72 protein-coding genes, 2 tRNA genes, 1 rRNA gene and 1 pseudogene (1 of these 76 cut by a window edge) are annotated in these 88,462 nt (G+C 42.6%); 48 read left to right on the top strand and 28 right to left on the bottom strand.

Features of this window, described 5'->3' with window-relative positions; all coding sequences use genetic code 11:
- The 8 genes from AOA56_RS12580 to AOA56_RS12540 form a co-directional block, all read right to left on the bottom strand.
- Positions 1–101: ribosomal RNA gene (locus AOA56_RS12580) — 16S ribosomal RNA — on the bottom strand; the annotation flags it as partial.
- Positions 102–377: 276 nt separating this feature from the next.
- Positions 378–465 (bottom strand) — tRNA-Ser (locus AOA56_RS12575).
- A 311-nt stretch (positions 466–776) separates the two neighbouring features.
- Positions 777–1,490: a lysophospholipid acyltransferase family protein gene (locus tag AOA56_RS12565; RefSeq protein WP_024733957.1), complete on the bottom strand. Its 714-nt coding sequence runs from the start codon at positions 1,488–1,490 to the stop codon at positions 777–779.
- Positions 1,491–1,503: 13 nt separating this feature from the next.
- Positions 1,504–2,055: a Fe-S-containing hydro-lyase gene (locus tag AOA56_RS12560; RefSeq protein WP_024733956.1), complete on the bottom strand. Its 552-nt coding sequence runs from the start codon at positions 2,053–2,055 to the stop codon at positions 1,504–1,506.
- A gap of 46 nt (positions 2,056–2,101) precedes the next feature.
- A complete protein-coding gene (locus AOA56_RS12555; RefSeq protein ID WP_024733955.1) occupies positions 2,102–2,944 on the bottom strand; it encodes a fumarate hydratase in 843 nt (280 codons plus the stop codon).
- 11 nt (positions 2,945–2,955) lie between these two features.
- Complete coding sequence (locus AOA56_RS12550; protein WP_053769802.1) at positions 2,956–4,428, bottom strand: DUF4153 domain-containing protein; 1,473 nt, start codon at positions 4,426–4,428, stop codon at positions 2,956–2,958.
- Complete coding sequence (locus AOA56_RS12545) at positions 4,418–4,642, bottom strand: helix-turn-helix domain-containing protein (RefSeq protein ID WP_024733952.1); 225 nt, start codon at positions 4,640–4,642, stop codon at positions 4,418–4,420. Before AOA56_RS12545 ends, AOA56_RS12550 begins: the two co-directional genes overlap by 11 nt.
- Before the next feature lie 14 nt (positions 4,643–4,656).
- On the bottom strand, positions 4,657–5,121 hold the full coding sequence (locus AOA56_RS12540) for a DUF2975 domain-containing protein (RefSeq protein WP_024733951.1): 465 nt from the start codon (positions 5,119–5,121) through the stop codon (positions 4,657–4,659).
- A 161-nt stretch (positions 5,122–5,282) separates the two neighbouring features.
- Here AOA56_RS12540 and AOA56_RS12535 point away from each other — a divergent pair, with 161 nt between their 5' ends.
- Entirely contained in the window at positions 5,283–5,762 is a 480-nt protein-coding gene (locus AOA56_RS12535) for a C-GCAxxG-C-C family (seleno)protein (protein ID WP_024733950.1), read from the top strand.
- A gap of 4 nt (positions 5,763–5,766) precedes the next feature.
- Positions 5,767–6,885, top strand: coding sequence for a GNAT family N-acetyltransferase (locus tag AOA56_RS12530; RefSeq protein WP_053769801.1), 1,119 nt, complete (start codon positions 5,767–5,769; stop codon positions 6,883–6,885).
- Between the two features lie 74 nt (positions 6,886–6,959).
- Here the strand turns inward: AOA56_RS12530 and AOA56_RS12525 are convergent, their stop codons facing one another.
- The 4 genes from AOA56_RS12525 to AOA56_RS12510 all read right to left on the bottom strand — a co-directional run bounded on the left by AOA56_RS12525 (position 6,960) and on the right by AOA56_RS12510 (position 12,077).
- The gene (locus tag AOA56_RS12525) at positions 6,960–9,614 is read right to left on the bottom strand and encodes an ABC transporter permease (protein ID WP_053769800.1); all 2,655 of its coding nucleotides are present in this window, start codon (positions 9,612–9,614) and stop codon (positions 6,960–6,962) included.
- Positions 9,614–10,294 (bottom strand): ABC transporter ATP-binding protein, encoded by a 681-nt coding sequence (locus tag AOA56_RS12520; protein ID WP_024733947.1) that lies wholly within the window; start codon positions 10,292–10,294, stop codon positions 9,614–9,616. The genes AOA56_RS12525 and AOA56_RS12520 overlap by 1 nt, the downstream gene beginning before the upstream one ends.
- Positions 10,295–10,374: 80 nt before the next feature.
- The gene (locus tag AOA56_RS12515; RefSeq protein ID WP_053769799.1) at positions 10,375–11,394 is read right to left on the bottom strand and encodes a sensor histidine kinase; all 1,020 of its coding nucleotides are present in this window, start codon (positions 11,392–11,394) and stop codon (positions 10,375–10,377) included.
- Positions 11,395–11,399: 5 nt separating this feature from the next.
- Positions 11,400–12,077 carry a response regulator transcription factor gene (locus AOA56_RS12510; RefSeq protein WP_024733945.1) on the bottom strand — a complete coding sequence of 226 codons (678 nt, stop codon included), beginning with the start codon at positions 12,075–12,077 and terminating at the stop codon, positions 11,400–11,402.
- Between the two features lie 241 nt (positions 12,078–12,318).
- On the opposite strand from AOA56_RS12510, the gene AOA56_RS12505 reads away from it, so the two are divergent.
- The gene (locus AOA56_RS12505; RefSeq protein ID WP_053769798.1) at positions 12,319–13,635 is read left to right on the top strand and encodes an MATE family efflux transporter; all 1,317 of its coding nucleotides are present in this window, start codon (positions 12,319–12,321) and stop codon (positions 13,633–13,635) included.
- Between the two features lie 48 nt (positions 13,636–13,683).
- Here the strand turns inward: AOA56_RS12505 and AOA56_RS12500 are convergent, their stop codons facing one another.
- The 8 genes from AOA56_RS12500 to dnaA form a co-directional block, all read right to left on the bottom strand.
- Positions 13,684–14,223 carry an IbrB-like domain-containing protein gene (locus tag AOA56_RS12500; protein WP_034595033.1) on the bottom strand — a complete coding sequence of 180 codons (540 nt, stop codon included), beginning with the start codon at positions 14,221–14,223 and terminating at the stop codon, positions 13,684–13,686.
- Positions 14,216–15,550 (bottom strand): phosphoadenosine phosphosulfate reductase, encoded by a 1,335-nt coding sequence (locus tag AOA56_RS12495; protein WP_024733943.1) that lies wholly within the window; start codon positions 15,548–15,550, stop codon positions 14,216–14,218. Before AOA56_RS12495 ends, AOA56_RS12500 begins: the two co-directional genes overlap by 8 nt.
- A 255-nt stretch (positions 15,551–15,805) precedes the next feature.
- Positions 15,806–18,298, bottom strand: coding sequence for a DNA gyrase subunit A (gyrA, locus tag AOA56_RS12490; protein WP_053769797.1), 2,493 nt, complete (start codon positions 18,296–18,298; stop codon positions 15,806–15,808).
- 16 nt (positions 18,299–18,314) lie between these two features.
- Entirely contained in the window at positions 18,315–20,228 is a 1,914-nt protein-coding gene (gene gyrB / locus AOA56_RS12485; protein WP_053769796.1) for a DNA topoisomerase (ATP-hydrolyzing) subunit B, read from the bottom strand.
- A gap of 13 nt (positions 20,229–20,241) precedes the next feature.
- A complete protein-coding gene (gene recF / locus AOA56_RS12480) occupies positions 20,242–21,327 on the bottom strand; it encodes a DNA replication/repair protein RecF (RefSeq protein WP_024733942.1) in 1,086 nt (361 codons plus the stop codon).
- Between the two features lie 14 nt (positions 21,328–21,341).
- Positions 21,342–21,551 (bottom strand): RNA-binding S4 domain-containing protein, encoded by a 210-nt coding sequence (locus tag AOA56_RS12475; RefSeq protein WP_024733941.1) that lies wholly within the window; start codon positions 21,549–21,551, stop codon positions 21,342–21,344.
- Between the two features lie 16 nt (positions 21,552–21,567).
- Positions 21,568–22,674 carry a DNA polymerase III subunit beta gene (gene dnaN / locus AOA56_RS12470; protein WP_024733940.1) on the bottom strand — a complete coding sequence of 369 codons (1,107 nt, stop codon included), beginning with the start codon at positions 22,672–22,674 and terminating at the stop codon, positions 21,568–21,570.
- Positions 22,675–22,853: 179 nt separating this feature from the next.
- Positions 22,854–24,263 carry a chromosomal replication initiator protein DnaA gene (dnaA, locus tag AOA56_RS12465; protein WP_048621182.1) on the bottom strand — a complete coding sequence of 470 codons (1,410 nt, stop codon included), beginning with the start codon at positions 24,261–24,263 and terminating at the stop codon, positions 22,854–22,856.
- A 563-nt stretch (positions 24,264–24,826) separates the two neighbouring features.
- Here dnaA and rpmH point away from each other — a divergent pair.
- The 8 genes from rpmH (at position 24,827) to rsmG (ending at position 31,907) form a co-directional block, all read left to right on the top strand.
- Entirely contained in the window at positions 24,827–24,961 is a 135-nt protein-coding gene (gene rpmH, locus AOA56_RS12460; protein ID WP_024733939.1) for a 50S ribosomal protein L34, read from the top strand.
- Between the two features lie 87 nt (positions 24,962–25,048).
- Complete coding sequence (gene rnpA, locus AOA56_RS12455) at positions 25,049–25,432, top strand: ribonuclease P protein component (protein WP_024733938.1); 384 nt, start codon at positions 25,049–25,051, stop codon at positions 25,430–25,432.
- Positions 25,429–25,644: a membrane protein insertion efficiency factor YidD gene (gene yidD / locus AOA56_RS12450; protein WP_024733937.1), complete on the top strand. Its 216-nt coding sequence runs from the start codon at positions 25,429–25,431 to the stop codon at positions 25,642–25,644. Before rnpA ends, yidD begins: the two co-directional genes overlap by 4 nt.
- Positions 25,645–25,675: 31 nt before the next feature.
- Positions 25,676–26,959: a YidC/Oxa1 family membrane protein insertase gene (locus tag AOA56_RS12445; RefSeq protein WP_024733936.1), complete on the top strand. Its 1,284-nt coding sequence runs from the start codon at positions 25,676–25,678 to the stop codon at positions 26,957–26,959.
- A 21-nt stretch (positions 26,960–26,980) separates the two neighbouring features.
- Complete coding sequence (jag, locus tag AOA56_RS12440; protein ID WP_024733935.1) at positions 26,981–27,865, top strand: RNA-binding cell elongation regulator Jag/EloR; 885 nt, start codon at positions 26,981–26,983, stop codon at positions 27,863–27,865.
- A gap of 70 nt (positions 27,866–27,935) precedes the next feature.
- A complete protein-coding gene (gene mnmE / locus AOA56_RS12435; RefSeq protein ID WP_024733934.1) occupies positions 27,936–29,309 on the top strand; it encodes a tRNA uridine-5-carboxymethylaminomethyl(34) synthesis GTPase MnmE in 1,374 nt (457 codons plus the stop codon).
- A complete protein-coding gene (gene mnmG, locus AOA56_RS12430) occupies positions 29,275–31,176 on the top strand; it encodes a tRNA uridine-5-carboxymethylaminomethyl(34) synthesis enzyme MnmG (RefSeq protein WP_053769795.1) in 1,902 nt (633 codons plus the stop codon). Before mnmE ends, mnmG begins: the two co-directional genes overlap by 35 nt.
- 20 nt (positions 31,177–31,196) lie before the next feature.
- Positions 31,197–31,907, top strand: coding sequence for a 16S rRNA (guanine(527)-N(7))-methyltransferase RsmG (rsmG, locus tag AOA56_RS12425; RefSeq protein ID WP_053769794.1), 711 nt, complete (start codon positions 31,197–31,199; stop codon positions 31,905–31,907).
- 125 nt (positions 31,908–32,032) lie between these two features.
- Here the strand turns inward: rsmG and AOA56_RS12420 are convergent, their stop codons facing one another.
- Positions 32,033–32,983 (bottom strand): alpha/beta fold hydrolase, encoded by a 951-nt coding sequence (locus AOA56_RS12420; protein WP_053769793.1) that lies wholly within the window; start codon positions 32,981–32,983, stop codon positions 32,033–32,035.
- A gap of 317 nt (positions 32,984–33,300) precedes the next feature.
- Between AOA56_RS12420 and AOA56_RS12415 the strand changes: the two genes are divergently transcribed.
- From AOA56_RS12415 to AOA56_RS12365, 11 genes are all read left to right on the top strand, one after another.
- Entirely contained in the window at positions 33,301–34,071 is a 771-nt protein-coding gene (locus tag AOA56_RS12415; RefSeq protein ID WP_053769792.1) for a ParA family protein, read from the top strand.
- Positions 34,068–34,988 (top strand): ParB/RepB/Spo0J family partition protein, encoded by a 921-nt coding sequence (locus AOA56_RS12410; protein ID WP_053769791.1) that lies wholly within the window; start codon positions 34,068–34,070, stop codon positions 34,986–34,988. Before AOA56_RS12415 ends, AOA56_RS12410 begins: the two co-directional genes overlap by 4 nt.
- A 1-nt stretch (position 34,989) precedes the next feature.
- Positions 34,990–35,517, top strand: a complete 528-nt coding sequence (locus AOA56_RS12405; RefSeq protein ID WP_053769790.1) for a DUF4446 family protein — start codon at positions 34,990–34,992, stop codon at positions 35,515–35,517.
- A 19-nt stretch (positions 35,518–35,536) separates the two neighbouring features.
- Positions 35,537–36,817 carry a serine--tRNA ligase gene (gene serS, locus AOA56_RS12400; protein ID WP_048621176.1) on the top strand — a complete coding sequence of 427 codons (1,281 nt, stop codon included), beginning with the start codon at positions 35,537–35,539 and terminating at the stop codon, positions 36,815–36,817.
- The gene (locus tag AOA56_RS12395) at positions 36,817–37,695 is read left to right on the top strand and encodes a DUF3881 family protein (RefSeq protein WP_053769789.1); all 879 of its coding nucleotides are present in this window, start codon (positions 36,817–36,819) and stop codon (positions 37,693–37,695) included. Before serS ends, AOA56_RS12395 begins: the two co-directional genes overlap by 1 nt.
- A 118-nt stretch (positions 37,696–37,813) precedes the next feature.
- A tRNA-Arg gene (locus tag AOA56_RS12390) sits at positions 37,814–37,890 on the top strand.
- A gap of 374 nt (positions 37,891–38,264) precedes the next feature.
- On the top strand, positions 38,265–38,597 hold the full coding sequence (locus AOA56_RS12385) for a hypothetical protein (protein WP_053769788.1): 333 nt from the start codon (positions 38,265–38,267) through the stop codon (positions 38,595–38,597).
- An 84-nt stretch (positions 38,598–38,681) separates the two neighbouring features.
- Positions 38,682–39,014 (top strand): helix-turn-helix domain-containing protein, encoded by a 333-nt coding sequence (locus AOA56_RS12380; protein WP_053769787.1) that lies wholly within the window; start codon positions 38,682–38,684, stop codon positions 39,012–39,014.
- A gap of 32 nt (positions 39,015–39,046) precedes the next feature.
- On the top strand, positions 39,047–40,804 hold the full coding sequence (locus tag AOA56_RS12375; RefSeq protein WP_053769786.1) for a hypothetical protein: 1,758 nt from the start codon (positions 39,047–39,049) through the stop codon (positions 40,802–40,804).
- A 12-nt stretch (positions 40,805–40,816) separates the two neighbouring features.
- Positions 40,817–41,176, top strand: a complete 360-nt coding sequence (locus AOA56_RS12370) for a hypothetical protein (RefSeq protein ID WP_053769785.1) — start codon at positions 40,817–40,819, stop codon at positions 41,174–41,176.
- Between the two features lie 32 nt (positions 41,177–41,208).
- Positions 41,209–42,978, top strand: a complete 1,770-nt coding sequence (locus AOA56_RS12365) for an HD domain-containing protein (RefSeq protein WP_053769784.1) — start codon at positions 41,209–41,211, stop codon at positions 42,976–42,978.
- 696 nt (positions 42,979–43,674) lie between these two features.
- Here AOA56_RS12365 and AOA56_RS12360 read toward each other — a convergent pair.
- Positions 43,675–44,871 carry an IS256 family transposase gene (locus AOA56_RS12360; RefSeq protein WP_053769783.1) on the bottom strand — a complete coding sequence of 399 codons (1,197 nt, stop codon included), beginning with the start codon at positions 44,869–44,871 and terminating at the stop codon, positions 43,675–43,677.
- Positions 44,872–45,165: 294 nt separating this feature from the next.
- Positions 45,166–45,468 (bottom strand): MATE family efflux transporter, encoded by a 303-nt coding sequence (locus AOA56_RS16835; RefSeq protein ID WP_242843460.1) that lies wholly within the window; start codon positions 45,466–45,468, stop codon positions 45,166–45,168.
- A gap of 314 nt (positions 45,469–45,782) precedes the next feature.
- Here AOA56_RS16835 and AOA56_RS12350 point away from each other — a divergent pair, with 314 nt between their 5' ends.
- From AOA56_RS12350 to AOA56_RS12280, 15 genes and pseudogenes are all read left to right on the top strand, one after another.
- Complete coding sequence (locus AOA56_RS12350; RefSeq protein WP_053769781.1) at positions 45,783–47,900, top strand: AraC family transcriptional regulator; 2,118 nt, start codon at positions 45,783–45,785, stop codon at positions 47,898–47,900.
- Between the two features lie 312 nt (positions 47,901–48,212).
- Positions 48,213–49,499: an ABC transporter substrate-binding protein gene (locus tag AOA56_RS12345; RefSeq protein ID WP_053769780.1), complete on the top strand. Its 1,287-nt coding sequence runs from the start codon at positions 48,213–48,215 to the stop codon at positions 49,497–49,499.
- A gap of 59 nt (positions 49,500–49,558) precedes the next feature.
- A complete protein-coding gene (locus AOA56_RS12340; protein ID WP_024733925.1) occupies positions 49,559–50,440 on the top strand; it encodes a carbohydrate ABC transporter permease in 882 nt (293 codons plus the stop codon).
- A 17-nt stretch (positions 50,441–50,457) separates the two neighbouring features.
- A complete protein-coding gene (locus AOA56_RS12335) occupies positions 50,458–51,279 on the top strand; it encodes a carbohydrate ABC transporter permease (protein ID WP_053769779.1) in 822 nt (273 codons plus the stop codon).
- A 23-nt stretch (positions 51,280–51,302) separates the two neighbouring features.
- Complete coding sequence (locus tag AOA56_RS12330) at positions 51,303–52,991, top strand: DUF4091 domain-containing protein (RefSeq protein WP_053769778.1); 1,689 nt, start codon at positions 51,303–51,305, stop codon at positions 52,989–52,991.
- 190 nt (positions 52,992–53,181) lie between these two features.
- Complete coding sequence (locus AOA56_RS12325; protein ID WP_053769777.1) at positions 53,182–54,339, top strand: MFS transporter; 1,158 nt, start codon at positions 53,182–53,184, stop codon at positions 54,337–54,339.
- Between the two features lie 124 nt (positions 54,340–54,463).
- Positions 54,464–56,590, top strand: coding sequence for a glycoside hydrolase family protein (locus AOA56_RS12320; RefSeq protein WP_053769776.1), 2,127 nt, complete (start codon positions 54,464–54,466; stop codon positions 56,588–56,590).
- A 118-nt stretch (positions 56,591–56,708) separates the two neighbouring features.
- Positions 56,709–57,692, top strand: coding sequence for a LacI family DNA-binding transcriptional regulator (locus AOA56_RS12315; RefSeq protein ID WP_024733921.1), 984 nt, complete (start codon positions 56,709–56,711; stop codon positions 57,690–57,692).
- A 125-nt stretch (positions 57,693–57,817) separates the two neighbouring features.
- Positions 57,818–59,122, top strand: coding sequence for an ABC transporter substrate-binding protein (locus AOA56_RS12310; RefSeq protein ID WP_048621171.1), 1,305 nt, complete (start codon positions 57,818–57,820; stop codon positions 59,120–59,122).
- A gap of 37 nt (positions 59,123–59,159) precedes the next feature.
- Complete coding sequence (locus tag AOA56_RS12305; RefSeq protein ID WP_053769775.1) at positions 59,160–60,053, top strand: carbohydrate ABC transporter permease; 894 nt, start codon at positions 59,160–59,162, stop codon at positions 60,051–60,053.
- A gap of 2 nt (positions 60,054–60,055) precedes the next feature.
- The gene (locus AOA56_RS12300) at positions 60,056–60,889 is read left to right on the top strand and encodes a carbohydrate ABC transporter permease (RefSeq protein WP_048621170.1); all 834 of its coding nucleotides are present in this window, start codon (positions 60,056–60,058) and stop codon (positions 60,887–60,889) included.
- Between the two features lie 23 nt (positions 60,890–60,912).
- Positions 60,913–63,480 carry a DUF5695 domain-containing protein gene (locus AOA56_RS12295; RefSeq protein ID WP_053769774.1) on the top strand — a complete coding sequence of 856 codons (2,568 nt, stop codon included), beginning with the start codon at positions 60,913–60,915 and terminating at the stop codon, positions 63,478–63,480.
- Between the two features lie 4 nt (positions 63,481–63,484).
- Complete coding sequence (locus AOA56_RS12290; protein WP_053769808.1) at positions 63,485–65,455, top strand: glycoside hydrolase family 127 protein; 1,971 nt, start codon at positions 63,485–63,487, stop codon at positions 65,453–65,455.
- A 159-nt stretch (positions 65,456–65,614) separates the two neighbouring features.
- Entirely contained in the window at positions 65,615–66,067 is a 453-nt protein-coding gene (locus tag AOA56_RS12285; RefSeq protein ID WP_053769773.1) for a MarR family winged helix-turn-helix transcriptional regulator, read from the top strand.
- Positions 65,985–66,683: pseudogene (locus AOA56_RS12280) on the top strand (YczE/YyaS/YitT family protein). The gene AOA56_RS12285 and the pseudogene AOA56_RS12280 overlap by 83 nt, the downstream one beginning before the upstream one ends.
- A gap of 15 nt (positions 66,684–66,698) precedes the next feature.
- Here the strand turns inward: AOA56_RS12280 and AOA56_RS12275 are convergent.
- Complete coding sequence (locus tag AOA56_RS12275; RefSeq protein WP_024733913.1) at positions 66,699–67,277, bottom strand: TetR/AcrR family transcriptional regulator; 579 nt, start codon at positions 67,275–67,277, stop codon at positions 66,699–66,701.
- 208 nt (positions 67,278–67,485) lie between these two features.
- Between AOA56_RS12275 and AOA56_RS12270 the strand changes: the two genes are divergently transcribed.
- Both AOA56_RS12270 and AOA56_RS12265 read left to right on the top strand, forming a co-directional pair.
- A complete protein-coding gene (locus tag AOA56_RS12270) occupies positions 67,486–70,623 on the top strand; it encodes a YhgE/Pip domain-containing protein (protein WP_053769772.1) in 3,138 nt (1,045 codons plus the stop codon).
- Positions 70,624–70,729: 106 nt separating this feature from the next.
- The gene (locus AOA56_RS12265; protein ID WP_053769771.1) at positions 70,730–72,856 is read left to right on the top strand and encodes a CocE/NonD family hydrolase; all 2,127 of its coding nucleotides are present in this window, start codon (positions 70,730–70,732) and stop codon (positions 72,854–72,856) included.
- A gap of 84 nt (positions 72,857–72,940) precedes the next feature.
- Here AOA56_RS12265 and AOA56_RS12260 read toward each other — a convergent pair whose 3' ends face one another.
- The 4 genes from AOA56_RS12260 to AOA56_RS12245 all read right to left on the bottom strand — a co-directional run bounded on the left by AOA56_RS12260 (position 72,941) and on the right by AOA56_RS12245 (position 76,095).
- Complete coding sequence (locus tag AOA56_RS12260) at positions 72,941–73,396, bottom strand: YolD-like family protein (protein WP_053769770.1); 456 nt, start codon at positions 73,394–73,396, stop codon at positions 72,941–72,943.
- A 44-nt stretch (positions 73,397–73,440) separates the two neighbouring features.
- A complete protein-coding gene (locus AOA56_RS12255; protein WP_053769769.1) occupies positions 73,441–74,907 on the bottom strand; it encodes a Y-family DNA polymerase in 1,467 nt (488 codons plus the stop codon).
- A gap of 37 nt (positions 74,908–74,944) precedes the next feature.
- Positions 74,945–75,229 (bottom strand): hypothetical protein, encoded by a 285-nt coding sequence (locus AOA56_RS12250; protein ID WP_024733908.1) that lies wholly within the window; start codon positions 75,227–75,229, stop codon positions 74,945–74,947.
- 191 nt (positions 75,230–75,420) lie between these two features.
- A complete protein-coding gene (locus AOA56_RS12245; RefSeq protein WP_053769768.1) occupies positions 75,421–76,095 on the bottom strand; it encodes a GGDEF domain-containing protein in 675 nt (224 codons plus the stop codon).
- Positions 76,096–76,243: 148 nt separating this feature from the next.
- On the opposite strand from AOA56_RS12245, the gene AOA56_RS12240 reads away from it, so the two are divergent.
- From AOA56_RS12240 to AOA56_RS12195, 9 genes are all read left to right on the top strand, one after another.
- Positions 76,244–76,432: a hypothetical protein gene (locus tag AOA56_RS12240; protein ID WP_147323268.1), complete on the top strand. Its 189-nt coding sequence runs from the start codon at positions 76,244–76,246 to the stop codon at positions 76,430–76,432.
- A 241-nt stretch (positions 76,433–76,673) separates the two neighbouring features.
- A complete protein-coding gene (locus tag AOA56_RS12235; RefSeq protein WP_024733905.1) occupies positions 76,674–78,098 on the top strand; it encodes a hypothetical protein in 1,425 nt (474 codons plus the stop codon).
- Between the two features lie 378 nt (positions 78,099–78,476).
- Positions 78,477–81,638 (top strand): isoleucine--tRNA ligase, encoded by a 3,162-nt coding sequence (gene ileS, locus AOA56_RS12225; RefSeq protein ID WP_024733903.1) that lies wholly within the window; start codon positions 78,477–78,479, stop codon positions 81,636–81,638.
- 33 nt (positions 81,639–81,671) lie between these two features.
- Entirely contained in the window at positions 81,672–84,134 is a 2,463-nt protein-coding gene (locus AOA56_RS12220; protein ID WP_048621158.1) for a glycogen/starch/alpha-glucan phosphorylase, read from the top strand.
- A 74-nt stretch (positions 84,135–84,208) separates the two neighbouring features.
- Positions 84,209–85,105 (top strand): SpoIID/LytB domain-containing protein, encoded by an 897-nt coding sequence (locus AOA56_RS12215; RefSeq protein ID WP_053769766.1) that lies wholly within the window; start codon positions 84,209–84,211, stop codon positions 85,103–85,105.
- Positions 85,106–85,147: 42 nt separating this feature from the next.
- A complete protein-coding gene (locus AOA56_RS12210) occupies positions 85,148–86,026 on the top strand; it encodes a murein hydrolase activator EnvC family protein (RefSeq protein WP_024733901.1) in 879 nt (292 codons plus the stop codon).
- Between the two features lie 150 nt (positions 86,027–86,176).
- A complete protein-coding gene (locus tag AOA56_RS16040) occupies positions 86,177–86,377 on the top strand; it encodes a hypothetical protein (protein ID WP_062304395.1) in 201 nt (66 codons plus the stop codon).
- Between the two features lie 538 nt (positions 86,378–86,915).
- Complete coding sequence (locus tag AOA56_RS12200) at positions 86,916–87,866, top strand: N(5)-(carboxyethyl)ornithine synthase (RefSeq protein ID WP_053769764.1); 951 nt, start codon at positions 86,916–86,918, stop codon at positions 87,864–87,866.
- A 36-nt stretch (positions 87,867–87,902) separates the two neighbouring features.
- On the top strand, positions 87,903–88,462 hold the start of the coding sequence (locus AOA56_RS12195) for a Na+/H+ antiporter NhaC family protein (protein WP_053769763.1). The gene runs 994 nt beyond the window's last position; 560 of the gene's 1,554 nt are visible here — the first part of the coding sequence; its start codon is at positions 87,903–87,905; its stop codon lies beyond the right edge, outside the window.

Genomic DNA, 88,462 nt, shown 5'->3' with positions numbered 1-88,462 from the left:
CCTCTTCCTCCGAAGATTCTGAAAACAGCGCTTCGCTCGACTTGCATGTGTTAGGCACGCCGCCAGCGTTCATCCTGAGCCAGGATCAAACTCTCGTAATAAGAACTTGTTCTGGTCAAGATCAACTCTCGCTAATCTATCCCGTTACTGTTGTCTGGTTTGTGGAACTTAAAGTTCCTGTTCTGAATAATTCTCTTGAATTTTCAGGGATCGTTGTCTATTGTTCAGTTATCAAAGTTCTGAGCGCTGTCTCGCGACAGCTATATTAGATTATCACATCTGTTCCTCTGTGTCAAGTGTTTTTTGAAACTTTTTTATTTTCTTTGATTTGATAATCTTTCTCTTTATCTGCCCTTTAAATAAGGCCATAAAGAAAACGGAGAAAGAGGGATTTGAACCCTCGCGCCGGTTGCCCGACCTACACCCTTAGCAGGGGCGCCTCTTCAGCCTCTTGAGTATTTCTCCGGATACTGAATTTTGTCAGTATAAAATTGTGCGTTTTCGTAACGCATGAGTTATTATACTAAACTCCCAGTATATTGTCAAGCGCATTTTTTAGGTTTTTCAGCATGAAGTAAGATTTCTTTTTTTTAGTGAATGAAACACTGTATGATTTCAGATATTTGTTTCCGCCTTCCTGTCCAAGAGTCATCTCATCTTTTTGCGCCTGCCAGGTTCTAGTTTGTTGATATAATAAAAGCCGTACACCGGATTTCTCTTTTTCATAAGTGAATCCCATATACGGCATTTTTTCTAATACTCTGGTATATCATTTCTTATTCCGCTGATGTCGCAATCGTCTCCTCAATGCGACGCTTTACCTCTGCGGCGATTTCCGTCGTCTTCATATCTTTATATTCTTCATAAGGAATCGGTTTTAAAAAGTGAACCTGTACGTTGACCGGCTTAATACTGTTTGTATCAAATGGTTTAAAAGCATCGATCAGCGCAACCGGTATAATTGGACACTTCGCCTTTGTGGCTGACTTGAAGCTTCCACCTTTAAAATTTCCCGGTTTGTTTCCCTCTTTCGAGCGGGTTCCTTCCGCAAAAATCAGGTAGTTTCTTCCACTTTGGACTTCTTTTGTCACATCAATGATAACTTGCATGGCCTGTCTGACATCATCCCGATCAATGAGATATGCTTTCATACAAGCAAAGACCTGCTTCAAAAACGGAATATTACCAATTTCTTTTTTCGCTACTACGGAAAAAGGGACCGGACAGGCATCTATGATTGCCAGCACATCGTAGAGCCCCTGATGATTCGGGAAAAACATAAATCCGTTTTCCTTTGGAATATTCTCAACGCCATGTGCCTCAATGTGGACGCTTCCGCCTTTATTTGCCTTACTGTCAATATATTTCAAAAGACGGTAGCGCTCTTCCTCCGTATATTTATCGACATGGCTGGCATAATAGCAAAGCTTAATCCATCCATAAGGAACAAAAATCAGGTTCCGAAGTACCATCATTACAATACGTTTCATGTCTTATCTCCTCTTATGCATTCCTGTATTTTTCGATTGCGGTCTCATACAGATTGTTCCCTTTACAGTCTGCCACCACAATGACCGGGAAATCCTCTACATATAATTTCCGGATCGCCTCTGTTCCAAGATCTTCGTAGGCGATCACCTCGGAAGATCGGATACATTTGGACAACAAAGCTCCAGCTCCTCCTACTGCCGCAAAATAGACAGATTGGTTTCTTACAACTGCATCCAGTACCTCTTTTGTACGCTTTCCCTTTCCAATCATGGCTCCCAGCCCAAGGTCGAGAAGTTCTGGTGTGTACCGATCCATTCTGCTTGCTGTGGTCGGTCCCGCGGAACCGATGGGATGCCCCTCTCGTGCTGGGGAAGGTCCCATGTAGTAAATGATCTGTCCCCGGATATCAAACGGAAGAGATTCGCTCCGATCCAATGCCTCTTTCATTCTCTTGTGGGCGGCATCCCTTGCCGTGTAAATCGTTCCTGTAATATATACATAATCTCCCGCGATCAACGTCCTGACGTTTTCCTTATCTATTGGTGCCGCAATCCTTTTTTCCATCTTTCGATCCTTCCCTTCTGATTTTCTTCGTCTGTCTCATATCTTCCTAAACTTCCCGGACAATATGCCGGTTCACATGACAGCAGATATTGACTGCTACCGGAAGTCCCGCAATGTGGGTCGGATAGGTATTGATGTGGACTGCCAGCGCTGTGGTGGTTCCTCCAAGTCCTCCCGGTCCGATACCAAGGCCGTTGATCTTTGCAAGCATTTCTTCTTCCAAATCTTTCACATAAGAAATCTCCGAATGAGCTCCCGTCTCTCGTGTCAGTGCCTCCTTGGCCATCAATGCACACTTTTCAAACGTACCTCCGATTCCAACACCTACGACCATTGGTGGACAGGCGTTCGGCCCCGCATCACTAACTGCTTTTAAAATCGCTTCCTTAACACCTTCTATACCGTCCGCAGGCTTTAGCATGAAGACGCGACTCATATTCTCGCTTCCAAATCCTTTTGGAGCCACTGTAATTTTGACCTTTTCTCCCGGAACAATATGGTAATGAATAACAGCCGGAGTATTGTCACCGGTATTGACCCGTTCAATCGGATCCCGGACTACAGATTTTCTCAAAAATCCTTCCGTATACCCCAGACGGACGCCCTCATTCACCGCATCTTCCACACTGCCGCCCTCCAGATGGACGTCCTGTCCGATCTCCAAAAAGACGACCGCCATCCCTGTATCCTGGCAGATCGGGATCATATCATCCGCCGCAATTTTGAGATTTTCAGAAAGCTGATTCAGGATCTGCTTCCCTAACGGGGAAGCTTCCGTCTCCCGGGCACATTTCAAAGTCGTTTCCATATCTTTTGAGAGATAATGGTTTGCTTCTATGCACATTTCTTTGATGCTCTTTGTGAGTTCACTGACATTTACTGTACGCATGTATTCTCTCCTTATGGTGTGTTCTTCACATATTCACTTAAAAACCACTCCGCTGCCTGTTTTATCCTCGCCTCTCCGATGTGGTAGGTCCATCCAGGCTCATTGTCATAGTTATCCACTACCTCCTGACAATAGGAAATAAGATTTCCAGTATCTCCTGATATCGTGATCTGGTCAAGTGCCAGCAAAAAGTCCTCGGAAAAAAGATATCGGATCTCATCGTAGGATTCGATCCAGTCTTCCTTGTTTTTCAGATTATAACGCGCCATCCATTCATCCGGTCTTGAAAAGGAAAGAATGAGATAACAAAGCACACAGATCATGGCACTGTAGCGAAACAGCGGAAAGTCTTTTTTATACACATTTACTATAACACCTGCCAAAATGAAAGACAAGACACATAATCCCCACAATACCAGAACCCTCAGAAGTGTCATCTGGTAAGCTCCTATATACATGCAAATACGGTAGGCGGATGATACAATCAAAATATAGGTGCAGGCCGAAAATACGGTGAGAACTTTCTGCATGGTTCTTCCCGGCCGGAACAGATGGATTACAGTAAGAACAATCACAAGGTTAAGAAGGCAGACTCCGAGCAACTGAAAAAAACCACTTCTTGCGTATTCAGCATAAGTAAAGCCAGCCGGAAGCCCATTGCCGCGTCCAAAAAATAAAGCTCCGATCTGGATCAGACAGAACACCACGTAAACTGCCGTCAGAATGGATATGCAGGTAATCCCTGACACCTGGACAGGTCGATCCTCCTGTTCCTTCTTACACAAATCTGGATCATAATTGGCAAATGCTTGCAATACTGCAAAACAAAGTACAAATCCAAACAAGAACAAAAAAAGTTTTTCTGCCGGAAAGTGGAATCCATCCATATTTCCTGTAAAAATACGGATAAAAGACGCAAACATCATGTCCCCGGAAAATAAAAGCGGCAAGATGATGATCAGAAGCAAAATCGCCGCCACACATCCAATAAAGATCTGGGTGACGTAACCGGACGATGTTTTCTCACCGGGTTTTGCTTTCCGTCCTTTTTCCCGGATCAGCGCCCTAAATGGGGAAAGCAGATTACCAAAGGGAGCAAACCACATCCTCAGATAGATTTTCAGATATTGTGCGAAGCTCCACTTCCGGTCATCGTAAAACTGATGAATCAAAACGAGGAAGAACATACAAATACTTCCAAACCAGTTCCATATCAGAAAAAAGTCCGACGTGGTCAGTACGGTAGATATTCCGAGTAGTACCATGGCCGCCATATAAAACACCGTCTCCTGTTTGATCCGCATCTCAAATATCCTAAAAAATCCAATGAGAAACAGGCAGGTCGTCAGCATGAGGACCGGTATTCCGATTCCATTCATATTACGGTACAACAGGATTTCAAACATAATCCCGTACACCAAACTTCCCGCAAGGATTTTCCCAGCCTTGCTGTCCATGATTCTTTCATATGCATTATCCTTCATTTGATTCCTCCTCTTCTACATATTCCATCAAATCTCCGGGCTGACAGTGAAGCGCCTTACAAAGGGCCTCCAAAGTCGTAAAGCGAACCGCTTTTGCTTTATTATTCTTTAGAATAGACAGATTCGCCATTGTAATATCCACTTCCCTGGATAATTCCGTCAGTCCAATTTTTCGTTTTGCCATGACTACATCCAGATTCATTCGTATTGCCATGTTACCATCCCCCTCTAAATCGTCAGATCATTTTCCTTTTTGTAACGGACCGCCTCCGCAAAGACTCCTGCCAGTACAAAGCTAAAGAGCGCCGCAATGAAAAAGACAATCACAATCACGATACCCGCAGCCGTCCACGCCAGAATTTCTTTGATCAGAAACGTCACTGTGATAACGCATCCTGACATCCCCATAATGTTCAGCTCCCTGACATTTTCATCTACGAAGCAGTTCCGACGTATCACGGTTCCAATCATCTTTCTTAGACAGTAGACAATAATAATTCCCATTACCCCGCTGATCAGATATACAATGAGATACAGAACATAGTGTTCCTTAATGATAGGGGCATAATGGTCTCCTGCGTATTGTAACAGAAACGGTAAGGAGACAAATACAAGCACTCCGGAAACCAGCATAAAATTTAAAATCCACCTGGTCACAAGGACCATCTTTCCCTCCGATCTTTTGCCCATCATTTCTGAAATCCTCCTTTTTGCTTTTTCATTTTCTCTACCATAACATGGTATTTATTGTTTTTCAATATACTTTTATTGTTTTTCAATAAATTTAAGAATTTTACTTTTCTCTTTACAAATTGTATAATAAGAGAAAATGAGAACAGAAAAGAGGAAGGTAGATGAATACTACAATGAATATGGAGAAGCTTGAGCAGGACGCTGCTGATATTTTTCATCAAGGCTTTGCCTGCTCGGAATCTGTAATCTATGCGATTCGGAAGCATTTTGGGATTGATCTGTCGGATGACGCTATCGCCATGAGCAGCGGATTTCCATGGGGACTTGGGGGCGGCGGTTGTATTTGTGGCGCTCTGGCAGGAGGTACGATGTGTATCGGTTATTTCTTCGGGAGGCGCACACCAGGGGATCCGAAGATCCAGCGCTGCTTCGCCCTTACAAAAGAACTGCACGATTTCTTCCGTGACTCTTTCAAATCCCCGTGCTGCGGAGTTTTGATTCGTGGATACGCCAAAGATGCTCCTGAGCGAAAAGAACTGTGTACAAAAATAGTGACCAGCACAGTAAGAAAAACAGCTTCTATCATTTTGCGTGAACTGGAAAAAGACAACGCTATGTTGCATAGTACAAAGGAGGAATGATCACATGACGATTTACAGGCAGGCACGGCCGGAAGAGCGAAATGAATATGTTGACCTTGCAAATCATACATTTGGATTTGACATTGAAGAATTATTACCAAAAGTTTACTATAAAGGTGATCATTCTGACCGTATTACAAAAGTAGCAGAAACGGAGTCCGGAAAACTGGTGGCGGAAAATGCTGTTCTTCCCCAAACTGTCCATGCATCTGGAAAGACACTGCTGGCAAATTTTCTTGGAATTATGGTTGTCGACCCGAAATATCGTGGAGAAGGTCATATGAAAGAACTGATGAAACTGCAGCTTGAAGAGATGTCTGGACAATATCACATCAGTATTCTTGGAGGGCAAAGACAGCGATATGAATATTTTGGTTATACATCCGGTGGGGTCCAATACAGATATCATATTAATATAAGCAATATTCGCCATGCACTGAAAGATACTGACAACAACGAAATTCTTTTTTCTCCATTCTTTGAAATTGCCGGATGGGAGAAACTTCTTCCCAGGATTTTTGCTTCCCGGGAAGTTTATGTAGAACGAAACCTGGATACATTGCAGTCTCTTTTTACCAGTTACCATCAACATCCTTGGGGTATTCAAAAAAATGGGACTTTGATTGGTTATCTGATCTCCTCCGAAGATCATTCAACCGTCAGTGAATTAGCTCTTTTATCCCCTCAGGATACAAAAAAAGTGATTAAGGCCTATTTTCATCAATTTCATTTAAAATCCTCTTCCTTCCTTTTTCCGGAATATGAAGTGGCTTTATGTAAGGAAGTCTCCGACTTTGCGGAATACTATCAGATTCAGCCTTCCAATATGTATAATATCTTTGATTTTGCGGCAGTCCTTGATATGTTTCTTACTGTAAAATCCCGTACGTGCGGACTTTCAGATGGATTTTTTTCTGCAGTTATGGACCACCAGCCAATTACAATTACAGTCTGCCAAAACCACGTCCGGGTCGAAAGCCATGCGGCCAAAGACGCTGTTCACCTTAGTAAAATGGATGCTCAAAAATTGCTTTTAACTCCTTATGGGCGTTATATGGAGCTTTCCGTTCCGCTGGACTGGTTCCCTCTTCCTTTATTTTGGTACACAGTTGACTGCTTTTAGAAAGTATGTCTATCTTAAAAAGCTGCTGCATCCTTGCAAAATTTCAACGGATGCAGCAGCTTTCTTCCTATTTTTTATACATCTTTTTTCAGTTCATCAATAATATTCTGTTTTTTAATCTTGCTCATGGAGTAAAGCATTGTGATGAACACGACAGCAAACACCCATAGTACGGAAATCAACATTCCACCCCAAGGCTGTCGGAAATCAACCGCTGCCCCCTGGCTTAGTACCATATACATGGCAAAGCTGATTGTAAGTGAAAGCACCACTCCATAAATGATAGACCGGAATCCGTAAATCAGACACTCGTAATTCATCATCTTCTTCATGCTTTTCATTGTCATTCCCATGGATTTCATCATGGCAAATTCTCGTTTTCTCAGCATGACATTTGTGGATATCGTATTAAACACATTAACCGCCGCAATCATCGAAATCAGGGTAATAAATCCAAAGGAAAGAATCCTGATTGCAAGAAGAATCCCTCTGTCCTGTTCATACTGCTGTGCGATATTGATCAAAGAATCTTTGTCCATTCCCCGGTCTTCCATCCGTGATGTCAGGTCTTCATAAGATTCCTTGTAATTAGAAGACTTAATCTGGTAATCCCAGATAAATCCCGAACGATTGTATCCATTATCCCCGACCAGTTCCCCAGCTTTACTCTCCGGGATAATAACCGCACAAACTTCCTGAGGGTCTGAAATCAGATCCGGCATACTCTTAACTCGCTGCGCAAGTGTAATCATGCTTGCCTGTTCCATGATTGTCTCTGGTCGTTCTTTCACACTGTCATCGTACTGGCTTTCCGGGAGAATTTGTATACTTATTTTTTCCCCATTCATGGTGTGAATCTTTCTGTACTTTTCGCTTTGTCCGTCGTAATACCGGTAGTTGTCGTAGAAAAGCACGTCTTTGTTTCCTTCTCGAAAGTATGGCGAGGCATCAATTCCCTGGGAATCTGCATATTCCTTAAACTTTTCATCCGACAAACTGATAATCATAGCATGTTCATACTGATTTTTTTCATTATATACCCGCGCCTCTTCTTCTGTCATATTATAATATGACTCCAGCCCTTCTCCTATCAGAAGATCGCTCCATTCCTCACTCAGCTCCTCTTTCGGGATTGATACGAGGCTGTACATTTCACCGTGCAGTTCAACATTCTCCACCTTTTCCCCCTGCTCCATCATCCCCAGAATCTCTTCTCTTTCTCCCTCATCCAACTCCGAATCGGAGACCCTGTATGATAATTCGTATTCCGGAGCTTCCAACATAAACGCACCTGTCATATCCATGTAACTGGAAAACAAAGTGGCCGCCGTAAAAAGAACAATACTTACAGTGAGAGAAAATACAGTAGCACGATATTTCTTGCGGTCCCGCTTATAGTTTTTATCAGCCATCATCCCTTCCACTCCGAAAAGCCTGCGGATGATCTTCGGGCTCTTAACCTCCTTTGCTCGGATTCGAACGTCTTTGTTGGCGCGAATTGCCTCAAGTGGTGTAATCCGCTTAATTCTAGCCATTGGAATCCACACGGAAATGCAGATAATGAAAAACGAAATCAACGCCGCCACAATGATTGCCTGCGGAGAAGTATGAAGCGTGATTCTCCCATCCGTATCCCCGTGAACATACTGTGCCAACGATCCGCCGATAAAATGCAGAGTCATTCCGATGCCGCCGATTCCGGAGAGAATTCCCAATGGAATTCCAATCGCACTTACCACAATCGCTTCCTGCCACATGGATCTTCTCAACTGCCTTTTTGTCGCTCCTATGGAAGACAGCAGACCAAACTGCGTCGTCCTCTCCCTTAGGGAAATAGAAAAAGCGTTATAGATCAAGGAAACAGCACCCACTCCGATAATAATAATGAGAATTGTCAACATTCCGCTTAACATGCCTTGGAAAGACTCATTTCCCGATATTCCCATCCATTTAAGAACACTCGAATTTTCCTGTAATAATGCTTCATTGTGATGTTTTTCTATAAAAGTAAATGCCTCCTTTGGCTGTTTTAACTCCATATAAAGTTGATTGACAGCATAGGGATGATCTCCTTTTCCGATGAAGGCATCGATACCCGCGCCGTTTCTTTGTGTATCTCCCCAGTGTTCCAAAAATCCTACCACCTGAAACTGTCTTTCTTCTCTTTCCTGAAAATGTTCCGTTATCTCCCCACCTTCCTCATACTGAAGCATTGCATTAAACAAAAGCGCGTTTCCATCCTCATCTATACGGTCGCCTATCGGAAAAGAAACAGTATCCCCGATGCGAATTTCCTTTCCATTCTGCTCGAGCCCACCTTGTACGATGATCTCCTGCTCATTTTCCGGGAGCCTTCCTTGTGTCAGCTTCAATGAAAGCATATCCGCGGCCTTCTCGTCAATCGTCTGAATATATAGGTACTGCCCGAAGAGATCCTCATCATTCTCCCCGATCTTAGCATACCCGACCTCAGAAATGGAAACGGAGTCTTTCACATCCTCATCATTCTGGAACAATTCGGCTTCCTCCATGGAAAGTCCTTTGGCTCCAACGTGCCATCTTCCGTCTGTCTTGACCGCATAGTCATACATATATTGCTGGAGACTGACTCCCAGTGTGACAACCGCACAGATCATAGCAGTCGCCAAGATTACTCCAATGATCGTCAAAATCGTTCGGGCTTTATTTTGTTTCATTGTCTTATTTGTGATCGTTGCGAAGATACTCATTACCGGACCACCTCATCCCTTATGATCTTCCCGTCTTCCAGAGTAATGATACGGTCTGCCTGAAGAGCGATATTTTCATCATGTGTGATAACAAGCATCGTCTGGTCATAGGCACGGTTTGAGTACCGCAACAGATTCATGATCTCCTTGCTGTTCTCCGAGTCCAGATTTCCTGTCGGCTCATCCGCCAGCAAAATCGCCGGCGCATTCAAGAGAGCCCTTCCAATAGACACTCTCTGCTGCTGCCCTCCCGAAAGTTCGTTCGGCAGATGATGAAGCCGCTCTTTCATTTTCAGAATATCAATGAGCTCCTCAAATCGTTTCTCATTTACTTTTCTTCCGTCCATCAGTACCGGGAGCGTAATATTTTCTTCCACATTCAGCACTGGAATCAAATTATAAAACTGATAAATAAGTCCTACCTGTCGTCTTCGAAAGATGGCAAGGGCGTCCTCCTTCTGGGCATAAACATCTTTACCGTCCACATAGACCTTGCCGGACGTCGGGCGATCCACACCTCCAATCAGATGCAGTAATGTAGATTTGCCGGATCCGGATGATCCGATGATAGAGACAAATTCGCCTTTTTCCACGGAAAAAGATACGCCGTTCAGTGCATGAACCTCATTTTCACCTTTTCCATACACTTTTGTCAGGTTTTCTATTTTTAGAATTTCCATCCTTCTTCCTCCTCTTCGTTTCTAAAAATAAGTATACCTGCCCCACATGACACTTCGATGACTTTTTCATAACAAATTTGTCACTTTTCCATTTTTTCTTTTCCCCCATAAAAACGAACAAGAAATCTGGCTCCCCCCTCTTTATTATTTTTTGCTGTGATAATGGCTTTTTCCTGGGTAAGAATACTTCGGGCAAGCGAAAGACCAATGCCAAAATTCTGCTGTTCCGATATTCTGCCCTTATAAAACCGTTCAAAGATATGCGGCAAATCTTTTTCATCGATTCCGTTTCCGGAATCTGTCACGGAAAGCTCTGTGTAAAGCGGGTTCTCTTCCCAGGCAATATGAATCGTTCCGCCAATCGGGGTGTGTTCCATACAATTTTTCAGGACATTACCAACCGCCTCCATCGTCCAGGACGCATCTCCATAAAAGGCCGCATCTGAAGTTCCCTTTAGAATAAGCTTCTGCTCTCGCAGTTCCATTGGGATTTCCAGGGAGCGCACGACCTCTCTTATGAATGGCTCCACCTGGATCCGTTGTTTATCCAATACCACAGCTCCCGCATCCAATTTGGAAATTTTTAGAAGCCCCAGAATCAACCATTCCATTCTTTGCAGCATCTCTGCCATTTCCCGATATATCTTCCTCTTCTGTCTTTCCTCCAGATCCTGCTTTCTAATCCGTTCCAGCATCAGATTAACGGAAGTTAGAGGCGTACGAATCTGATGGGAAATATTCGCAAGGGCATCGGCAAGAAATGTCTTTTCTTTCTTCAAATGCTCATTTTGCTCCCTCAGTCGTACTGTCATCTTGTAAATCTCATCTTTTAATATCTCAAGATCTCCCTCCTGATATTCCCCAAGTTCCAACTGATCCTCTCCGTGGAGAATCCGGTCGATTTTCTGTGTGAGCTTTTCCACATCCTCATATCTGCGCTTCATGCAGAGCAAATACAAGGCACTACACAGGATTCCTTCCGCCAACAGATAATATAGCGGATTTTTTCCTACAATCAGATACGCAATACATACCGTACCGATTGTCACAAAGAATCCTGAGAGGTACCATCCAATTTCCTGATTCCGAAATAATTTCATCTACATCACTCCTCCATCTTATATCCCAGCCCCCGGACAGTCTTAATGATCTTCGGCTCCTGCGGATTATCTTCAATCTTGTCTCTGAGCCTTTTGATATAAACGGTCAGGGTATTATCATTTACATACTCCCCTGCGATATCCCAGATCTCTTCTAACAGCATGGACCGGGACATCACCATACCTCTGTGCTGGAAAAAGACGAGCAGAAGTCGATATTCCAGTGCTGAAAGAAAGATTTCCTCTCCCCGTTTTGTTACAATCCCTTTGACCGGATCGATCCGAATTTCCCGGCAGGAAAGAAAATTAGGAGTCTTGCTGTTTCTTCTGAGTACAGTCCTCATCCGTGATACCAGCTCTCTAGGCCGAAACGGCTTACTAATATAATCGTCCGCCCCCATATCAAGCCCTGTTACCACCGAAAACTCATCGTCCAGAGCTGTCAGAAATATAATGGGAATCTCATAGTGTGACTTGATCTGGGTACATGTGCTGTAGCCATTACCTTGTGCCAGTGTGATATCCAGAAGAATCAGGTCAAAATGCTGATTTCTTAAAATCTTCATTGCCTTCTCCTGTCCGTCGGCGCTCCAAACCTGAAATCCTTCTGTCTTTAAAAATTCTGTCAGATTTTCTATAATCATTCGATCGTCTTCTACCAACAAAATATTTGTTTCCTGCATCTTTCTTCCCTCCCTGTGTTGTTATTTCTGATTGTAATTAAACAGGATGGCAGAAAAAAAGTCAACTTACTAAAACTTTTTCTTGACTCTTTCAATTTCGTTTGCTATCGTAAGTAGAGAAATAAGGACTTGCCGCCGGGTAATGAAGCGTTGGATTTTGTATCGATAGGCCTTTGGAGATACAAAATGACAGCGCTTTTTTTGTCTTTTTGGACGGCAGTTCAAAGTTCAGGAGGTTTTTATGATAAAGACAACACCGTTCGTGGAATTTATCCGATACTCTTTTTTCAGTATTATGGGGATGATTGCTATTTCCTGTTATATTCTTGCAGATACGTTTTTCGTAGCGCAAGGAATCGGGACAAATGGGCTTGCGGCCCTGAATCTTGCAATTCCCGTCTATGATTTCATTCATGGAACCGGACTCATGCTCGGAATGGGAGGCGCTACAAAATTTACGATTCTGAAAAGCCAGAACAACAAAAAAGGGGCGGATCAGATTTTTACAAATACCGTGTATCTTGGTGTCTTTTTCTCCCTTTTGTTTATGGCGGGCGGGGTTTTCTTTGCCGGACGGATTTCCACCATTCTCGGTGCGAATCAGAAAATCTGGCAGATGACGACCACTTATTTGAAGGTGCTGATGCTGTTTTCCCCAGCCTTTATCTTCAACGATATCATTCTCTGCTTTGTGAGAAATGACAGCAATCCGAAGCTTTCCATGATCGCCACGGTCTCTGGGAGCCTCTTTAATGTGGTGTTTGACTATATTTTCATTTTTCCTTGTGGAATGGGGATGCTTGGAGCAGTACTTGCAACCGGATTCTCCCCTGTTGTCGGACTGATCATTATGTCCCCACACTGGCTTGGGAAAAAACGCTGGTTCCATATGAAACGGCTTTTACCTGATACAGCTTCCATCCGGATGAATCTTTCCCTTGGATTTCCGTCTCTGCTTGCCCAAATCAGTTCAGCCATCGTTATGATCGTATTTAATATGATAATCCTTCGTCTGGAAGGAAATACCGGAGTTGCAGCCTATGGTATCATCGCCAATCTCTCTTTAGTGGTTCTCTCTTTTTATACCGGAATCTCCCAGGGTATTCAGCCTCTCGTAAGCGACGCCTACGGCAAGCTGGAGCAGAAACGGATCGTGCAGTTTCTCCGGTATGCTATGGGATCCATGCTAGTTCTGTCGGCTGCCATCTATCTGATCTTGTTTGTGTTTGCCGATCCAATCGCATCGGCCTTTAACAGTGAGAACAATGCCACTTTACATACGATTGCGGTAACAGGTTTAAGACTATACTTTACATCCCTAGTCTTTGCCGGATTTAATATCATCCTCTCCATGTACTTTACTTCTGTGGAAAAAGCGTTTCCAGCCCAGATCATCTCTTTCCTGCGGGGACTGATTTTGATTATTCCAATCGCCTTTCTTTTCGCAAGGCTCTGGGAGATGACAGGGGTATGGATGTCCTTTCCTGCAACCGAATTTGTGACAGCAGTCATCGGAGCAGGGCTGTATGTGAAATATAAAAATAGAAAATGGGCATAAAACGAATCCCCAGAGTGGCAACTCTGGGGATTTTATATACTCTGATTTCTAATCATCGTCAATGTCCAGTAAAGATTTTTCATCTGGTTCCCAAGCCTGTGTAAAATCGACTTCTTTAAACAATGCAGCCAGTCCGGTGATTTGTTTTAACCGTAAAATTTCATCCCGATCCATACCTAAATGCTTGGCTATCCATGCATCAGATCGCCCTAATTCATGGAGTTCTTTGACGATATTACTCATAAGATCTACATCATGGTTTCCTCTTGCACGATTATGACGAATCGTGCTTGCCATACGTCGGTCAAGTGATTTATCTATAACGGATACCGGTAAGAGGCCCTTTTCCCGTTCATAAATATCTGGGTACTCTTTTATAATGCGGTAACGATGAAAACCATCAACAATAATGTACTGATCCTTGTCTTTGTCATAGTAACATACGATGGGCATCGTATATCCATCTTCTTTAATGCTGTCATATAACAGTTTCATTTCTGGTGATGCGACTGTATTAGGATTATAATCATTTGCAACAATTTTTTCTACTGGTACTGCTTTGATATTATAAACGGGACTTTTATTCATGATCTAATTCCTCCACACTTTTATATTTTTCTTTGAAATAATCTAGTTTTCTTTTTTGCTCTCTTGTCATTCCAAATCCCATAAAACGGCAAATATGATCATTTTTTAAAATACAGAAACACATTCTCTTCCAACTTGGAATATCTTTTGTTGATTTGATGTCATCGGTATCATCAGGAATATGATCAAGAAAGATAATCCTTGAGTTTTTAAAAATTGTATAATTGGAAACACCATTTCTTTTGATTCGATAACCATGCTCTATCAATTCTTCGATCGTCTCTTCCTCCAGTCCGCCTCCTACCGTATGCCAGAATAAAATCGATTTGTTGAACTTATTTATGTAGTTCCGGCGCAATCTGGGTGGCAGTGTCGCCAGTAAAAATTGTGTATAGGACTTCCATGTATGTCCCTTTGGTAGCGTTATATGACGATATCCTAGTGCTTTTGTTTTTGCATATATAGCAGTAAAATTGGCGCCCTGTACACGACCAACAAGTTTGACCCAGATCTGAGGATCAATCACTCTATAAAGATTCAACGCCTCTTTGGCATAATCTTGAAATGGTGAAGCCACCCGCATCTGTGAAACACTTAAACCTGCCTTATAATACAAATCATATAATTTGTTGTAGGGATAATCAAACAAATAGTAAGCATGCCATATATCTTCTACGGACCAGTCGTATAAAGGGGAACCACTGTAAACTTCTTTAAATTGCTGAGTAATCCAGCATTGATTTTTATAGCTGTGTCTTTTATTGATAAATCCACTGTACCGCTGCAAGGATTCATCTGCCCTTATTCCCAGTAAACAGATTGTCTTTTTGTTTCCATGAGATAGTCTATACCATCTGCCAAACTGTTTGGCCAGATCTTCCTGATGCATTTTATAATGATAAGTCGTCATAATATTATGTTCCAAATTAATTACATAATCATGTTTTGGCATAGGACGAATCCAGATATCTTCTTTTTTTTCATCCCATGGATACCAGTACATTTCGTAACTGCTTAAAGCAGTTCGTGTTGCCATAGGCAGACAGACCCAGTATAATTCAACAGAAGAACGCTTTTCCAACATTTGAAATGTTTCTTCCACATAAGCAGTTGTAGCGCTGTATTGTGCTTCAAAGTCTTGATGAAAAACACCTATTGTCTGCGAAGGATAGTATTGATCCCGGAAATCCAGCACGATATTTAATAATAAACCACTGTCTTTTCCACCGGAAAAGGAAATATAAATATTATCAAACTCCTGAAAAATAAAATGAAGTCGTTCCAACATTGCCTGATAGACATTTTTCTCTAAATTGACTTTTTTCATCTTTTGTTTCATCACACCTTTCCATCAGATGATATTTGATTTGATCTTGCACCAAAGGTATAATTGACTACTAAACATTATACCAGTATTTCAATCAACTATCGACAATTTCTGACAAATTATGGAAAAACAGTTCCCGCGGAACGTTTTTTATGAAACAAAAAACCCCGGCGTATGCCGGGGACTTTTTCTACAATCTGAATCACGGGAGACCCTAAGGTCATCCCGTGATTCTCTCTTTTACTTGATTCGATTTTATTCTTCTGTCACTTCTTCGTTTTCGTCTTGACTCTCTTCCTCTCCGTTATCCTCGGTCTTTCTGACTTTGGCAATGCTTGCAACACTGACATTGTCATCCAGGTTGATTAGTTTGACTCCGGAAGTGATTCGTCCTAACTTGGAGATACCCGTGCACTCGGTTCGAATGATGATTCCCTCCGTATTGATAATCATAATCTCATCATCTTCATTCACTGCCTTAACTCCGACGACATTTCCGGTCTTTTCGATAATCTTATAGCAGCGAATTCCCTTTCCTCCACGGTTCTGGGATGTAAATTCGTTCATGTCTGTCAGTTTTCCCATTCCTTTTTCCGAAACGATCAGCAGATAATCTCCCTGAGTATTAAGCTGCATTCCAATGATCTCATCCTGATCACTTAAATTCATACCTCGAACGCCCATAGAAGTACGTCCCGTCGGTCTGACATCTGTTTCGTGGAAACGGATACACTGTCCGTATTTGGTGATGAGCAATATATCTTTTTCATTGTCCGTCGTCTTTACCTCGATCAGCTCATCGTCCTCCCGAAGCGTGATGGCCGCAAGCCCTGTCTTTCTAACGTTGGCATAATCCATGATCGGCGTCTTCTTTACTAAGCCTTTCTTGGTCGCCATAAAGAGATACTTTCCTTCCTCGTATTCCTTAATTGGAATGACTGCGGTGATCTTCTCTTCCGGCTGAAGCTGGAGCAGGTTGATAATGGCTGTTCCCCTTGCGGTCCGTCCTGCCTCCGGAATCTCGTATCCTTTGAGCCTGTATACTCTCCCTGTATTAGTAAAGAACATGATATAGTGATGGGTTGAACAGAGAAACAACTCTTCCACATAATCCTCATCAAGCGTCTGCATTCCCTTAATTCCACGTCCGCCGCGATTCTGACTTTTAAATGTATCCGAAGTCATTCGTTTAATATAACCAAGTTTTGTCATGGTGATGACGACGTCCTCCCTCGGAATCAGATCTTCCGTGGAAATATCATACACATCAAATCCGATGTGAGTCCTTCTCTCATCCCCGTATTTCTCACTGATTGCGAGAATCTCCTCTTTGATCACACCAAGCAGTAAGTGTCTGTCTGCCAAAATTGCCTTCAGCTCTCCGATCCGCTTCATCAATTCTTCGTATTCCTTCTCCAGCTTCTCTCTTTCTAATCCGGTCAGGGCACGCAGACGCATGTCCACGATTGCCTGTGCCTGTGCGTCGGAAAGCTGGAATTTCTCCATTAATTCTGCCTTTGCAATCTGCACAGTCTGAGAACCACGAATGATACTGATCACTTCATCGATATGATCGAGCGCAATCAGCAGTCCCTGTAAAATGTGGGCACGCTCTTCTGCCTTATTTAATTCATACTGGGTGCGTCTCGTAATGACTTCTTCCTGATGTTTCAGGTAATACCCAAGCATATCTCGAAGATTCAGCACTTTCGGCTCGCCGTTTACAAGAGCCAGCATAATGACTCCAAAGGTATCCTGGAGCTGTGTATGCTTATAGAGCTGGTTTAAAATGACGTTTGCATTGGCGTCACGGCGCAGCTCGATACAGATTCTCATTCCTTCCCGGCTGGACTGGTCACTCAGATCCACGATACCATCGACCCGCTTTTCCTTCACCAGATCTGCGATTTTGGAGATCAGTCTTGCCTTGTTTACCATGTACGGCAGCTCTGTCACGATAATACGGCTCTTTCCATTTGCCATAGTTTCGATATTGCTGACAGCACGAACTACAATTTTTCCCCGTCCGGTGCGGTACGCCTCGTTGATTCCTCTCGTACCTAGGATCGTCGCTCCGGTCGGAAAGTCCGGCCCTTTTACAATCTTCATAATGTCTTCGATGGATGTCTCCTTATTCTCCATCTGATCATCAATAATCTTCACTACCGCACCGATCACTTCCCGCAAATTATGAGGTGGAATATTGGTTGCCATACCGACGGCAATACCGGACGTTCCGTTGACAAGCAAATTCGGAAATCTTGCCGGAAGTACGACTGGCTCTTTCTCCGTTTCGTCAAAATTTGGCTCAAAGTCCACAGTATTTTTATTGATATCTGCGGTAAGCTCCATAGAAATCTTACTGAGCCTTGCCTCCGTATAACGCATAGCCGCCGCCCCGTCACCGTCTACAGAACCAAAGTTTCCATGTCCATCCACAAGTGGATATCTGGTAGACCAATCCTGAGCCATATTAACGAGTGCTCCATAAATAGAACTATCACCGTGCGGATGATATTTACCCATCGTATCGCCTACAATACGGGCACATTTACGGTGCGGCTTATCCGGACCATTATTCAGCTCGATCATTGAATACAGGATTCGTCTCTGTACCGGTTTCAGGCCGTCTCTTACATCTGGAAGCGCACGGGAGGCGATAACGCTCATGGCATAGTCGATGTACGACTCCTTCATTTTTTTCTCAAGATCGATCTCCTCGACCTTATCAAAGATAGTATCTTCCATTGCTTATCTCCTTTTCCTATACATCCAGATTTTTCACGTATTTTGCATTTTCCTCGATGAATTCACGCCGCGGCTCAACCTTGTCTCCCATCAGGGTCGTAAAGGTCAGATCCAGTTCCGAGGACGTCTCCTCATCCATTGTCACACGAATCAAAATCCGCTGCTTAGGATCCATGGTCGTCTCCCATAACTGATCGGCGTCCATCTCACCCAGACCTTTGTATCTCTGAATTTTATTGTTCTGGTCACGTCCCACTTCCTCAAGGATATTGCTGAGTTCCTCGTCGCTGTATGCATACCATACCTTTTTATTCTTCTCAAGCTTATAAAGTGGCGGTTTTGCAAGATATACATGGCCCTCTCTGATCAGATCCGGCATAAACCGGTACAAAAATGTCAAAAGCAACGTGCTGATATGCGCCCCGTCGACGTCGGCATCCGTCATAATAATAATCTTATCATAACGCAGTTTCGTAATATCAAAATCCTCATGGATTCCTGTCCCGAATGCGGTAATCATCGCTTTGATTTCCGCATTGGCATAAATCTTATCAAGCCGTGCTTTTTCCACGTTCAAAATCTTACCGCGCAACGGCAGGATCGCCTGGGTCCTCCGTTCTCTGGCCGTCTTGGCAGAACCACCGGCAGAGTCTCCCTCTACGATATAGATTTCACAGTTCTTCGGATCCTTATCCGAACAGTCCGCAAGCTTTCCTGGAAGAGACATCCCTTCAAGAGCTGACTTTCTTCTTGTCAAATCTCTTGCTTTTCTTGCCGCTTCCCTTGCTCTTTGCGCCATCACCGACTTCTCAATAATATTTTTAGCCACCGCCGGATTCTGCTCCAGAAAAATCTCAAGCTGGCTGCTGACTATACTGTCCACCGCCCCTCTTGCCTCGCTGTTTCCGAGCTTTTGCTTTGTCTGTCCTTCGAATTGTGGCTCCGGGAGCTTAACGCTTACAATAGCCGTCATTCCCTCCCGAATATCCTCCCCGCTCAAGCTCTGCTCATTCTCCTTGATGAGCTTGTTTTTCTTTGCGTAGGCATTGAATGTCTTGGTCAGGGCATTTCGAAAACCGACAATATGTGTACCGCCCTCCGGCGTCGTAATATTATTTACAAAGCCATATGTACTTTCCGTGTAGGAATCATTGTGCTGCATCGCCACTTCCACGTACACATCGTCTCTTGTACCTTCGCAGTAGATAATCTGCTCATAGAGCGGTTGGTTACTGCGGTTCAAGTAGCTTACGAATTCCCGTATTCCTCCCTCGTAGTGGAAAGAATCCTCCCTCTTTTCTTCTCTGTCATCCTTTAGTTGAATTCTCAGATTTTTGGTAAGAAAAGCCATTTCACGAAGACGCTGTTTTAACACTCCATAATCGAATACTGTCTCCTCAAAAATCGTTCCGTCCGGCAGAAAAGTAACTTTTGTTCCTGTCTCGTTAGGATCACACTCCCCTATCACCGTCAAAGGAGTAACAACCCTTCCCCTTTCATAACGCTGTTCATGGATCTTCCCCTCTCTTCTTACCTCTACTATAAGCCAGTCTGAAAGCGCATTGACAACGGATGCACCTACTCCGTGAAGCCCCCCGGATACCTTGTACCCTCCGCCTCCGAATTTTCCGCCGGCATGAAGTACCGTAAATACGACTTCCACGGCAGGAAGCCCGGATTTATGGTTGATGCCGGTTGGAATGCCTCTTCCGTTGTCAATGACTGTCACGGAATTATCCGCATTGACCTTCACTTCAATCGTATCACAAAATCCTGCAAGCGCCTCATCCACCGCATTGTCTACGATCTCGTACACAAGGTGGTGAAGTCCTCTTGCAGAAGTGCTGCCGATATACATTCCCGGTCTTTTGCGGACCGCCTCCAACCCTTCTAAGATCTGGATTTGATCTCCACCATATTCTGCGCTCATACTGATCCTCCTATTAATTTTCATTTGTTACCTGTCCATTCTGGACAAGAAACACTTTATTGATTGAAAAACGATGATTCACAAACTCTTCCACACCGGTACAGGTAATCAGAGTTTGAATATCGTGTATACTGTCTAACAAGTAGTTTTGCCTGTGTTTATCAAGTTCAGACAACACATCGTCCAAAAGTAAAACCGGAGTATCGTGAATCACCCGCTTGACGATCTCAATCTCCGCAAGTTTCAGGGACAGCGCCGCAGTGCGCTGCTGTCCCTGAGATCCGAACTTCCTGATATCCATATCCTTGATTTTAAAACAGATATCATCCCGGTGCGGTCCCGCTGAAGTACTCTTCATCCGAATATCGCGCTCCCGGTTTCTTCTTACTGCCTCCTCCAGAGAAAGTTCTCCCGTGGACGGCTCATATTCCATCACGAGACGCTCTCGCCCTCCGGTAAGTTTCCCATGGATATCCCCCACAATTTCATTGATTTCCCGGAGGAATTTCTTTCTGCCTTCCATGACCCGCTCCCCATAGCGGACAAGCTGCATATCCCAGATTTCCAGCGTATCCTTAAGCTTCTCCTGAAAAGCCATCTCTTTTAAAAGCCGGTTTCTCTGATTCACCACCCGGTTATAATCCGCTAGATTGTTCAGATAAATCTTGTCAAGCTGGGAGAGCTCCAGATCCATGAATCGCCTCCTCTGTGCTGGACCGTTCTTGATAATATTCAGATCTTCCGGTGAAAAAAAAACCAGATTGATAATCCCGAAAAGCTCGCTTGCCCGTTTAACAGGCATCCGGTTGATAGCAGCCCCTTTGGGACTGTTTTTCTTTAAGTGAATGTCAATCCGGAAGGGAACTCCGTTTTTCAGGACTTTCACCTCTATATGCGACTCCTCTTCTCCAAAAGAAATCATATCCCGGTCTTTCGTTCCACGGTGGGACTTCGTCGTCCCCGCAAGGTAAACCGCCTCCAGTATATTGGTCTTACCCTGTGCATTGTCCCCGTGGAAAATATTAGTGACCGGGTGAAATGTCAGATTCAAAAGTTCGTAGTTTCTAAAATTTTTTAATTTTAATGACTGGATGATCATGCCGCACCTGTTCACTATTTCTGTATTTTAATTTCCTGGCCGTCATAAGATACAACGTCGCCGTCATACAGCTTACGTCCGCGTCTGGTGTCGACACTTCCATTGACCTTCACAAGTCCGTCCTGGATGACTTCCTTTGCCTCCACTCCGGACTCACAGAGACCGGCCGCCTTCAAAGCCTGACCAAGCTTGATAAATTCATCCCGAAGTGTAATGATCTCCATTTGATAACCTCTTTCCTTATATTGCATTAAAATTAACCGGAAGAATCAGGTAGACATAAGTCTCCTTCTCGTCCTTAATAAAGCATGGTGCCTTGGAATTCATAAAATACAGCGTTACCTCCTCATCATCAATGACGCGCAGAGCATCAATGAGGAATTTGGGATTGAAACCAATCAGAAGATCCTTCCCTTCTTTTGTAATGAAGATCTCCTCATCCATGGAACCAAGTTGAGACTGAATTTTCAGCTCCATTGTATCGTCACCGATCTGAATAATAATCGGGCGTTTGTCTCCTTCTTTTACAAGAAGTGTAGCGCGGTCAATACAGCTTAAGAGCTCTTTCTTATTGATATGTACTTTCGTTTCATAGTCGCTGGATAGCATCTGCTCAATTCGAAAATACTCCCCCTCAATCAGACGGGATACAACAACAGTCTGATCAAATTCAAATACAATATGATTTTCGGCAAAGTAAATCTGTACTTCGCTTTCTGCATCCCCTGATAAAATCTTGCTGATTTCCATGAGTGTCTTTCCTGGAACGACAACTTTTTTATGGTCATAGCTTGCTTTGAGTTCGATTTTGCGAATGGAGATTCTGTGACCGTCCAGTGAAACTACTTTCAAAATGTGATCTTCCACCTCAAACAGCTCTCCTGTCATCAATTTATTGCTCTCTGTATCGGCAATCGAAAAGATCGTCTGACGAATCACTTCTTTTAGTGTATACTGTGAAACTAAAATGGACTCGTTTTTTTCTATATATGGGAGGTAAGCAAAATCGCTTCCTGACTTTCCGGCAATTTGAAACTTCGCTTTTTCACAGGTAATAAGCGTCTGATCATTATCATCCGTTGTGATAACGATTTCACTGTCAGGAAGTTTTCTGACAATTTCAGAAAAAATCTTGGCATCCAAGGCAATCATACCAGGCTGAACAATATCCCCCTCGATAATTGTTTCAATTCCAAGTTCCATATCATTGGCTGTCAGTTTGATCATACTGGCAGTTGCATCAATTAAGATACATTCCAGAATTGGCATTGTTGTTTTGGAAGGAACTGCTTTTGATACGATTCCCACACCTTTTGCCAAATTGGATTTTGTGCAAATAATTTTCATGTGTATAACTCCTTTCGCTGGACTAGATGAATTTTTATATATAAGATATCCGCATTAGTCGCCTTAGGATGTGTGGATATGTGTAAAACCTATGTAAACCCGTGCGGTTTCGTGGATTTCGAATGGGAAACTCATGTTGAACGGGTTTGATTTTGATGAGGATGACTTTCGGAAAAATACTACAGAGGGCTGATTTTTTTCTGGATAATGCTGATCGTATTTTTCAGTGAATCATTGTTTTCCATATCTTTCGACATCTTATCCACACCATGTTTCACAGTTGAATGATCTCTTCCGCCGAGGAGAGATCCGACTGTTTTCAGCGGAGTGTCTGTCATGGCACGACATAAATACATAGCAATATGGCGAGCGTTTGTCGTCTTTGCGTCACGGCTTGCACTTTTTAAGTCGGATACGGAAATTCCGAAGTGTTCGGAAACCGTCTCAATGATCAGTTCCGGTGTGATTTTACGGTTTTCATCTGGAGAAATCAGATCTTTGAGCGCCTCAGCCGCAAGTGAGATATTGATCTCCTCGTTTTTTAATTTGTATAGTGCAATCAGCTTATTGAGGGAACCCTCCAGCTCCCGAATATTGGATTTGATGTTTGTGGCAATAAATTGCAGCACATCTTCCGGAATATGATAGCGTTCGAGCTGATCGGATTCGATTTTTTTCTTTAAAATCGCCATTCTTGTCTCGTAATCCGGGGCGGAGATATCGGCAATCAGCCCCCACTCAAACCTTGTGCGGAGTCGGGCTTCCAGTGTTTCGATATCTTTAGGAGGCTTGTCCGAGGATATGATAATCTGTTTTCCAGCTACATGCAGGTGATTGAATGTGTGGAAAAACTCTTCCTGGGTACTCTCCTTTCCTATAATAAACTGAATATCGTCAATCAGGAGCACATCTACATTTCTGTATTTTTCACGAAAAGCAGTCATCGGAAGTTCATTGCCGGTCTTACCACTTCTAAGAGACTCAATCAGTTCATTAGTGAAAGCCTCACTGGTCACATAGAGAACCTTCTTTTTAGGATCTTTCTCCAAAATGAAATGAGCAATTGAGTGCATCAAATGGGTCTTTCCCAGTCCGACACCTCCGTAGAGGAACAGGGGATTGTATACTTCGCCCGGTGATTCTGCGACTGCAAGAGATGCGGCATGGGCAAAGTTGTTGTTTTTGCCGACGACAAAGGTATCAAATGTGTAGCGCGGATTTAAGTTTGCGCGCTCAATCATCAGAAGATTGTCGTTTTTCTTCGTATGTGCGGCCGCTTTTTTCCTGTGAGCATTTGCAATTTCTTCTACCTTTTCCAGTTCACTCGGATTGTCCGGAATAAATTTGACATCATATTCAATTCCGGTAATTTCTGCAATAGAAACTTTAAATGGAAGAAGGTATTTTTTCTCTATGTAATCGATATAATCACCGGTCCCATCTAACGTCACGAGAATATAGACGGTATTTTCAATTACATCATAGACTTTTAATGGAAGGATCCATGTTTTAAATGAAACGTCGGAAAGACTATGCTCAAGCCTTAAATTTTCAATAATTTCATTCCATTTTTCTGTTACGATGTCCATTTTGATGACTCCTAATCTTAATGTTTTAGTACTGTCCGCCTGTTGAGGACACACGTCACTTTTCAGGCATGACGGAAAAACACAGCAAAAATATCCGACACAATAAGGAAAGGCCGGATGATCGCTGCGATCTCGTGAAAAAATAGATTCACTCCCTTATATATTACAACAAAAAGATTTCAAGTGCAATGTAAAATCGATGTGGATAAAATTTTGAACAGCGAAAAAGTGCATAAAATCAGCGAAAAAAAGAAGAATTTAGTAGAAACCAACATGTTTTCCACATAAAATCACAAAATTATCCACAAAATGTTGAAAACATGTGGAGAAACTGGTGAAAAGTAACGATTCAGCCATTCAGATCAGATTCGCAAGATTGTGTCAGTTTTTCGTTGTGTCAGACCTCATGGGCAAATCGTTACGAAAAAAGGAAAAAAATCACGGAATTACTTGACTTGACGGGGGTTTTTGACTATAATCAGACGTGGTGTCTTTTAGCAAAGAACGAAATAAATATACTTATATTTATATATATAAGTTTCAGATTAAGGAGGTGGAAAGTAATGAAAATGACATTTCAGCCGAAGAAGCGTTCCAGAGCAAAAGTTCATGGATTCAGAGCAAGAATGAGCACGGCAGGCGGAAGAAAAGTTCTGGCAGCCAGAAGAGCAAAAGGAAGAAAAAGATTATCAGCGTAGGCCGCATATATGTGGCCTTTTCTTCTATACAGAATGAGAAAAAGCGGATAGTCTGTTTACCGTAGAACACAGCAGGAGCATAGGGCAATGCGGTTTTCAGAATCATTGAAGAAAAATAAGGATTTCCAGCTGACCTATAAAAAAGGAAAGTCTTATGCGAACAGATACCTGGTCATGTATGTCAGGAAGAATGGAACTTCCAGCAACAGACTGGGTCTTTCGGTCAGCAAAAAGGTAGGGAACAGTGTGGTCCGCCACCGGGTTACACGATTATTGAGAGAAAGTTATCGACTTCAGGAAGACTATTTCCGGCGTGGATATGATTTGATAATAATTGCGCGGGCTGGAGCTAAAGATAAAAGCTATCACGAAATCGAAAGCGCAATGATCCACCTTGGAAAGCTTCATCATATATATACACAGGACACACAGCAGGATTCTTCGGACAATGAAATGGAGATGAAACGATGAAAAAGCTGATGATTGCAGGGATTCGTTTTTACAGAAAGCATTTATCAAAGTATAAGTTGCCGACGCAGCACTGTATTTATACGCCTACCTGTTCCGAGTACGGGCTGGAGGCGATCGAAAAGTACGGGGCTCTCAAAGGAGGGCTTTTAACAATCTGGAGAATACTCAGATGTAATCCATTCCACCGGGGAGGGTACGATCCGGTACCATAATTGAATAAAACACGAAAATGGAGGAGATCTGATGGAAGGTTTATTATTGACACAGTCATCAGCTCCGATTGTAGGCCAGATTTCCTGGCTTCTGGGGCACTTGATGAACGGAATTTTCAGTGTGCTTAGTAATGTATTCCATATTGAAAATATTGGTATTTGTATCATTATTTTTACAGTCATTATTTACACACTGCTGCTGCCGTTGACATATAAACAGCAGAAGGCATCAAGATTGACAGTTGTAATGAATCCGGAACTGAGACGGATTCAGAATAAGTATAAGAACAAGAAAGACCAGGCATCGATGATGAAGATGCAGGAAGAGACCAAGATGGTATATGAGAAATATGGGACATCTATGATGGGTGGTTGTTCCATGCTTTTGATTCAGCTACCAATCTTGTGGGGGCTCTTTTATGTAATCCGTAGTATTCCGGCATATGTACAAGGAATCAAAGATGTGTATATGCCATTGGTAGAGCAGTTGTTGTCCACAGACGGCGGACAGAAGGCAATGGAGGCAATCGGTAAGACGAGCGCTATTGCCATGGATCCATCCAGATATGATTTTAGTAAGGCTAATACGATGGTGGACGCACTGTACAAATTTCAGGAGAGTTCCTGGAATACATTGGCTGATAAGCTTCCGGATCTGGAATCCGTGATTCGATCCACTCAGGAAAGCCTGGTACATCTGAATTCTTTCCTTGGAATTAATATTGCAGAGACGCCGATGAATCTTCTGATGAATTCCCTGAAGACGGGGGCCATCGTAACAGCGATTCTGGCTTTGTCCATTCCGGTGATTTCCGGACTGACACAGTATATCAGTATGAAGCTTATGCCGACAGCGACGCCGACGGATAATGAAAGCAGTGATAATACAATGGCAAATTCCATGAATGCGACCATGAAAATCATGCCGCTGTTTTCGGTAGTAATGTGTTTTACATTTCCTTCCGGTATCGGACTTTACTGGATCGCGAGTGCGGTTGTTCGTATGATTCAGCAGTTAGCTGTTAATAAGTATCTTTCCAAGATTTCACTGGAAGAGCTGATCGAAAAGAATCAGAAGAAAGCGGCGAAGAAGAGGGAAAAGAAAGGTACTAATGCAAAGAAGCTCTCAGAAATGGCTCAGGTAAACGCAAGAAGAATTGAAGAACCAAAGCCGAAAATGACAGAGGAAGAGAGGGAAAAGGCCCTGGAAAGAGCGGCGGAGAAAAGCAAAAATGCGAAATCAGGAAGCCTTGCGGCAAAAGCAAATCTGGTAAAACAGTATAATGAAAATAACCATAAAGACAGTCAAAAGTAGTAGAAGAAAGAGGTTATCAGGATGGGTGAGATTACAGTATCAGCAAAAACATTGGATGATGCAATTACAGAAGCCCTGATCCAGCTTGGCGTGACTAGCGATATGCTGGAATATGATGTAATTGAAAAAGGAAGCAGTGGGTTTTTGGGAATCGGAAGCAAGCAGGCTGTCATTCGTGCATGGAAGAAACAGATAGTGGAAGAGACGGACGAATTAGAAGAACTCAAAGAAGAGATTCAGGAAGTCATCTCTGAGGTAAAAGGTGAGGAAATAACAGAAAAGCAGGAAATGAAATCCGAGCCGAGAGAGAAAAAGCCACGCAGGGAGAAAAAAGAACGTAGAGAAAAGAGAGAGAAAGAGTCGGCACAGGTGAAAGAGAGTAACGAGACAAAAGAAGTAAAAGAGCCAAAGCCGGTTCAGGAAAGCAGGAAGCTTGCAAAAGTTCAGGATGAGACGATTGCCGCATGTGAGAAATTTCTTACGGACGTCCTGCACGCAATGAATATGGAAGTCAAAATCACTTCCGGCGTTGATGAAGAGGGAGCTCTGGAAATCGTGATGGACGGCAAAAATATGGGAATCCTGATCGGTAAAAGAGGACAGACATTGGATTCTCTCCAGTATCTCACCAACCGGGTTGCAAACAAGACCCAGGACGGCTATGTGAGAGTCAAGCTGGATACGGAGGATTATAGAAGAAGAAGAAAAGAGACGCTTGAGAATCTTGCAAAGAATATCGCCTATAAGGTGAAGAGAACGAAAAAAGCGGTTGCGTTGGAGCCGATGAACCCATATGAGAGAAGAATTATTCACTCTGCTCTTCAGTCGGACCGTTATGTGACGACGCACAGTGAAGGAGAAGAGCCTTACAGAAGAGTCGTAGTTACATTAATCAGAAACAAATAAAGACAAAAAAGGGCTGATTTCCAGAATACAGGATAATCTGCCCTTTTTTAGTGCTTTGGAGGATGAAAATATGATAAAATTAACGGAGACAATTACTGCGATTTCGACCGCCATGTCAGATTCAGGAATTGGGATTGTACGGATGAGCGGTCCGGAAGCCTTTGAAATTGCGGACCGGATCTATAAGGGGAAGAAGCAGCTTTCCAGTCAGGAGAGCCATACTGTTCATTACGGTTGGATTAAGGATGGGGAAGATACCATCGATGAGGTGCTTGTGATATTGATGAGAGGTCCACACAGTTACACCGGGGAGGATACGGTGGAAATTAACTGTCACGGGGGCGTCTTTGTAGTCAGAAAGATCCTGGAAACAGTGTTGAAAAACGGTGCCAGAGCTGCGGAGCCTGGAGAATTTACGAAGCGTGCGTTTTTAAATGGAAGGATGGATCTTTCCCGTGCGGAAGCTGTTATTGACGTTATCCATTCGAAAAATGAGTTTGCACTGAAAAATTCAGTAAGTCAGTTAAGAGGAAGTATTCAACGTAAAATACAGGCTATGCGAGATGAAATCCTCTATCACACTGCCTATATTGAGTCGGCGTTGGATGATCCGGAGCATATTTCTCTTGATGGGTATGCAGAGAGCCTTGTGGAAAAAACAGAAAAATTGTTGAAAGAATTGAAAAAACTTATCAATACTGCGGATAACGGAAGAAAAATACAGGAGGGGATACGTACTGTTATTGTCGGAAAGCCAAATGCCGGAAAATCATCATTACTAAATGTACTTGTAGGTGAAGATCGGGCGATTGTAACGGACATTGAAGGGACGACAAGGGATATTCTGGAAGAGCACATTCAGTTAAATGGTGTCAGCCTGAATATCGTGGATACGGCGGGGATTCGTCAGACAGAGGATGTAGTGGAAAAGATTGGCGTTGACCGGGCGAGAAATCAGGCAGAAGAGGCAGATTTGATTATTTTTGTAGTTGACGCGTCACGAAATTTGGATGAAAATGATTTTGAGATTATGAGGATGATTGAAGATAAGAATGTTATTGTCCTTCTAAATAAGTCGGATTTGAAGACCATGGTCACCCCCAAGATGGTAAAAGAGCATCTGGACAAACCGATGATTGAGATTTCCGCAAAGGAAGAAGAGGGAATTTACGAACTGGAACAGACAGTCAAGGAGATGTTTTTCCAGGGAGGGCTCACCTTTAATGATGAGGTTTATATTACCAATGTTAGACAGAAAGAAGCCCTTTTGCAGGCGTTTACAAGCCTTTCACAGGTAAAGGAGAGCATTGAAAGCGGTATGCCGGAGGACTTCTACACCATTGATTTGATGGACGCATATGAGGCATTGGGAAATATTACGGGAGAAACGATAGGAGAGGATTTGGTTAATGAAATATTCAGCAAATTCTGTATGGGAAAATAAGGATAGTTACGATGTGGCTGTAATTGGAGCCGGACATGCCGGCTGTGAAGCGGCCTTGGCGGCGGCAAGACTGGGGATGAGGACCATCGTCTTTACAGTCAGCATGGAAAGCATTGCCATGATGCCGTGTAATCCGAATATTGGCGGGACGTCTAAAGGTCATCTGGTGAAGGAAGTGGATGCCCTTGGAGGAGAGATGGGAAAGGTCATTGACCGGACTTTTATTCAGTCAAAAATGTTAAATAAATCCAAAGGACCTGCGGTTCATTCTCTAAGAGCTCAGGCAGATAAGCAGGAGTACAGCAAAGCCATGCGGATGGTATTGGAAAATCAACCGGGTCTGGACTTAAAGCAGGCAGAGGTGGTAGATATCCTCGTGGAAGAGGGAAAAGTCACGGGGGTACAGCTTATTTCTGGTGCAATATGCCGCTGTAAGGCTGTAATTCTTTGTACAGGGACATATTTGAAGGCAAGGTGTATTTATGGTGATATTAGTATTGAAACGGGTCCAAATGGGCTTCAGGCGTCGACCTACCTGACCGACTGCCTGAAGCGACTTGGTATCCGAATGTACCGTTTTAAGACGGGAACTCCGGCAAGAATCGATCGTAGATCGATTGATTTTACAAAGATGGAGGAGCAAAAAGGAGATGAAAGGATCACCCCGTTTTCCTTTACAACAGATCCGAAGTCCATTCAAAGGGAACAGGTATCCTGTTGGTTGACATATACCAATGAAAAAACGCACGATATCATTCGTAAAAATTTGGATAGATCTCCTTTATTCTCCGGCGTCATTGAAGGGACCGGACCCAGGTATTGTCCGTCTATCGAAGACAAAGTTGTGAAATTTGCTGATAAAAAGAGGCATCAGGTATTCATTGAGCCAGAGGGAGAATCCACAAATGAAATGTATATCGGAGGAATGTCAAGCTCACTTCCCGAGGACGTGCAGTATGATATGTACCGCTCTGTGCCAGGATTAGAACATGCCAAAATTATACGAAATGCCTATGCGATTGAGTATGACTGTATTGACGCCAGACAGCTTTATCCTACGCTGGAATTCCGTAAGGTAAAGGGACTTTACAGTGCAGGGCAGTTTAACGGGAGTTCCGGATATGAAGAAGCGGCTGGACAGGGACTTTTGGCTGGCATTAATGCAGCGTTAAAGCTTCAAGACAGGGAACCGCTCGTACTGGATCGTTCTCAGGCGTATATCGGCGTTTTAATCGACGACCTGGTAACAAAGGAAAGTCACGAGCCATACCGTATGATGACGTCCAGAGCTGAATATCGTCTCCTGCTCCGCCAGGATAATGCAGATCAGAGGCTGACAAAGATTGGTTATGAGATTGGATTGGTTCCCAAGGAACGTTATGACAATCTGCTTAAGAAAGAAAAAATAATTGCATCTGAGATAGAACGTGTAGAACACACGCATGTGGGAACAAATAAAAAAGTTCAGAACCTACTTGCAGAGTATGGAAGTACACCACTAAATTCGGGGGCAACGATCGCTGATTTGATACGCAGGCCGGAACTTCACTATAATTTCCTTGCACCGATCGATGAAAGGCGCCCAAATGTCTCGGAAGAAGTGGCAGAACAAGTGGATATTAACATTAAGTATGATGGTTATATTAAGCGCCAGATGCGTCAGGTGGAACAATTTAGGAAAATGGAAAAGAAACGAATTCCGGAAGATATTGATTATCATGAAGTGAAGAGTCTTCGTATCGAGGCGGTACAGAAATTAAGCGAACAGCGTCCGGTGTCAATTGGACAAGCCTCCAGAATATCAGGAGTATCTCCGGCAGATATTTCTGTACTACTTGTCTATATGGAGTCAATGCGGCAGGGATAGAAGATTAAAGGAGAGAGAAAATGGACAACATAATGGAATCAAAGGTAAAAAGATTGGGTCTTTCCCTGACGGACAGACAGCAAGAACAGTTTGATACTTACTATCGGATTCTTGTGGAATGGAATAAAGTAATGAATTTGACGGGAATTACAGAGTATGATGAAGTCAATGAAAAGCACTTTTTGGATAGTCTTATGATTGTAAAATCGTTTGATATGTCAAAGGTTTTCTCTATAATTGATATAGGAACGGGAGCAGGATTCCCTGGAATTCCACTGAAGATTGTTTTTCCTGAAATTCAAGTTGTACTTCTTGATTCATTAAATAAAAGAATTCGTTTTTTAGATGAAGTGATTCAGCAGTTAGGGCTAGAGAAAATCGAAACGATTCATGGAAGGGCAGAAGACTTTGCTAAAAAGACACAGTATCGGGAAAAATTTGACTTTTGTGTTTCACGTGCGGTAGCAAATCTTGCTACTTTATCAGAATATTGTCTTCCATATGTGAAGATAGGTGGTTATTTTGTACCATATAAATCTGAAGATATCGATAAGGAAGTAGAACAAGCTGAAAATTCAGTGCAAATTCTTGGTGGAACTGTTGAAGAAGTGAAAAAATTTAAGTTGCCGGGAACGGAAATTGGAAGATCTATTATTAAAATTAAGAAAATAAAGCCTACGGCAAAGAAATATCCGAGAAAGGCTGGTCTACCTGCAAAAGAACCATTATAAGAAAAGTGGGAATGTTTCATGTGAAACATTCCCACTTTTTAAAATAAGAAACGAAAATACTAATTTACTAAAATAATTGGCAATACTTTTGATTCGGAGATTACGCTCTTTCGCACTTTTTGTAATTATTTCGGATCCAGGAGGATTTCTACCTGTTCGCAGAATTCTTCCGGCTTTTCTATTTGTGGTAAATATGTTGTCTCATCAATTTCAATAACCTCAATAGATGGCAAGTATTTCTGATATTGACGGGCATTATTTTCCAATAAGGGATTATTGATACCACGGATAACAAAGATACTGTGTGTAATATTTGGTAGAAACGGAACAAGATTTACCTTTGTATAATTTCCTTTAATACTTGCAAATAGATAGCGGGAATGCATATTATCAATATGTGCGGCCTCATGGTAGGCGTTAATCATCCACTCATCAATCTGTGTCTGATCATAGAATAATTTCTCTGCATTCGAGACAATCTGCTTTTTGCAGAATAAAATATTATAGAGAAAAGTGCCTAGAAGAGGCATACTAATTAAATGATAAAGTAGTTTGCTTCGTTTGGATGGAATCTTAGCAAGATCATAGAGATCCTGTGGGTTTACAAATACCATTTTATCAATAAGCTCCTGATTTCCTGTCGAAACCATGGCAACAAGTGGAGCAGAAGAACCGGTTGCAATGACATCAACCTGCTTATGCACAACATTTTTGATAAAGTCTGATATCATCTGTACATATAAAAAATTCGTATATGTCAGATTTGGTTTGTCTGACTGTCCACATCCCAGAAGATCTATTGCATAGACGGTATGATTTTTAGCAAGCAAAGAGATTGTATAGGACCATTCAACAGAGGAACTCGCGGGTGCCAGATCGTGAAGTAAAAGCAAGGGCTTACCGTCACCACATTTCCGATAGTGGATCCTTCCAAATCTCCATTCGTAGTCATTTGTATCATCACGCTGAAGAAGATTATGCATTGTTGCGAAATAATGAATTCCTCTGTTTATGATATGTATTGTAGCCGTAGACAGGGCGGTAAGAATAACAAAAGATCTAAGTTTTTTCTTCATAATCACAACCAACTTTCATAGATATTGATATGATTATTATACTACATTGGGATAAGCAAGAAAAGTAATGAATGTAAGAAATTTTCGACATGGTTTTTACTTACGTAGAACAAGAGCTAACAATACACTTAGATGGAATACTTTGTAAGAAATCTTAAAGTAAGCGTTTCACGTGAAACATTTCAGTGAAGCAGCAATTATGTCTAAAAAAAAGATGAAAAATCAGGAAGAATTTTTATGTTTCACATGAAACATTGTATAGATTATGGAAATGAAAAATGATATAATAATGCTTATGAAAGAAAGGTGAAGTATAAATGGGTAGAATAATTGCGGTTGCCAATCAGAAAGGCGGCGTTGGCAAAACAACTACGGCGATCAATTTATCCTCGTGTCTGGCGGCAAAGGGACAGAAAGTATTGGCGATTGATATGGATCCGCAAGGAAATATGACTAGTGGGTTAGGGGTAGAGAAAGATAATGTAGAAAATACAGTCTATGATTTAATTATTGGGGAAGCGGGGATCGAAGATGTCCTTTGCAGAGAAGTAATAGAAAATCTGGACGTGCTTCCTACCAATATTGATTTATCAGCTGCAGAGATAGAGATGATAGGAGTGGAAAATAAGGAATATATTCTCAAAGGAGAGGTGGCAAAGATTCGGAAAAGTTACGATTATGTTATTATTGACTGCCCACCGTCTTTAAACATGCTGACAATCAATGCCATGACGACTGCAGACAGCGTGTTGGTTCCTATTCAATGTGAATATTACGCATTGGAGGGATTAAGTCAGTTGATCCATACAATCGAGTTGGTGCAGGAAAGACTAAATGAGAATCTGAAGATGGAGGGGGTAGTTTTTACAATGTATGATGCCCGTACGAATCTTTCGCTTCAGGTAGTGGAGAATGTAAAAGATAACCTGGAGCAAACCATCTACAAGACGATAATTCCGAGAAATATCAGACTTGCTGAGGCACCAAGCTATGGTATGCCAATTAATTTGTATGATCCAAAATCATCCGGTGCAGAAAGCTATATGCTATTGGCAGATGAAGTGATTCATAAAGGAGAGGAAGAATGACAGCAAAAAGAAGTGGATTAGGGAAGGGATTGGGAAAAGGACTGGACAGTCTGATTCCGGACAACCGATCGGCCAAAAAAAGTACACCTTTGAAGGAAAAGGTGGAAGAACCTGTATTAGCCGGAGAAAAAATGGTGAAAATCAATATGATTGAACCAAATAGAGAACAACCAAGAAGAAATTTTGAAGAAGATTCGCTTTTGGAATTGTCTGAATCAATCAAACAGTTTGGAGTTTTGCAGCCACTGCTTGTACAGAAAAAAGGGGATTACTATGAGATTATTGCCGGGGAACGCAGGTGGAGAGCTGCCAAGATGGCCGGAATGAAAGAAGTTCCAGTTATTGTCCGAGAATATTCCAGACAGGAAGTCGTGGAGATTGCTCTGATTGAAAATATTCAGAGAGAAAACCTCAATCCGGTAGAGGAGGCTCAGGCATATAAGCGGCTGATGGAAGAATTCTCTTTGAAGCAGGATGAAATTGCTGAAAGAGTAGCAAAAAGCAGAACAGCGGTCACGAATTCAATTCGTCTGCTAAAATTGGATGAAAGAGTGCAGCAGATGTTGATTGACGACATGATTTCCAGTGGACACGCAAGAGCACTTCTTGCACTGCAAAATAAAGAAGATCAGTATACAGCAGCAAACGAGGTTTTTGACGAAAAACTGAGTGTAAGAGAGACAGAAAAGTTGATACGGGAATGGAATAAACCGAAACCGGAAAAGAAGAGTTTAAAAAGAGAAAATGAATTTATTTACCATGATCTGGAAGAAAAAATGAGAGGAATTATGGGAACAAAGGTCTCTGTCAACAGAAAGTCAAATGGTAAAGGAAAAATTGAAATTGAGTATTATTCTGACGAAGAACTGGAAAGACTGTTTGAGATGATTATGAGTATTAGAGAGGAAGTCAGATAAGATGCAGAGTAAAATCCTGGAATCAATCGGTGTGGATCCGGCATATATTCTAATTGCCATGTTTTTGATCTTGATTGTCCTCTGCACTTTTTTCGTGAACTTAAATATGAAGTATAACCAGCTGAAAAGAAGTTACTCCAAGTTTATGCGGGGAAGTGATGGAAAGACACTGGAAGAAAACATTCGGCGTCACCTGGAGAAAATGGAAAGTATTGAGGAACTTTCAGAAGAAAATCAATTGGAACTACGTTTGCTTAGAGAAAAAATCAGCGGAAGTATCCAGAAGACAGGACTGGTACAGTATGACGCCTTTCACGAGATGGGAGGGAAACTCAGCTTTGCCTTTACTATTTTGGACGGAGAAGATAATGGCTGGATTATGAATGTCATGCACAGTAGAGAGGGATGTTATATTTATATAAAAGAGATTGTGGCTGGGGAATGTCACACAGAGCTTGCCGAGGAAGAAGAGGAATCGTTGGAGCGTGCGATATACGGGAATGACGAAGAATTGGCAGGTATAGAATAGATGGAGGAAGAGAATAGAAATGTTAGATATTAAATTTGTAAGAAGTAATCCGGATATAGTAAAAGAAAATATCAAAAAGAAATTTCAGAACGAAAAGTTGCCATTGGTAGATGAAGTATTGGAATTGGATAAAAGAAACAGGGAAATCAAGCAGGAAGTAGAGGCACTGCGTGCAGATAAAAATAAAATCTCTAAGAAGATTGGGGCATGTATGGCTCAGGGCAAAAAAGAAGAAGCAGAAGAGTTAAAAAATCAGGTAGAGGCAAATGCCGGAAGAACTGCCGAGCTTTCTTCTGAAGAAAAAGAAGTAGAGGAAAAGATCAAGGAGATTATGATGGTGATCCCGAATATTATTGATCCGTCTGTGCCGATTGGAAGAGATGACAGCGAAAACGTAGAGCTGGAACGCTTTGGAGAACCGATTGTTCCGGATTATGAGATCCCGTATCATACGGAAATCATGGAGAAATTTCATGGAATAGACTTGGAAAGCGCAGGAAAAGTAGCCGGAAATGGTTTCTATTACCTGATGGGAGACATTGCAAGGCTCCATTCCGCAGTTATTTCTTATGCAAGAGATTTTATGATTAATCGTGGATTTACCTATTGTGTACCGCCATTTATGATCCGCAGCAACGTAGTGACAGGCGTAATGAGTTTTGCGGAAATGGACGCTATGATGTATAAAATTGAAGGGGAAGATCTTTACTTGATTGGAACAAGTGAACATTCCATGATCGGAAAATTTATTGATTCTATACTGCCCGAAGAGACACTTCCGAGAACACTGACAAGTTACTCTCCATGTTTCCGGAAAGAAAAAGGTGCTCATGGAATTGAAGAAAGAGGGGTATATAGAATACACCAGTTTGAAAAACAGGAAATGATTGTTGTGTGCAAACCAGAAGAGAGTATGGACTGGTATGAAAAAATGTGGAAAAATACAGTCGATTTCTTTCGTACTTTGGACATACCGGTGCGTACACTGGAATGTTGTTCCGGTGATCTGGCGGATCTCAAAGTGAAATCCTGCGATGTGGAAGCATGGTCTCCAAGACAGAAGAAGTATTTTGAAGTAGGAAGTTGTTCCAACCTGGGGGATGCGCAGGCAAGACGTCTGGGAATCCGCATCAAGGGAGAGGACGGAAAAAAATATTTTGCACATACACTTAATAACACTGTTGTGGCCCCACCAAGAATGTTGATCGCATTTCTGGAAAACAACCTCCAGGCAGACGGCTCTGTGAAGATTCCGGAAACGCTTCAGCCATACATGGGTGGGATGAAGGAAATCAGATAATGCATAAATATACAAGAGCAATTGGGTTCGGAGAGGAGATTTCCGGCTCCATGATAAGAAAGGTGGAGGAAGAAGTCCGTACGGAATTTACTTCCCATGAAAGAAGAATACTGGACGAGAGCACGGATTACTGCGAGTTCAGAAAAATCATAGGAGAGCGGCTGGAACTGGCGCTGTACGGTGTGGAAGATCTGGATGAGAACTTTGAAAAAGAGTACAGTATTCCGGTGTTTCAGGGAAAGGGAATCACCACATATGCCGATGTGATTGTGGAAAAAAAGATTGATAAAGAAGCTTATGTGGGAATTTGCGAGGATGCCCGTGTGGATATTTCATTGATGTTCTATCTGCAAAACCCGATGGAATATGTGCGGGAACTACAGTCCGGAAATTTGGGGAAAAAGAAAACGTCCGTGACACTTTCTGCACTGGCCTGTGAAGGTACCGTACTTTTGCCAGTGACAAAAAATGAAAAGGACAAAAAAGAGCAAAGAGAAGAGTTCCGCAACCGGATGATGTTAGTCAGTGCGGCACGGAAAGGGGACTCCGAAGCTATCGAAACCCTGACTTTGAAAGACATGGATACATATCAAAAAGTATCCAAACGTGTGGTTACAGAAGATATCTTCAGTATTATTGATACTTATTTTATGCCGTACGGGGTCGAATGTGATTTGTATTCCATTATGGGGGAAATTCTGGATATGGATCTGGTTATCAATGAGGTAACAAGGGAAAAGATTATGGTGCTGACACTGGATGCAAATGAGATGCTTTTTGATCTTTGTATTCCCAAGACAAAGATATTTGGGGAACCTGCGGTGGGCCGGAGATTCAAGGCCAACATCTGGCTCCAAGGGAAAATTAATTTTTCATAGGTACTTCACAATATTTCTGAAATATGATATAATTAAATGTGTTGTAAAAAGAAAGGTACAAAAATATTTTGCTTCTTAGAAAAAGATAATTCCCAAATTTATTGATATATTTTTAATTGTCGCTATAGCTCAGCAGGATAGAGCGACCGCCTCCTAAGCGGTAGGTCGGAGGTTCAAATCCTCTTAGCGACGCCAAAAACATCGCCGAAAACCTTGGTTTATCAAGGCTTTCGGCGTTTTCTATTTTCCGAGAAAAATCGAACGCATAGCAATGTGCGATTAGCAAGAGCCATTTCTGTTAATCAGTCAAAGCCAGAAAACAATCGAACTTGTGATATACGGCATAAATTAGCCTGCTAATGATTAGCAGGATTTTCGGGGATTTTGCTAATCAAAATGGCTTTTCTGCTAATTTGCCTTAAAATGCTGCTAAAAACCGTGCTAATTGAAAAGGCGATAGTTACTCTTTCAAAGCCGGATTTTTTGAGGGTTGATAATCCTTAAAAGTTGCATATTTGAGTTTATCGGTGTCCTTTCATATAATAAAAGCAGAAAGGACGGTGCTGAATATGAGAGAAAAGAAAGCCCATTTATATCTGGATAGCCAAGAAAGACGCCTGCTGTTACATAGCCTCGTGGAATTAAAAAATCAGCTCATACAGCAAGGAAGATATACCGATTGTGTTGATGAACTGATTTTTAAGGTAACAAGCGCACCATTAAAAAGAAATGCTGCTCAAGCTGCTTGCCAATCCAGAGATGGTGGCATTGCTGAAATCACTTGCAAAAAACTTATAGTTATAGGAGGGCAATCCAGATACGGACTGTCCTCTTTTTACATACTGCTCTTATTGCAAATAATTACTAGGAAAAAGTCTTTGAAAAACAACGCTATTAGATAAAGAGTAACGCTATTAGATGCTGTATAATTATATCCATAATGAATATACTATTAGAGTAAGAGTAACGCTTTTAGAACGGAAAATATGAGGAAAGTAGATGTGGGAATTGGATATAGAATTCAAAAATATAGGGAAAGAATAGGTTTAAAGCAGGAAGAATTAGCAGAAAAGGTAGATTTAAGTTGTAATTATCTTAGCGCTATTGAACGAGAAGTTAAAACTCCTAAATTAGATACATTGATACGTATTATTAATGCGTTGGGAGTATCTGCAGATACAATTATGGTAGATGTAATTGATGCTGGTGTAAGTGTGCAATGCACCCAACTGGAGAAAAGGTTGGAAAAACTCCCAATTAAAGAAAAAAATAAGGTATTACATATATTAGATACCATAATTGAGGAATTAGAAAAATAAGGAATATATGTTGTTGATTATGGAGTGGATATATGGATAAGAATAAAAGTAGAAGAAAATTTCCTAAGGGAGTATTTTCTTATATAGTTATAGGCATTTTGGGAATTGGAATTATTATTTCAATAATCGTATTGGAATATAAAAAGGATGAACCCGACATATCTGTTTTATGGCAGAATATTTTATTAAGTATTTTATGCTCAGTGGTTGCCTCTATATTTTTTATTTTAATTCAAAAAGTTTTTACACGTGATGATAATAAAGAATTAGGCAAACAGCTTGATATTATAGAAACAAGTTTAAGACGACAAAATGAATTATATGATAGTGGAATTTTGAGTATCCATCCAAAAGCTCATTTTGATAAAGAAGATGATTTTTGGAGAAATATAATAGATAATACGGACAATCGTTTAGATTTGATAGGGCATTCTCTTAGTAATTGGTTTAAAAATGAATACCGAGATATTTTCTGTGAAAAAATAATAAAAATGTTGGAACAAGAAAAGGAAGTTCGTATTATTTTATCGGCTAACAAATTTGAACCTGAGCTTGTAAGACAGGCTTTTTTGAAAAAAATAAGTAAGAATTCACTTAATAAAGTAGAAAAAACGATTTTATATTTTTATGAGTTAGCAGAAAGAATTGATGAAAATAAAAAACAATTTTTAAAAGTGTATGTTACGGATTTAAAGGAGGTAACATATTTATATATAAGAACGGATTATCAATGCATTATCTCACCATATATTCTTAGCCCCACAAATAATCAAAATAGTTTTTTGTTAGAATTACAATCAGGGACAAAATATGCGAAAACTTTTGAAGATGATTTTAATGATATGATAGAAAGATTAGAGTCTATAAATCTGTCATTACAAAAATTAGAAATAATTAAAAATATGGAAATAGTACAGTATATCAAATGTGATAATAGATACGCTGGGAGTGATTGGAATAGAGAGAAAACAATAAAATTAGTATTCCAAGATGATAATAGAAAGTATGAAGTTGGCTATTTTGAGCATTATTTCAATGATAGATTCATCAAATCAGTGATTGAATTACCAATTAGTTATGGTTGTCCTTCTAAATGCAAGTTTTGTGCTTCTGCCGCAATTGATGATTTTAGCCAAATGAATGCAGATCAAATGCAGAAATTATTTGAATACATTTATTTTAATAAATTTTTGTATAAAAAAGATTATGTGTTATTAACCTTAACTGGGACTGGAGACTTATTTTTTAATGCTGAAAATGTTAGGGAATTCTTGCTACGATTGAGTACATATAAAAATTTATATGTTACATTGTCATCATGTTTATGGAATTTACAATTAATAAAAATGTTTGATCAGCTTTCTGATAAATTAAGGATAAGAAATATTCAACTTACCTATATAAGCAGTAAAGAGAATATTATAAGGAACATAATACCGATTTATCAAGAGAGAAAAATTGACTTTGATGAAATAGTAAATTATATAAAATCTTCTAACAAAAAGTATTATAGAATAAATTATATTTTAATTGAAGGGTTGAACGATACAATAGAGGATTTCAATATTTTAAAAAACATCTTAATTGAGATAAAGGATAAAATTATAGTTCGGATTTCAAGACTAAATGAAAATAAATCTACAAAAAGAAATAATTTACATCCAACAAGTATTGAAATCATGAAACAATTTAAGGAACTTCTTTCTGAGGCAGGAATAAAAAGCTACATTTTTTACTCAGAAAAAAATGATAATATGAATTGTGGACAATTAATTACAGAGAAAGAGTAGGGATAATAGAAAATGTGTACATTTATTGGAGTTGAGTGTTTAGCAGCAAATGCATTAATTGAATTGTATGAAAAGCAAATCAGAAGATTGAGTTTTAAGCAATTAGCGGATTATGGATTGATGGTTGTTGATGCATATGAAGATGAAACTTCTGAAAAAGCAATCTTTATTTTTAACCAAGAAAAAATACAAGGTTTAATACTTGACTACTCGAATTATTTCTCTGTTGAGATAATAGATGAAGAAAAATATATTTGCTTAAATGAAGATGTAAATATTATTGAATTAAAAGAACGGTTTAGGTGGACTTTGTCATACGAGCTTTTAAAGGCTGTTAATCGAGTGCAAATTAGTGATGTTATGTATGCATAAAGTTTTAGTATAGATAAAATGAGGGAAGTGCTTTGGAGACAAAATTAATCAAAGATCCTATTCATGGTTATATAAAGATTAAGAAAGATTATATTAAAAACATAATAGATTCCTGTGAATTTCAAAGATTACGAAATATTCGTCAAACTAGCTATGATAGTTTGTATCCAGGGTCATGCCATAATAGGTTTATACATTCTTTGGGAGTTTACTATTTAGGAGTCAAGGCATTTAAATCTTTGAAAAGGAATACAGAAGAACAAATTGAAGAAAAAAAGATAGAGCGTGCAATAGGAAAATGGGAAACTTTAAGAAGCACATTTGAATTGGCATGTTTACTGCATGATATTGGACATACACCGTTTTCTCACACTGGTGAAGATTTTCTTCTTTTACAAAAAGAGAATGATAAATATCAGATAATGCGAAGTTTCCCAAGAAAAGATATTTCTGAAATATATGTTTTATATAATGAACTTCTTAACACTCTTGAAAATAAACTAAATGAACAGGACTTTGAGAATTTTTTATTAGATTTTGCGGAAACTATAGAAGGCAGTTCATATTATGTCAGTGGAAATAATGTGGCTAAACCTCATGAAATTATGAGTGTTATTATTGGTATTATTACATATGAGAATTATCTGGTTGCTCAAAATGTTGATGTAGATTTATTTAGTAGGATGATTTTAGGAATACGATATAAAGATGCATCAAAGTTGGAAAACGGAATAAAAAATTCGCTCATACAATTATTGAATTCGAGTATAATTGATGTTGACAGATTAGATTATATCATGCGAGATATGCAGATGTCAGGATTTGAAGGTATGTCTATTGATATAGAACGTCTTCTTGAGAGTGTGATTCTGTTTTATGATATTCAAAAGCAAGAATATAAATTTGGATATAAAAAAAATGCATTAAGTACAATTGAAAATGTGATTGTTGCATATGATTCAGAGAGAAGATGGATTCAAAGTCATCCAGTTGTAATGTATGATTCATTTTTGGTGAAAAAATGTATTGATGCTGTTGAAAAGCAATTTAAGGAAAAGGAGAATAATAATAGTATTTTTCAGAAAAAACCTTTAACAGCAGAAGGTATTCAATTAAATAATAATTTATGCTTAAAGTTAATGAATGATGGAGATTTTTTGTTTTTGATGAAACAGATTAGTAATGATAATCCAGACAAATTCTATGTTACTGAATATCTTTCAAGAGATAAAAGGAGAAGACCAATATGGAAATCAGAGTCAGAATTTCGTCTTATGTTGAGAGACCTTTCGCCAAAGCAGCAGTCTATATTTATGGATACATTTACAGAGTATGGGGGCAAAGATGATGAAAGTAGCATAGGTAGCACATTAAATAGTAAACGAATTGAAGAATTAGAGCATAATATTAAGAGTTTGGAGGAGGATACTAATTTAAGTCAGGAAGATTGTGATAACAAAAAGTTGATTATTCAAAGACAATTGTTTTGGTTAAATAAACTTAAGGATTATTGCACAAAAAATGATATAGATTTTAACATACATAATCAACGGACAAAGGTTTTTGAGAGTAAGATGAATGAATTATCAGAAAAAGGTGTGGAAATTTGGTATAATCAATTCCAAAAATCTGAAAAAATTTCTGAAGTCCTTAATCTTTATGGAACAGAAAAAAAGGGAGACGGAATTAAATTATTTTATTTGTATATAAACAAATCCGATAATTTTTCACTTGAATCTTTTATGTGTTTTATAAAAGAAACTTTAAATGAATATGAGAATTTATATATTAGGAAACAATAAATTGTAAGAATGATATGTAACAACCAGTGGTAATTTTGGGATTATAATTTGTTGTTGCTATAAAATCGGACGATTAATAAAATATATGATTATAAGAGGGAAATCCCAATGAGGTTTGTCTCCTTTTTACATACTGCCCTTATTGCAAATTATTGCTATCATTTAGATAATGGTTTTGCGAGAGTTGATAGCGGGCAGACCATATAAACTATTTAGGCATTAAAAGAGAGTTGCCCGTACTGGATGGAACGAGTTTTAATCAGTAACATTTCCTTAAGTTCAAGCCCCTTGCTAATTGTCTGCTAAAAGGAGCATCTAAAAAACCTTAAAATTAGCAGTCACAAGGAGGTACGAGATAACATTTTAAATCCGTGAAAGGCAAGGAAATACAGGGATTATATAACATTAAGAGGGAGCTTCCTACTAGCAAACGGTGCTACTCCTAAGCGGTAGGTCGGAGGTTCAAATCCTCTTAGCGACGCCAAAAACATCGCCGAAAACCTTGGTTTATCAAGGCTTTCGGCGTTTATGATTTATCAACATCCTTCTCATCTAAACTATTTAGCGCCATTGGGTGATTTACTTGTAGATTTTGTACCAGATCCGGGAACATTTCATAGATAAGATTGTGTCAAGATTTTGATTGTGTCAAGATTTTTTCGCAAAAGTAAAATTCTGCCGTTTGGTAGCCGGCAGTCAACCGGCTATGATATCAGACGCCAGATCATCCTCTGCCTTAAAAAGATGATCCATGTTCATGTAACGTATGGCTCCCCAGTTCGTTGCTGCTACATGGCGTAGTCTGGCACATACGAGCATCAGAGCACTCTGACCATCGGGAAAAGCGCCGATTGCTTTTGTCCGGCGTTTGATCTCACGATTGAGACGCTCAATGGTATTGTTTGTCCGGATCCGAGTCCAGTGTTGTGTAGGAAAATCCATATAGGTTAAGGTTTCTTCAATGCCATCTTCAACCTTTTGGGTAGCTTTCGCCAGTTTCATGGCTTTCAGCTTTTCGGCTACCTGTATCGCCTTTTCACGGGCTGCTTCCTTGCTTTCCTGAGAATGGATGGCTTTCAGCATGAGAGCTACAGCCTTCATTTTCTTTCGGGGTGTTACGGAAAAAATGTTCCTGTAAAAATGTACAGTACAGCGCTGGTATCTGGCATCCGGAAAGACTTCAGGAATGGTCTCCAGCATACCGAGATTTTTATCACCGATGATCAGACGTACACAAGTAAGCCCCCGTTCTTTCAACCATACAAAGAAAGAACGCCAGCTTTCGCGATCTTCTTTCATTCCTTCAGCAGCACCAAGGATTTCACGGCAGCCATCCCGGCTGACACCGATTGCAACCAGAACAGAAACATTCTGGATTTCGCCGCCCCAGCTGCGTTTCAGGTAGACTCCATCTACATAAACATAAGGATATTCCCCGGAAAGCGGGCGGGTACGCCAGGTTTCTATATGCTCATACGCCTTTTTATTCAGGTTACTGATTGTTCCGGGAGATACTTTCGTTCCCCATAAAGCTTCAGTGATATCTTCCACACGACGGACGGAGACACCTGCGAGATACATTTCAATTAACGCTTCTTCAACAGAAGATTCTCTGCGGCGGTAGCGTTCAATAATGGCTGTTTCAAAAGGAATACCCTTGAGTTTAGGAACTTTCAATTCTACCTCCCCTGCTGTAGTATGAAGGTTTCTCTTATAATGCCCGGAACGATATCCCTGACGCTCAGAGGAACGCTCATACTTTTCGGCGTTGACTAATTCATCGGCTTCCTTATCAAGCAGAGCGTTTAGGGTTTCTTCGACACTGCTTCGGACGAGATCCTTTAAATCATGCTTTATTAAGTCCTCATTTAGCTGTATAATCTTATCAGACATGGTTCTATAGCCTCCTTTGATAGATTTGGTTGTGGTGACTTAATTTTACCAAACGGCTATAGTCCATGTCTTTATTATTATGAAATTTTATTTTTGCGAAATTTATTATACGTCATCATAGATAAACATTTATTGCAGATTTGGTATTAATAAAGTAATATATGAAAACTCCTGTCTGTTAACGAACCCATCTTTCTTTGCACAGTTATAAAATATTATTCGAAACAGAAAGATAATTTTTTTCAATATAAACCGCTGTTATACTGGCAGCAATATTACTCATTACACTGCAAACTAAATGCCATTTAGGTCAAAACCTAAATGATATAGTAGATAGTCCAAAGGCATCTGAACGACAATATAATAGAAAATCATCAGAAATATACTTTTTGATGGTTTTCCTATACCATTGAGGGCACCTAGGTAACAATTTGTTACAGTGTTCAAAATATATCCAACACTAACAATTAAAAAATATGTTCCAACAATGCATAAAACAACTTTGCTGTTAACAAACAGACGGGAAAGGCGTTTTGAAAATCCAATTACTAAAACAAGAAGAATCCTAGCAGACCACAGCCGTACCCTAATGCACATTTCAAACTTTTCCGTAATTCCAAAGGCAGCAATGGCAGTGACGCTAGAGGTACTGATAAGAGCTGTTAGGAATGTTGTACTAATTGACGGAATACTTTGCTGAATTATTGGGGGAATTGCTTTTTGGATTAATTGTAGGATACCCCAGGACATAACGTATGTTATGTATATTTACGTAGCTGGACTTCAGATTATGCAATGCAAGAAGAGGCAGGCTTTTTAAGCTATGTCCCTCGATTGACTTCTTATTTGAATAATATTAAAATCATAGTGTAGTCACATGATTAAAAGAGAAGGTATGAACAGGAAGGAGTATGGAGATGTTTCTGGGTTTCCATTTGTCAAAACTAAAAAAACACTGGATATTTCCCCTTCTTGCCGGATGTATGCTGATTTTTGTGTTGCTTTTTGCTGTTAATATTCGGGCGGTCAACATGATGGAACAAGAGAAAATCCGGGAGACGGAAACGATCATTGATACGGCCAGACAGGGAATTGATCATTATCTGTTCACAATCCAGTCCTCTGCATCCGAGCTGCTTCTGAATAATCAGAATATGGTGCTCCAATCAGCAGAAGATATTTCTGCATTTTCCACTCCTGAAGCTTATCGATATTCGGAATTGATGAAAAATATTAAGATTGCCAATTCCATGATAGAAGATATTTACCTGTATTATCCGGTTTGGGATTATATTGTTGGGACGGAAGGATGCTATAATTCTAGAAATTATTTTCTTCTGAACAGCGGATTGAGCAGTAAAGGATATGCAGAATGGAAATCCCATATTTTGGAGTCCGACAATATAAACTTTTTCTTTTCCCCTCTTGGAAAAAACGAAGAAAAGCTTTATTTTCGTCAGCAGATTCCTGCCAGCAGAGAAAGGGATCCGCAGTCTATTCTGATTATCGGAGTCAATGATACAGAATTTATGAGACTTTTGGATATGGCCCTTCCCAATGATGATGGCACCTCTATTTTTGTTTTGACAGAAGAGGAACAGTTGTATTTGAGTAGGATGAAGGAATCTGCCCCTTCTAATTCGGAACTGCAGGATCTTTTGACACGAAATCCAAATGAGTCAGAGAAAGTTGATGAAGACGGCTATGTGGGATGGGAAATGCCATCGGCGCATCATGCGTTCTATTATGTCGTACTTAGTAATAAAGAAGTTTTGGTTGCCCATATCAAATCGATTCAACATTTATTGATAATGGGAATTATTTTGTGTACCGGAATTGGGCTTGCAATTTCGCTATTTCTAGGCCTGAAACAGCATAAATCAATCGAAAAGACGATCAACAGCTTAAATGATAAAGTGTTATGGTCCATCAAAGAAAGTGCATTAGGAGATGTGCTGAATCAGAGACAGTCAGATCCAGAGGCGCTCCGGAATCTTTTTCAGACGGCAGGAATCCTGTTTGACTATATCTATTATTCCTTTATCCTGGCAGATGTATCTTTTCAAAGAGATAAGCATCAGTCAAAGGAAAACCTTCAAGAGGTGGGACAGTCATTAGAGCGCGAATATAGCTTTGTGGATGTAGTTCCAACTTTGATAGGTGATACAGCGGTGTTTCTTCTAAATTATGAAAGTACGGATTCCGATCTTTTGTGCCGGATAGAAGAACTGATCCGGCAACAGTGGGAAAAAGAGGATATTCGGATGCGGCAAAGCGAAGTGTTCATGTCGGAAAGTCAGATGGTATCTATCTATGAACAGACGCTATTGTTTTTTCATAAAGAATTGGGGCTTCCGGGAGAGACCATTCCACAGGAAAAAGAAGAAGTATTGATATTTGATCGATGGAAGAAAGCCTTGATGCTTCGGGAATATGCAGAGGCGAAAGCGATGGTACCCGAAGTGCTTGCTTCCTATGTGTTGTCTGCAGATGATGCTTATGTTCGAACCAGCCGTCAGTATGCGGTGATTAATACCGTTATTCAATCCGCGCAAGGGGAGGATACGCGCTATCATGGTAATCATATGCCTGAATGGATGAACGCTCTAAAAGGCTGCGATTCCGTAAAAGAATTATCGGCTTGCCTGAAAGAAATTTTGTCAGAATTTGAGGATTTGGGAAGCCAGTATACTATGAGGCAGAAAGAGAGGCTTTCCTATAAAATTAAGAAAATCATCGAAGAAAATTATAATCAACATTTTCTTGGACTGTGTTATATTTCCGAGCAGGTAGGTGTCAGCACTTCTTATGTGTCAAAAGTATTTAAGGAAGAATATGGGATAGGAGTTGTAGAATACATGAATGAACTGCGGATTAAGGCGGCAAAAAAGCTTATGGAAAAGGAGGGTATTACAATAAAAGAGGTAGCGGAGCAGGTCGGCTTTACCAGTGATATTCATTTTATCCGTATTTTTAAAAAGTATGAAAATATCACACCCGGCGTATACAAGCGGCAGAATAAAGTCTAAAAAAGTTTATTTTTACAAAGAATCAAGATTTGTTAATTAGCCAAAAAATGTATATTATGCCGGGATAATATCCCGGATTTGCGTAAGACTTAAAATAAATAATGTATATTTCACAGGAATTACACAGAAAATGTTTCATGAGATTTTTCTGTGTAATTTTTGTTTATTTATTTTTTTTCTGCAATCTGTATAATGAATTTTAGAAACAGTTCATATGAAACTGGAAAATAAATGGATGCATCCCAATATTCAGTAAATCAAAAAGTTTGCAATGTAAAATGACAGTAATTAATTATGACAGGAGGAATGTTGATGAAAAAATTTACCAAAAAGGCAATTTCGATTCTTCTGTGTGCAACCACGGCTTCCGCAATGCTGATTGGATGTCAGAAAGACAGCGGATCTAAGTCAGAAGGTGGGGGAAAGACAGAATCTCTGGATGTCTGGATGCCGCCTTTGAGTGAGAATCAGGATGACAAAGAGATCTGGGAGAAAATACTGGCTCCTTTTGAGGAAGAAAATAACGTAGAGGTTAATATTGAAATCGTGCCTTGGGGCAATTACGAAGAAAAATATCTGACTGGCGTAACCTCAGGAGAAGGACCGGATGTAGGCTATATGTATATGGAAATGCTCGGAGACTTCATTGATATGGGAGCGGTTGAGCCACTGGATGATTATCTTACTGATAAAGACAAAGATAATTTCCTGTATCTGGACAATGGTGTGATTGATGGAAAGCAGTATTGTATGCCAATGATCGTAGGAAATGTAATTGTTATGTGCTATAACAAAGATATTCTGGCGGCGAATGGAATTAAGGAAGTACCGGCTAACTGTACATGGGATCAGTTTATAGAGATCTGCCAGAAGATCAAAGTGGGTGCAGACGGAAGTTCTGAAGTATATCCGCTGGTACAGCGGTGGGGCAATCCTTCCATGAGTACCTTGAATGCTTCTTTCTATCCTTATCTGTGGCAGAGCGGAGGCTCTATCTTTAACGAAGAAGGAACTGCTCTTACGATTGACAGTGAAGCAGGAAAAGAAGCTCTCCAGTTTTTATATGATCTGAGATTTACGTATCATATTCTTCCGGACGTTGTAACGAGTCTAACAAATGATGACTGTATCAGTTACTTCTGTGAGGGAAAAACAGCATTTGTAGAAATGGAAAGCTCCAGTACCGTACAATTTGACGATGCTGGACTAAATTGGGGATTTATTACAAGCTTGACAAATCAGGAAAAAGGGACTTTTATTGCATCGGATTCACTGGTATTGATGTCTAATGCGGAAAATAAGGATTTGGCATATAAGTTGATGCAATTTATGTTAAGCGGATCATCCATGACAACCTACCACGAGTCTGCTCAGTTTGCACCTATCGGTAAAGATGAAGAATACCATGATAATCCTGCATTTGAGTCAGTTTATGAGGAAGATGGAGATTACCTACATTCATTATCACCGGCAAAAGGAAATTCTAAGATTTCTGATTCCTTGTATAAGAACCTGCAGCTGATGATCATGGGTGAAATATCACCGGACGATGTAATCAATGAGTCTGTTTCCTATGCGGAGACAATTTTGAACGAGTAATCAAATGACCTGCCGGGATATGAGAATGTCCCGGCAGATTAAAAAAACGGAGGATACTTATGAAACGGACAAAATTAAAATGGCAATCCGCCAGCGCATACTTCTTTATCCTTCCAAGTTTCCTGCTTCTGCTGATGTTCCATGTAATCCCGATCTTTATGACGGCAGGCTATAGTTTTACTGATTATAATGTACTTCAGGCGCCAGAATTCGTCGGTCTGAGTAATTATAAGGATATTCTCAAGGATCCCTATATTGTTTCTTCACTAATCAATACAGGAATCTATACGATTATCGTTGTGCCGATCCAGACGATCCTTTCCCTGGTTATTGCTTACATATTGGCAAGATTGTTCCGGAATCGTTTTGGTAATCTTGTGCGGAGCGCAATGTTTATTCCCGTGATAACTTCTATGGTATTAACAGCAGCAGTGTGGAGACTTCTTCTTTCGGGAAATCCGGAAGGCGTGATTAATTCCATCGCCGGAGTATTTGGGATTGATGCGGTGAACTGGCTTGGTAATCGGTGGACGGCATTGTTTTCTGTCTGTGTAATTGCAATATGGAAAAATGTGGGATATTTTTTGGTGATCTTTTATGCAGGAATGATGGATATTCCTACATCTTTATACGAAGCGGCAAGGGTAGATGGAGCGGGGAATATGAGGCAGTTTTTCTCAATTACCCTTCCTATGTTAAAACCTATTACTTATCTTGTAGTGACATTAGGGACGATTTGGTCCTTCCAGGTTTTTGACCTTGTATATACGCTGACAGGAGGGGGGCCGGGGCGTGCGACAACCACACTGGTTCTTACCATATACAATTCGGCATTTAAAAATTATCAAATGGGATATGCAAGCGCCGTATCCATGCTTCTGCTGGCTGTTGTCTTAGTGATCTCTTTCTTGCAGAAGGTCGTATTTCGTGAAAAAGATTAGAGAAAGGAGGTGCCGGGATGATACATTCCAAACAGATCAAACTGTCGAGAATAATTCTTGCCATTGTATTAATCGGATTTGTTGTGATTTCGTTGTATCCATTTATCTATATGATACTGACATCTTTTACTCAGAAAAGAGTAATGACCGCATCCTTTGATTTTTCCACTATGGATCTTAGGAACTATGAAAACCTATTGTCGAACTTTCCAATCTTAACCTATATCCGGAACAGCGTGATCGTTGTTGCGTGCGCTTGTTTTTTTAATGTGGTGATCGCCACACTGGCAGGATATGCGTTTGCAAAAAAGAAATTTCCTTTTAAAGAGGGAATTTTCTGGATTTACCTGGCTACGCTGATGATGCCGGGGCAGGTGATCCTGATTCCGGTCTTTACTATTATGAAGAATATGGGGCTTTTAAATACCTATCCGTCCCTGTTTACAGTCATATTGGATGCTTTCGGGGTATTCCTGATGAGGCAGTTTATGGAGGGAATTCCGGATGAATTGATTGAATCGGCAAGAATGGACGGATGCGGAGAATTCAAGATATTTACCAGGATCATCCTTCCGTTGTCAAAGCCGGTAGTGATTTCTTTGGTAGTATTTACATTTATTACTTCCTGGAATGACTTTATTTGGCCGTTGGTTATGATTACCCACGATGAGATGAAGACTCTGACTTTGGGATTGTCTATGCTGCAGAATAATTATGTAAGCAATTATGGCCTGGTAATGGCAGGCGCTACACTTGCCTTTTTATTTCCATTCATACTCTATTGTTTCTTGCAGAGAAAATTTGTAGAAGGTATTGCCCTTAGTGGTATTAAAGGATAAAAATGTTATAAAGGAGGTTTACTATGGATTATGATGTAAGAATTATTAGTTCAATGGAAAAGGTACTGCCCCTGGGAGGGATGCAGAATTCAAGGCTGGTAAAAAGGATCATAGGCTTCCTTGGGCAAAGGGTTTCTTTTCAGGCAGCTTACTGCTTTCATGGGGATTACTATTTGAATCAGACATTAAAGCAGGCGTTCCGAAATCCTTATGCTCACGTAAAGGCAGAAGGAGATTTCCCGGGGAAAGTTACAATCCGAAAGGTGGACTGTGTGCCGGTATTCATGCCACATGAAAAACAGAATAAGAAATACGATTCTGAATATATCGGTCATGAGGCAGGTCTGTACCCGGATATTCTGTCTCCTTTTGAAGACGGAGTACAGGTAGTTTTAGAACAGTGGAGAGCCCTGTGGATCGACTGTGAGATCCCGGAGGACTTAAAGGGCGGAGATTATACGGTTTCTTTCATCTTTTCGGATGATGAAGGGATGGTTCTTGCTCAGCCAGAGGTTACGATTCATGTGGTTCCCGCAAGTCTTCCTAAACAGAAATTTCTCCATACAGAATGGTTTTATCCGGACTGTTTGGCGGATTATTATGGAGTGGAGGTATACTCCGAGGAGCATTGGAATATGATTGAAGCCTATCTTCGGCTTGCATTTGAGAGGGGAATCAACGTTGCATATACGCCGATTTTGACTCCGGCCCTGGATACGCTGATTGGAAAGGATCGAACGACAGTTCAGCTTGTCAAAATTAAGATGACAGAAGGAAGATTTGAATTTGATTTTGGACTTCTTCGCCGATGGATTCGTCTTTGTAGGGAAATCGGGTTTGAGTTCTTTGAGATGGCTCATCTATTTGCTCAATGGGGAGCAAAATATCCGCCAAAGGTGATGGCAGAAGTGGACGGTAAAAGCGAAAAAATATTTGGATGGCATACACCGGTAGAGTCCTGCGGCTATGATAAATTCCTGGCTGAATTTTTACCGGAGCTTGTAAAGGAATTGAAAGAGCTGGGCGTGTTTGACAATACCATCTTTCATGTATCGGATGAACCTACTATTTACAATGCGGATACATACCAGAAAGCGCTTCAGATGGTAGAGCCATATTTGGAAGGCGCAAAGATCATTGATGCTTTAAGCCATCTGGATCTGTATGAAAAAGGGATTGTAAAGAATCCGGTTCCTACGAATGATTCGGTTCATCAGTTTCTGGATGCAGGGCTGAAGAATGGATGGGTATATTATTGTTGTGGACAGGGGTATAAGGTCAGCAACAGGTATATTGCTATGCCGGGATGGAGAACAAGAATCTTAGGAGCGCAGCTCTATAAATACAAGATGGAAGGATTCCTTCATTGGGGATATAATTTTTATAATTGCCAGTATTCTCTGCATACCATAGATCCTTATCGTATTAACGATGGGGAAGATGCATTTCCGGCAGGGGATCCATTCATTGTCTATCCAGGAGCAGACGGAAAGCCGGTGGAGTCCATGAGACTGCCGGTTATGGAAGACGCTATGAACGATATGCGTCTGTTGGAATACCTGGAATCCCTGACCAGCCGTGAGCATGTACTGGATCTGATCGATGACTATGGAAACTTGGATCTTCGGTTTGACGAATACCCAAGCGGCTGTGATTATCTTCAGGATCTCTGGGAGACGGCGGCGAAAGAAGTAGAAGAACTGATAAAATAGACAGGATTCCTCCCCAAAAAGAAAGAGAAACTTCTTTGATAAAACGAAGTTTCTCTTTCTTTTTATAATTTTTGCTTCTTAATATTGACCTAGAAGGGAAGAATAGCAGAAAGGGATTCGTGTATGGATTTTACATTGCAGGTGTGATACAGTAAAGACAGCGTTAGCGTAAGTTTGGCAGGGGGATCTTATGAAGCAGCAAACGTATTCTAAAAATATCATTTTAATTTTGGCGGCAAGTTTCTTCTATTTTGCCAGCCCTATGCTGGTAACGCCGCTGATCACCGGATTTTCCGGGAGTATAGGCGCTTCTGCAGGAGTGATGGGAGTGATTGGAGGACTGATGAATCTTTGTTCCCTGTTTTGCAGACCTTTTGTTGGAAACCTGGCAGACAGAATCAGCAAATACCGATTGTCATTTATTGGGGCCGTTCTTATGACCGTGGCATGTCTAGGGTATATGACAGCTTCTGACCCTTATGTTGTTATCTTCGCAAGGATGATAAATGGTGTTGGATTTGCCTGCTGCTCTGTCTGCATGTCAACATGGATGTGCGATATGCTTCCGAAAGAGAAAATAGGTTCCGGTATGGGATTCTATGGAATGATGAATGCGTTAGGGATGGCGATTGCCCCGGCAATCGGAGTGAGTATCTATCAGATGATGGGATATCGTGTTTCTTTTGCTTTAGCGCTGATGTTTTCCGCCTTTACCATTTTGATTATTCAATTTATTTCTGATAAGGGGGAGCCAAGGGGATCGGTCAGGGTAAAAAATGAGAAGAATCCGAAAATACAGGTGTTGGACAGAAAGGTAATTCCGATTGCCATTATTATCATGCTTTTTGCCATTCCTTATTGTGCCACACAGTCATTTTTAGTCAGCTATATAGAGGCACGGAACCTTTCTATTACGGTCAGTCTGTTTTTTCCGTTATATGCCATCGTGCTTTTCACCATGCGTTTTTCCATGAAAAGCTTGTTTGACCGGCTGCCGTTTCGGATTTTCCTGTTTGGAAGTTCTATAAGCGCTTTGTTAGGGATGTTATGTCTGGCATGGATGAAGAATAATTTCATTATGTTTTTTGGGGCTCTTTTTATGGCCGGAGGTTATGGGATTATGAGTTCTGTATGTCAGTCAACGGCTATTTTGCTTGCGGGAGAGGGTAAAAGAGGATTGGCCAACAGTACTTATTATGTAGGACTCGATTTAGGCATGACTTTAGGACCGGTGATAGGAGGGGTTCTCTATGGAAATATAGATTTAGCTTTCTTTTATCCATTTCTTCTGATTACAGTTCCAATAGGTGCGGTTGTATATTTCTTTGGAATAAAAAGTGCTCACTAAAATGATATAGATTGAAAAACGAATAGAACCTGATTCTGTTTTGTGCTATACTAAACACAATAAAAAATTTTTATTCCATATTGCAATCGATTGCAATATGGAAGTGGAGAAAGGAGAATGTCAGATGAAAAAAGTATTGGGGATGCATGTACATCCATTTCGAGAAGGTGATAAGGAGCGGTATGGACTGGAATTGAAGTTCACTGATAAGTTTTCCTTCTATTTACGATATCCGGCTGTTCTACAAATAGTAACGGAGACAGGGAAACTTGTCGTATACAAATCGGGGTATGAAATGGTGGAGAAAAGGGGAGAGAGTTTCCTTTGCCGAACCATGATTGAGACGGACAATGGAAGTAGTTTTCTGTTTTCCGATCAATATGAGATAAACAATGCCGTACAGGAAGTAAAAATGTCCAGGAATGTGACGGTAGTGGAGACTGGGGTAAGGGATATTGGTTTCTCCACCGAGTTTGCCGTTCCTTTGCCACGGGGAGAAAAAGGCCATTGGTCAGAGGAATATGATGTTTTCATTCCGGGTATCTGGTACAAAAAGAATCAAGGGGTCGTAAAAGGAGCATTTGGCTCGGACTTGTACAGAAAAAATTTTCTTTTCCGGGCGACTCGCATGGCTCTTCCGTATGTACAGTTATATCATGCCGGATGCGGACTGTCGGTTGGGCTTTGTCATATGTTGCCGGTACCTGACACCAAAGTGGCAGAGACAGGAAGAGACTGGATCGTAGACAGTAGTCTGCAGTATCCCTCTATTGGATTTACCGCAGGAAAGAGACTTTTGTTGAGCTATGTATATCCGGGTAGTGAAGGAGAGATTAGCTATATCGGGCAGACAGGAGGATGGGCGAGAAGAAACCATCCGGTCAGAAGAGAAATCATCCACAAATATGAACTGTGCGTTCACTTTGATCAAATGAGAGAGGATTATGAAGCGATGAGAGAGGAGTGGCGGCATTGGTATGATGTTTTTCAACCAGAGGTTCATGAATGTGATTTGCAGCAGGTATATGAAGACGGTATCGCGCTTTTGGATGCTTATTGTCAGCCATACAACAAAGTGATGGGCCTTCCATTCTGGACAACTGTGCCGGAAGGACATGTCTGTGATATTAGTTTTCAAATGGGGTTTGTAGGGCAGCAGACACAGTGTGCGTATCATCTTATCAGGTATGGAGAAAAAAAGAAAAAACAGGAGATGGTGGAGAAGGGAAAAGAGATGATCAATTTCTGGGTACAACATTCGGATGATCAAAGTGAATTTCCACAAGTTTGGTACGATGTTTTTCCGCCTCAGTTTAAACAAGGGTATCCTACATATCTCCGGACGGCGGCGGACGGAGTGGAGGGAATTCTGGCAGCATGGATGTATCTGAAAGAATACGGGGAGGACAGACACGAGTGGTTTGATTTTTGTTGTCGTTTTGCAGATCATTTGGGAAACGTACAGGGCGAGGATGGTTCTTTTGCCAGGGCGTATGGAAAACAGGGAGAAATACAGCATAGTGGAAAATATAATACCAGTAATGTGATACGATTCCTTGTCAATCTTTATTTTGTCTCCGGAAAAGAAAAGTACAGGGAGATGGCTCTTCGAGCCGGAGAATTTTGTTATACGGCTATTTACCAAAGTATGGCCTTTATCGGAGGGACGGCTGACAATGACAATACAATAGATAAAGAAGCAGGGATGCAGTCCCTCTATGCTTTTCTTGCACTGTATGATCTGACCAAGGAGTCAAAATGGATTAATGCGGCAAGGGGAGCTGCGGATTTCTGCGAGACATGGACATATGCCTGGAGATTTCCGGTACATCCGTACAAAGGTAACTGTGTGTTTGAAAAGGCGGATCAGACTGGTTTAAGTCTTATCGCGACGGGACATTCCCATTGTGACGTGATGATGGGGTACTGCCCGTATGATTATTTCAGGCTTTGGATTTTGACGGGGGATCGGCATTATCTGGAGTTTGCCAGAATGATCCTACATAATACAAAACAGACGACTGACTGGAAGAGAACGTACGGTTATTCCTATCCAGGATTGATAGAAGAAAGTGGAGAGATTGCTCTCCAATATCATAATGGCCTCGGAAAGTGGCTTCCGTGGTGTACCATAGCAGAGATAGAGGCTCTGACGAGACTGGAAGAGCAGTTTGGACAGATGGATATTTCCGAAGATAAAAATATTTCAGATAAAAAATTAATAGACAAGAATTATTCACAATTTTTTTAAAACTTATTTATTGAAATTAGACAAAAATGAAAAAAATATAAGACAAGAATTGACAAGGATTAACAAGAATTCTATAATAAAGTCAAATAAATGCATTCGATTGCAAAAAGAGGCGGCAATGATTACAATCTATGATATTGCGAAAGAACTACATATCAGTGCAAGCACGGTTTCCCGTACATTCAGCAACCCGGGACTAGTTAATGAAACGACAAGGAAAAGAGTATTGGAGAAGGCAGAAGAGATGGGATATCAGGTCAACATGGTGGCCAGTCAACTTCGCAATAAGACATCTAATATTATCGCCCTTGTATCTCTTCAGGAGGACTGGTCCTGGTTCACCGATGTATTGGCAAATGGGGTGCAGGATGAAGCTTGGAAAGCAGGATATGAGATCGTTATGCTGAATGGAAACAGTAAGCATTTGGAGAGCCTTTCGATCTGCGAAAAAATGCGTTTTGCCGGAATCATTGTTGCATCTACGGAGCTCGGGACCGACCGCGTCTATGCAAATGAAGTCATCCCTGTCGTTTATGTGAACCGGATGCTTGAGGATCAGTTTCGGATCCTTCCGGACGACCGGTACGGTGTAGAGCTGGCTATGCAGTATCTGAAAAAGATGGGTCATACAGACATAGGGTTTATCAATGGACCGGAGTCTTCTATTCATTCCGGGATTCGTTTCCGGACCTATCTGGAAAAAATGCATGAGTTTGGATTCCCGATTCAAGAGAAGTGGATCCGGAGGGGGGATTGGAAGATTGCCTCCGCCTATAGCTGTATGAGGAGTATTCTGGATGAGGGGCAATATCCGACGGCGGTTCTTGTGGCGAACGACCAGATGTGTGTCGGCGTCTATAAGGCTATGCAGGAGAGAGGGTTGTGTCCGGGAAAAGATATCTCCGTGATCGGATACGACAATATGGAGTACAGTGAATGGATGTTTCCGACGCTCACAACCGTGAGTATGCCACTGTATGAGATGGGAAAGGCAGCGGGCAAGATGATTTTGGATCGTATCAGAGGCAGGGAGGAGGAGAAAGAGGTGATTGTAAAGGGCAATTTGATTATAAGGAATTCCGTTGGACCATGTCAAAGATAAAAAAGGGAGACCTTTTTTATTTTACAAAATTGCAATCGATTGCAATAAGTTTAATTCTAATCTTTTCATATGAATGAGGAGGAGAGAGTTTGCCAACTATAAAAGTCAAAGAAGGAGGTACTATCATGAAAAAGAAAACATTACAGAAAATGCTCAGCGTACTCGTATGTGCAGGGATGGCGGCGTCTCTTTTGACAGGCTGTGGCGGATCAGATTCCGAAGGCAAATCTGAAGAGTCAGGAGAAGGAAAGTTCGCGGGACAGACATTGACGGTTTCTGTGGAAGACGGTGGAGAGTACGCTCTCTGGTATGAATCCATCAAAGATGAGTTTGAGAAAGAAACCGGAGCAACAGTCAATCTGGAAGGAGCATCTAACGAAGCGGTTTTATCAGAAGCGATGGCAAAATCCGGGTATTATGATGTGCTTACCGTGGATGGTCCGCTGATTCCGCAATGGGCAAGTCTTGGTTATTTGATGCCTCTGGATGAATATATGGAAGAAGAGGAGCTAAATGATTTTTATGATGCGGCTCTGAATTCTGTAAAGTGGGATGACCAGTTATATTGCATGCCTTATCTTGTACACGGTCCGGTACTGTATTACCGGACGGATCTTCTGGAAGAGGCTGGTTTCGATCATGCGCCGTCGACCGTGGAGGAATATTTTGAAATGTCCAAAGCGATGACAGATGAAGAAAATGGGGTATATGGGACGATTATTGAAGGAAAGCAGGAAGCAGAGCCGGTGTCCGAGCTTATGGACAAACTGTTCCAGTTTGGAGGAGAACTGATCAGTTCCGAGGATCCGTCAAAGATTGCGTTTCATTCCCAGGAAACAGTGAATACATTTGAATATATTATGAAATTTTATGACGAAGGCGCAGTGCCACAGGAGAGTTCCGGCTATAATAACGGCGACGTACAGAACATGTTCCTTCAGGGACAGCTTGCGTTTGCATGCAACTGGCCATATATGTGGAAAATGACTAAGGATGAGGATGCGTCAAAAGTGTCCGGAAAAGTAGGCGTAGTGGCACAGCCGGTAGCAAACGCTGTATGGAGCTGGAGTTTTGGGGTGAATCCGGATTCCAAGAATAAGGATCTTGCAATAGAATGGTGCAAGTGGGCTACTAGTTCAGAGACGATTGCCAGACTTTCCGAAAACTTTATCAACCCGGCTGTCAGAAAGTCGTCTGCAGAAGAAGCAGAGGCGGCTATTACGGATCCGGAGGACGCAGAGGTACTGAAAGCTATGAACCAAAGTCTTGCGCAGGGGATCGCGCCGACACTTAGCACCAACTTCTCAGAGCTCCGGGACAGAGTTTCCCTGACACTCAACCGGATTACCACAAAAGAAGTGACGGATATTCCAAAAGAGGTGGAAGAATGTGCACAGGATCTTCAGGAGATTCTGGATGAAGCGCAATAGTTGACAGGTTTTTCGGACAGAAAAGGGAGTGGGTAAAATGAAAAGGAAAAGGCAGGCGTTGGGTCGGAAAAACAAAAGGATGGGAATGTTGCTGTGTGTTCCCGCCATGGTGATTGTGGCATTTGCTTTGTATACTCTTTTGTATGCGCTTGTTATGAGTTTCAACACAAATATGGGAGTTGTACAGGGACATTTTGAATTTGCGGGATTTGACAATTATATAGAGACATTAAAGAGCAAAGAAATGCGTGGCGTCATCGGGAACACGCTACTGTATGCTGCTGCTACAATTTTGGTCGAACTTGGAATTGGTCTCCTTGTATCCGCCGCTTTAAGAAAAAATGTAAAAGGAAGCGGAATTGCCAAGGTCTGCATTATCCTGCCCATGATGATGGCCTCCATTGCATCCGGAACAATCTGGAGATGGATGTTTACAGATAGGTATGGAGTGATTAACTATTTTCTCAATTTTCTGCACATTGACGGGCCAATGTGGCTTTCGGAAAAGATAGCGGCGAAATTTGCAGTTCTGACAGTCAGTGTGTGGACGGCAGCGCCATTTGTCATTCTGGTGCTGCTTGCGTCCATAAGCAGTGTTTCGGACGATATCATTGAGGCAGCCAAGATCGATGGAGCAAACCAGTTTCAGGCATACTGGTATATCATTTTTCCGCATCTGCGTTCGGCCATCGCCGTCATTTTGCTGATCCGAATTCCGGATGCACTGAAGATGTATGATATCGTGTATATCCTGACAGGGGGAGGACCTTCCAATTCGACTCAGGTCATCAGTTACTATGTATATAACCAAGGATTTAAACAGATGAAATTTGCCGAGGCATCGGCAGCATCGTTCCTGTTGTTCCTTGTAATCGCGGCGTTTACGATCTTGTTAAATCAGATTACGAAACGGAGAAAAGGAGGTGCGTAAGGATGGGAAAGAAAAAATGGATATCAAATCTGTATACTTACTGTGTGCTGGTTATCGCATCTGTCTTTATGGTATTTCCGTTTTTATGGCTGGTACTTTCGTCTTTAAAGACAGAAGTACAACTATTTGAGGTACCAATCCATATTCTGCCGGATCCTTCAACTTTGCAGAATTACAGAGATGTAATTGCGGACGGGAGTATGTTTATGTATATGAAGAACAGTCTGATTATTGCTCTTATTACGACGGCGATTACTCTTGTGATCAGCATCCCTGCGGCGTATGCCCTGGCAAAGATCCGATTTCGGGCCGGAACCGTATTTTTTATGGTTATTCTTGTAATCCGTATGGTTCCGGCAGTAACCCAGTTGCTCCCGCTTTTTCAAATTTTATCCAAATTTCATCTGATTAATACGCGGACAGGTTTGATCATCAGTTATCTTCCGGGCTCCGTAATTTTTGCAGTCATGTTGATGAGGACGTTTTTTATGGAGTTTCCGCAGGAGCTTGAGGATGCGGGAAAGATTGATGGCCTGGGACTTTTGGGAGTCATCCGGAGACTTGTTATACCAATCTCACTTCCTGGTATCTGTTCCGCTACACTGATGAGTTTTTTGTCAACATGGAATGAATTTATGTACGCGTCCGTCATCATCCGCAGTCCGGAACTAAAGACGATGCCTCTTGGCATCCAGTCTTATGTATCGACATTTCAGATCTACTGGGGCAAATTAACCGCAAATGCTGTAATCTATGTCCTTCCGGTTATTATATTTACGATGTTTGCGTCCAAAGGTCTGATTAAAGGAATGACGGCAGGAGCGGTGAAGGAATAGATGAACAGAAAGGAGGAGACGGTATGTCAGCCATTTTTTTGGAAAATAAACAGATGACAGCCGGGTTTGACCCGGAAACAGGAAAATTGATTTCCATCCGCATGAAAGGAGATCCGTTGAAAACCGAGTATATCGGAAACAGAAAGAATATTTCCTATCCGTCCATTCGGGAAGCAAATCAGTGGATGGGAGATGTCCGTTTTCGGATATGGGATGAAAACGCGGAGGGATGGAGAGAAGAACGGACGGCAGATTCCGAAGATAACAGAATTGTGAGTGTGGAGGAAGAAAAGGTTCGGGTATCCTGGCTGGAGCCTTCTGAAAAACAGAGAGGAATCCGCACCCTGAATACGGAACAGACATTTCAGATGAAAGAAGATGGGCTTCATTGGGGCCTTACAGTGAAAAATCCTTTGGATCAGGAAATAGAAGTAGGGGAGATTTCCCTTGCATTTCTTACAAATACAGATTATACAGGCATTTTTGAAGATGAGAAGTATCAGGATTTTGAAAACTGGAGGGGGATAAAGCAAAAACTATGGCATGAACAAAGAGTTTTCCAGCATCTGAGTATTGACGGAAGCAGTTCCTATGTATTCTGCCAGAGACCCAAGGGTGACTATCCGGGACTTTTGTTCCAGATATTGGATGGCGGTAAGATAGAGACGGCCTACCAAATGGATACTGCTATTGGATGTCAGTGGAGTCTGACGTTTGAGGGGCCGTATTATCTTTCTCTGTATTCTGCGGCGGCAAGGAAGTGTGAAGGATGGAAAGAAGAGACAGAGCAACAGAAGTACGGAATGAATGGGAATAGCTCCTTGCTTCTAAAACCATACGAGATGAAACAGTTCCATTTCCGATTCTGTGCCGTAGGATCAGAAGAGGAGAGAAAAGAAAATCTGGTCTCAGAAGGGCAGTTGGATGTGGACGTACAGCCGTCTATGGCTGCCCCGGTGGGAATTCCAGTTAAACTTCGCCTGCGCTGTAAAGATGAGCCGCGTCTCATACCGGTAGCCAATAATATGCAGATTCAGGCAATAAAAAAGGAAAACAACTCCTATTTTTATGAGCTCACCTTCACGGAGCCGGGGCAGAAAAAAGTACGTGTCCATCATGGAAAAGGTGAGACAATCCTGATGTTTTATGCGACGGATACGATACGGGACTTGCTTGTAAAACATGCAGATTTTATAGTGAGACGGCAGTATTACAGAAATGAGTATGATCCGTTTGGGCGCAACCATGCTTTCCTGCCATATGATGACGGAGTGGAGATGCTGTTCACGGAAAGTGAGGAGTCCTGGCAGGTAGGAGCATTGGATGAGTACGCCCTGCCGGTGGCTATGTTTCTGGCAGAGAAAAATACCCTCATTCCCAATCCGGCTGAGATCTCGGTATTGGAAGAATATATTGACGACTGTCTTTATGGAAAACTTCAGGAGAAGGATACGTATTATGCCAGAAGAGGGCTGTACTATGAAGATCGCACCCCTTCTGATATCGCATGTGGGAATAAATGGGACAAAGAGAAGGCAGAATCAATTCTGCGGTCTTTCAACTACCCGCTCATCAGTGACATTTACTACTCCATGTACCGTATTGCAAAACAATATGGTCTTACGGAAAAAAGAGATGCTGAAACGTATCTGGAAATGGCCTACCGTACCTCCATGACCGGATATGAACTTGGAAAAAACAAGTTTAACGGAGCGCCGGCGGGAGCGACGATCGTGGATCTGGTTGAGACATTAAAGGAAGAGGAACCACAATGGTATGAAAAACTGAATCGGAAAGTTGCTTTTATTGCGGAAGAAAATGCAGGCAGCATCTATCCATTTGGATCGGAGCTTTATGTGGATCAGACATCCCATAATCAGTACGAAGCTATGATGAGATATTATGGGAAGGAGGAAAAATTAGACGAGGCATATCGGATTACGGCGGCTCTCAGGGGCGGCAGGCAACCGGAATGGTTCTTATACGGAAATGAGAAGCGGGGAAATGTCTGTTGTTGGTATGGGACTCCTCTGAATTCCAGGGTTCTGTTTCATGGATTTGAGCATACAGGGGATGAATCTATGCTAAAATTAGGGTACGGAGGACTGCTTTCCTTCTTAACCTGTATCCGGAGTAATGGGGCTGCCCATGGTTGGTATCTATTCTGGCCTGACAGAAGTGGATTTGATTTTCGATCGCTGGATACGGATATGGGCATGTACGGCTATTTGTTTTCCGCAAAATCGTATGTGGTGGATGATACGGTGTTCGGACGTTGTGGATATGGATGTTTATATGAAAGAAAAGAAGGAAAGGAATGGATGATTCCGTATGACGGGCTTGGAGTTCGCTTTTGTTCGATTCCTCACAAAATCCGTATAGAATGTGAATCCGGCAGTATCAATAAAATCTGTATCGATGAGACGAACAGGCGGATCACAGTGCAGTTGGAAGAGTATCAATACGGAACACCATCCCTCAGAGTGTGGAATGACAATACGGAGGAGGGATGGACGATCGAAGGGCCAGATAGCCAGATACGGACACTTACGACAGGCGAGACAATATTGAATGGCCAGGAAGGCAGGTAAGAAGATGAGAGGTACAAAAGATTTCAGACCTATGGATATGAAAGCTTATTCGATAGACGACCGGTTTTGGAAAAACAAAATGGAAGTTGTACGGACGAAGATGATCCCATACCAGTGGAAAGCGCTGAATGATCTCGTGGAGGACGCGGCCCCAAGTCACTGTGTGAAGAATTTTAGGATTGCAGCCGGGATGGAGAAGGGGGATTTTCAAGGATGTGTATTTCAGGACAGTGATCTGGCCAAATGGTTGGAAGCGGTAGGATATACCCTTGCATGGAAGAAAGACAGGGAATTGGAGCAGATGGCGGACGAGGTCATTGCGGTCATCGAGAAAGCGCAGCAGCCGGACGGGTATCTTGATACTTATTATATTATTAACGGATTGGAAAAAAGGTGGACAAATCTACGGGACAACCACGAACTATACTGTGCCGGACATATGATTGAAGCCGGTATCGCATATTATCTGGGGACGGGAAAGCATACGCTTCTGGATGTTGTGAAGAGACTTGCGGACTGCATTGACCGCACATTTGGACCGGAAGAAGGAAAAATTCACGCATACCCTGGCCATGAAATTATTGAAATGGCTTTGGTCCGTCTGTATGAGGCCACAGGTGAGATTCGTTATCTGCATCTGGCGAAGTATTTTATTGATGAGAGAGGGAAAGAACCACTTTACTTCCGGGAAGAAGGAGAAAAATACGAGAATCCATTCTACTGGGAAAACAGTTTGTTTCAGTATCAGTATTATCAGGCAGGAAAACCAGTACGGGAGCAGAAAACAGCGGAAGGGCATGCGGTCAGGGCGGTATATCTTTATTCTGGAATGACCGATGTGGCGAGAATCATGGAGGATGACAGCCTTATGGAGGCTGTGGAAACGCTGTGGGATGACGTTACAAAACGACAAATGTATATTACCGGCGCTATTGGTTCTTCGGAATATGGGGAATCGTTTACATTTGACTACGATTTGCCAAATGATACGGTATATGGAGAAACGTGTGCCTCTATCGGACTTGTCTTTTGGGCAAAACGAATGTTGGAGAAGGAGCTTTCCGGTCAGTACGCGGATGTGATGGAGCGGGCCCTTTACAATGGATGTATCAGTGGAATGTCAATAGATGGGACAAGGTTCTTTTATGTAAATCCGCTGGAGGCAGACCCGGAGGCCAGCAGAAAGGATCAGAGAAGAAAACATGTGGAGACTTCCCGCTGGAGGTGGTACAACTGTGCGTGCTGCCCTCCAAACCTTGCAAGACTGATTATGTCGATCGGAAACTATGTCTGTTCTGTCAGAGAAGACGCCATTGCCTTCCATCTCTATGTGGGAGGACGTGTGCAGACGCCGTTTACGGATACGCAGATTCGAGTGGAAAGCCAGATGCCGTGGGGCGGCACAACAAAACTGATAATAGAAAAAGCAAAGAACTCACATTACTTGGAGAAATTTACGGTTGCGCTGCGTATTCCGGGATGGTGCCGAAAATGGAAAGCAGAGGTCAACGGAGAAGAAGTTACGGATTTGCCAAGGAATGGGTATCTCTATCTGGAACGGAAATGGAAAGATCAGGATGAGATCAGGCTGGAATGTTCTATGCAGGTGGAGCGTAATTATGCAAGCCCAATGGTAAAATATGACATTGGAAAAACAGCCGTATCAAGAGGACCGTTCATTTATTGTCTCGAAGAAGCGGATAATGGAAAAGGACTGACAAGGATCAGTCTTCCTTCCGACAGTTTGTTTGAGATGACCGAAGGGAATTTGGAAACAGGAGAACTGGATTTAAAGGCGGAAGGAATGCAGATGTTGGCAGAAGGATGGGAAGCTTGTCTGTATCGTACAAAAAGGCCGACAAAATATGAGAAGAAACATCTGCGGTTTATTCCGTATTATCTGTGGAATAACAGAGGAGAGGGAGAAATGACAGTATGGGTTCAGGAGACGGCCTGTGATAGAGCAAAAGAATAGAAGCTGAAGCAGGAAACTCCTTACGTTTTTGGAAAACAATGCAAAAACGTAAGGAGCTTTTCTTGTTTAATGACATTCCTGTACAGTTTGACAAATTTGAAAGCTCGTATTATAATGGCAAATAGTTTGAATTCAAACTATTTGTGGAGGATAGAATTTATGAATGAAAGGAAACTTCACTATCTTTTACTTGTGGCATTTAGTCTTTCAAATAAAATGATTATAGAACAAACCAACCGGGAAAAGCTGATGCCGGGACAGCCGAAGATTCTTGAATTTCTTTTGGGGCATGACGGATGTACACAAAAAGAAATTGCAAAGGCTTGTATATTGGATAAATCTACCGTCACAAGCCTGATTACGAGGATGCTGTTATGTGGACTTGTGAGGAAAGATTCCGATTTGCCGGATAGGAGGACAAATTGTATTTATCTGACGGAAGAAGGAAGAAACATGGCTGAGCGGGTAAAGGAAATCTGTGATGTGGTAGATGATACAGGCTGGAGGGGAATATCCAAAGAAGAAAGAGATGATTTTTGCCGTATATTTGAAAAGATTATTCAGAATCTTGAAGAAGGAGAAGAGAAATCATATGGAACGAAAACTTCTTAGAATTTTATGTTTTGTAGCAGGAATTTTGATCAATTCATTTGGGATTGCATTTATCACGAAGGCGGCTCTTGGGACGTCTCCTATATCAAGTTTGCCTTATGTATTGAGTCAGCGTTTTACTCTGACTCTCGGACAATTTACTTTTATTATGAACACAGGATTTATTGTGGCGCAGATTGTACTTTTGGGGAGAGAATTTGAAAAAAGACAGATTTTACAGATTGGCGTCAATATCGTGTTCAGTTGGTTTATCGACGTCAGTATGAAGATTTTGCAGGGATTTGTCCCGGAAGAAGGAGCTGCATAGCTTCTGTCTCTTTTCATTGGCTGTGTGATTCTTGCTTTTGGAATCAGTATGGAAGTTGCCCCGAATGTGTTGCTCGTACCGGGAGAGGGAGTGGTGAAAGCGCTTTCAAAAGTCTGCCAGAAGCGGTTTGGCACGGTCAAGGTGGTATTTGATACTTCACTGATTTCCATCTCCTTTGTATTGTCCTTTTTATTTTTTCACAGGCTTAACGGACTCGGAGCCGGGACAGTCATTTCTGCATTGGTGGTAGGGAAAATGGTCAATATCTGCAATCATTTGCCGGTTATTCATAAAATTTCAGCCCTGTAGCCAGGGGACAGCGGTTTAGCTTTGCGGATACATTCCGTGCAGAGCATTCATGATCAGCCGGAAAGTAAGTTCTGCCATATACTGTGGTGTTTCGTTGGTGTCAGAGGTCAGCCAGGTTTTCACAAGTCCAATACAGCCGGAAAGACAGAAAGAATAGGAATATTTTAGATCCTCAATCGTCTCCGGAAAGGTCACCCTTAGAACACTCAGACTATGATCGGAAATAAGAGATTCAATCCGGTGAAGAAAGGCAATGTCTCCATTGTGTCCCAGTAATGCACAGCAGATATCCTTGTTTTCTTCCAAAATTTGAAAGATATCTTCAATAAATGGAAAGCTGGATTCATTAAAAGGGCTTACCGGGTGATTGAGAATGGTCTGTCGGATTTCTTCCAATAATTCTTCTTCGATCGAAGAAAGCATATTGTAAATATCTGAATAATGAAGATAGAAAGTAGAACGGTTGATGTCTACCAGTTCTACGAGTTCTTTTACGGTTATTTCTTTGATACTTTTCTTTTGTAAAAGTTTGGCAAGCCCGGTACGAAGCTGGGCTTTTGTTTTGCGTATTCGGCGGTCTGTTTTTACAGGCATGATGAAATCCTCCTTTTTAACAAAAAATAAAAAAAATATAAATAATAGATATTAGGGCGCCTTCTGTCTACTAATATACAAAAGGTGGGAATGTTGCTGGTTGTATGTTATTTCCGTCTTTAGTATAATGCTTCATGGGAAAATAATCAACACAACATCTATTAAACTATATTAAGTTGTGTATTAATAATGGAAAGGAGACAGGAGGATGCTGAAACAAGAGTGGAAAAAACTGTTGGGCAATAAAATCATGTTGATCGTTATTGTTGCCATTATTGCGATTCCTACCATTTATACGACCCTTTTTCTGGGATCTATGTGGGACCCGTATGGCAACATAGATAAACTGCCGGTGGCTGTAGTAAACGAAGATGTGCCGGCGGTGTATGGAACATCTACATTACATGTGGGAGATGAAATGGTTAAAAATTTGAAGAAGGATGCTTCTTTAGATTTTACTTTTACAGATCAGGAAGCCGCAAGAAGAGGATTGAAAGACGGCAGTTATTATATGGTTATCACAATACCGGAGAATTTTTCTTCGAATGCCGCAACGTTGACAGATAAAAATCCTGAAAAAATGGAACTTTTATACGAGACAAATCCAGGAACAAATTATATTGCTTCCAAGATGAGCGAAACGGCCATGCAGAAAATCGAAAGCTCTGTTCGGAAAGAAGTGACGCAGAGTTATGCAGCGGCAGTATTTGAACAGATTGGAGAGGCTGGAGATGGTATGCAGGAAGCGGCAGATGGCGCCGGAAAGCTTCAGGAAGGAACCAAAGAACTGATCAGTGGAAACGAAACGATCGAGACAAATCTGAAAGTACTGGCCGACAGCACCTTAGAATTTAGGAATGGAAGTAAAACATTGCAGGAAGGACTGAAAGCTTATACAGAAGGAGTTGCATCTGCAAATGCAGGAGCAAATGACCTTTATGAAGGAGGAAAACAGCTAAATAGTGGAGCAAAAACACTGAAAAACGGAGCGAAAGAACTGGCGGGCGGATCAAAAGAGCTGGATCAGGGAGCCGGGAAACTGGATGACGGAATCGATCAGCTAAAAGAAAAGCTGCCGGCTCTTTCGGAAGGGGCCGGGGTATTGTCTCAGGGATCCTCTCAGCTTGCCAAGGGGATGAAAGATGCGAAAGACGGAAGCAAAAGCCTAAAGGCCGGCGCAGAGCAGGTAGACGACAATCTGGCTGTACTGAAAGAAGGATTGAATCAGATCAGCATAGGAACATCAGATATGCCGCAAAAGACACAACAGTTACAAAACGGTACAAATGCTGTTTATAAAGGATCCGGAGAACTTGTGCAGGGAATCGGTCTTCTGGAAAAGCAGATGATTCCACAAATAGAAAAGAGTGTGGACCAGGTAAATAAAAATATTCAGGAGTCAGGAAGTCAGGTGTTTGATTCCGTCAAACAGGGAGCAGACCAATTAAAAAACAGTACAGATCAGTTGATTGCAAGTATTCAGGCAGCTACTGGAGAGACGACGGGTGGGAAAAGTTCCGGGCTTGGACAAACGCTTGCAAGTGCGGCACAGAAAGCCCGGGCTCAGGCTCAGACTGCACGGGCGGCAGCAGGTCAGGCGGCAGCAGTAGAAAGTACCGACGCATCTTATTTAAACGCTTCCTTACAGAGGGCAGTCGCTTCAGGAGATATGGAGGCTGTGAAAGAAGTGGCACAGGAGGCGATATCTGTTGCAGAGAAAAATGCGGCGGCGGCGCAGGAAGCGGGAAATCGTCTACAGGCAGCTTCGGGAGCGCTTCAGAGCAGCGGTAATGCCCTTGCACAAAATGGAGACCTGCTGACTCAGGCTTCCGAGCAAGCAGCAGGACAAGGAGAGACCGGTTCGCAATCAGTACAGGGAATGGAAAACGTGATCAACGGTCTTACCAAACTCTCAGGAGGATTGGAAGAGATGTCTTCACAGACAGAAAATGGCAAAGAACAGTTTCTGACAGGTGTAGACAACGGAATGGGGCAGTTAAAAGAGGGAATCAGCACCCAGACGGAAGAAAGTGTAAATAGACTGAAAGAGGGGGCAGTTCAGCTCGAGCAGGGAAGTAAAGATGTCGATCAGGGTGCCCTGGAATTGTCTAAAGCGGCTCCGGTACTGGTTCAGGGAATACAAAGCACGGAAAAAGGAGCGGACGCACTGAAAACACAAGGGACGGAAAGTCTGGTACAAGGAGCCAAGCAGTTGGATCAGGGACTTGGCCAGCTCGTGCAGGGAAGTTTCAGATTAGATCAGGGAGTACAGGGAATGAATCAACAGGTTCCAAATCTCCTGCAAGGTATACAGAAGCTCTCTCTGGGGTCAAAGGATCTCAAAGCTGGAACCGGTACGCTTAAGGCCGGAAGTCAAACGCTGGCAGGCGGTATGGATACATTTTCGAAAGGACTGGGTGATTTAGAGTCGGGAGCAAAACAACTAGCTGAAGGTACGGGTACTCTTACCGGAAAGAATGGGGAAATCCTCAGTGGAATGAATCAGTTAGATGGTGGAGCTGTACAGCTTGCAGACGGAGCTTTAAAACTCCATGACGGAAGTAAAGCATTAGGCGATGGATTAGAAGAGGTAAAGGCAGGAACAGAGACATTAAAAGGCGGTCTGGAAGATGGAGCAAAAACAGTTAAAGAAACGCCAATGAATCAGAAAACGGAAGACATGTTTGCCGCTCCTGTAAATACGACAGAAAAGCAGATGACAACGGTAGAGAACAACGGACACGCAATGGCACCTTATATGATGTCTGTGGCATTATGGGTAGGATGTATTGCATTCAGCCTGATGTATCCGCTGACAAAATATCATGGAAAGCTGAAGTCCGGTTTCGCATGGTGGGCAAGTAAAGCGTCTGTTTTGTACCTGGTGGCCATTTCACAGGCTGTCGTGATGATCGGACTTCTGCATTTCTTTGATGGATTCGAGCCGGTACAAATGACAAAGACGATTGCTTTTGCATGTCTTGCGTCAGTGGCATTTATGTCTGTCATGTATTTCTTTACGAATACATTTGGAAAAGTGGGAAGTTTCCTGATGCTTATTTTTATGGTCATTCAGCTTGCAGGTTCCGTCGGGACATATCCTCTGGAATTATCAGGCAGCTTTGTACCATATCTCCATGACTGGGTACCATTTACCTATACGGTGGAAGCATTTCGAAGTACCATTGCCGGAGGAGAAAGCATCCGGAACGCAGTGATCTTCCTGATCGTTCTATGGCTGGTATTTACAGGACTGACGATTTTGGAATTCCAGATCAGAGCTGTAAAGATCAAGAAAGGCAAACCGATCCTGGAATCCTGGTTGGAGAAAAAAGGGCTGGCGTAAAGGTCGGCAGGATGAAGATTGACTATCTTTTGAGAAAAAACTATACTAGTGTGTAGGAAAACGAAATCATAAAGAATGATGGTTGATTACGCAGGAGGAAGTCATTATGCAAAAGCAAGGTTACAGTAAAGTACCGGTATTTGAAAACGGACTGGCACAGCCCGTTTTCCCATTTACAGATGGAAAAACAGGAGAAGATTATGATCCTCATACATCGGAGATCGTAAGGTACTGTGTGTATGTGGAATCAGATTATGATATGGATGGGGACGGAAAACGGGATTTGATTAAAGTCCTTGTCCAGGTTCCACGCAGTGCGGCAGAGGGTGATTATAAGGCGGCTTCTTTGTTTGAAGCCCGTCCATACTGTGCAGGTGTACAGGAAGACGGTTACGATCATATGAAAGAAGTTGCGGACAAAAAATACCGCAAATTTGATTTTGCAGATCTGGACAAAAAGGTTCCGGCGCGTGTCCCGGCAGGATCGATCAGCGCCATGGAGCTTGCACTGAAAGCGAATCCGTCCGATTGGTATTATAAGGACAAGGGAAATCATGACAGCATGGTTTATGAGAATCTGGATCATTTCAATTATTATCTTGTACGAGGATTTGCAGTGATCGTCAGCGCCGGATTTGGCGCACTTGGGTCTGATGGATTTAATTTTGTCGGGTCTGATTATGAGCGGGATGCTTTCAAATCCGTTGTGGAATGGCTGCATGGCGACCGGGTTGCCTATGCGGACCGGGAAGGTACCATCTCGACGAAGGCAGACTGGTCTAATGGAAACGTGGCGATGACAGGAAGGTCTTACGCCGGAACCATGCCGTTTGCAGTAGCGACAACCGGGGTTGAGGGTTTAAAGACGATCGTTCCGGTAGCAGGAATTTCTGACTGGTATAGTCAGCAGAATATGCAGGGGGCACAGCGTTACTGGCCAAAAGAGATGCTGAACAGCTATTTGGCCTACTATTGTTCCAGCCGTTACCACGATGAGACTTTATCGGAAAAACAGCTCGATGATATGGCGGCGTTTCACCATGAATTGAGCCTTCGGCAGTTAAAATGCGGATTCGACTATGATGCAAAGTTCTGGGGCAGCGGAAATTATCGGCTTCACGCAGATAAAATTCGCTGCAGCGCATTAATTGTTCAGGGATTAAATGATGAAAACGTATCTACGAAGCAGTTTGAAATGATGGTAAAAGCTTTCCAGAAGTCGGGACAGACATACAAAACGATTCTTCACCAGGGGCCGCATATCACACCGACCATGCCAAATAAAAATTATGGGATTTTGATTGATGGGAAGTTTTATGACGATATTGTCAATGAATGGATTTCTCATTATCTCTATGGGGTAGAAAATCATGCGGAGGAAATGCCGGAAGTTCTTGTACAGATGAACTATGATCAAAAAAAGTGGGAGGCGTCAGACTCCTGGGATACAGACCATACGATGAAGATGGAATGTACAGGAAAGGGCGTTACTGTTATTGATACGGACTGGGAGAGGGCAGGAATCAGTGCGGATAATTTTGACGATGTGACGGCGCAGACATCCACAAATATGACTCAGCGTTTTGTGACAGCCCCGTTTGAAGAGAGCGTAACCATTCAGGGGACCGTCTGTTTGAACATAAAAGCAGCATTAAAGGATGGGGACGCCACCGCAGATTTTCATCCGGAAAACAGAAACGACGCGGATACTCTGACGATGCAGCTTGGAGTTTCCAAGGTTTCCGGAAAGATGGATGATATTGAAATCGCGGTTCTTCTTTGTGATGTCTGTGATGAAGAATTTGACAGTATCCAGACCGTGGATCCCGAGAGAAATGTGATTCCGGTTGTCACAGTAAAAGAAGGCGGTATCGTAAACGGAGGAGATCTTCCGGCGTTTAACGAAGCAGAATTTGCTACCGTTCATAAAAAATATCGTGTTATTACACGTGCGTTTGCGGATCTTTGTAATCCGGAGGCGGGATATGAGCCAGAGACAGCCACAAACAGTATTGAATTGAAAAAGGGAGAATATCACGACTATCACATTTATCTGAACGCAACAAGATATACGGTACAGCCGGGGCACAGCCTTGCTATTGTCATTGCTACGGAAGATCCGGTCAACTGTCTGATTCACAAAACATATTCTGTAGAAATTGAGAATAACTCTGTTTGTGCGGTTGTTCCTGTTACTAAGGCGACAAAAGACTGCACGTTAAATCTCAAATAAACAAAAGAAATTCGTTTTTTGCATGAAAATACAGTCTTCAACGATTGGAAGAAAGAAGTTTTCCATCGATGGAGGCTGTTTTTTCTACAGAATATCAATATCATCCAAATCCTCAAAGCGAATATCTGTGCGTACTGTGCCGTCAGACAAATGCAAAGTTTGAAAGACGGGATCGATCCTCTCTACACGGCCGGTCAGTTCACAAAAGATTCCAAGAGGAGGAGAGGCAGGATGTACAGTATCCTCCTGAAAATAGCGGACAGTCACAGTCATGCCGCTTCGGATACGGCGAAGAAGCCCGGAAAGCCGGTCTATATCTTCTTCAGATAATTCTTTTTTTGATACCCGTGTTTTTTTCCACCCCTCTTCGGCAATCTCTTCTTCGTATCCCCGAAGCGCGGCAAAAGGGGAAAAGATCTTTGCTCGGTTTTCCACCAGCATCCGAGGATGCTGGTGAGAAGGGTTTGGTCTTGCAAGGTGCAGAATATCCGCATATTTTGCTGCTGTCATGGAGGGGGATTGTTCTTTCTTTGATGACATATCGTTTCCTCCTTGTCTACAGAAAGATTTTTGGGAAAGGACAATTAAGCTTTATGACCTCCGATCTGTCCGTTTCGCTCCCGCATGGTGGCGCCGTCCAAAAAGCTGGTGCCTTTTAACACAGAATTTTTCCCAAACCGCTTTTTGATATCCAGTATTGTTTCCTGGAGCTTTTTTTCTCTTTCCAGCTTTTTCATATCGGTAAATAGATTGAGCTGGTAAATGCCATGATCTTCTATGACCCGGTTGGCCGCGATCGAAATACGGCGCACGAGGAGCTGGGGACTTGTGATCTGGGCATACAGACGGACGGCTGCGTCGATGAGCCGGCTTCCCAGATTCGTTGGAGGATCCAGATGGATTGTGCCGTGCGCTGCTTTTGGAACGCTGCGTCCATAATGATCGATATGGATTTCACCTTGATAGGAACCGGTAGTACAGTTTGTCCGGTCATAACCAACGGTCAGAGTCAGAGAATCCGTGATCATCTTCAGATCAGATAGACGGAAGGCAAGACTCTCGGTCATCTCCTGGACAATAAGACGGGCCTTTTCATATGGATAAGGGCAGGAGAGTACCTGTCCCTCACAGATACTTTTGTCTGCCGGACGGTAGGATTTAATATCTTCCATCCTGCATGGCTCGATCCCCCAGGCATGATCAATGAGAATTTCCGCATCGATTCCAAATTCTTTGAACAACATCTCTTCTTGCGTAAGGCTTGCCCGCGCAAGTTCTCCCATCGTATGGATTCCGTGCTTTCGCAGTTTCCGTACTGTACCGGTCCCGATCTGCCAGAAATCAGTCAGTGGCTGATGATCCCAAAGCAGATACCGGAAGGACTCTTCATTGAGGGAAGCAATCCGTACACCGTCTGGATCCGGAGCAGTGTGCTTGGCGACGATATCCATGGCGAGTTTGCTCAGATACAGATTGGTCCCGATCCCGGCGGTTGCAGTAATTCCAGTGGCATAAAGTACCTCGCGGATGATTGTTTTTGCCAGATCATAGGCAGACATCCCGTAATGTGCCAGATAGGAAGTAATATCCATAAACACCTCATCAATGGAGTACACATGAATGTCCTCTGGCGCAATATATTTCAGATAAATGGAATAAATTTTAGCTGAGACTTCCATATAATAGGCCATCCGGGGCGGGGCAATCAAGTACGACGCCTCCAGCGTAGGATCTTTCTTCAGAGCCTCTGCGTCAAAAGAAGGAGTACCAAGCGATGGGCGGCCATCTTTACAAAGAGCGGTATGATTACGAACAGCCAAGAGCAGACGGTCAACGTTGACTTCGCGGATCTTCTGGGCTACTTCGAAGAGTCGGGCTCTGCCGGGGATTCCATAGGCTTTCAGAGACGGTGAGACAGCAAGGCAGATGGTCTTCTCTGTCCGGGAGGAATCCGCAACTACAAGATGCGTTGTCAGAGGATCCAGCCTTCGGGCGGCACATTCCGCAGATGCGTAGTAGGATTTTAGATCAATGGCGAGATAGGTTTTCATATCTTCTACCTTCTTTCTTCACAGGATCACCTTAAAATTATTGTGGCACAGCAGGGCTTCGTTCTACGAACCATCTCCCTACACGGCTGGGAAACAGGGGATCTGTACGCTCGAAAAACAGATGTTTCTCCTGGCCCCGGATGATGACGGTATAGCAGTCCTTATGGGAGGCATCCGCAGGACGGTAATCCCGGACGCTTTCAATCGGAAAGGTGCGGCCGTCCGTCCAGGTGATGGATGTCGGCTGCATATAGCCGGTGGAATCAAAAATAGAAGAAACACTGACATAGACTCGTTCAATAGCGTGATGTTTCTGAATCATACGGAACCTCCTCTCTTTCCAAAATCCAGGTGGTGAAAGCCTTTCAGAGACGGTGTGAACATGGAAACAAACGTATGTTCGATTCTCTGAGTCAATTTTACAATAGAGAAAGTGTGACTGTCAAGATGAAGAAATTTCCAGTTTTCGACACACCTTTAAGAAAACCTGGTGCGGCACAAAATCAGGAAAGATTAAGCGGGTGCGTGAGAATGGGCGCCACAACTATCCGGACGAAGCTTGACGAGATCATAGATAGAGACATAATGAAGCTCATCATTGTGAGTCAGCCGGATGGTACAGGTGATAGGAAGCAGGCCGGTCGTCGCATTGTGGATTTCCAGTCCCCGATTTAGCCTCTTCTGAAAAAGGGCGGCCTTTTCGCGGGCGTTTCCCTCAAACAGAGCAAGAAAGGTGCGTCCGCTTTTGCGCCCAATGAATCCCAGATCTGACGCCGATACCGCAAGGATATCCCCGAGTTCACCAAAAACCATATCTCCGGCTTGATGGCCATAGGTACGGTTCAGGCGGTGGATATTGTCAAAAGAAATAACAGCGCAGGAAATATCGTCGTCCAGCACGGTTTCAGAAAGCTGCGCCAGCTCTTGACGGAGGGCGCAGGAATTAGGAAGCCTGGTCAGAAGATCCGTTTGTATGAGAAGAGTAAGACGCTCTTCTTTTTTTATGAGGCGGCGCCACGAGACAAGATCCAAGCCGAGAAAGACGAAGGTCATCACAAACCCCGACAGGATGGTTAGCCGGCAGCCCAGTGGCGATACGGCTCCATCGCCGGACAGCCAGAGAAGCACCAAAAAAAAGAACACGGCAAAGATTCCTTGAATTCCTTTCAAAGCAGTATACAGTTTCACGATTCTATCTCTCCTTATCAGCGTCAAATTAAAAATAGGATATGATAACTAAGTATAGAAAGAAAGCGTGAAAAATATGCACGTTTCTTGTCATTGTATCATAGTCTTGTGTCAAGAGAAATTTAAAATACAAGATGTGGATAACTATGTGGAAAGGGTGGATAACTTTGTGGACATGTCCGAAAAAGGATGGGACAAAACAAGGAAAATAGCAAAAAAACAGGAAGTTGTTATCAACATGAGGGCGTGGAAACAGGGAGTACAGGAAAAAGCTGTTGAAAAAGTTATCCACGCCCTATGGAAAGGGAATGAGCAAAAGAACAAAAGAAGGAAATAAGCTGATCAACCTTGATTTTTCAGCGAAAACGGGGTATAGATATGACAAAGAGAAGGAAAGATAAGAGAGCAAAATAGGAGTTTTCCACAAGGTTATCCACAGAAGGTGGACAGTTTTACATGTGGAGAAGAAAGATGTGTATGTCGTGGAAAGTAAAAAAACAATGTGTAAAAAATTTTTACCTTCCATCTGAAGATATGATAAACTATTAAGGTACGAAGAAAAACAGGGGAGAAATACGATGAAAAGAAAAATGAAGAAAATACTGTCAGGGCTTTTGTGTGTTGCGGTGGCGTTGATGCCGGCGGCAAAGGTCTGGGCGACAGATGTGGAAGAGGAAGCAAAGAAAGCTTATGAGCTTCCTGTTCAAAGTAATGAGATTGAGAACTGGCCGCAGGGACCGGCAGTCTATGGACAATCGGCGATTGTAATTGACGCGGATACGCGATCCATACTGTATGCCAAGAATATGCATGATAAGCACTATCCGGCAAGTATCACCAAGGTGCTGACCGCACTTCTGGCCGCTGAAAATGGGAATCTGAATACGGACCGGGTGACGTTTTCCCAGGAAAGTGTGAATTTTCTGGAGCCGGGAGATGCCTATATCGGGATGCGGGCGGGAGAGGAGATTTCGTTAAAGGACGCATTGTATGGTGTGCTGCTGGCATCGGCCAACGAGGTGTCCTATGCCGTGGCAGAAACGATAGGAACTAAGATGCAGGGAAATGGAAGCGGCTACGAAAAGTTTGTGAAAGCCATGAACGAGAGGGCAGAAGAGCTTGGCGCAACCGACAGCCATTTTGTGAACCCCCACGGACTACAGGATGAGAATCATTACACATCGGCCTACGATATGGCGCTGATTTCTGCGGAATTGTTTGAACATCCGGAGATTTTGGAGATTATGGAGACGTATGAACACACTATCGGGCCGACGAACCTGGTGAACGAGTCCCGGACATTCCAACAGCGGCATGAGATGATGGAGACATGGAATTCACACTATTATGAATACTGCGTAGGCGGTAAGACCGGATATACCGATGAGGCTGGAAACACACTGATTACCCTTGCGGATAATGGAAAGATGCGGCTGATCTGTGTGGAGATGGCGACAAGAGGTCAGCACATTTACGATGATACGAGAAGTCTGCTGGATTATGCGTTTGCAGGATTTAGCCGCCAGGAGGCAAAGAGCAGTATTCTGGAGAGTGCGGAGGAAGATGTGCACGCCACCATTACGGAAAAGGGACCGGTCTATGTGGATTTACCGGTGGGCATTCCTCAGGAGGAGCTTGAATTTGAGACTGGGGAGGAAAACGGGGTTTCCATGCTGTATCTTACCTGGCAGGGACAGACTGTCGGGAAAGTGGCTGCTGATGTGGATGAAAAGGCCGCGCAGAGGGCCGCAGGCGATGGTAAAAAGCCTGGGGTTGTCACATCCGTCAGGAAGATTTTGGAAGAGAGTATTTGGATTGTGATTGGGGCAGCGGCGGTGCTGATTCTCATTGCCGTGATTTTAGTTTTCGTGATCCGGCGCAGGAAAAGGAGCTCCTTTTTGAGGTTGAGCCGGCGCAAACAAAGGAGACAGGAGCGCCAGAGAAGGCGAAGGATGAAGAGAGCTGCAAGAAGAAGCAGAAGACGGGGGCGGAAAAGATGGTAAAAACACTTGACTTGTATAAAAATGATAAAGTATAATAACGAAGTATGGTGGTAATCCATACATATAGACGGAAAAAGCGAAGACGAAGACAGTAGAGCAGAGGTCAAAAGCTGTCAGCGAGCCGGAGAGGGTGGAAGTCCGGTGCGAGTAGAGCCTGTTTGAAGATCACTTCCGAGCTGCAGATGCTGAACGGGAAACTTACTAAGCGCTGCCGGTATTCTGCCGTTATCAAGAACTCATATGAAATGTATGCAGTAACAGGTGGTACAGCGAAAGATGATACTCTCGTCCTATTACAGGACGGGAGTTTTTTGATTTTGGAGGCTCATTTTCGGAACTACATTTAAAATAGAGAAGTCTAATAAAGGAGAGGAAAGCATGTATCAGAAAGTTTCAACCGATTTAAAATTCGTTGACAGGGAAAAGGAAGTAGAGAAATTCTGGGAAGAGAACCAGATTTTTGAAAAGAGCATGGAAAACAGAAAGGAAGGGGAGACATACACCTTTTACGACGGCCCTCCGACCGCTAATGGAAAGCCGCATATTGGTCATGTTCTTACCCGTGTTATCAAAGATATGATCCCGAGATACCAGACCATGAAAGGGAAGATGGTTCCGAGAAAGGCCGGATGGGATACCCACGGTCTGCCGGTAGAGCTGGAAGTAGAGAAACTTCTGGGATTGGACGGAAAGGATCAGATCGAAGAATACGGACTGGAGCCTTTTATTGACAAATGTAAGGAAAGTGTCTGGAAATATAAAGGAATGTGGGAGGATTTCTCTGCTACAGTCGGATTCTGGGCGGATATGGAGCATCCTTACGTTACCTACGACAATAACTTCATCGAGTCCGAGTGGTGGGCGTTAAAGCAGATCTGGGAAAAGAAGCTGCTCTATAAGGGCTTTAAGATCGTTCCGTACTGTCCGCGCTGCGGAACTCCGCTCTCCGCGCAGGAAGTGGCGCAGGGATACAAGGACGTCAAGGAACGTTCAGCCATCGTCCGCTTTAAAGTAAAAGATGAGGACGCTTACATCCTTGCGTGGACGACAACTCCGTGGACGCTGCCGTCTAATGTGGCACTCTGTGTGAATCCAGAGGAGACGTATGCCAAAGTAAAGGCAGCGGACGGCTGTGTATACTATATGGCAGAGGCGCTTCTTGATCAGGTGCTTGGCGGACTTGCAAAAGAAGAGGGCGAGGCGGCTTATGAGATTCTGGAGAAATATGTCGGGACTGATCTGGAAGGGAAAGAATATATCCCTCTCTATGACGGAGCGGCAAAAGCAGCCCAAAAGCAGCATAAAAAGGCATTTTATGTGCTGTGTGATACCTATGTTACACTGACTGACGGTACTGGCGTGGTTCATATCGCGCCGGCATTCGGTGAGGACGATGCCAAGGTGGGACGCCGCTATGATATGCCATTTGTACAGTTTGTAGACGGAAAAGGGGAAATGACAGAGGAGACTCCGTTTGCAGGTGTATTTTGCAAGAAAGCCGATCCTATGATCCTGGAAGATCTGGAAAAGAGAGGATTGCTCTTTTCCGCGCCGAAGTTTGAGCATAGTTACCCTCATTGCTGGAGATGCGATACTCCGCTGATCTACTATGCAAGAGAGTCCTGGTTTATCCGTATGACAGAGGTGAAAGACGACTTGATCCATAATAATAATACGATCAACTGGATCCCGGAGAGCATCGGAAAGGGCCGCTTTGGAGACTGGCTGGAAAATGTACAGGACTGGGGCATCAGCAGAAACCGTTACTGGGGTACACCGCTCAATATCTGGGAATGTGAATGTGGACACCAGCACGCTATCGGCAGTATTGAAGAGTTGAAATCCATGTCGGACAACTGTCCGGAGGATATCGAGCTTCACCGTCCGTATATTGACGGGGTGACGATTCGCTGCCCGGAATGTGGAAAAGAGATGCACCGTGTACCGGAAGTCATTGACTGCTGGTTTGACAGCGGTTCCATGCCATTCGCACAGCATCACTATCCATTTGAAAATAAAGAGCTCTTTGAGCAGCAGTTCCCGGCAGATTTTATCTCCGAGGCGGTAGACCAGACACGAGGATGGTTCTACTCTCTGCTTGCGATTTCTACCCTCATCTTCAACAAGGCTCCGTACAAGAATGTAATTGTCCTTGGGCATGTGCAGGATGAAAACGGACAGAAAATGAGTAAATCCAAAGGGAATGCGGTCGATCCGTTTGAGGCGCTTAAGACTTACGGGGCAGACGCGATCCGGTGGTATTTCTATGTAAACAGCGCACCGTGGCTGCCAAACCGTTTTCACGGAAAGGCGGTACAGGAGGGACAGCGTAAGTTCATGGGAACCTTGTGGAATACCTATGCATTTTTTGTACTGTACGCGAATATTGATGAGTTCGATGCTACAAAATATAAACTGGAATATGAAAAATTGTCTGTTATGGATAAATGGCTGTTGTCTAAGCTGAACACGCTTGTAAAGACTGTGGATGAGAATCTTTCTAATTACCGGATCCCGGAATCCGCAAGAGCGCTTCAGGATTTTGTGGACGATATGAGTAACTGGTATGTAAGAAGATGCCGCGAGCGTTTCTGGGCCAAAGGAATGGAGCAGGATAAGATCAATGCGTATATGACACTGTACACGGCGCTTGTGACGGTATCAAAAACGGCGGCTCCGATGATTCCGTTTATGACAGAGGAAATCTATCAGAATCTTGTAAGAAGCCTGGATCAGACAGCGCCGGAGAGTATCCATCTGTGCGATTTTCCGGAAGTAAACGAGTCATGGATCGACAGTGAGCTGGAACGCTATATGGACGAAGTACTCAAGATCGTTGTGATGGGACGCGCCTGCAGAAATACGGCTAACATCAAGAATCGTCAGCCGATTGGCAAGATGTTCGTAAAAGGTGTAGAAGAGCTTCCAAAGTACTATCGGGAGATCATTACCGAGGAGCTTAACGTGAAGGAAATGACGCAGACAGAGGACGTCAGGGCGTTTACTACCTACACGTTCAAGCCACAGTTAAAGACTGTAGGACCAAAATACGGCAAGCTTCTTGGGGGTATCAAAAAAGAGCTGGAAAGTCTGGACGGCAACCAGGCGATGGACGATCTGGAGAGCAACGGCGAACTGAAATTTAACGTCAATGGTGAGGAAGTTGTCCTGACGAAGGATGACTTGTTGATCGATATGACGCAGACAGAGGGCTATGTATCAGAAAGCGATTATGGCATTACAGTCGTACTGGATACGAATCTGACGCCAGAACTTCTGGAAGAAGGATTTGTGCGCGAGATTATCAGTAAGATCCAGACCATGAGAAAAGAAGCAGCCTTTGAAGTGACAGATAAGATTCATGTAACATATACTGGCAGTGAGAGGGCAGAAGCCGTCTTTACAGACAACTGTACTGAAATCTCAGATGATGTGCTTGCCGTCTCTTTGGAAAAGGCAGAGCCATCAGGCTACGTCAAAGAGTGGAAGATTAACGGCGAGGCTGTTACCATTGGAGTGGCAAAGAGAGACGAAGCATAGGATATGTAATATGTTCAGGAAGGGAATAGTAAGATGTACAGTAAAAGATTTGAGAAAGAAGCTTTTAAAGAGGAAGTAAAGAATAACATTAAGAACCTTTATAGAAAAACAATCGAAGAAGCAACCGGCCGGCAGATCTTTCAGGCGGTATCCCTTGCGGTAAAAGAGACGATCATCGATTACTGGCTGGCAACCCAGGCAGAGATGGAGAAGAAGGATCCGAAGACCGTGTACTACATGTCCATGGAATTCCTGATGGGACGAGCGCTCGGCAACAACCTGATTAATATGACGGCCTACCAGGAAGTGAAGGAAGCACTGGATGAGATGGGAATCGATCTGAACATCGTAGAAGACCAGGAGCCGGACGCGGCCCTTGGAAATGGTGGTCTTGGCAGACTCGCCGCTTGTTTCCTTGATTCACTTGCTACACTGGGATATCCGGCATATGGCTGCGGCATCCGCTACCGTTACGGAATGTTCAAGCAGAAAATTGAGAACGGCTATCAGGTAGAGGTGCCGGACAACTGGCTGAAGGACGGTAATCCGTTTGAGATTCGCCGGGATGAATACGCAAAAGAGGTCCGCTTCGGTGGTGACGTCCGGATCGAGTATGATCCGGTGACAAAGCGCAATAATTTTATTCAAGAGAATTACAGTTCGGTGCGTGCGGTGCCGTACGATATGCCGATCATCGGATATGGAAACCATGTTGTCAATACATTGAGAATCTGGGATGCGGAAGCGATTACTGATTTCCATCTGGATGCATTCAACCGTGGAGATTACCGTCATGCGGTAGAGCAGGAGAATCTTGCCAAGATGATCGTAGACGTGCTCTATCCGTGCGACGATCACTATGCTGGAAAAGAACTGCGTCTGAAACAGCAGTATTTCTTTATTTCCGCAAGCCTCCAGGCACTTCTTGTGCGCTATAAGAAGAAACATGATGACGTTCGCAAACTGCACGAAAAGGTGACGATCCAGATGAACGATACCCACCCGACTCTGGCGGTTGCGGAGTTGATGCATCTGCTCATTGACCAGGAAGGCCTGGAATGGGATGAGGCATGGGATGTGACGACAAAGACTGTTGCGTATACAAATCATACCATTATGGCGGAGGCGCTGGAAAAATGGCCGATTGACCTCTTTTCCAAGCTGCTTCCTCGTATTTACCAGATCATTCAGGAGATCGACCGCAGATTTATCGAGCAGATCCGAGTGAGATTCCCGGGCGATGAGGGCAGAGTGGCAAGAATGGCAATCATCCGGGACGGACAGGTGAAGATGGCGCACCTTGCGATTGTGGCAGGATATTCTGTAAATGGTGTGGCAAGACTGCATACGGAGATTTTGAAACATGAAGAGCTGAAGGATTTCTACGACATGATGCCGGAGAAATTCAACAACAAGACAAATGGAATCACACAGAGAAGATTTCTTCTCCATGGGAACCCGCTTCTTGCGGACTGGGTGACAAAGCACATTGGAGACGGATGGATTACCGATCTGTCTGAGATGAGCAAGCTGAAAAAGTATGTGGATGATCCGAAAGCGCTTGCTGAGTTTGCAGAGATCAAGTACCAGAACAAACTGCGGCTGGCAGAGTATATCCGAAACAATAACGGTATCGAGATTGATCCGAGATCCATATTCGATGTACAGGTAAAGCGTCTCCATGAATATAAACGCCAGTTTTTGAATATTCTTCATGTAATGTATCTGTACAATCAGATTAAAGACCATCCGGAGATGTACTTCTATCCCAGAACTTTTATTTTCGGAGCAAAGGCGGCGGCAGGTTATGTGCGTGCCAAGGAGACAATCAAGCTGATCAACTCTGTTGCGGATGTGATCAATAACGATAAAAGCATCAACGGCAAGATTAAAGTCGTATTCATCGAGGACTATAGGGTATCCAACGCAGAGATTATCTTCGCGGCGGCGGACGTCAGTGAACAGATTTCTACAGCTTCCAAAGAGGCGTCCGGTACCGGAAACATGAAATTCATGCTTAACGGTGCTCCAACTCTTGGAACAATGGATGGAGCCAACGTGGAGATCGTGGAAGAAGTCGGCATGGAAAATGCATTTATTTTCGGCCTTTCTTCTCAGGAAGTCATTCACTTTGAGAATCACGGCGGCTACAATCCGACGGATATCTATTTTAATGACTGGGATATCAAGCGTGTGGTAGACCAGTTGATTGACGGCACCTATGCAAACGGTAACCGGGAAATGTACCGGGATCTCTACGATTCCCTTGTGAACACACATGGTCGGGAACGTGCAGACAGATACTTTATTCTGAAAGACTTCCGTTCTTATGCGGACGCACAGAAACGTGTGGAAGAGGCGTATAAAGACAGAGAAGCCTGGTCCAGGAAAGCGCTTATGAATGTGGCTTGCTGCGGCAAGTTCTCATCCGACAGAACGATCCAGGAATATGTAGACGATATCTGGCATTTAGATCAGATCAAGGTGGATGCCTAAGACATTCATAACAACGGGAAACAAACAGGAATAAGAATAAAAAACCTCTCATATGCTGTATGGGAGGTTTTTTTATGCTTCGGAAATGGAAAAAATATGGCTGTATCCTGTTTCTTTTGATTGCGCTGCCCTATGTGATTACCATTTTTATCAATGGTCCGTCCGGTCTCACAGCTCCCAAACAGAAGGAAACGGAAGTATCGGTACAAAGCGGCGGAAACGACCGGATGACAACCATGTCGCTGGATGCGTATGGAATGGGCGTCTTGGCAAAAGAGATTTCAATGGATATGGATATAGAGACGATCAAGGCGCAGGCGGTCATTGTAAGGACTGGCATTTACAAAAAGATGACAGAGCAAGAGGAAGGAAAAGAACTCGTCTTTACTGATCCCTTTTATACGGTGGACGAGATGGAGGACGAATGGAAAAGCAAGATGCAGAAAAATTACGCAAGGTTAAAGGAAGCGTGGAATGAGACAAAAGAACGGATCCTTGTCTATGAAGACCAGCCTGCGTATGTGCCATACTGCCGACTGACAAACGGGAAGACGCGGGATGCCAAAGAAGTGCTTGGGACAGATCAGTATCCGTATCTGAAGAGCGTGGACTGTGCGGCGGACAAAAATGCCGAGGACGCATTTCAATCAAAAGAAATCGACGGCACCGGATATGAGATTACCAAACAGGACAGTGCAGGGTATGTGCTGGAAGTAAAACAGGGAGAGAATGTGATTGACGGTGATACATTCCGGAATCAGTGGGAACTGCCATCATCCTGTTATACGATGCGTCAGACAGACAAAAAAACGACTGTCATCACGCAAGGGATTGGTCACGGTCTCGGATTGAGCCAGAATATGGCTGAAGAACTTGCAAAAGAGGGTAAAAGCTATAAAAAAATTTTAGAATATTTTTTTGAGGGTACTGTTTTAAAAGAAGTTGCGGAAATTTTGGACAACACAGAATAAGCTTCTTTGTTTCTGGCAAAGATAATGCCAGAGGTGATGAAGATGAACAACAACAAGCGCGCTCCTAAAAAACGGCGGGGAGCAAAAATCGGGATGGCAGTCTGTATGGCGGTGGCAGTCGTTCTAACGGGTGTCTATACATTTCAGCAATACAAAAGTAACGTCAAAAATGAGATGGCTAAGATTGAAGAGGAAAGTCAGAAGGAGCTGGAAGAATATCAGAGCGCGGATGCGGGCGATGTGATCAACGAGTCTACAGATGATCTGACAGACGAGGGGCTCTCGGGATTGCCAGAGAACGGCCTGAACGAAGAGACGCAGGATCCGGCGTCCTCTGGCACGGGAACATCCGGGGACGATACACAGTCTGGTCAAAATGATGGTCTTTCCACGCAGGACGGGACAGATACCGGAACAGCCACAGAGAACGGAACGGGGTCCCAGACGCCGGAAAATGGCGGAATGGATTCTCAGGAGACAGCAGGCGGCGGAAATGAGATTAATTTCAGCGAAGGGGACAAGCTGATCTGGCCGGTGAGCGGAGCGGTACTGATGAATTACAGTATGGACAAGACCGTGTATTTTTCAACACTGGAAGAGTATAAATATAACCCGGCACTGATTATCGGTGGTGCGGTCAATGATCAGGTAATCTCTGCGGGAAAAGGTATTGTCAAGTCTATAGACAGGACTCCGCAGGAAGGTACAACTGTTACCGTAGATATGGGAAACGGCTATGAAGCGATCTATGGACAGCTCCAAAATGTCCAGGTAAAGACCGGGGACAGCGTGGAGGCGAAGACTGTGCTTGGCTATCTGGCAGAGCCAACCAGATACTACAGCGTGGAAGGATGCAATCTCTATTTTGAATTCCGTAAAGACGGACAGCCGATTGACCCACTTCAGTTTTTGAGTGAGTAGAGGGAAAGACAGGAACAAGCTGTACCGTCAAAAAGAAAAGATAGTAGAAGATGCCGGCGTAAGGGAATGAGAAGACATTCATCTTGCGTCGGCTTTTTCTGGGAGTTATAATTTGTGTGGGAATAAACCAATAAGTGGAGGCGTGTGACAATGAGTAATTTGAATCATGCGGATATCGTTAAACAGCAATATGCAACGGAAACAAACCTAAATACAAGAATAGCTATTCACGAAAAGTATTCAACGAACAAAGTTGGATTATGGAATATCTCTCCAAGTTGTTTTCTGGGTATGGTATGGAAGAGAGCACAAACAAAAATTTCACACTTCAAAATGGAGGCAAAATATTAAGTAAATTTTTCTCAAAGGTTGAAAAGTTAGAATATATGGATTCGCTGGCAGTAACAAATGTAAATGATATGGTCGAATATATTTATTCGTTGTCCAGCATGGCGCTGCTGTGGAATGTCCCAAAGCAGGACATTAAGAATATTTTGATACGGCAAACTTCCAATGGATTATTACATGTGCCGAAAGAATATGGGATGTTTAGAGCGGCGTAGAAAAAACTCTAAAAGACAATGTGATTTTTCCAATCTCCAAATTAATTCTTTATGATTATTATATTTCTTTATCCAGTCTTGTAAGTTGGCTTTTGCACAAATTCCATATTTTTACATATATCATCCTGGAATCCTCGTCCCGCATGGTAATCCAGGACTGCTTGTTGTTTCGGTTCTCTTCTGGTGTGGATGTGAAGAGTTGCTTTTGGACTATTAGAGGGGGATTAAGAATGATTTGATATCTGTTAAAAAACGATTAAGGTGGTTGTATTCTGCAGACGAAGTGTTATAACTAATGCAAATCATAAAAACGGGAGCATTGCCTTATGAAAAAAATGGGATTTGTGAAAAGCGAAAAGGAAAATGAACGGCGAATTGCGCTTCTTCCTGATGATATGGATGATCTCAAGGATTTTGCGGATTATCTGGTCTTTGAGACCGGATATGGGAAGGAGTTTGGAATTGATGATAAAGAATATCAGGCAAACGGCGCACATACAGCCGACAGGGAAGAGATTCTAAGAATCTGTGATATCGTGTGTGATCCGAAAGTGGGAGACGCAGAATATCTCAGAGAACTGAAAGAGGGGCGCACTCTTTTCGGATGGGTGAATCCACATGTATGTGAAGAGGTAAAAACAATTCTTCTGAGAAAGAAGTTCGAAGTATATGCCTGGGAAGAAATGATGGAAGAAGGGATGCAGGTATTCTATAAAAATAATGTACTTGCCGGAGAATCAGCGGTCAGGCATGCCTGCCAATGCTATGGGATGCTTCCGGCCGGAAAACGTGCCGCAGTGATTGGAAAGGGAAACGCGGCTTTGGGAGCAGTGAAAGCACTGACTCAGGATGGCGCCGAAGTAATTGTCTATGGCAGAAACCAGGAAGAAAAATTACGAATGGATATTGGAGAATTCGATATTCTTGTCAATGCAGTATTATGGGATCCGAAACGAAAGGACCATATTATAGATAAAGAGACATTGTGCCATGCGAAAAAAGAGGCGCTTCTGATTGATGTAAGCTGCGACAAGGCGGGGGCAGTGGAAACTTCCCATCCGACTACATATGAATGTCCCCTCTATGTGGAAGAGGGCGTGGTTCACTATTGTGTGGATCATACTCCCAGTATTTATTACCGGACGGCATCTTCCTATATCAGCGAACAGGTCAAACGATTTGTACGGCCGCTGGTGACAGGTGAAGCAGACCGGATTTTGGAGAGCGGCTGTGTTATCAGGGGCGGACATATGCTTCTAAAAGAGAGCTGCCGGTAAATCGGAAGAAGGCATAGAAAGGCGGTAAATGGAATTATGATTGGAAGTGTATATGCGCTGATTCCCCCGGTGCTTGTTATTGTTATGGTAATTGCTACAAAGAGGATTATTCTTTCCATCTTTTCAGGAATTGTCATTAGTGCCCTTATGATTGAGAATTTTCAACTTCTTCCAGCAATGAAAAATATTGTGGAGGAAGCAGTAGGCATTTTTTATGAGGATGGGGCTGTAAATACAGACAATATTCTGCTGATTTTATTTATTCTTGGTCTTGGAATGGTAACGGCATTTATTGAAAAAAATGGCGGTGCGGCAGGATTCGCACGTTGGGCACAAAAGCGGGTTAAAAGTGCGGGAATGGCGCAGATGATGGCGGTAATTTTAGGTATTCTCATCTTTATCGATGATTATTTTAATGCCCTTACAGTAGGGGAAGTATCAAGAGGGCTGACAGATCGTTACAAGGTATCCAGGGAAAAGCTGGCTTATCTGATTGACTCAACAAGTGCTCCGGTATGTTCGATTTGTCCGTTGTCAAGCTGGGGAGCGTATATTATTGCATTGTTTGCGGTTTTACTGCCTCGTACGGCAGCCCC

It is taken from the genome of Sellimonas intestinalis, assembly GCF_001280875.1.
Classification (GTDB): domain Bacteria; phylum Bacillota; class Clostridia; order Lachnospirales; family Lachnospiraceae; genus Sellimonas; species Sellimonas intestinalis.
This window is presented reverse-complemented; position numbering and strand designations above follow the sequence as displayed.

Bases quoted from the DNA above. Each gene is read 5' to 3' on its own strand.
- AOA56_RS12275 (WP_024733913.1), bottom strand. From the start codon at position 67,277: ATGCCTGTAAAAACAGACCGCCGAATACGCAAAACAAAAGCCCAGCTT.
- AOA56_RS12260 (WP_053769770.1), bottom strand. From the start codon at position 73,396: ATGTCATCAAAGAAAGAACAATCCCCCTCCATGACAGCAGCAAAATAT.
- AOA56_RS12385 (WP_053769788.1), top strand. From the start codon at position 38,265: ATGAGAGAAAAGAAAGCCCATTTATATCTGGATAGCCAAGAAAGACGC.
- AOA56_RS12495 (WP_024733943.1), bottom strand. From the start codon at position 15,550: ATGAAAAAAGTCAATTTAGAGAAAAATGTCTATCAGGCAATGTTGGAA.
- gyrB (WP_053769796.1), bottom strand. From the start codon at position 20,228: ATGAGCGCAGAATATGGTGGAGATCAAATCCAGATCTTAGAAGGGTTG.
- AOA56_RS12360 (WP_053769783.1), bottom strand. From the start codon at position 44,871: ATGTCTGATAAGATTATACAGCTAAATGAGGACTTAATAAAGCATGAT.
- AOA56_RS12345 (WP_053769780.1), top strand. From the start codon at position 48,213: ATGAAAAAATTTACCAAAAAGGCAATTTCGATTCTTCTGTGTGCAACC.
- AOA56_RS16835 (WP_242843460.1), bottom strand. From the start codon at position 45,468: ATGTGCATTAGGGTACGGCTGTGGTCTGCTAGGATTCTTCTTGTTTTA.
- AOA56_RS12270 (WP_053769772.1), top strand. From the start codon at position 67,486: ATGCTGAAACAAGAGTGGAAAAAACTGTTGGGCAATAAAATCATGTTG.
- AOA56_RS12350 (WP_053769781.1), top strand. From the start codon at position 45,783: ATGGAGATGTTTCTGGGTTTCCATTTGTCAAAACTAAAAAAACACTGG.
- AOA56_RS12445 (WP_024733936.1), top strand. From the start codon at position 25,676: ATGGAAGGTTTATTATTGACACAGTCATCAGCTCCGATTGTAGGCCAG.
- AOA56_RS12410 (WP_053769791.1), top strand. From the start codon at position 34,068: ATGACAGCAAAAAGAAGTGGATTAGGGAAGGGATTGGGAAAAGGACTG.
- AOA56_RS12415 (WP_053769792.1), top strand. From the start codon at position 33,301: ATGGGTAGAATAATTGCGGTTGCCAATCAGAAAGGCGGCGTTGGCAAA.
- AOA56_RS12515 (WP_053769799.1), bottom strand. From the start codon at position 11,394: ATGAAATTATTTCGGAATCAGGAAATTGGATGGTACCTCTCAGGATTC.
- AOA56_RS12300 (WP_048621170.1), top strand. From the start codon at position 60,056: ATGGGAAAGAAAAAATGGATATCAAATCTGTATACTTACTGTGTGCTG.
- AOA56_RS16040 (WP_062304395.1), top strand. From the start codon at position 86,177: ATGAGTAATTTGAATCATGCGGATATCGTTAAACAGCAATATGCAACG.
- AOA56_RS12530 (WP_053769801.1), top strand. From the start codon at position 5,767: ATGACGATTTACAGGCAGGCACGGCCGGAAGAGCGAAATGAATATGTT.
- AOA56_RS12380 (WP_053769787.1), top strand. From the start codon at position 38,682: ATGAGGAAAGTAGATGTGGGAATTGGATATAGAATTCAAAAATATAGG.
- AOA56_RS12210 (WP_024733901.1), top strand. From the start codon at position 85,148: ATGAACAACAACAAGCGCGCTCCTAAAAAACGGCGGGGAGCAAAAATC.
- yidD (WP_024733937.1), top strand. From the start codon at position 25,429: ATGAAAAAGCTGATGATTGCAGGGATTCGTTTTTACAGAAAGCATTTA.
- AOA56_RS12545 (WP_024733952.1), bottom strand. From the start codon at position 4,642: ATGGCAATACGAATGAATCTGGATGTAGTCATGGCAAAACGAAAAATT.
- AOA56_RS12335 (WP_053769779.1), top strand. From the start codon at position 50,458: ATGATACATTCCAAACAGATCAAACTGTCGAGAATAATTCTTGCCATT.
- AOA56_RS12500 (WP_034595033.1), bottom strand. From the start codon at position 14,223: ATGAATAAAAGTCCCGTTTATAATATCAAAGCAGTACCAGTAGAAAAA.
- AOA56_RS12250 (WP_024733908.1), bottom strand. From the start codon at position 75,229: ATGATTCAGAAACATCACGCTATTGAACGAGTCTATGTCAGTGTTTCT.
- rpmH (WP_024733939.1), top strand. From the start codon at position 24,827: ATGAAAATGACATTTCAGCCGAAGAAGCGTTCCAGAGCAAAAGTTCAT.
- AOA56_RS12560 (WP_024733956.1), bottom strand. From the start codon at position 2,055: ATGGAAAAAAGGATTGCGGCACCAATAGATAAGGAAAACGTCAGGACG.
- AOA56_RS12285 (WP_053769773.1), top strand. From the start codon at position 65,615: ATGAATGAAAGGAAACTTCACTATCTTTTACTTGTGGCATTTAGTCTT.
- AOA56_RS12370 (WP_053769785.1), top strand. From the start codon at position 40,817: ATGTGTACATTTATTGGAGTTGAGTGTTTAGCAGCAAATGCATTAATT.
- AOA56_RS12340 (WP_024733925.1), top strand. From the start codon at position 49,559: ATGAAACGGACAAAATTAAAATGGCAATCCGCCAGCGCATACTTCTTT.
- AOA56_RS12310 (WP_048621171.1), top strand. From the start codon at position 57,818: ATGAAAAAGAAAACATTACAGAAAATGCTCAGCGTACTCGTATGTGCA.
- mnmE (WP_024733934.1), top strand. From the start codon at position 27,936: ATGATAAAATTAACGGAGACAATTACTGCGATTTCGACCGCCATGTCA.
- AOA56_RS12475 (WP_024733941.1), bottom strand. From the start codon at position 21,551: ATGGAGATCATTACACTTCGGGATGAATTTATCAAGCTTGGTCAGGCT.
- dnaN (WP_024733940.1), bottom strand. From the start codon at position 22,674: ATGAAAATTATTTGCACAAAATCCAATTTGGCAAAAGGTGTGGGAATC.
- AOA56_RS12525 (WP_053769800.1), bottom strand. From the start codon at position 9,614: ATGAGTATCTTCGCAACGATCACAAATAAGACAATGAAACAAAATAAA.
- AOA56_RS12215 (WP_053769766.1), top strand. From the start codon at position 84,209: ATGCTTCGGAAATGGAAAAAATATGGCTGTATCCTGTTTCTTTTGATT.
- AOA56_RS12220 (WP_048621158.1), top strand. From the start codon at position 81,672: ATGTACAGTAAAAGATTTGAGAAAGAAGCTTTTAAAGAGGAAGTAAAG.
- AOA56_RS12255 (WP_053769769.1), bottom strand. From the start codon at position 74,907: ATGAAAACCTATCTCGCCATTGATCTAAAATCCTACTACGCATCTGCG.
- serS (WP_048621176.1), top strand. From the start codon at position 35,537: ATGTTAGATATTAAATTTGTAAGAAGTAATCCGGATATAGTAAAAGAA.
- AOA56_RS12235 (WP_024733905.1), top strand. From the start codon at position 76,674: ATGAAAAGAAAAATGAAGAAAATACTGTCAGGGCTTTTGTGTGTTGCG.
- AOA56_RS12405 (WP_053769790.1), top strand. From the start codon at position 34,990: ATGCAGAGTAAAATCCTGGAATCAATCGGTGTGGATCCGGCATATATT.
- AOA56_RS12290 (WP_053769808.1), top strand. From the start codon at position 63,485: ATGAGAGGTACAAAAGATTTCAGACCTATGGATATGAAAGCTTATTCG.
- AOA56_RS12295 (WP_053769774.1), top strand. From the start codon at position 60,913: ATGTCAGCCATTTTTTTGGAAAATAAACAGATGACAGCCGGGTTTGAC.
- gyrA (WP_053769797.1), bottom strand. From the start codon at position 18,298: ATGGAAGATACTATCTTTGATAAGGTCGAGGAGATCGATCTTGAGAAA.
- AOA56_RS12420 (WP_053769793.1), bottom strand. From the start codon at position 32,983: ATGAAGAAAAAACTTAGATCTTTTGTTATTCTTACCGCCCTGTCTACG.
- AOA56_RS12540 (WP_024733951.1), bottom strand. From the start codon at position 5,121: ATGATGGGCAAAAGATCGGAGGGAAAGATGGTCCTTGTGACCAGGTGG.
- rnpA (WP_024733938.1), top strand. From the start codon at position 25,049: ATGCGGTTTTCAGAATCATTGAAGAAAAATAAGGATTTCCAGCTGACC.
- AOA56_RS12325 (WP_053769777.1), top strand. From the start codon at position 53,182: ATGAAGCAGCAAACGTATTCTAAAAATATCATTTTAATTTTGGCGGCA.
- AOA56_RS12375 (WP_053769786.1), top strand. From the start codon at position 39,047: ATGGATAAGAATAAAAGTAGAAGAAAATTTCCTAAGGGAGTATTTTCT.
- AOA56_RS12565 (WP_024733957.1), bottom strand. From the start codon at position 1,490: ATGAAACGTATTGTAATGATGGTACTTCGGAACCTGATTTTTGTTCCT.
- AOA56_RS12535 (WP_024733950.1), top strand. From the start codon at position 5,283: ATGAATACTACAATGAATATGGAGAAGCTTGAGCAGGACGCTGCTGAT.
- AOA56_RS12315 (WP_024733921.1), top strand. From the start codon at position 56,709: ATGATTACAATCTATGATATTGCGAAAGAACTACATATCAGTGCAAGC.
- AOA56_RS12510 (WP_024733945.1), bottom strand. From the start codon at position 12,077: ATGCAGGAAACAAATATTTTGTTGGTAGAAGACGATCGAATGATTATA.
- AOA56_RS12320 (WP_053769776.1), top strand. From the start codon at position 54,464: ATGAAAAAAGTATTGGGGATGCATGTACATCCATTTCGAGAAGGTGAT.
- AOA56_RS12330 (WP_053769778.1), top strand. From the start codon at position 51,303: ATGGATTATGATGTAAGAATTATTAGTTCAATGGAAAAGGTACTGCCC.
- recF (WP_024733942.1), bottom strand. From the start codon at position 21,327: ATGATCATCCAGTCATTAAAATTAAAAAATTTTAGAAACTACGAACTT.
- AOA56_RS12200 (WP_053769764.1), top strand. From the start codon at position 86,916: ATGAAAAAAATGGGATTTGTGAAAAGCGAAAAGGAAAATGAACGGCGA.
- mnmG (WP_053769795.1), top strand. From the start codon at position 29,275: ATGAAATATTCAGCAAATTCTGTATGGGAAAATAAGGATAGTTACGAT.
- AOA56_RS12555 (WP_024733955.1), bottom strand. From the start codon at position 2,944: ATGCGTACAGTAAATGTCAGTGAACTCACAAAGAGCATCAAAGAAATG.
- AOA56_RS12550 (WP_053769802.1), bottom strand. From the start codon at position 4,428: ATGAAGGATAATGCATATGAAAGAATCATGGACAGCAAGGCTGGGAAA.
- AOA56_RS12395 (WP_053769789.1), top strand. From the start codon at position 36,817: ATGCATAAATATACAAGAGCAATTGGGTTCGGAGAGGAGATTTCCGGC.
- ileS (WP_024733903.1), top strand. From the start codon at position 78,477: ATGTATCAGAAAGTTTCAACCGATTTAAAATTCGTTGACAGGGAAAAG.
- rsmG (WP_053769794.1), top strand. From the start codon at position 31,197: ATGGACAACATAATGGAATCAAAGGTAAAAAGATTGGGTCTTTCCCTG.
- AOA56_RS12520 (WP_024733947.1), bottom strand. From the start codon at position 10,294: ATGGAAATTCTAAAAATAGAAAACCTGACAAAAGTGTATGGAAAAGGT.
- AOA56_RS12505 (WP_053769798.1), top strand. From the start codon at position 12,319: ATGATAAAGACAACACCGTTCGTGGAATTTATCCGATACTCTTTTTTC.
- AOA56_RS12265 (WP_053769771.1), top strand. From the start codon at position 70,730: ATGCAAAAGCAAGGTTACAGTAAAGTACCGGTATTTGAAAACGGACTG.
- jag (WP_024733935.1), top strand. From the start codon at position 26,981: ATGGGTGAGATTACAGTATCAGCAAAAACATTGGATGATGCAATTACA.
- dnaA (WP_048621182.1), bottom strand. From the start codon at position 24,263: ATGGACATCGTAACAGAAAAATGGAATGAAATTATTGAAAATTTAAGG.
- AOA56_RS12305 (WP_053769775.1), top strand. From the start codon at position 59,160: ATGAAAAGGAAAAGGCAGGCGTTGGGTCGGAAAAACAAAAGGATGGGA.